At 69.1% G+C, this 111043-nt stretch carries 107 protein-coding genes and 2 rRNA genes; 69 read left to right on the forward strand and 40 right to left on the reverse strand.

Annotated features, from left to right (window positions below):
* Together A3CU_RS0123435 and rrf are read left to right on the forward strand one after the other, a co-directional pair.
* Positions 1-236: ribosomal RNA gene (locus tag A3CU_RS0123435) — 23S ribosomal RNA — on the forward strand; the annotation flags it as partial.
* A gap of 75 nt (positions 237-311) precedes the next feature.
* A 5S ribosomal RNA gene (gene rrf, locus A3CU_RS0123440) occupies positions 312-429 on the forward strand.
* A gap of 470 nt (positions 430-899) precedes the next feature.
* On the opposite strand, the gene A3CU_RS54015 is transcribed toward rrf, so the two are convergent.
* Positions 900-1472 carry a hypothetical protein gene (locus A3CU_RS54015; RefSeq protein WP_156960516.1) on the reverse strand — a complete coding sequence of 191 codons (573 nt, stop codon included), beginning with the start codon at positions 1470-1472 and terminating at the stop codon, positions 900-902.
* A 408-nt stretch (positions 1473-1880) separates the two neighbouring features.
* On the opposite strand from A3CU_RS54015, the gene A3CU_RS54020 reads away from it, so the two are divergent.
* The 8 genes from A3CU_RS54020 (at position 1881) to A3CU_RS0123485 (ending at position 9571) form a co-directional block, all read left to right on the forward strand.
* Complete coding sequence (locus tag A3CU_RS54020; protein WP_084143634.1) at positions 1881-2585, forward strand: tetratricopeptide repeat protein; 705 nt, start codon at positions 1881-1883, stop codon at positions 2583-2585.
* Positions 2578-3609 carry an HAD-IIA family hydrolase gene (locus A3CU_RS0123455; protein ID WP_052372035.1) on the forward strand — a complete coding sequence of 344 codons (1032 nt, stop codon included), beginning with the start codon at positions 2578-2580 and terminating at the stop codon, positions 3607-3609. The genes A3CU_RS54020 and A3CU_RS0123455 overlap by 8 nt, the downstream gene beginning before the upstream one ends.
* A gap of 27 nt (positions 3610-3636) precedes the next feature.
* Positions 3637-3804 (forward strand): hypothetical protein, encoded by a 168-nt coding sequence (locus A3CU_RS53585; RefSeq protein WP_169739679.1) that lies wholly within the window; start codon positions 3637-3639, stop codon positions 3802-3804.
* A 1-nt stretch (position 3805) separates the two neighbouring features.
* Positions 3806-4606 carry a TlyA family RNA methyltransferase gene (locus A3CU_RS0123465; protein WP_027944368.1) on the forward strand — a complete coding sequence of 267 codons (801 nt, stop codon included), beginning with the start codon at positions 3806-3808 and terminating at the stop codon, positions 4604-4606.
* Entirely contained in the window at positions 4606-5514 is a 909-nt protein-coding gene (locus A3CU_RS0123470; protein WP_043842263.1) for an NAD kinase, read from the forward strand. Before A3CU_RS0123465 ends, A3CU_RS0123470 begins: the two co-directional genes overlap by 1 nt.
* Before the next feature lie 61 nt (positions 5515-5575).
* The gene (gene recN / locus A3CU_RS0123475) at positions 5576-7360 is read left to right on the forward strand and encodes a DNA repair protein RecN (protein WP_027944370.1); all 1785 of its coding nucleotides are present in this window, start codon (positions 5576-5578) and stop codon (positions 7358-7360) included.
* A 97-nt stretch (positions 7361-7457) separates the two neighbouring features.
* Positions 7458-8633 (forward strand): putative cytokinetic ring protein SteA, encoded by a 1176-nt coding sequence (steA, locus tag A3CU_RS0123480; protein ID WP_027944371.1) that lies wholly within the window; start codon positions 7458-7460, stop codon positions 8631-8633.
* Positions 8630-9571, forward strand: coding sequence for a copper transporter (locus A3CU_RS0123485; RefSeq protein WP_027944372.1), 942 nt, complete (start codon positions 8630-8632; stop codon positions 9569-9571). The genes steA and A3CU_RS0123485 overlap by 4 nt, the downstream gene beginning before the upstream one ends.
* Positions 9572-9635: 64 nt before the next feature.
* Here A3CU_RS0123485 and A3CU_RS0123490 read toward each other — a convergent pair whose 3' ends face one another.
* Together A3CU_RS0123490 and aroA are read right to left on the reverse strand one after the other, a co-directional pair.
* Positions 9636-10499, reverse strand: coding sequence for a TIGR03621 family F420-dependent LLM class oxidoreductase (locus tag A3CU_RS0123490; protein ID WP_027944373.1), 864 nt, complete (start codon positions 10497-10499; stop codon positions 9636-9638).
* Between the two features lie 42 nt (positions 10500-10541).
* Complete coding sequence (gene aroA / locus A3CU_RS0123495) at positions 10542-11813, reverse strand: 3-phosphoshikimate 1-carboxyvinyltransferase (RefSeq protein ID WP_027944374.1); 1272 nt, start codon at positions 11811-11813, stop codon at positions 10542-10544.
* 122 nt (positions 11814-11935) lie between these two features.
* On the opposite strand from aroA, the gene A3CU_RS0123500 reads away from it, so the two are divergent.
* The 17 genes from A3CU_RS0123500 to A3CU_RS0123580 all read left to right on the forward strand — a co-directional run bounded on the left by A3CU_RS0123500 (position 11936) and on the right by A3CU_RS0123580 (position 30347).
* Positions 11936-13633, forward strand: coding sequence for a CTP synthase (locus A3CU_RS0123500; RefSeq protein ID WP_027944375.1), 1698 nt, complete (start codon positions 11936-11938; stop codon positions 13631-13633).
* Positions 13634-13650: 17 nt separating this feature from the next.
* A complete protein-coding gene (locus A3CU_RS0123505; protein WP_027944376.1) occupies positions 13651-14298 on the forward strand; it encodes an NUDIX domain-containing protein in 648 nt (215 codons plus the stop codon).
* 135 nt (positions 14299-14433) lie between these two features.
* A complete protein-coding gene (gene xerD / locus A3CU_RS0123510) occupies positions 14434-15354 on the forward strand; it encodes a site-specific tyrosine recombinase XerD (protein WP_084143642.1) in 921 nt (306 codons plus the stop codon).
* A 95-nt stretch (positions 15355-15449) separates the two neighbouring features.
* Entirely contained in the window at positions 15450-16433 is a 984-nt protein-coding gene (locus tag A3CU_RS0123515) for a ParA family protein (protein WP_027944378.1), read from the forward strand.
* Complete coding sequence (locus A3CU_RS0123520; RefSeq protein ID WP_027944379.1) at positions 16430-16804, forward strand: hypothetical protein; 375 nt, start codon at positions 16430-16432, stop codon at positions 16802-16804. The genes A3CU_RS0123515 and A3CU_RS0123520 overlap by 4 nt, the downstream gene beginning before the upstream one ends.
* Positions 16801-17637 (forward strand): segregation and condensation protein A, encoded by an 837-nt coding sequence (locus tag A3CU_RS0123525; protein ID WP_027944380.1) that lies wholly within the window; start codon positions 16801-16803, stop codon positions 17635-17637. The genes A3CU_RS0123520 and A3CU_RS0123525 overlap by 4 nt, the downstream gene beginning before the upstream one ends.
* Complete coding sequence (scpB, locus tag A3CU_RS0123530; protein ID WP_027944381.1) at positions 17634-18281, forward strand: SMC-Scp complex subunit ScpB; 648 nt, start codon at positions 17634-17636, stop codon at positions 18279-18281. Before A3CU_RS0123525 ends, scpB begins: the two co-directional genes overlap by 4 nt.
* A 112-nt stretch (positions 18282-18393) precedes the next feature.
* Complete coding sequence (locus A3CU_RS0123535) at positions 18394-19104, forward strand: pseudouridine synthase (RefSeq protein ID WP_027944382.1); 711 nt, start codon at positions 18394-18396, stop codon at positions 19102-19104.
* Positions 19105-19352: 248 nt separating this feature from the next.
* Complete coding sequence (gene recQ / locus A3CU_RS0123540; RefSeq protein ID WP_027944383.1) at positions 19353-21200, forward strand: DNA helicase RecQ; 1848 nt, start codon at positions 19353-19355, stop codon at positions 21198-21200.
* Positions 21201-21327: 127 nt separating this feature from the next.
* The gene (gene cmk / locus A3CU_RS0123545; RefSeq protein WP_027944384.1) at positions 21328-22053 is read left to right on the forward strand and encodes a (d)CMP kinase; all 726 of its coding nucleotides are present in this window, start codon (positions 21328-21330) and stop codon (positions 22051-22053) included.
* 48 nt (positions 22054-22101) lie between these two features.
* The gene (locus A3CU_RS0123550; RefSeq protein WP_027944385.1) at positions 22102-22782 is read left to right on the forward strand and encodes a lysophospholipid acyltransferase family protein; all 681 of its coding nucleotides are present in this window, start codon (positions 22102-22104) and stop codon (positions 22780-22782) included.
* Complete coding sequence (der, locus tag A3CU_RS0123555) at positions 22779-24197, forward strand: ribosome biogenesis GTPase Der (RefSeq protein WP_027944386.1); 1419 nt, start codon at positions 22779-22781, stop codon at positions 24195-24197. The genes A3CU_RS0123550 and der overlap by 4 nt, the downstream gene beginning before the upstream one ends.
* Before the next feature lie 80 nt (positions 24198-24277).
* On the forward strand, positions 24278-25834 hold the full coding sequence (locus A3CU_RS0123560; RefSeq protein WP_027944387.1) for a hypothetical protein: 1557 nt from the start codon (positions 24278-24280) through the stop codon (positions 25832-25834).
* A 106-nt stretch (positions 25835-25940) separates the two neighbouring features.
* Positions 25941-27269 carry a 2-hydroxycarboxylate transporter family protein gene (locus A3CU_RS0123565; protein WP_027944388.1) on the forward strand — a complete coding sequence of 443 codons (1329 nt, stop codon included), beginning with the start codon at positions 25941-25943 and terminating at the stop codon, positions 27267-27269.
* 112 nt (positions 27270-27381) lie between these two features.
* On the forward strand, positions 27382-28557 hold the full coding sequence (locus tag A3CU_RS0123570) for a CaiB/BaiF CoA transferase family protein (RefSeq protein ID WP_027944389.1): 1176 nt from the start codon (positions 27382-27384) through the stop codon (positions 28555-28557).
* Positions 28557-29348: an HpcH/HpaI aldolase/citrate lyase family protein gene (locus A3CU_RS0123575; protein ID WP_027944390.1), complete on the forward strand. Its 792-nt coding sequence runs from the start codon at positions 28557-28559 to the stop codon at positions 29346-29348. The genes A3CU_RS0123570 and A3CU_RS0123575 overlap by 1 nt, the downstream gene beginning before the upstream one ends.
* A 72-nt stretch (positions 29349-29420) precedes the next feature.
* Positions 29421-30347: a LysR substrate-binding domain-containing protein gene (locus A3CU_RS0123580; protein ID WP_027944391.1), complete on the forward strand. Its 927-nt coding sequence runs from the start codon at positions 29421-29423 to the stop codon at positions 30345-30347.
* Positions 30348-30357: 10 nt separating this feature from the next.
* On the opposite strand, the gene A3CU_RS0123585 is transcribed toward A3CU_RS0123580, so the two are convergent.
* Entirely contained in the window at positions 30358-30738 is a 381-nt protein-coding gene (locus A3CU_RS0123585; protein WP_027944392.1) for a PPOX class F420-dependent oxidoreductase, read from the reverse strand.
* A 219-nt stretch (positions 30739-30957) separates the two neighbouring features.
* On the opposite strand from A3CU_RS0123585, the gene A3CU_RS0123590 reads away from it, so the two are divergent.
* Positions 30958-33675, forward strand: a complete 2718-nt coding sequence (locus A3CU_RS0123590) for a LuxR C-terminal-related transcriptional regulator (RefSeq protein ID WP_027944393.1) — start codon at positions 30958-30960, stop codon at positions 33673-33675.
* A 91-nt stretch (positions 33676-33766) separates the two neighbouring features.
* Here A3CU_RS0123590 and A3CU_RS0123595 read toward each other — a convergent pair whose 3' ends face one another.
* The 5 genes from A3CU_RS0123595 to A3CU_RS0123615 form a co-directional block, all read right to left on the reverse strand.
* Positions 33767-34135: a nuclear transport factor 2 family protein gene (locus A3CU_RS0123595; protein ID WP_027944394.1), complete on the reverse strand. Its 369-nt coding sequence runs from the start codon at positions 34133-34135 to the stop codon at positions 33767-33769.
* A gap of 508 nt (positions 34136-34643) precedes the next feature.
* Positions 34644-34853, reverse strand: a complete 210-nt coding sequence (locus tag A3CU_RS0123600) for a formate dehydrogenase subunit delta (protein WP_027944395.1) — start codon at positions 34851-34853, stop codon at positions 34644-34646.
* Positions 34854-37664, reverse strand: coding sequence for a formate dehydrogenase subunit alpha (gene fdhF, locus A3CU_RS0123605; protein ID WP_027944396.1), 2811 nt, complete (start codon positions 37662-37664; stop codon positions 34854-34856).
* Entirely contained in the window at positions 37661-39208 is a 1548-nt protein-coding gene (locus tag A3CU_RS46250; protein ID WP_043842268.1) for a formate dehydrogenase beta subunit, read from the reverse strand. The genes fdhF and A3CU_RS46250 overlap by 4 nt, the downstream gene beginning before the upstream one ends.
* Positions 39205-39681 carry a formate dehydrogenase subunit gamma gene (locus tag A3CU_RS0123615; protein ID WP_027944397.1) on the reverse strand — a complete coding sequence of 159 codons (477 nt, stop codon included), beginning with the start codon at positions 39679-39681 and terminating at the stop codon, positions 39205-39207. The genes A3CU_RS46250 and A3CU_RS0123615 overlap by 4 nt, the downstream gene beginning before the upstream one ends.
* A gap of 204 nt (positions 39682-39885) precedes the next feature.
* Between A3CU_RS0123615 and A3CU_RS0123620 the strand changes: the two genes are divergently transcribed.
* The gene (locus A3CU_RS0123620; protein ID WP_027944398.1) at positions 39886-40347 is read left to right on the forward strand and encodes a GNAT family N-acetyltransferase; all 462 of its coding nucleotides are present in this window, start codon (positions 39886-39888) and stop codon (positions 40345-40347) included.
* Positions 40348-40491: 144 nt separating this feature from the next.
* Here the strand turns inward: A3CU_RS0123620 and A3CU_RS46255 are convergent, their stop codons facing one another.
* Complete coding sequence (locus A3CU_RS46255; protein WP_211246493.1) at positions 40492-40977, reverse strand: hypothetical protein; 486 nt, start codon at positions 40975-40977, stop codon at positions 40492-40494.
* 77 nt (positions 40978-41054) lie between these two features.
* Entirely contained in the window at positions 41055-41282 is a 228-nt protein-coding gene (locus tag A3CU_RS46260) for a nuclear transport factor 2 family protein (RefSeq protein WP_052372039.1), read from the reverse strand.
* An 86-nt stretch (positions 41283-41368) separates the two neighbouring features.
* Here A3CU_RS46260 and A3CU_RS0123635 point away from each other — a divergent pair, with 86 nt between their 5' ends.
* The 3 genes from A3CU_RS0123635 to A3CU_RS0123645 all read left to right on the forward strand — a co-directional run bounded on the left by A3CU_RS0123635 (position 41369) and on the right by A3CU_RS0123645 (position 44653).
* Positions 41369-41953 (forward strand): TetR/AcrR family transcriptional regulator, encoded by a 585-nt coding sequence (locus tag A3CU_RS0123635; RefSeq protein ID WP_027944399.1) that lies wholly within the window; start codon positions 41369-41371, stop codon positions 41951-41953.
* Between the two features lie 91 nt (positions 41954-42044).
* Positions 42045-42797 carry a thioesterase II family protein gene (locus A3CU_RS0123640; protein ID WP_027944400.1) on the forward strand — a complete coding sequence of 251 codons (753 nt, stop codon included), beginning with the start codon at positions 42045-42047 and terminating at the stop codon, positions 42795-42797.
* Positions 42798-43042: 245 nt separating this feature from the next.
* Entirely contained in the window at positions 43043-44653 is a 1611-nt protein-coding gene (locus A3CU_RS0123645) for an acyl--CoA ligase family protein (RefSeq protein ID WP_027944401.1), read from the forward strand.
* Positions 44654-44667: 14 nt separating this feature from the next.
* Here A3CU_RS0123645 and A3CU_RS0123650 read toward each other — a convergent pair whose 3' ends face one another.
* Complete coding sequence (locus A3CU_RS0123650; RefSeq protein WP_027944402.1) at positions 44668-45237, reverse strand: TetR/AcrR family transcriptional regulator; 570 nt, start codon at positions 45235-45237, stop codon at positions 44668-44670.
* 165 nt (positions 45238-45402) lie between these two features.
* On the opposite strand from A3CU_RS0123650, the gene A3CU_RS0123655 reads away from it, so the two are divergent.
* Genes A3CU_RS0123655 through A3CU_RS0123665 form a run of 3 tightly spaced genes read left to right on the forward strand, consistent with a single transcriptional unit; the run spans position 45403 to position 48969 of the window.
* Positions 45403-45855 carry a (2Fe-2S)-binding protein gene (locus A3CU_RS0123655; protein WP_027944403.1) on the forward strand — a complete coding sequence of 151 codons (453 nt, stop codon included), beginning with the start codon at positions 45403-45405 and terminating at the stop codon, positions 45853-45855.
* Positions 45842-46813 (forward strand): FAD binding domain-containing protein, encoded by a 972-nt coding sequence (locus A3CU_RS0123660; protein ID WP_027944404.1) that lies wholly within the window; start codon positions 45842-45844, stop codon positions 46811-46813. The genes A3CU_RS0123655 and A3CU_RS0123660 overlap by 14 nt, the downstream gene beginning before the upstream one ends.
* Positions 46810-48969 (forward strand): xanthine dehydrogenase family protein molybdopterin-binding subunit, encoded by a 2160-nt coding sequence (locus tag A3CU_RS0123665; RefSeq protein ID WP_027944405.1) that lies wholly within the window; start codon positions 46810-46812, stop codon positions 48967-48969. Before A3CU_RS0123660 ends, A3CU_RS0123665 begins: the two co-directional genes overlap by 4 nt.
* Positions 48970-49095: 126 nt before the next feature.
* On the opposite strand, the gene A3CU_RS0123670 is transcribed toward A3CU_RS0123665, so the two are convergent.
* A complete protein-coding gene (locus A3CU_RS0123670) occupies positions 49096-49776 on the reverse strand; it encodes a VC0807 family protein (RefSeq protein ID WP_043842271.1) in 681 nt (226 codons plus the stop codon).
* A 44-nt stretch (positions 49777-49820) separates the two neighbouring features.
* Here A3CU_RS0123670 and A3CU_RS49985 point away from each other — a divergent pair, with 44 nt between their 5' ends.
* Positions 49821-50657 carry a PaaX family transcriptional regulator C-terminal domain-containing protein gene (locus A3CU_RS49985; RefSeq protein ID WP_156960517.1) on the forward strand — a complete coding sequence of 279 codons (837 nt, stop codon included), beginning with the start codon at positions 49821-49823 and terminating at the stop codon, positions 50655-50657.
* 74 nt (positions 50658-50731) lie between these two features.
* On the opposite strand, the gene A3CU_RS0123680 is transcribed toward A3CU_RS49985, so the two are convergent.
* Complete coding sequence (locus A3CU_RS0123680; RefSeq protein ID WP_027944408.1) at positions 50732-51262, reverse strand: TetR/AcrR family transcriptional regulator; 531 nt, start codon at positions 51260-51262, stop codon at positions 50732-50734.
* Between the two features lie 88 nt (positions 51263-51350).
* Between A3CU_RS0123680 and A3CU_RS46270 the strand changes: the two genes are divergently transcribed.
* Together A3CU_RS46270 and A3CU_RS46275 are read left to right on the forward strand one after the other, a co-directional pair.
* Positions 51351-52889 carry an MFS transporter gene (locus A3CU_RS46270; protein WP_052372040.1) on the forward strand — a complete coding sequence of 513 codons (1539 nt, stop codon included), beginning with the start codon at positions 51351-51353 and terminating at the stop codon, positions 52887-52889.
* 9 nt (positions 52890-52898) lie between these two features.
* The gene (locus A3CU_RS46275; RefSeq protein WP_052372042.1) at positions 52899-53807 is read left to right on the forward strand and encodes a LysR family transcriptional regulator; all 909 of its coding nucleotides are present in this window, start codon (positions 52899-52901) and stop codon (positions 53805-53807) included.
* A 3-nt stretch (positions 53808-53810) separates the two neighbouring features.
* Here the strand turns inward: A3CU_RS46275 and A3CU_RS0123695 are convergent, their stop codons facing one another.
* Both A3CU_RS0123695 and A3CU_RS0123700 read right to left on the reverse strand, forming a co-directional pair.
* Positions 53811-55034, reverse strand: coding sequence for a GAF domain-containing sensor histidine kinase (locus A3CU_RS0123695; RefSeq protein WP_084143638.1), 1224 nt, complete (start codon positions 55032-55034; stop codon positions 53811-53813).
* Positions 55031-55693: a response regulator transcription factor gene (locus A3CU_RS0123700; RefSeq protein ID WP_027944410.1), complete on the reverse strand. Its 663-nt coding sequence runs from the start codon at positions 55691-55693 to the stop codon at positions 55031-55033. Before A3CU_RS0123700 ends, A3CU_RS0123695 begins: the two co-directional genes overlap by 4 nt.
* Positions 55694-55969: 276 nt before the next feature.
* Here A3CU_RS0123700 and A3CU_RS0123705 point away from each other — a divergent pair, with 276 nt between their 5' ends.
* A complete protein-coding gene (locus A3CU_RS0123705) occupies positions 55970-56914 on the forward strand; it encodes a phosphoribulokinase (protein ID WP_027944411.1) in 945 nt (314 codons plus the stop codon).
* Positions 56915-56929: 15 nt separating this feature from the next.
* Here the strand turns inward: A3CU_RS0123705 and cbbX are convergent, their stop codons facing one another.
* Genes cbbX through A3CU_RS0123720 form a run of 3 tightly spaced genes read right to left on the reverse strand, consistent with a single transcriptional unit; the run spans position 56930 to position 59832 of the window.
* Positions 56930-57940, reverse strand: a complete 1011-nt coding sequence (gene cbbX / locus A3CU_RS46280; RefSeq protein ID WP_245617288.1) for a CbbX protein — start codon at positions 57938-57940, stop codon at positions 56930-56932.
* The gene (locus tag A3CU_RS0123715; protein ID WP_027944412.1) at positions 57937-58368 is read right to left on the reverse strand and encodes a ribulose bisphosphate carboxylase small subunit; all 432 of its coding nucleotides are present in this window, start codon (positions 58366-58368) and stop codon (positions 57937-57939) included. Before A3CU_RS0123715 ends, cbbX begins: the two co-directional genes overlap by 4 nt.
* Positions 58369-58383: 15 nt before the next feature.
* A complete protein-coding gene (locus tag A3CU_RS0123720; protein WP_027944413.1) occupies positions 58384-59832 on the reverse strand; it encodes a form I ribulose bisphosphate carboxylase large subunit in 1449 nt (482 codons plus the stop codon).
* Between the two features lie 368 nt (positions 59833-60200).
* Here A3CU_RS0123720 and A3CU_RS0123725 point away from each other — a divergent pair, with 368 nt between their 5' ends.
* Entirely contained in the window at positions 60201-61172 is a 972-nt protein-coding gene (locus tag A3CU_RS0123725; RefSeq protein WP_043842273.1) for a TIGR03557 family F420-dependent LLM class oxidoreductase, read from the forward strand.
* Here A3CU_RS0123725 and A3CU_RS0123730 read toward each other — a convergent pair.
* The 9 genes from A3CU_RS0123730 to A3CU_RS46285 all read right to left on the reverse strand — a co-directional run bounded on the left by A3CU_RS0123730 (position 61169) and on the right by A3CU_RS46285 (position 67629).
* Positions 61169-62998, reverse strand: coding sequence for a complex I subunit 5 family protein (locus A3CU_RS0123730; protein WP_245617290.1), 1830 nt, complete (start codon positions 62996-62998; stop codon positions 61169-61171). The genes A3CU_RS0123725 and A3CU_RS0123730 overlap by 4 nt on opposite strands.
* Before the next feature lie 2 nt (positions 62999-63000).
* On the reverse strand, positions 63001-63348 hold the full coding sequence (locus tag A3CU_RS0123735) for a sodium:proton antiporter (protein WP_027944416.1): 348 nt from the start codon (positions 63346-63348) through the stop codon (positions 63001-63003).
* Positions 63348-64094: an MnhB domain-containing protein gene (locus A3CU_RS0123740; RefSeq protein WP_027944417.1), complete on the reverse strand. Its 747-nt coding sequence runs from the start codon at positions 64092-64094 to the stop codon at positions 63348-63350. Before A3CU_RS0123740 ends, A3CU_RS0123735 begins: the two co-directional genes overlap by 1 nt.
* The gene (locus A3CU_RS0123745) at positions 64091-64330 is read right to left on the reverse strand and encodes a Na(+)/H(+) antiporter subunit B (RefSeq protein ID WP_027944418.1); all 240 of its coding nucleotides are present in this window, start codon (positions 64328-64330) and stop codon (positions 64091-64093) included. The genes A3CU_RS0123740 and A3CU_RS0123745 overlap by 4 nt, the downstream gene beginning before the upstream one ends.
* Positions 64327-64632 (reverse strand): monovalent cation/H(+) antiporter subunit G, encoded by a 306-nt coding sequence (locus A3CU_RS0123750; RefSeq protein WP_027944419.1) that lies wholly within the window; start codon positions 64630-64632, stop codon positions 64327-64329. The genes A3CU_RS0123745 and A3CU_RS0123750 overlap by 4 nt, the downstream gene beginning before the upstream one ends.
* Positions 64625-64894: a monovalent cation/H+ antiporter complex subunit F gene (locus tag A3CU_RS0123755; RefSeq protein WP_027944420.1), complete on the reverse strand. Its 270-nt coding sequence runs from the start codon at positions 64892-64894 to the stop codon at positions 64625-64627. Before A3CU_RS0123755 ends, A3CU_RS0123750 begins: the two co-directional genes overlap by 8 nt.
* On the reverse strand, positions 64891-65349 hold the full coding sequence (locus A3CU_RS0123760; RefSeq protein ID WP_027944421.1) for a Na+/H+ antiporter subunit E: 459 nt from the start codon (positions 65347-65349) through the stop codon (positions 64891-64893). Before A3CU_RS0123760 ends, A3CU_RS0123755 begins: the two co-directional genes overlap by 4 nt.
* A 69-nt stretch (positions 65350-65418) precedes the next feature.
* Entirely contained in the window at positions 65419-66843 is a 1425-nt protein-coding gene (glnA, locus tag A3CU_RS0123765) for a type I glutamate--ammonia ligase (RefSeq protein WP_027944422.1), read from the reverse strand.
* 168 nt (positions 66844-67011) lie between these two features.
* Positions 67012-67629, reverse strand: coding sequence for an SRPBCC family protein (locus A3CU_RS46285; protein ID WP_063628878.1), 618 nt, complete (start codon positions 67627-67629; stop codon positions 67012-67014).
* Positions 67630-67864: 235 nt separating this feature from the next.
* Here A3CU_RS46285 and A3CU_RS0123775 point away from each other — a divergent pair, with 235 nt between their 5' ends.
* Positions 67865-69415 (forward strand): N,N-dimethylformamidase beta subunit family domain-containing protein, encoded by a 1551-nt coding sequence (locus tag A3CU_RS0123775; RefSeq protein ID WP_027944423.1) that lies wholly within the window; start codon positions 67865-67867, stop codon positions 69413-69415.
* 56 nt (positions 69416-69471) lie between these two features.
* Here A3CU_RS0123775 and A3CU_RS0123780 read toward each other — a convergent pair whose 3' ends face one another.
* Positions 69472-69855 carry a four-helix bundle copper-binding protein gene (locus A3CU_RS0123780; protein WP_027944424.1) on the reverse strand — a complete coding sequence of 128 codons (384 nt, stop codon included), beginning with the start codon at positions 69853-69855 and terminating at the stop codon, positions 69472-69474.
* A 301-nt stretch (positions 69856-70156) separates the two neighbouring features.
* Between A3CU_RS0123780 and A3CU_RS46290 the strand changes: the two genes are divergently transcribed.
* The 3 genes from A3CU_RS46290 (at position 70157) to A3CU_RS0123795 (ending at position 73670) form a co-directional block, all read left to right on the forward strand.
* Positions 70157-70714 carry a gluconokinase gene (locus A3CU_RS46290; RefSeq protein ID WP_043842276.1) on the forward strand — a complete coding sequence of 186 codons (558 nt, stop codon included), beginning with the start codon at positions 70157-70159 and terminating at the stop codon, positions 70712-70714.
* Positions 70711-72105, forward strand: coding sequence for a GntT/GntP/DsdX family permease (locus tag A3CU_RS0123790; RefSeq protein WP_027944425.1), 1395 nt, complete (start codon positions 70711-70713; stop codon positions 72103-72105). The genes A3CU_RS46290 and A3CU_RS0123790 overlap by 4 nt, the downstream gene beginning before the upstream one ends.
* A 209-nt stretch (positions 72106-72314) precedes the next feature.
* Complete coding sequence (locus tag A3CU_RS0123795) at positions 72315-73670, forward strand: Rieske 2Fe-2S domain-containing protein (protein ID WP_027944426.1); 1356 nt, start codon at positions 72315-72317, stop codon at positions 73668-73670.
* 302 nt (positions 73671-73972) lie between these two features.
* Here the strand turns inward: A3CU_RS0123795 and A3CU_RS0123800 are convergent, their stop codons facing one another.
* Complete coding sequence (locus tag A3CU_RS0123800; protein ID WP_027944427.1) at positions 73973-74632, reverse strand: TetR/AcrR family transcriptional regulator C-terminal domain-containing protein; 660 nt, start codon at positions 74630-74632, stop codon at positions 73973-73975.
* Positions 74633-74737: 105 nt separating this feature from the next.
* Between A3CU_RS0123800 and A3CU_RS0123805 the strand changes: the two genes are divergently transcribed.
* Together A3CU_RS0123805 and A3CU_RS0123815 are read left to right on the forward strand one after the other, a co-directional pair.
* Positions 74738-75196: a hypothetical protein gene (locus A3CU_RS0123805; protein WP_211246494.1), complete on the forward strand. Its 459-nt coding sequence runs from the start codon at positions 74738-74740 to the stop codon at positions 75194-75196.
* Between the two features lie 404 nt (positions 75197-75600).
* Positions 75601-75948, forward strand: a complete 348-nt coding sequence (locus A3CU_RS0123815) for a DoxX family protein (protein ID WP_027944429.1) — start codon at positions 75601-75603, stop codon at positions 75946-75948.
* Positions 75949-76052: 104 nt separating this feature from the next.
* Here A3CU_RS0123815 and A3CU_RS0123820 read toward each other — a convergent pair whose 3' ends face one another.
* Together A3CU_RS0123820 and A3CU_RS0123825 are read right to left on the reverse strand one after the other, a co-directional pair.
* Positions 76053-76682 (reverse strand): LysM peptidoglycan-binding domain-containing protein, encoded by a 630-nt coding sequence (locus A3CU_RS0123820; protein WP_027944430.1) that lies wholly within the window; start codon positions 76680-76682, stop codon positions 76053-76055.
* A 514-nt stretch (positions 76683-77196) separates the two neighbouring features.
* Positions 77197-77625, reverse strand: a complete 429-nt coding sequence (locus A3CU_RS0123825; protein WP_027944431.1) for a MarR family winged helix-turn-helix transcriptional regulator — start codon at positions 77623-77625, stop codon at positions 77197-77199.
* A gap of 88 nt (positions 77626-77713) precedes the next feature.
* On the opposite strand from A3CU_RS0123825, the gene A3CU_RS0123830 reads away from it, so the two are divergent.
* Together A3CU_RS0123830 and A3CU_RS0123835 are read left to right on the forward strand one after the other, a co-directional pair.
* Positions 77714-78097: a nuclear transport factor 2 family protein gene (locus A3CU_RS0123830; protein WP_052372043.1), complete on the forward strand. Its 384-nt coding sequence runs from the start codon at positions 77714-77716 to the stop codon at positions 78095-78097.
* 2 nt (positions 78098-78099) lie between these two features.
* Complete coding sequence (locus A3CU_RS0123835) at positions 78100-78948, forward strand: LLM class F420-dependent oxidoreductase (RefSeq protein ID WP_027944433.1); 849 nt, start codon at positions 78100-78102, stop codon at positions 78946-78948.
* A gap of 51 nt (positions 78949-78999) precedes the next feature.
* Here the strand turns inward: A3CU_RS0123835 and A3CU_RS46295 are convergent, their stop codons facing one another.
* Both A3CU_RS46295 and A3CU_RS0123845 read right to left on the reverse strand, forming a co-directional pair.
* The gene (locus tag A3CU_RS46295; protein ID WP_043842281.1) at positions 79000-82794 is read right to left on the reverse strand and encodes a GH92 family glycosyl hydrolase; all 3795 of its coding nucleotides are present in this window, start codon (positions 82792-82794) and stop codon (positions 79000-79002) included.
* Between the two features lie 80 nt (positions 82795-82874).
* The gene (locus A3CU_RS0123845; RefSeq protein WP_027944434.1) at positions 82875-83732 is read right to left on the reverse strand and encodes an NAD(+)/NADH kinase; all 858 of its coding nucleotides are present in this window, start codon (positions 83730-83732) and stop codon (positions 82875-82877) included.
* A 149-nt stretch (positions 83733-83881) separates the two neighbouring features.
* Here A3CU_RS0123845 and A3CU_RS0123850 point away from each other — a divergent pair, with 149 nt between their 5' ends.
* From A3CU_RS0123850 to A3CU_RS55735, 16 genes are all read left to right on the forward strand, one after another.
* A complete protein-coding gene (locus tag A3CU_RS0123850; RefSeq protein WP_027944435.1) occupies positions 83882-84502 on the forward strand; it encodes a D-sedoheptulose-7-phosphate isomerase in 621 nt (206 codons plus the stop codon).
* Positions 84499-84717 carry a HypC/HybG/HupF family hydrogenase formation chaperone gene (locus A3CU_RS0123855; protein ID WP_027944436.1) on the forward strand — a complete coding sequence of 73 codons (219 nt, stop codon included), beginning with the start codon at positions 84499-84501 and terminating at the stop codon, positions 84715-84717. The genes A3CU_RS0123850 and A3CU_RS0123855 overlap by 4 nt, the downstream gene beginning before the upstream one ends.
* Complete coding sequence (locus tag A3CU_RS0123860; protein ID WP_043842283.1) at positions 84714-85415, forward strand: D-sedoheptulose-7-phosphate isomerase; 702 nt, start codon at positions 84714-84716, stop codon at positions 85413-85415. Before A3CU_RS0123855 ends, A3CU_RS0123860 begins: the two co-directional genes overlap by 4 nt.
* A gap of 17 nt (positions 85416-85432) precedes the next feature.
* The gene (locus A3CU_RS0123865; protein WP_027944438.1) at positions 85433-85705 is read left to right on the forward strand and encodes a HypC/HybG/HupF family hydrogenase formation chaperone; all 273 of its coding nucleotides are present in this window, start codon (positions 85433-85435) and stop codon (positions 85703-85705) included.
* A 14-nt stretch (positions 85706-85719) separates the two neighbouring features.
* Positions 85720-86847 carry a hydrogenase formation protein HypD gene (gene hypD, locus A3CU_RS0123870; protein WP_027944439.1) on the forward strand — a complete coding sequence of 376 codons (1128 nt, stop codon included), beginning with the start codon at positions 85720-85722 and terminating at the stop codon, positions 86845-86847.
* Positions 86848-87013: 166 nt separating this feature from the next.
* The gene (gene hypE, locus A3CU_RS0123875; RefSeq protein WP_052372045.1) at positions 87014-88111 is read left to right on the forward strand and encodes a hydrogenase expression/formation protein HypE; all 1098 of its coding nucleotides are present in this window, start codon (positions 87014-87016) and stop codon (positions 88109-88111) included.
* Positions 88111-88440, forward strand: coding sequence for a hydrogenase maturation nickel metallochaperone HypA/HybF (locus A3CU_RS0123880; RefSeq protein WP_027944441.1), 330 nt, complete (start codon positions 88111-88113; stop codon positions 88438-88440). Before hypE ends, A3CU_RS0123880 begins: the two co-directional genes overlap by 1 nt.
* A gap of 1 nt (position 88441) precedes the next feature.
* On the forward strand, positions 88442-89149 hold the full coding sequence (gene hypB, locus A3CU_RS0123885) for a hydrogenase nickel incorporation protein HypB (RefSeq protein ID WP_027944442.1): 708 nt from the start codon (positions 88442-88444) through the stop codon (positions 89147-89149).
* Positions 89146-90498, forward strand: coding sequence for a hypothetical protein (locus A3CU_RS46300; RefSeq protein ID WP_043842286.1), 1353 nt, complete (start codon positions 89146-89148; stop codon positions 90496-90498). The genes hypB and A3CU_RS46300 overlap by 4 nt, the downstream gene beginning before the upstream one ends.
* Positions 90495-91025 (forward strand): hydrogenase maturation protease, encoded by a 531-nt coding sequence (locus A3CU_RS46305; RefSeq protein WP_052372047.1) that lies wholly within the window; start codon positions 90495-90497, stop codon positions 91023-91025. Before A3CU_RS46300 ends, A3CU_RS46305 begins: the two co-directional genes overlap by 4 nt.
* On the forward strand, positions 91022-92089 hold the full coding sequence (locus tag A3CU_RS0123900) for an NADH-quinone oxidoreductase subunit B family protein (RefSeq protein WP_027944443.1): 1068 nt from the start codon (positions 91022-91024) through the stop codon (positions 92087-92089). Before A3CU_RS46305 ends, A3CU_RS0123900 begins: the two co-directional genes overlap by 4 nt.
* Positions 92090-92117: 28 nt before the next feature.
* Positions 92118-93914: a nickel-dependent hydrogenase large subunit gene (locus tag A3CU_RS0123905; protein WP_027944444.1), complete on the forward strand. Its 1797-nt coding sequence runs from the start codon at positions 92118-92120 to the stop codon at positions 93912-93914.
* The gene (locus A3CU_RS0123910; RefSeq protein WP_027944445.1) at positions 93907-94449 is read left to right on the forward strand and encodes a NifU family protein; all 543 of its coding nucleotides are present in this window, start codon (positions 93907-93909) and stop codon (positions 94447-94449) included. Before A3CU_RS0123905 ends, A3CU_RS0123910 begins: the two co-directional genes overlap by 8 nt.
* Positions 94446-95027, forward strand: coding sequence for a DUF5947 family protein (locus A3CU_RS0123915; protein WP_043842288.1), 582 nt, complete (start codon positions 94446-94448; stop codon positions 95025-95027). The genes A3CU_RS0123910 and A3CU_RS0123915 overlap by 4 nt, the downstream gene beginning before the upstream one ends.
* A 27-nt stretch (positions 95028-95054) precedes the next feature.
* Positions 95055-95264, forward strand: coding sequence for a hypothetical protein (locus A3CU_RS0123920; RefSeq protein WP_027944447.1), 210 nt, complete (start codon positions 95055-95057; stop codon positions 95262-95264).
* A 32-nt stretch (positions 95265-95296) separates the two neighbouring features.
* Positions 95297-95404: a DUF6893 family small protein gene (locus A3CU_RS55735; protein ID WP_425388277.1), complete on the forward strand. Its 108-nt coding sequence runs from the start codon at positions 95297-95299 to the stop codon at positions 95402-95404.
* A gap of 55 nt (positions 95405-95459) precedes the next feature.
* Here the strand turns inward: A3CU_RS55735 and A3CU_RS0123930 are convergent, their stop codons facing one another.
* A complete protein-coding gene (locus A3CU_RS0123930; RefSeq protein WP_027944448.1) occupies positions 95460-97334 on the reverse strand; it encodes a transketolase in 1875 nt (624 codons plus the stop codon).
* A gap of 198 nt (positions 97335-97532) precedes the next feature.
* Between A3CU_RS0123930 and A3CU_RS46310 the strand changes: the two genes are divergently transcribed.
* Positions 97533-99545, forward strand: a complete 2013-nt coding sequence (locus A3CU_RS46310; protein WP_084143640.1) for an MFS transporter — start codon at positions 97533-97535, stop codon at positions 99543-99545.
* A gap of 59 nt (positions 99546-99604) precedes the next feature.
* Here A3CU_RS46310 and A3CU_RS0123940 read toward each other — a convergent pair whose 3' ends face one another.
* Together A3CU_RS0123940 and A3CU_RS0123945 are read right to left on the reverse strand one after the other, a co-directional pair.
* Entirely contained in the window at positions 99605-100255 is a 651-nt protein-coding gene (locus tag A3CU_RS0123940) for a TetR/AcrR family transcriptional regulator (RefSeq protein ID WP_027944449.1), read from the reverse strand.
* A 114-nt stretch (positions 100256-100369) separates the two neighbouring features.
* Positions 100370-101590, reverse strand: a complete 1221-nt coding sequence (locus tag A3CU_RS0123945; protein ID WP_027944450.1) for a cytochrome P450 — start codon at positions 101588-101590, stop codon at positions 100370-100372.
* Positions 101591-101826: 236 nt separating this feature from the next.
* On the opposite strand from A3CU_RS0123945, the gene A3CU_RS0123950 reads away from it, so the two are divergent.
* Complete coding sequence (locus A3CU_RS0123950) at positions 101827-104154, forward strand: APC family permease (protein WP_027944451.1); 2328 nt, start codon at positions 101827-101829, stop codon at positions 104152-104154.
* 19 nt (positions 104155-104173) lie between these two features.
* Here A3CU_RS0123950 and A3CU_RS46315 read toward each other — a convergent pair whose 3' ends face one another.
* Complete coding sequence (locus tag A3CU_RS46315; RefSeq protein WP_043842290.1) at positions 104174-104827, reverse strand: TetR/AcrR family transcriptional regulator; 654 nt, start codon at positions 104825-104827, stop codon at positions 104174-104176.
* Between the two features lie 118 nt (positions 104828-104945).
* Here A3CU_RS46315 and A3CU_RS0123960 point away from each other — a divergent pair, with 118 nt between their 5' ends.
* Entirely contained in the window at positions 104946-106475 is a 1530-nt protein-coding gene (locus A3CU_RS0123960; RefSeq protein WP_027944452.1) for an MFS transporter, read from the forward strand.
* A gap of 6 nt (positions 106476-106481) precedes the next feature.
* Here A3CU_RS0123960 and A3CU_RS46320 read toward each other — a convergent pair whose 3' ends face one another.
* Both A3CU_RS46320 and A3CU_RS0123970 read right to left on the reverse strand, forming a co-directional pair.
* Positions 106482-107408, reverse strand: a complete 927-nt coding sequence (locus tag A3CU_RS46320; protein WP_245617292.1) for a COG4705 family protein — start codon at positions 107406-107408, stop codon at positions 106482-106484.
* Between the two features lie 214 nt (positions 107409-107622).
* The gene (locus A3CU_RS0123970) at positions 107623-108138 is read right to left on the reverse strand and encodes a SixA phosphatase family protein (RefSeq protein ID WP_027944453.1); all 516 of its coding nucleotides are present in this window, start codon (positions 108136-108138) and stop codon (positions 107623-107625) included.
* Positions 108139-108348: 210 nt separating this feature from the next.
* Between A3CU_RS0123970 and A3CU_RS0123975 the strand changes: the two genes are divergently transcribed.
* The gene (locus A3CU_RS0123975) at positions 108349-109905 is read left to right on the forward strand and encodes a glycoside hydrolase family 13 protein (RefSeq protein WP_052372049.1); all 1557 of its coding nucleotides are present in this window, start codon (positions 108349-108351) and stop codon (positions 109903-109905) included.
* A gap of 54 nt (positions 109906-109959) precedes the next feature.
* Positions 109960-110499 (forward strand): ester cyclase, encoded by a 540-nt coding sequence (locus A3CU_RS0123980; RefSeq protein WP_027944455.1) that lies wholly within the window; start codon positions 109960-109962, stop codon positions 110497-110499.
* The last annotated feature ends 544 nt before the right edge of the window (positions 110500-111043 follow it).

A 111043-nucleotide genomic window follows, 5' to 3' on the forward strand; every position in this document is an offset into this window, starting at 1 on the left:
CGGGACGGACGAACCTCTGGTATGCCAGTTGTCCCGCCAGGGGCACGGCTGGTTAGCTACGTTCGGAAAGGATAACCGCTGAAGGCATCTAAGCGGGAAGCCTGTTCCAAGATGAGGTCTCCCACCCCAATGTGGGGTAAGGCCCCCGGAAGACGACCGGGTTGATAGGCCAGAAATGGAAGCACAGCAATGTGTTCACGAGTTGACTGGTACTAACAGGCCGAGGACTTACCCACAAACATGCTCACGCATCCACTCTACAACTCTGAAACACCACACACGATCAACCACTGTGTGTTGTTTCACAGAGTTTCGGTGGTGACAGCGGTGAGGGAAACGCCCGGACCCATCCCGAACCCGGAAGCTAAGCCCACCAGCGCCGATGGTACTGCACCCGAAAGAGTGTGGGAGAGTAGGACACCGCCGAACACCCTTTCTGAAGGGTCCGCTAGACTGGCCAACCGGCTAATCTAGCGGACCCTTCAATCATGTCCGGATACTTTTCGATCTTTTCGTCTCTCACACGCTAGGAGGACCAGGTGGCGGAGTACGGTCGGCGCGACTCAGCGGACGACGCCGCGTCCGGTCGCCCGCGCCGCCGTGATTCAGGCTCCGGCCAGGGTCGCTCGGGCGCTCAACGGGGCGACAAACGCGGCTACTCCAGCGGGAAGCCGCGCCAGTTCGACAACAACCGTGGCAACACCGGAAGGCCGCGGCGCGACGACCGCGGCAGCGGCCGTTCCGGCGGCTACGACCGGCAGGGCCGGCAGGGCGGCGACTCGCCGCGCCGCGGCTTCTCGCCGCGGGACGAGCGCGGATTCGAGGGACGTCGCGGTGACCGCCCGTCCTGGGAGAACCGGGACCGGCAGCCCTGGGGCAAGGGCCGGGACCGCGGTGCTTCACAAGGTGACCGCCGCGAGGGCGGCTTCCGCCCGGACCGGCGCGGCAGCGGTGGCCAGCGCGATGACTGGCGCCCAGCACCACGCAATGATCGTCGCGGCGGCTACCGCGACGACCGTGGCAATCGTGATTACCGCGACGACCGTGGTCACCGCGACGATCGTGGTCACCGTGATGACCGTAGTCACCGTGATGACCGTGGCTATCGCGGTGATCGGGGTGGTCATCGGGACAGTCGTGGTCATCGGGACGAACCGCGCGACCACCGCGGCTACCGCGACGATCGTCGATACCGGGACGACCGGGCGCACCGGGGTGGCCGAGAGGACCGCGGTTACCGCGGCGACCGGGAAAATCGGGACAGCCGGGGTTACTCCGGCGACCGCGGCCGTGGCCCGGACCGGAACGATCGGCGGGACCGGCCCCGCGAAGACCGCGGTTACTCCGGTGGCCGCGGCGAGCGTCGGCATGACGCTCCCGCCGCCCGCCGCCGCGAGGACTTCCGGGGCGGCCGCGAAGGCGATTTCCGCGACCGTCGCGGCGACAGCCGCGGCCCCCGGGACACGCGGCATGCCAACGGTTACCACGGCGACCGGCGTGACCGGCCGCACCGGGACGATCGATCACGGGGACGCGAGGGGCGCGAGTACTCGTCGCGCGACGAAGGCCGTTCCGCCACACGGGACGAGCGGCGCCACGCCGAGGGCGCCCGCGAGGGGCGTCGGCACGAGGACAGCTATCGGCCACAGGAACACTTCGCGGAGCCATCAGGCGAGCTGGTCGAAGCCGAGAGCCTGGAGGAGCCCGTCGAGGTCGAGCCCGGCAGGCCCGCCGACGGTGACCGTCTGGAAGAGCCCGCAGTAACGCGCGACGCGGATTCCGGCGGGGAAACCAACGTCGTCACGCCCGGGGAACGCCGTGAGTCACGGCGGGAAGACCGCGAGCCTGCGGCGAAACGGGACAGCCGCAAGAAGAACAACTTGCCGCTCGACGACGAGTCGCTCGCCAAGCAGTTGCTGGAGGCTCCGGAGTTGCCGGAGGACGTCGACTTCGCCGATCTCGACGAGGAAGCTCGCCGGGAACTGCGCACGCTGCCCCGCGCACTGGCCGAAACCGTCGGCAAGCATCTGGTCGCCGCTGGTGAACTGGTCGACGCCGATCCCGAAGCCGCGCTGAAGCATGCCCGGTACGCCAAGGCGAAGGCCGCTCGTGTGCCGATCGTGCGGGAAGCGCTGGGGCTGGTCTCCTACCATGCCGGCAACTGGGCGGAAGCACTTTCCGAGCTTCGTGCGGTTCGGCGCATGACCCGGACAGACAGCCATATCGCGGTGATCGCCGACGCGGAGCGCGCGCTCGGACGCCCCGAACGCGCTCTTGATCTGGCCAAGGAGGCGAAGGCCCAGCGGCTGCCGCGCGACGTCGAGATCGAACTCCGCATCGTCGCCGCGGGCGCCCGCCGCGACCTCGGCCAACTCGACGCCGCCGTCGTCTCACTCCAGGGACCGGACCTGAACCCGGCCAGCCGGGAGCCGTGGAGCGCCCGGCTGTTCTACGCCTACGCCGACAACCTCGCGGCGGCGGGCCGCCGGGACGAGGCGGTCAAGTGGTTCCTGCATGCCGCCGAAGCCGATGAGAACGATGAAACCGACGCCGCCGAACGTGCCGCGGAGTTGTCGAATGCCTGATCCTGTCGGCGAAACACCGGCCGTGGACCACACACCGCTGCACGCTTGCTACGACACCGTTCTTTTCGACCTCGACGGCACGGTGTACCGCGGCTCGGAGCCGGTTCCCGGCGCGGTGGAAACCGTGCGTGCCCTGCGTGGCCGGGAAGTCGCCGTTCGGTTCGTCACCAACAACGCCTCCAAGGGCCCGGAAGACGTCGTCGCGCACCTGCGGGCGTTCGGGATCGACGCCGAGCCCGCCGAGGTGAGCACGAGCGCGCAGGCGGCGGCGACGGTTCTCGCGAACCACCTGTCGTCCGGCTCGGCCGTGCTGATCGTCGGCGCTCCGGCGCTGGAGGCCGAGGTCGAAGCGGCCGGGCTGCGCCCCGTCCGCAAGGCCGACGACGATGTGGCCGCCGTTGTCCAGGGGCACTGGACCGAGACCGGCTGGGGCGATCTGGCCGAGGCGTGCCTGGCGATCCGAGCCGGTGCGCTGTGGGTGGCCGCCAACGTGGACGCCACCTTGCCGACCGAGCGGGGAGAGTTGCCCGGCAACGGTTCCATGGTGGCGGCGTTGCGCGCCGCCACCGGTGCCGAGCCGGAGGTCGCGGGCAAGCCGGAGGCCCCGCTGTTCACCACGGCGGCGGCCTCGGCGGGCGGGCGCCGGGCCCTGGTGGTCGGCGATCGGCTGGAAACCGACATAGCCGGGGCGATCGCCGCCGGGCTCGACTCCCTGGCGGTGCTCACCGGTGTCGCGACACCGGCGACGCTGCTGGCCGCGCCCGCCACCGCGCGTCCTCGCTACCTCGCGGCGGACATGTCCGGGCTTGCCACCCCGGCAGAGCAGTCGCTGATCGGCCCGAAGCCGGGTTGGCGGGTATTGGCCGGGGACGACGCCCTGATGGTTTCCGCCAACGGCTCCGCGGACCGCCTCCAGTTGCTGCGCGCCCTGTGCCACACGGCCTGGGAAACCGGTGTCACCGCGGTGCGCGCGGCGGACGAGCAGGCCCGGAGCGCGCTGGTGGACCTGGGGTTGGCGCGGTAGCCCGGCGCGATCGGTTAGCGTTGTACGGTGCAGGAAGAAGTTAATCCGCAACCACCGGATCCGCAGGCGGGAATCACCGCGGCGATGGCCGGGCTCGACGGCCTCGACGGCGTGCCGCTCGCTGAACATGTCGAGCGGTTCGACACGGTGCACACCGAGCTGACCGCTGCCCTATCCACGATCGACAAGGTCTGACATGCCCAGGAGGGCGCGCCTCGACGCCGAGCTCGTGCGTCGTGGCCTCGCGCGGTCGCGTGAGCATGCGAGCACGCTGATCGGCGAGGGAAAGGTGACCGTCCAGGGCATGATCGCGAGCAAGCCGGCGACCGGGGTTTCCGCCGACAGCGCGATCGTCGTGCGTGGCGGCGACGACCCGGGCTGGGCATCGCGCGGTGCTCACAAGCTGCTGGGCGCGCTGGCGGAGTTCGCGGAGCTGCCCGTGGCGGGCCGGCGATGCCTGGACGCGGGCGCTTCGACCGGCGGTTTCACCGATGTCCTGCTGCGGCGGGGGGCCCGCACCGTGGTGGCCGTCGACGTCGGGCGCGGATTGCTCGACTGGCGGCTGCGGACCGACGACCGGGTGGACGTGCTGGACAAGACGAACGTTCGAAACCTCACCCCCGAGCAGATCGGCGGTGGCGTGGATCTGGTCGTCGCCGACCTGTCGTTCATCTCGTTGCGCCTGGTCCTGCCCGCGCTGGCGGCGTGTGCGCTGCCCGGCGCCGATCTGGTGCCCATGGTCAAACCGCAGTTCGAGGTCGGCAAGGACCGCCTCGGCAGCGGCGGTGTGGTCCGGGATCCCGAGCTGCGGGCGGAGGCCGTGCTGGCGGTGCTGGCGGCCGCCGAGGAACTCGGGCTGTACGCGCACGGGGTGGTCGCCAGCCCGCTGCCCGGGCCGGCCGGCAACGTCGAATACTTCGTCTGGTTGCGCCGTGATCCGTCCGCCCTGGACCGGGTGGCGCTGGTCCGGGACGCGGTCGGGAAAGGACCACAGTGATGTCAGACCGCGAGGTGCTGCTCGTCGTGCACCCCGACCGGGACGCCATTCGCGAGGCGGCACACAAGGTCGCCACCCGGTTCGCCGACGCGGGCATCGGCCTGCGCGTCGTCGACGAAGAGGTGTGTGAGCTCGTCGAGACCGGTGCCGGGGAGACCTTGTGCCGGCTGGTCGACCCGCACGACCATCCCGCGAAGGGCGCGGAGCTGGTGCTCGTGCTCGGTGGCGATGGCACCCTGCTGCGCGCGGCGGAACTGGCCCGCCCGGCCGGGGTTCCGGTGCTGGGGGTCAACCTGGGCCGGGTCGGCTTCCTCACCGAAGCCGATTCGGACGCGCTGGAGGAGACCGTGCACCGGGTGGTCGAGCGGGACTACCAGGTCGAGGAACGGATGACGGTGGACGTCACCGTGACCCTCGACGGCGTGCTGGTGGCCACCGAGTGGGCGCTCAACGAGGCGAGCGTGGAGAAGAGCTCGCGGGAGCGGATCCTGGACGTGCTGCTCGAGGTCGACGGCCGTCCGGTGTCGGCGTTCGGGTGTGACGGTGTGCTTTGCGCGACTCCGACCGGCTCCACCGCGTACGCCTTTTCCGCGGGCGGCCCGATCATCTGGCCGGACGTGGAGGCGTTGCTGGTGGTGCCCAGCAACGCGCACGCGATGTTCGCCCGGCCGCTGGTGGTCTCCCGTGGCTCGGTGATCACCGTGACGATCGACCCCAACGGCTCGTCCGCGGTCCTCAGCTGCGATGGTCTGCGCCACATCGCGCTGCCGAAGGGCGCCCGCGTCCAGGTGGTGTCCGGCCGGGTCCCGGTGCGGCTGGCCCGCCTGTGGCCGGGGCCGTTCACCGACCGCCTGGTGCACAAGTTCGCGTTGCCGGTGAAGAGCTGGCGTCACCGGCACGAGGATTGAGCACGGTTCAATCTTCGTTGCCTCTCCCCGAGTGTCGGCGGGTGCCGCTACGGTGGTGACCGTGCTGGCCGAGATGCGCATCCAAGGGCTGGGCGTGATCGAGGACGCCCTGCTCGAACTGCACCCGGGCTTCACAGTGGTCACCGGCGAGACCGGTGCGGGCAAGTCGATGGTGGTCGGTGGTCTGCACCTGCTCTCCGGCGGCCGCTCGGAGGCGTCCAAGGTCCGCAACGGGACCGGGCGGGCCACCGTCGAGGGCAGGTTCGAAGGCGTGTTGGCCGAGCACGTCGCGCGGATCGTCGCGGACGCCGGTGGCGAGACCGACGAGGACGGCAGCCTGATCGCGATGCGGTCGGTGGGCGCGGACGGGCGCTCGCGGGCGCACCTGGGCGGCCGTTCGGTGCCGGTGAGCGTGCTGTCCGACCTGGCCGACCGGCTGCTGGCCGTGCACGGCCAGAATGACCAGCTGCGGCTGCTGCGCCCGGCGGAGCAACGTGAGGTACTCGACCGGTTCGCCATGGACGCGGTCGCGGGGCCGCTACGCGACTATCGCGCGGTCCGGGAGGAATGGCAGGCGGTGGTCGCCGAGCTGGCGGAACGGTCGAGCCGCTCGCGCGAGCTCGCCCAGCAGGCGGACCTGTTGCGGCACGGTCTCGGCGAGATCGCGGCGGTCGACCCCCATCCGGGCGAGGACACCGAACTGTCCGCGGAGATCAAGCGCCTGGCCGCGGTGGACGAGTTGCGTGCCGCGGCGGGGGCGGCGCAGGCCGCGGTGTCCGGCGCGGCGGACGCCGACCCCGACATGCCCGGCGCGCTCGGCCTGGTGGGGGAGGCGCGCCGGCGGCTGTCGGCCGCCGAGGATCCCGTGTTGCAAACGATGGAGCCCCGGCTGGCGGAGGCGGCGGTGTTGCTGTCCGACGTCGGCGCGGAACTGGGTGCCTACCTGGACGCCCTCGACGCGGACCCGGAGCGGCTGGAGCGGGCGCTGGCGCGCCAGGCCGAGCTCAAGAAGCTGACCCGTAAGTACGCGGCGGACGTGGACGGTGTACTCGCCTGGGCCGAGGACGCCCGGCAACGCTTGTCCACAATGGATACTTCGGAGGAGGCGCTGGCCGAGCTCGCGACCCGCCGGGACGAGCTGGCCGGGCGGCTGGCCGAGCATGCCGCCACGCTCTCCTCGGCCCGCGCGAAGGCGGCGGCCGAACTCGCCGCCGCGATCAGCGGGGAGCTGTCCGGCCTGGCCATGGGGCAGGCCGAGATCGACGTGACGGTGCGGCGGAGGCCGGCGGACGCCACGGACCCGCACGGTCTTCTCGTGGACGGTGAACGGGTACACGCCGGCGCCGAGGGCATCGACGACGTCGAACTGCTCCTGCGCGCGCATCCGGCCGCCCCGCCGCTGCCGGTGCACAAGGCCGCCTCGGGCGGCGAGCTGTCCCGGGTCATGCTCGCCATCGAAGTGGTGCTCGCCCACGCGGACACGGTGCAGACGCTGGTGTTCGACGAAGTGGACGCCGGGGTCGGCGGCCGGGCGGCGGTGGAGGTGGGCCGTCGGCTGGCGCGGCTCGCGCGCAGCCACCAGGTGCTGGTGGTCACGCACCTGCCGCAGGTCGCCGCCTACGCCGACCGGCATCTGGTGGTCGACAAGGGCACCGCGAAGGGAGTGACCCGAAGCGACGTGCGGACCCTGGACGCCGTCGAGCGGGTGCAGGAGCTGGCCCGGATGCTCGCCGGCATGGACGAGACCGAGACCGGTCGCGCGCACGCGGAGGAACTGCTCGCCGCCGCCGAGGCAGACAAGAAGAAGGCCGGGACCGAAGGCAGGAAACGTCGCCGATCCGGGTGAATGGGATAACCCGGATGGTCTACCTGGCCTCAAATACTGTGGGGTGGGCCCGCGTGTTGGCCGTGCTGGCCTGTTCCGATTTGTCACCATCGGCAGCATGAAGTTGCTCGCGCGGAATACCTCTCAACTGCCCGGGATCACCGGCGTGGCCCGGGTGGACAAGCAGATCCAGCACCTGCTGCGCCGGATCGCTCCCGGTGACATCGCGGTGCTCGACCAGATCGACCTCGACCGCGCGACCGCCGACGCGCTGGTCGGTGCCAGGGTGGCGGCCGTGGTCAACGCGTCGCCGTCGATTTCGGGCCGGTTCCCCAACCTGGGCCCGGAAATCCTGGTGACCGCGGGCATCCCGCTCGTCGACAACGTCGGTGGCGAGGTGTTCCGGCGGATCAAGGACGGTGCCCGCATCCGGGTGCACAAGGGTGTGGTCTTCCAGGGCGAGCGGCCGATCGCCGAGGGCACCGAGCAGAACTCCGACCGCGTCGCCGACCAGATGATCGAGGCCAAGGCCGGGATGTCGACCCAGCTGGAGGCCTTCTGCGCCAACACGATCGAGTTCCTGCGCCGCGAGCGGACCCTCATCCTCGACGGTGTCGGGGTGCCCAACGTCCGGGTGGAGCTGCGTGACCGCCACATGCTCGTGGTCGCCCCGGGCCCGGGGCACGCGGCCGACCTCAAGGCGCTCAAGAAGTACATCTCCGAGCATCGCCCGGTGCTCGTCGGCGTGGAGGCCGGCGCGGAAACCCTGCGCGCGCGGGGATACCGGCCGGACATCATCGTCGGCGATCCGAACGGCATCGACGCCGACACGCTCAAATCGAGCGGGGAAGTGGTCGTGCCCGCCCAGCCCGACGGCCACGCCCCCGGCATCGCCCGGATCCAGGACCTCGGGATCGGCGCGGTGACCTTCCCGGCCTCGTGCAACGCCGAGGATCTCGCGCTGCTCATCGCGGACGCCCACCAGGCGCGTCTGGTGGTCACCGTCGGCGCCCAGGCCACCCTGCGGGAATTCCTCGACCACGGCAGATCCGGCTCCAACCCGTCGACGTTCCTCACCCGGCTCAAGCTCGGCACGAAACTCGTGGACGGCAGGGCGGTCGCCGCCCTGCACCGCAACCACATCTCGCTGGGCCTGGTGCTGCTGCTGGTGCTGGCCGCCGCGGTGGTGGCCAGCGCGGCCCTGCTGCTGTCCGGGGCCGGCGACGCCTTCTTCACCTGGGTGAGCTCCGCCTGGCATTCCGTTGTCGCCTGGCTCAAGGGGATCTTCGGGTGATCTCGCTGCGGTACCACGTCGTCTCCCTGACGGCGGTCTTCCTGGCCCTGGCACTGGGGGTGGTGCTCGGTTCGACCGCGTTGAGCGGAACCCTATTGTCCGGGTTGTCCGACGAGAAGGGAAAGCTGGCCGTCCAGGTGTCGGACCTGCAGGCTCAGCGCAACGCCCTGACCGCCCGGCTGGCCAACGCCGACGCCTTCGCCGGTTCGGTCGGGCCGAAGATCGTCGCGGGGCTGCTCGACCAGCGATCGGTGCTGGTGATCACCACCGACGACGCCGGGCCCGCCGACCGGGACGCGCTCGAGCAGCTGATCCGGCAGGCCGGCGCGACGGTCAGCGGTGAGCTTCACCTGACCGGCGCGTTCACCGATCCGGCCGGCTCCGACCAGTTGCGGCAGTTGGCCATCCGCCTGCAGCCGGCTGGTGCGACCTTTCCCACCGTCGGCGATCCGGGCACGCTGGCCGGTGCGCTCATCGGCTCGGTGCTGGTGCTGGACAAGGGCACCGCACAGCCGCAGTCCTCGGCCGACGAGTTGGCCGCCACGATCTCCGGCCTCACCGCCGGGGGCTTCGTCCGGGCGAGTTCGAACCTCGGCCCCGGTCAGCTCGCCGTGGTGCTCACCGGCGGTCAACCGGGCGGCGACCACCAGGGCGACCGGGCCGCGACGCTGGCCCGCTTCGCCGCCCAAATCGAGCGGTCCGGCGCGGGCGCGGTGCTCGCCGGAGACCCGGCGTCGGCATCCGGAAACGGGGCGATCGGCTTCGCGCGGGCCGACACCTCGGCCCCCTCGACGCTGTCCACTGTGGATGACGTGGACACCGCGGCGGGCCGGATCGCGGTGATCCTGGCGCTCGCCGAACAGCTCGATGGCAAGGCGGGCAGGTACGGCGTCGTGGGGAACGCGCAGGCTCCGGCTCCTGGCATGTCCGGTCGCTAAGTCCTCACCGTGGAAAGCGGCTGATGGTCGGTGTGCTGGGCCGGTCGAGGAGCTCGCAGGCCCGCTAGCGACCGGCGAGCTGCTCGACGATCGGGGCCGCGGCCTCCAGGGCGAAGGCGTTGATGGTGATGTAGGACGTCTCGAACTGGTCGCGCCGCCGCCTCAGCACATCGATCGCTGTCGCGGTGTCGCCGTTGAGCACCGAGAGAAGCCGGTTCTCGACGGCCAGGGTGGGGTCGAGGCCGAAGTTCCGGATCCACGGCGGCAGTTCCCCGTCTCCGATGGCGAAGACGTTCAAGCTGAGTTCCAGGTCGTCGAAACGGTCGCCGGCCGTCTCGCGAATGAACCCGACCTTTTCCCGCAGATTCGGTTCCAGACCGGCGCCGATCGCCACGATGTCGGCCTGCCGGGCAGCGATGGACAGCAGCCGGTTCCCGCTTCCGGCGACCATGATCGGCGGCGCGGGCCGCTGGACCGGCCGGTAGGCGCGCAGTTCCTCGTTCCCGCCGGCCGCGTCGTCGAACATGCCGCGCACCGTTTCGATGGTCTCGGCGACCCGTCGCACCCGCTCGCCCGGCGTGCCGAACGGCACGCCGAGTATGTGGGCGTCACCCTCGGCGTCGGGACGTCCCGCACCCAGCCCGAGTTCGAACCGGCCGTGCGAGAACTGGTCGAGCGTGGCCGTGTCCCAGGCGATCGACTGCGGAGAGCGCAGCGGCGCGGCGAGCACGAAGTTGCCGACGCGCAGCGTTTCGGTATTCGCCGCGGCCAGCGTCAGCGCGGGGAACGACGAGGGCAGCCGGCGCGCGTCCGGCATCAGGAGGGTGGAAAAGCCCATGCCTTCCGCGCGCCGGGCCAGCTCCGTCCATTCCTTCGCCGACGCCGTCGGCGCGGCGACCAGCCCGAACCGGAAACGGCGTTCAGCCACCTCGTCCTCCACCAGTCCTGGGGTCAACTTCCGCCGCGAACGCTAGCGGGGCGCGACCATCCCGGTCCAGGCGTCCACGAAACCGGGGAACGTCTTGCCGACCGTGGCGGCGTTTTCCACCTCGATGCCGGGCACGCGCAGGGCCAGCACCGCTGCGGCCATCACCAGGCGGTGGTCGTCGTAGGTGTGGAACACCCCGCCGTGCAGGGGCACCGGGGTGATGCGCAGGCCGTCCTCGGTTTCGCTGACCTGCCCGCCCAGCGCGGAAAGCTCGGTGGCCAGCGCGGCGAGCCGGTCGGTCTCGTGGCCCCGCAGGTGCGCCACCCCGGAGATGACCGAGGGACCGTCGGCGAAGCAGAGCAGGGCGGCGATCACCGGGGTCAGCTCGCCGACCTCGTGCAGGTCCAGTTCGGCTCCGGGCAGGCTGCCGGTGCCGGTCACGGTCAGCCCGGTGGAATCCAGCTCCACCCGCTGGCCCAGGTCGGTAAGCAGGGTGCGCAGCCAGTCGCCCGGCTGGGTCGACGCGCCGGGCCAGCGCCGAACGCGGACCGTCCCGCCGGCCAGCACCGGGGCGAGGACGAACGGCGCGGCCGTCGACAGGTCCGGTTCGACCCGGTATTCCGGGCACGACAGAGCGGTGGGCGCGACGTGGAACTCGTGGCCGTCGCGCTCCGGGCTCGCACCGAACCGGCGCAGCAGGTCCAGGGTCATCGCGATGTGCGGTTCGCTCGGCGGCGCCTGGCCGACCAGCCGCACGGTCACACCGGAGTCGAAGGCCGGGCCGGCGAGCAGCAGGGCGGACAGGAACTGGCTGGACGCGCTGGAGTCCAGCTCGACCTTGCCGCCCGCAATACCGCCGTGCCCGCGCACGGTGAACGGCGGGGCGCCACGGCCGCCGTCGTCGATGTCCGCGCCCAACTCCCGCAACGCCACCAGCAGCGGCGAGATCGGGCGCTGCCGGATCGCCTCGTCACCGTCGAAGTGCACCAGGGCCGAGCCCAGCCCGGCCAGCGCTGGGGTGAACCGCGCGACCGTCCCGGCGTTGCCCAGCACCACCGAGGCAGGTTCGGCCGAACTGCGGGCCAGCGGTTGCACCACGACGCCGTCTTCGGTCGTTTCGTGGGTGGCGCCCAGCGCCGACAGGGCGCCGAGCATCAGCCCGGCGTCCCTGGAGTCCAGGGGCGCACGCACCAGGGTCGGACCGCTCGACAGCGCCGCGAGCACGTAGGCCCGGTTGGTGATCGATTTGGACCCCGGGATCTCCACCGTCGCGTCGAGAGGTCCGGACGCGCCGGGTGCAGTCCACATCAACATCGCCTTCTTCCTTGTTCGGTGCCTGTTGCCACGCGTTCGGTTCTTTCTGCCACAGGTGTGACACGACTAGCCAAGCATGGCTTGCGGGCCGCCGCGTACCAGGTGCGATAGGGTGGAAGCCCGTGGGACTTCAGCCGCGCACCGCAAAGTACGTCTTCGTCACCGGGGGCGTCGCCTCCTCTCTGGGTAAGGGACTCACGGCTTCCAGCCTCGGTCAGCTTCTTACCGCGCGTGGCCTCCGCGTCACGATGCAGAAACTGGATCCTTATCTCAACGTGGATCCGGGCACCATGAACCCGTTCCAGCACGGTGAGGTGTTCGTCACCGAGGACGGCGCCGAGACCGACCTGGACATCGGGCATTACGAACGCTTCCTCGACCGCGACCTGTCCGGATCGGCGAACGTGACCACCGGTCAGGTCTACTCGGAGGTGATCGCCAAGGAGCGACGTGGCGAGTATCTCGGCGATACCGTCCAGGTCATCCCGCACATCACCGACGAGATCAAGCGGCGCATCATGGCCGTGGCCTCCTCCGACGGGACCGGGCGGCGACCCGACGTGGTGATCACCGAGGTCGGCGGCACGGTCGGCGACATCGAGTCGCTGCCGTTCCTGGAGGCGTGCCGGCAGGTTCGGCACGAGATCGGCCGCGACAACTGCTTCTTCCTGCACGTGTCGCTCGTGCCCTACCTCGCGCCCTCCGGCGAGTTGAAGACCAAGCCCACCCAGCATTCGGTCGCGGCGCTGCGCAACATCGGTATCCAGCCCGACGCGCTGGTCTGCCGGGCCGACCGCGATCTGCCCGACGAGCTCAAGCGCAAGATCGGGCTCATGTGCGACGTGGACACCGAGGCCGTGGTGGCCTGCCCGGACGCGCCGTCCATTTACGACATTCCCCGGGTGCTGCATTCCGAAGCGCTCGACGCGTATGTGGTGCGGCGCCTGGACCTGCCGTTCCGGGATGTCGACTGGACGGTGTGGGGTGACCTGCTCGACCGCGTGCACAACCCTGCCGAGACCGTGCGGATCGCGCTCGTCGGCAAGTACATCGACCTGCCCGACGCCTACCTGTCGGTGACCGAGGCGCTGCGCGCGGGCGGGTTCGCCCACCGCGCGAAGGTGGAGATCGTCTGGATCGCCTCCGACCGCGCCACCACGCCCGCCGGGGCGGCCGCGGCACTGTCCGGAGTGGATGGTGTGCTGGTGCCGGGCGGCTTCGGTGTGCGGGGGATCGAGGGCAAGATCGGTGCCATCACCTACGCGCGCACGCGCGGGATCCCGGTGCTGGGCCTGTGTCTGGGCCTGCAGTGCATGGTGATCGAGGCGGCGCAGAACCTGGCCGGGCTCACCGGCGCGAACTCGGCCGAGTTCGACGAGACCACGCCGCATCCGGTGATCTCCACGATGGCCGACCAGATGGACGTCATCGCGGGGGAGCGCGACATGGGTGGCACCATGCGGCTGGGCGCGTACCCGGCGAAGCTGCTGTCCGGATCACAGGTGGCCAAGGCGTACGGCACCACCGAGGTGTCCGAGCGGCACCGGCACCGCTACGAGGTCAACAACGCCTACCGCGCCCGGCTCGCCGAGGCCGGGCTGGTGTTCTCCGGCACCTCGCCGGACGACCGCCTGGTGGAGTTCGTCGAGCTGCCGGAGGACAAGCACCCGTTCTTCGTGGGCACGCAGGCACATCCGGAGCTGAAGAGCCGGCCCACCCGGCCGCATCCGCTGTTCGACGCGTTCATCAACGCGGCGGTGCGGTACCGCACGGCGGACCGGCTTCCGGTGGAGCTGCCCGAGCCGACGGGGGTCCGGTGAGCGCGACGGAGGGGCCGGTGAGTCGCGCGCAAAGTCGCGAAGAAACACGGCACGACTTCCGGGTCGTGTCCACAAAGGACCTTCACGTCGGACGGGTGGTGGCACTGCGCGTCGACGACGTGGTGATGCCGGACGGCTCGGTCGCCAAGCGTGAGGTGGTCGAGCACCTCGGCGCGGTGGCGATCGCGGCGGTGGACGACGACGGCGCGATCACGCTGATCCACCAGTACCGGCACCCGCTGGGCGGCCGCCTGTGGGAGCTGCCCGCCGGCCTGCTCGACGTGGACGGCGAGGTGCCCCTCGACTCGGCACGCCGCGAGCTGATGGAGGAGGCCGGGCTCACCGCCCGGCGGTGGGACGTGCTGGTCGACACCGCGGCCTCGCCCGGGTTCACCGACGAGGTGGTACGGGTCTTCCTCGCCCGGGATCTGGCCGAGGTGCCCCGCGAACTCCCGGCCGACGACGAAGAGGCCGACCTGGTGGTGCACAAGGTTCCGTTGGCGCAGGCGGTGCGGATGGCCCTGTCGGGCGAGCTGGTGAACTCATCCACCGTCGCCGGCGTGCTCGCCGCGCACACCGTGCTGACCGGAACCGGGCAGGCTCGTCCCGCCGACGCGCCGTGGCCGGACCGCCCTGATACCTTTGCCCGCCGCAAAAGGCGGTGAAGGGGGTCTGGGGGTGAGCCCCAGGCAGGGTCCGGGGCGGCACCCCGGGACGGCAGGGCCGGCACATGATCGAGTCTCGGCCGGGCGCGGGCCGGCCAGGGATACAGTGGCCCCGTGCCGAACGCGGGTGTGCCGATGACGCAGGTGGTCATGGCCTACCTCGACCACCTCTCGGTGGAGCGGGGCACGGCGCGTAACACGTTGGAGAGCTACGCCCGTGACCTCCGCCGCTATGCCGAGCACCTGGCGCGCGCGGAGGTCACCGACTTCCGCCGGGTCACCGAGGCCGAGGTGGCGGCGTTCGGCGCGGCCCTGCGCGAGGGCGACGACGAGCATCCCCCGCTGGCCGTGTCGTCGGCGGCGCGGGCACTCGTGGCCGTGCGCGGGCTGCACCGGTTCGCGCACCTGGAAGGCATCACCGACGAGGACCCGGCCCGCGAGGTGCGCCCGCCCACCACGGGCCGGCGGCTGCCCAAGGCGCTGCCCGTGGACGACGTGCTGCGCTTGCTGAACATGCCGGCGGCAGCCGGTAAGGGGGGCGAACGCGCCCTGCGAGACCGGGCCCTGCTGGAGTTGCTGTACTCGACCGGCGCGCGGATCTCCGAGGCCGTCGGGCTCGACCTCGACGACGTGGACTCGGGCGAGCGCACCGTGCTGCTGGACGGCAAGGGCGGCAAGCAGCGGCTGGTCCCGATCGGCAAACCCGCGCTGGCGGCGCTGGATGCGTACCTGGTACGCGCCCGCCCGGCGCTGGTCGGCCGCGGCCGCGGCAGCGCGGCGCTGTTCCTGAACGCGCGCGGCAGCAGGCTGTCCCGGCAGAGCGCGTGGCAGGTGCTCAAGACGAACGCCGAGCGGGCGGGAATCTCGGCGAGCGTGTCACCGCACACGCTCCGTCACTCCTTTGCCACCCATCTTCTGGAGGGGGGCGCCGATGTGCGGGTCGTCCAGGAGCTGCTGGGACATGCTTCGGTGACCACGACCCAGGTGTACACGCTGGTGACCGTGAACACGCTGCGTGAGATATATGCGCATGCGCATCCTCGTGCGCTGGGTTGAGCGGGCAGGCGTCGGCGAGCCGCTTTGGCGACAAACGGCTCTCGGCATAGGCTTCGGCGCGTATATCGAATAACGGCTGAGGAGCGTTCGCGCCTATGTCGACACCGGAGCCCACGGCCAGATCGGTCGCGGCCAGGTCGGCCGCCGCGAACCTCCACCAGCTGACCATCGCGACAGAGGGAGAGCCCGACGCCGTGGAGACCGCCGTGGAGGCCGCCGAGGCAGGCGGCGGGAAGGTGAACGGCAAGCGCCTGGTCGGCCCGACCGGGCGGCCGCTGCGGGAGATTCCCGAGCCGCCGCCGGTCGACCGGCGCGGTCCGGCGACGGTGCTGGCGATCTGCAACCAGAAGGGCGGGGTGGGCAAGACCACCTCGACCATCAACCTTGGCGCCGCGCTGGCCGAGTACGGCCGCCGTGTGCTGCTGGTCGACTTCGATCCGCAGGGCGCGCTCTCGGTGGGGCTGGGCATCCAGCCGCACGAGCTGGAGCAGACCATCTACAACGCGATCATGGAACGCGCCGTTACCGCCTCCGACGTCCTGCTGAAGACCAAAATGGACGGCGTGGACCTGCTGCCGAGCAACATCGACCTGTCCGCGGCCGAGGTGCAGCTGGTGGCCGAGGTGGGTCGCGAGCACACGTTGATGCGGGTGCTGCACCCGGTGATGAGCGGGTACGACTATGTTCTGGTCGATTGCCAGCCATCGCTCGGGTTGCTCACGGTGAACGCGCTCACCGCCGCGGACGGCGTGCTCATCCCGCTGGAGTGTGAATTCTTCAGCTTGCGTGGCGTGGCCCTGTTGATCGACACGATCGAGAAGGTACGCGAGCGCTTGAACCCCAAACTGGACATCACCGGCATACTGGCCACCATGTTCGATCCCAGGACGCTGCACTCACGGGAGGTCATGGCGCGGGTGGTGGAGGCATTCGGCGACACCGTGTTCGACACGGTGATCAACCGGACCGTGCGCTTCCCGGAGACCACCGTCGCCGGCGAGCCGATCACCCGCTGGGCACCGAAGTCGGCCGGCGCCCTCGCCTACCGCGCGCTGGCCCGCGAGGTGATCGCCCGGTGAGCAGGCGAGCATCGCTGCCCCCGACCGCCGAACTGTTCCGCCTCACCAGCACCCCGGAGCCGGCTGCCCACACCGGGCAGAAGGAGCAACTACAGCGCAGCTCGTCGGTCCGTGGCAGCACAGGGCGCCAGAAGCACGATACGAAGATCACCGTGTACCTCTCCGGTGACGAGCTCGTCGCAATGGAGCAGGCGCGGCTGGCGTTGCGCGCCACCTACGGCATGGTCGTCGATCGCGGCCGGCTGGTGCGCGAGGCGGTGGCCGTGCTGCTGGCCGACTTCGAGCAGCACGGGCCGGACTCGGTGCTGATGCAGCGGCTGCGCGCGGACGGTCTTGCGCTCGAGGCCACCGAGGAAGCCTCCGGACAGTGACCGAGCCCGCGACCGAAGAGGGCTCGTCCACGAAGTTCAAGGTCCGGCTGGCCAACTTCGAGGGACCGTTCGACCTGCTGCTGCAGCTGATCTCGCAGCACCAGCTCGACGTCACCGAGGTCGCGCTGCACCAGGTCACCGACGACTTCATCGCCCACACGCGGGCGCTGGGCGCAGACTGGGACCTCGACGAGACCACCGAGTTCCTGGTCATCGCCGCGACCCTGCTCGACCTGAAGGCGGCCCGGCTGCTGCCCGCGGCCGAGGTGGAGGACGAGGACGACCTCGCTCTGCTGGAAGCCAGGGACCTGCTGTTCGCGCGGGTGCTGCAGTACCGCGCCTACAAGCAGGTCGCCGAGCTGTTCGCGGAGCTGGAGGCAGGCGCGCTGCGGCGGTACCCGCGGTCGGTGGCGTTGGAGGAGCGGTACATCGGCCTGCTGCCCGAGGTGATGCTCGGGGTCGACACGGCGAAGTTCGCCGAGATCGCGCTGGCGGTGTTCCGGCCGAAGCCGCCGCCGACCGTGTCGCTGGATCACCTGCACATGGGCCGCGTCTCGGTCCGAGAGCACGCGGCCCTGCTGCGCGTGCGGCTCGCCGAGACCGGCACCGCGACGTTCGCCGAGCTCGTCAGCGACTGCGGTCACACCATCGAGGTGGTGGCGAGGTTCCTGGCGCTGCTGGAGCTCTACCGCGAGGCGAGCGTGCAGTTCGACCAGGACGAGGCACTGGGCGTGCTGACCGTGCGGTGGACGGGCGGGTCCGTCGACCAGGCCAGGGAGGCCGCTGCGGCGGCAGGGGATCCCGCCGCCGACGAGGAAGAGGAGTACGGGTGAGTCCCGAAGAACCGGTCGATCTGGACCCGGCGCCGGAACCCGAAACAGACCCTGAGGACGCCGAGGCCGGCGAGCTGGTCGCGGTGGGGGGTTCGCCGGATCTGACCGGCGATTCCGCGCTGGAAGCCGCGTTGGAGGCGCTGCTGCTGGTGGTGGACTCGCCGGTGAACGAGGAGTCCCTGGCCGGGGCCGTGGACGTGCCCGTGGCCCGGGTGACCGAGACGTTGCGCGCCATGTCCGCCCGGCTGGCCGAGCGTGCCAGCGGGATCGACCTGCGGCGGGTCGGCGAGGGCTGGCGGTTCTACACGCGGGACGTCTACGCCCCGTTCGTGGAGAAGCTGCTCCTGGACGGTCAGCGGTCCAAGCTCACCAGGGCGGCGCTGGAGACCCTCGCGGTGATCGCCTACCGCCAGCCGGTCACTCGGTCCCGGGTCGCGGCCGTGCGGGGCGTGAACGTGGACGGCGTGATCCGGACCCTGCTGGCGCGCGGGCTCATCGAGGAGGCCGGGACCGACAGCGAGACCGGTGGCACCCTGTATATGACGACTGAGTTGTTCCTGGAGCGGCTCGGGCTGTCGTCGCTGAACGACCTCCCCCCGATCGCCCCCCTGCTACCGGAAGTGGACGCCATCGATGACATCTGAATCTGAGAACCGGACCCGGAACCGCCAGGTCCGTGGTCGAGGTGAGTCGTCGAACCCGCCGTCCGGGTGGGCGGGTTCTGAAACAAGCACTGACACCGCCGAAGGCGTCCGCCTGCAGAAGGTGCTTTCGAAGGCGGGCGTGGCTTCCCGGCGCGCGGCCGAGGAGCTGATCGCGCAGGGCCGGGTGAGCGTGGACGGGCGGACCGTGCGCGAGTTCGGCGTCCGCGTCGACCCGGACCGCGCGGTGATCCACGTGGACGGCACGCGCGTGATCCTGCGCGAGGACCTGGTGTACCTGGCGCTGAACAAGCCGCGCGGCGTGCACAGCACGATGACCGACGACCAGGGGCGGCCATGCGTCGGCGACTACGTGCGGGACCGGGCCCAGCGCCTGTTCCACGTCGGCCGGCTGGACGCCGAAACCGAGGGCCTGCTGCTGCTGACCAATGACGGCGACCTGGCGCACCGGCTCATGCACCCGTCCTACCACGTTACGAAGACGTACCTGGCCGAAGTGGACGGCACGGTGCCGCGCGGGCTGGGCCGGCAGTTGCGGACCGGGATCGAACTCGACGACGGCCCGGTGAAGGTCGACGAGTTCCGGGTCAAGGACGTCTACAGCGGGCAGACCCTCGTCGAGGTGGTGCTGCACGAGGGGCGCAAGCACATCGTCCGGCGGCTGCTTGCCGAGGCCGGGTTCCCGGTGCGGAAGCTGGTGCGCACCGCGATCGGCGACGTGCAGCTCGGCAAGGGCAAGCCCGGTTCGCTGCGCAGGCTGACCCGGCAGGAGGTAGGAGGCCTCTACCGCCTGGTGAAACTCTAGAGACTGTTATGACACTCAGTTTGCGTGGCGGTGCGGGTAGCGGAACCTGAGGTGGTTTCTCGCTCCGGGATCGCCTCCTCATGAATGTCCAATTCACCACGTCGGCGCTGTCCTCGCGAGAAACCACCTCAGAACCCGCGGCGGTGCAGGCTGACGGCCCACCGCAAGCGGCTCCGCCGCTTTGAAACACCACCTGGCCACGGCGGGGCTTGTGTGGAACTGTCGGTGATTTCCCCTACTATCGCCCGGTGAGTTCCCTCGAGACGACCTCCGAGGCGGTGGCGGTGCTGCGCCGCGTGTTCGGCTACGACGCCTTCCGTGGCGAACAGGAGGCGATCGTCGAGCACATCATCGGCGGCGGGGACGCGCTCGTGCTGATGCCCACCGGCGGCGGAAAGTCGTTGTGCTACCAGGTTCCCGCGCTGGTGCGACCCGGCACCGGCGTGGTGGTCTCGCCGCTCATCGCGCTGATGCAGGACCAGGTGGACGCGCTGCTGGCGCAGGGCGTGCGGGCCGGGTTCCTGAACTCGACCCAGGATTTCGGCCAGCGGCGGGCGGTCGAGACCGCGTTCCTGGCCGGGGAGCTGGACCTGCTCTACCTCGCGCCGGAGCGGTTGCGGGTGGAGTCCACAGTGAACCTGCTCGACCGCGGCAAGGTCTCACTGTTCGCGATCGACGAGGCACACTGCGTTTCCCAGTGGGGCCACGACTTCCGGCCGGACTACCTGGGGCTGTCCGACCTGCACGAGCGCTGGCCCACCGTGCCGCGGATCGCGCTCACCGCGACCGCGACCAGCCGGACCCGCACGGAGATCGCGCAGCGGCTCAACCTCGGCGAGGCCCGGCATTTCGTGGCGAGCTTCGACCGGCCCAACATCCAGTACCGGATCGTGCCCAAGAACAGTCCCACCCGCCAGCTGCTCGACCTGCTGCGCACCGAACACGCCGGCGACTCCGGGATCGTCTACTGCCTGACCCGGTCTTCGGTGGACAAGACCGCGGAATTCCTGGTGCAGAACGGGATCGCGGCGGTGCCCTACCACGCCGGGCTCGACGCGGCGACCCGTGCGGCGAACCAGGCGCGGTTCCTGCGTGAAGAGGGGCTGGTGGTGGTCGCGACGATCGCCTTCGGCATGGGCATCGACAAGCCGGATGTGCGGTTCGTGGCGCACCTCGACCTGCCCAAGTCCGTCGAGGGCTACTACCAGGAGACCGGCCGCGCGGGCCGGGACGGCCTGCCGTCCACCGCGTGGCTGGCCTACGGGCTGCAAGACGTTGTGCAGCAACGGAAACTGATCGACGGTTCCGACGGCGACGCGGCCCACCGACGGCAGGCCGGCCGCCAGTTGGACGCGATGCTGGCCCTGTGCGAGACGGTGGAATGCCGCCGGGTGCAGCTGCTGAACTACTTCGGTGAACAGGCCGCACCGTGTGGCAACTGTGACACCTGCCTGGCGCCGCCGGAGTCCTGGGACGGCACGATCGCCGCGCAGAAACTTCTGTCCACTGTGTATCGCCTGCAGCACGAGCGGCGGCAGAAGTTCGGTGCCGGCCAGGTCATCGACATCCTGCTCGGCCGGACGACGGCCAAGGTCACGCAGTTCGGCCACGATTCGCTGACGGTGTTCGGGATCGGCACCGAACTGTCCGAGAGCGAGTGGCGCGGCGTGGTGCGGCAGTTACTGGCCCAGGGCTTGCTGACGGTCGAGGGCGACTACGGCACCCTCGTGCTCACCGACGCGAGCGCGGAGGTGCTGGGCCGCCGCCGCGAAGTCCGCCTGCGGCGGGAGCCGAAACGCGAGCCGCGTGCGGCCAAGGCCACCAAGGCCGGTGCCAACGGCACCGCGAAGGCCGCTGTGGACATGCCCGCCGAGGCCGCTCCGGTCTTCGAGCAGCTCCGTGCGTGGCGCGCGGCGACCGCCAAGGAACAGGGCGTCCCCGCGTATGTGATCTTCCACGACGCCACGTTGCGCCAGATCGCCACCGAGCGTCCGTCGACGCTCGCGGAGCTCAGCGGGATCAGCGGCGTCGGCGAGAACAAGCTCGCCAAGTACGGAGAGCCGATCCTCGCCGTCCTGGCCGACCTGCCGAGCTGAACCTGTTCAAGGAGTTCGAAGACTGGGTCGGGGCGACGTGCGCGCGGTCCCGGTGCGATCCCGTCGTCGCGGGCCAGGCAGAATTGAACACTGCAGGTACCCGGGGTCGCAGGCAAGGAGAATATCGGTGGCGGGAGCCCTACGTGGCGTAGTCGCGCTGGACGGTCCGTCGGGAACCGGGAAGACCACGGTGGCCCGCAAGCTTGCCGACCGGCTCAGCGCCGGATATCTCGACACCGGTGCGATGTACCGCGTGGTCACACTGGCGGTGTTGCGCGCGGGTGTGGACCCGGCGGACTCGGTCCGCGTGGCCGCCGTCGCAGCCGACATGGAGTTCACCATCGGCACCCGGCCCGACCGTCCGTCGGTGACGCTCGCCGGTGAAGACGTCACCGCGGCCATCCGCGGACGCGACATCAATCAAGATGTCTCCGCGGTGTCGGCGGTGCCCGCGGTGCGCGAACTGCTGGTGACGCGGCAACGGAAGGTCATCGACGAGTTGCTGGCGGAAATCGGCGGCATCGTGGTCGAGGGGCGCGACATCGGCACCGTCGTCGCGCCGGACGCGCCGTTGAAGATCTACCTGACCGCGTCCCCGGAGATCCGCGCCGCGCGGCGCAGGGCGCAGGATTCCGCCGCCGGGCGTGACACCACGCACGCCGACGTGCTCGCCTCGGTGGACCGCCGCGACCGGCTGGACTCCTCCCGCGTCACCTCGCCGCTGCGGCCGGCCGAGGATGCCGTGCACGTGGACACCTCGGAACTGAACATCGACCAGGTCATCGTCGCGCTGGCGGAACTGGCCAGCCAGCGCGGGATGCTCAACGACCACACCGCCGAGGTCACGAGGTGAGCAGTGCGGTGCCGAGTTGCGGCGAGCAGGGTGACTCGCGGAGGAACATTGAGTAGTCCGGGCTTGCCCGAAGGCGCGTCCGGCCGGCTGCACGACGTCGGGCGGCTCGTCGGGCGCTACTTGTTCCGCCCCGCCTTCCGCGTTCGCATCCACGGCCTGGGCCGGGTGCCGCGGACCGGGCCGGTCCTGCTGATCGCCAACCACAGCTCGTTGCTGGAGCCGCCGGTCATCTTCGGAATGTTGCCGCGCCGCTCGGTGTTCCTGGTAAAGGAGGAGCTTTTCACCGGCGTCGTCGGGCGGTTCCTCCGGCGGATCGGCCAGGTGCCGGTTCGCCGGGGGGAGCCCGACCGGGCGCCGTTGCTGACCACCGCGAAGGTGCTGCGTGAGGGCGGGCTGGTCGGGGTGTTCCCGGAAGGCAGTCGCGGTGCGGGGGATGTGACCAACGCCGAGCGTGGCGCGGCCTGGCTGGTGCGGAGCTGTGGTGCCAACGGAGTCGTGGTGCTGCCGGTGGCCACGCGGGGCACCCGGCGCCCGGCCGGCGGGCGGCGCCGGTTCCGGCCCCGGGTGGACGTGCTGGTCGGCGAGCCGTTCACGGTAGAGGTCGGCAAGGGAAAGGCCGGGCTGGAGCAGGCCACCGAGCGCCTGCGCGGTGAGCTCGCGGCGCTCGTATGCGCCCTCGACGAGATGCGCGCGGCTCAGCCGCGGACGAAACAGAAAGCGAAGCTATGACCGAGGTTGACGGGACGTGGTCCGACGAGGCGGAGTTCGCCGCGCTGGACGCCGGTGGCGACGGCGTGGGGGCGGACGAGGCTGACGAGCAACTCGGCCAGCCGGTGCTGGCCGTGGTCGGGCGTCCCAACGTGGGCAAGTCGACGCTGGTCAACCGGATCCTGGGCCGCCGGGAGGCGGTGGTGCAGGACGTGCCCGGCGTGACCCGGGACCGGGTGGCCTACGACGCGATGTGGAACGGGCGCCGGTTCACCCTGGTCGACACCGGCGGCTGGGAGCCGGGCGCCACCGGCCTACAGGGCGCGGTCGCCACGCAGGCCGAACTGGCGATGTCCACTTCGGACGCGGTGTTGCTCGTGGTGGACGCGTCGGTGGGCGCGACCGCGACGGACGAGGCGGTCTCCAGGGTGCTGCGCCGGTCGAAGCGGCCGGTGTTGCTCGCGGCGAACAAGGTGGACGACGAGCGGTTGCTCGGCGATGTCGCGTCGTTGTGGTCGCTGGGGCTGGGCGAACCGTTCCCGGTGAGCGCGTTGCACGGGCGGAACTCGGGGGACCTGCTCGACGCGATCGTCAAGGCGTTGCCGGAGGCGCCACGGGACGGTGCCCGCGTGGCCGGGCCGCGACGGGTGGCGCTGGTCGGCAAGCCGAACGTGGGCAAGTCGAGCCTGCTCAACAAGCTCACCGGCGAGGAGCGCTCGGTGGTCGACGCGGTGGCGGGCACCACGGTCGACCCGGTCGACTCGCTGGTCGAACTGGACGGGCAGACGTGGCGGTTCGTCGACACCGCCGGGCTGCGCAAGCGGGTGCGCACCGCCAGCGGCACGGAGTACTACGCGTCGCTGCGCACCAAGGCCGCGATCGACGCCGCCGAGGTGGCGATCGTGCTGCTGGACGCCAGCGAACCACTGTCCGAACAGGACCTGCGGGTGCTCACGATGGTGGTGGAGTCCGGGCGGGCCTGCGTGCTGGCGCTCAACAAGTGGGACTTGGTCGACGAGGAACGCCGGTATCAGCTGGAAAAGGAGCTCGACCGCGGGCTGGTGCGGGTGCCCTGGGCGGAGCGGGTGAACATCTCGGCGCTCACCGGTCGTGCGGTGCGCAAGCTCGCCCCCACGCTGCGTACCGCGCTGACGTCGTGGGACCAGCGGGTGCCGACCGGGCAGCTCAACGGCTGGCTCTCCGAGCTGGTCGCGGCGACCCCGCCGCCGGTGCGTGGCGGGAAGCAGCCGAAGGTGCTGTTCGCGACCCAGGCCTCGATCCGGCCGCCGACGCTGGTGCTGTTCACCACCGGGTTCCTGGAGGCGGGCTACCGGCGCTTCATCGAGCGGAAGTTCCGCGAGCGCTTCGGCTTCGCCGGCAGCCCGGTACGGATAAACGTCCGCGTCCGGGAGAAGAAGCCCAAGAAGAGCCGTTGACGCCGTTGACCGCTGGCGGACCATGATCCACTCTGGCGGCGGTAGTCACCGCGGCGACCGTTCCGGCAGGCTCGAGGGCAATGGGAGCTGGGCGGCGCAAACACCTCAACCAGGCGCTCATGCGGATTCCGCGGCGCGCGGAGAGCGCTGACCGGGCGACGCTGACTTCCACCTTCGTGGCGGCCGGGTCCTTCTCCGCGATGCTGCACTCGACCGACCACCAGATCATCTACGGCCGGCGGGGCGCGGGTAAGACGCATGCCCTACTGCATCTGTCCGACCTGGTGGAGCGGACCGGTGATGTCGCGGTGTATCTGGACCTGCGGACCATCGGCACGGCAGGGGGAATGTACGCGGACAGCAGCCTCAGTCCCACAGTGCGTGGCACCCATCTGCTGGTGGACACCCTCGAAGCGATCCACGAGGCGCTGCTGACCGCGGTCATCGAGGGGGAGCTGGGGGAGAGCGACGGGCTTGTCCAGGCGCTCGACGACCTCGCCGAATCGGCCACGGCGGTGCGGGTGGTCGGTGAGGTCGAACGCGAGACGAAAATCGGCGGCACGGTCGAATCCTCTTACGGGGTCGAGCTTTCCCTTTCGCCGGGCGCGAAGGCGAGCGTTGGCGGACGGCGAGCGGCGAACATGGAAAGCCGGTTGCGGCGCGCCGGCACGGAAGAGCACCACGTGGTGTTCGGCCCACTCGGACGTGCGCTGCGAGCCATCGCCGATGCGCTGGCTCCCTCGCGGCTGTGGCTGCTGCTCGACGAGTGGAGCAGTGTGCCGCTCGACCTCCAGCCGCTGCTGGCGGACTTGTTGCGGCGCAGCGTGTTGCCGACGGCCGGGATCACGGTCAAGATCGCCGCGATCGAACGCCGGTCGCGGTTTCGCGCGCCCTCGCCCTCCGGGGATCAGTTCGGCATCGAGGTGGGCGCGGACGCGGCATCGGCACTGAGCCTCGACGATTTCCTGATCTTCGACAACTCGCGGCCCCGCGCGCAGGAGTTCTTCGGGCAACTGCTGTTCAACCATGCGGTCGTGCGGCTTGCCGCGATGATCCCCGAACCGCCGCCCGACGTGGCCGCGTTCCTCGAAGAATGCTTCCGGGGCAACGCTTTCGCGGAGTTGGTGCGCGCGGCCGAGGGCGTGCCGCGGGACGGGATCAACATCGCGGCGCTGGCCGCGCAGCACGCACACGACGAGCCGATCGGGTTGCGTGAGGTCAGGATGGCGGCGCGCGACTGGTACCTGCGGGACAAACAGGCGGCGCTGGCGGCCGACGGACCGGCGCGGAGGATGCTGAAATCGTTGATCGACGAGGTGGTCGGCCGGCGGCGCTCGCGGACCTTCCTGCTCGACCAGCTGAGCTGGGCGCGCCACGAGACGATCGGGGAGCTCCACGACGCTCGGCTGCTCCATGTCCTCCGTCGCGGGCTGGTGGACCACGAGCAGCCGGGCACGCTGTACGACGGGTTCGCCATCGACTACGGCTGTTATGTGTCGTTGTTGCTCGGCGGCAACCGGTCATCGTCTCGGCCGCGTGACCGGGCCGGGTGGCTCAACTCGCCCAAGGGCGTGCCCGCGGACGGCTTCAACCTCGCTAAAACCGCGCTCGACCTGAGCGCTCTGGCCGAGCCATAAGCCTGACTTATACCCACCTCGGGAATCGGCCTCTACTCCGGTCCGGAAGCGGACGGTTTGATCCCTGCTGTCCCTACAAGCTGCTGTCCCTACAAGGAGGTACGAGATGGCATCACGCCCGGACGCGCCGTTGGCGGAAGACGTAGCCCCCGCGGAGCGATCCCGCTCCATCTGGTCCATCCGGATCGGTGTCATCCCGCTGCCGTTCTACGCGCTGCTGGTCGTCGTGCTCGCGGTCCTCGCCTGGCAGGACGACCTCAAGGCCGACATCCCGACGATGGCCGCGCTGCTCGGTGTCTGCAGCTACACCTGCTACGAGGTCGGCCGGCGCATTCCGGTCTTCCGCTCGATCGGCGGCCCGGTCGTCCTGGTGACCATCCTGCCCGCGTACCTGGTCGCCGCGCACTGGATCCCCGCCGACCTGACCAAGCAGATCACGACGTTCTACAAGTCCACGAACTTCTTGTACCTGTTCATCGCCGGGATCATCGTCGGCTCCATCCTGAGCATGAACCGGACGGTGTTGATCAGGGGTTTCCTCAAGATCTTCGTGCCGCTGATCGCGGGCTCGATAGCCTCGCTGGTCGTCGGCTCGCTGGTCGGCTGGGCGATCACCGGGGACCTGCACCGGACCGTGTTCTACATCGTCGTGCCGGTGATGGGCGGCGGTCTCGGCGAGGGCGCCGTCCCGCTGACCCTCGGCTACTCGCAGTCCGGCGCGGGTCAGGCGGAAACGCTGCTCGCCCAGGTGCTTCCGGTGGTGCTGCTGGCCAACGTCTGCGCGATCGTGTTCTCCAGCGTGCTGTCCATGATCGGGCAGCGCTTCCCGCACACCACCGGGAACGGCAAGATCCAGCCGGGCGGGGACGACGATCTCGACCTCACCGAACGCGGGAACGTCAAGTTCGACATCCGCCAGCTGGCGGCCGCCGGGTTCATGGCCGTCGCGCTGTACCTGCTGGGCGAGGCCACGCACGCGTTGTTCGGCTGGCCGGCGCCCATCGTGATGCTGGTGGCCGCGATCGCGCTGAAGCTGACCCGCTGGCTGCCGCGCAACCTGGAACACCACTCGGGCCTGGTCTACGGCTTCATGTCGACCGCCGTGGCCTACCCGCTGATGTTCGCCATCGGCGTGTCGTCCACGCCGTGGGACGCACTGCTCAAGGCGTTCAACATCCCCACCGTGATCACCATCATCGCCACCGTGGTGACCATGATGGCCACCGCGTTCCTGGTCGGCCGCTGGATCGGCATGTACCCCGTCGACACCGCGATCGTCATCGGCACTCACACCGGGCTGGGCGGCACCGGCGACGTCGCGATCCTCAGCGCCACCCGGCGCATGGCCCTGATGCCGTTTGCCCAGATCGCCACCCGCATCGGTGGCGCGATCACGGTGACCATCGCCCTCATCGTCTACGCCAACCTGCATTAGAGATCGGTTCGGCGTGGTTTGCGTGGCGGTGCGGGTAGCGCAACCCGCGAGCTGCGTGTCTCACCGCAAGCGGCTCCGCCGCTTTGAACACCACCTTGGAGGTGGAAAGAAAGTGCAACCGCTCCGGGGCGTGACCGTGGTGGCCCTCGAACAGGCCATCGCCGCGCCGTATGCCAGCCGCCAGCTCGCGGACCTCGGTGCCCGGGTGATCAAGGTCGAGCGCCCCGGCTCCGGCGATTTCGCGCGCCAGTACGACACCCGAGTCAACGGGTTGAGTTCGCATTTCGTGTGGGTCAACCGCAGCAAGGAATCGCTGACGCTCGACATCAAAGATCCGCGCGGTATGGCCGTGCTGCGCCAACTGCTGCGCACCGCGGACGTGTTCATCCAGAACCTCGCGCCGGGCGCGGCGGCTCGCATGGGGCTCGGTGCCGAGGAACTGCAGGCCGACAACCCCAGGCTGGTCGTGTGCGACATCTCCGGCTACGGCCGCGGCGGCCCGTACGAGTCGATGAAGGCCTACGACCTGATGGTGCAGAGCGAGGCCGGTCTGCTGTCGGTCACCGGCTCCGGCGACGACATGGCGAAGGTCGGCATCTCCGTCTCCGATATCGCCGCCGGGATGTATGCCTACAGCTCGATCCTCGCGGCATTGCTGGAACGCGCGAACACCGGTAAGGGCGCGTACATCGATGTCTCGATGCTGGAGTCCACCGTCGAATGGATGGGTTTCCCGCTCTACTACGCCTATGACGGCGCCGAGGCGCCGCCGCGGGCGGGTGCGGCCCACGCGACGATCTTCCCGTACGGCCCGTTCACCGCGGGCGACGGCAAGGTCATCATGATGAGCATCCAGAACGAGCGGGAATGGCGGGCGTTCTGCGATCGTTTCCTCGGCCGGCCGGAACTCGCCGAGCACCCCGACTACGCGGGGAACGCCAACCGCAACGCCAACCGCGAGGAGCTGGGACGGATCATCGCGGCCCGCTTCGCGGCCCTGACCGGCGACGAAGCGACCGCACTGCTGACCGCCGTGCCGGTGGCCTGCGCCCGCGTCAACACCCTCGCCGACGTGTGGGCACACCCGCAGTTGGCGGCGCGTGGCCGGTGGCACGAGGTGCACACGCCACGCGGCCCGGTGCCCACGCTGGCGCCGCCCGGGCCGGTCAACCCCGAGCCGCGGATGGACCCGATCCCGGACACGGGCGAGCACACCCGGAAGATCCTGGCCGAACTGGGGCACGACGAATCCGCTGTGGACGAACTGATCCGGGACGGGGTGGTGTGATGAAGTCCGGCCTCACCTGGCTGTTCGTGCCCGGGTCCCGGCCCGAGCGATTCGCCAAGGCCGTCGCGGCGGGCGCGGACGTGGTCGTCGTCGACCTGGAGGACGCCGTTCCGCCGGAGGGCAAGGCCGCCGCCCGGGAGAACCTGCGCGCGGCGTGGCCGATCGGTCCGGACGTGGTGGTGCGCATCAACGCGCACAACAGCCCGGAATTCGACGCCGACCTGGTGCTTTGCCGGGATCTCGGCCCGGCCGCGGTGATGCTGCCGAAGACCGAGAGTGCCCAGGACGTGCAGGCCGTCGCCGACGGCACCGGCTGTCCGGTGCTCGGCCTCGTCGAAACGGCGCGGGGCTTCGTCAACCTCGGCGAGATCTGCACCGCGCCCGGGCTGGCCAGGCTGGTGTTCGGCAGCATCGACCTGGCGCTGGACCTCGGCACCACGGCCGACGCGGCATTGGACGCCTCGCGCAGCGACCTCGTCCGCTGGTCCGCGGCGTGCGGGCTGCCCGCGCCGCTCGACGGCGTCACGCCGTCGATCGACGATGTGGCGGCCATCGACCGGGATGCGCGCCGGGCGAAGGCGTGGGGCTTCGGTGGGAAACTGTGCATCCACCCAGCGCAACTAGCGGTCGTTCGCGACGCGATGCGGCCGAGCGCCGAGGAGGTCGCGTGGGCAAGGCGTGTGATCGAAGCGGACGAGCAAGCGCAGGGCGCTGCGGTATCGCTGGACGGAGCGATGATCGACCGGCCCGTGGTCGAGCGCGCCCGGCGGTTGCTGCAGGCGGCGGAGTAGGACCGCGCCGAGCGCAGAATGGTATGAATCCCGGTTGAGGGTGGTAAACGAGGTACTTGGAGCGGGATCGACTTGGACATCGCCCACCTGCGCGATTTCATCGCGGTCGTCGACTCGGGCAGCCTCACCCGCGCCGCCGCCGGGCTCTACGTCTCGCAGCCGGCCCTGAGCCAGCGGATCGCCCAGCTGGAAGCCGAACTCGGCGTCCGGCTGCTCGAGCGCGGGCCGCGTGGCGTGACGCCCACCGCGGCGGGCCGCGCGCTCTACCGGGACGCTCAGCAGCTCGTGCGGCAGTTCGACCGGATCGCCGGCGATGTGCTCAACGGCGACCACATCCACGGCCCCGTCGCGGTCGGGCTGCCCACGACGGTGTCGGTGCGCCTGGCTCCGGCGCTGTACTCCTGGACGAAGGCCAACCACCCCGGCATCCACCTGCAGCTCTTCGAGTCGATGAGCGGCTACATCCAGGAACTGCTCACCCTCGGCCGCCTCGACCTGGCCGTGCTGTACCGCGACGACGATGCCGTCCGCCCGGCCGAAACGCTGCTGTACTCGGAGGACCTGTTCCTCATCGGGCAACCGAAGCCGCCTGCCGCCGAAGCGGACGAGATCGGATTGGTGGACCTGCAGAACACGCCGCTGGTGGTGCCGGGCGGGCGCAGCAACCTGCGGGCGCTGATCGACCGGGCCTTCGCCGCCCAGGGCCTGGTGCCCTCGATCGTCGCGGACGTGGACTCGCTGGGCGCGATGATCCGCATCGCGGCCGGCGGCGAGGCGTGCACGATCCTCCCGTTGTCGAGCGTCGCGGACCAGGCGAACCACCGTGATCTCGGGGTGCGGCGAATCCGCAACCCGGTCATCTCGCGGAGCGTCGCGGTCTGCACCGCCGTCGAGTACTACCCGGCCCGGGATGCGGTGGCGGCGGTGCGGGAGGGTATCTCGGTCGTGACGCGGCAGATGGCCGCGGCCGGCGAATGGCCGGGAATCCGGCCGGCCTAGCGCTAGCGATTCACACCGTACGGCTCACCCGTGGTCCGTCCAGGCCCCATGAAACGATCTTGACAGGAGTGATCCTGATGATCTCCCGGGAAAAGTAGGGCAGGGGTGGCTCGTGGTCGGTCAATGCCACCGCGGTGCCCCGAATCTCGATGCCTCGGGGCACCCACGGATCGACCGTCGCTACATCGTCCACTACGAACGCGACCGTACTGCCTCGCTGGACGTTCCGGAATTTTTTCGATGAGCCCAGCGCGTGCCCGCCGATGGTGATCGTGCCGTCGTCGACGAAGAAGTTGGTTGGATTGTTCTGCACCTGCCCGTCCGGCGAGATGGTGGCCAGCCGCCCGATGGGCTGGGCGGCCAGGTAGTCCAGTTCTGCTTCAGTGAACACCGGACGATTCTGATGCTTGACGTGGACGTCAACGCAAGTCCGGCCGGGCGTGCGGCCCTAGTATTCGCCAGCCCGCCGCTTTCATGCGGTTTGTGGTGACCTGGGTGGAATGCCTGTCCGGCAAAGGGAAGCGCCGTCGATGACGAGCGACGGGGCCGGATACCGTGCACGAGCCGGCGGAAACCGTCGGCGTGGTCCGGGACGGGAGGGGGAGAAGCGATGCTGTGTGGCCGCGGCGAGGAGCAGGCGGTCATCGACCGGCTGCTGGCCGGTGCCCGGTCGGGCAGCAGCGGCACCCTGGTCGTCCGCGGCGAGCCCGGTATCGGCAAGACCGCGCTGCTCGAGTACGCGGTCGCCTCGGCGAGCGGGATGCGGGTGCTCCGCAGCGCCGGTGTGGAGTCCGAGGCCGAACTCCCCTTCGCCGGGCTGCACCTGCTGCTGGGCGGCGCGCTGGACTGTCTGCCCCGCCTGCCCGGCCCGCAACGGCGGGCGCTGGAGGGGGCGTTCGGGCTGGCGTCCGCCCAACCAGGCGACGGGCTGTTCGTAGGGCTCGCCGTGCTGTCGCTGCTTTCCGAACTGGCCGAGGACGGGCCCCTGCTCTGTGTCGTCGACGACGCCCAGTGGCTGGACCGGGCATCCGCCGGAGCGCTGCTGCTCGCCGCCAGACGGTTGCACGCTGAGGGCGTCGCCCTGCTGCTCGCCGCCCGGGACGGCGAGGACACCGCCATCGCCCCGGGGCTGCCGGAACTGACCCTCACCGGGTTGAGCGCCGTCGACGCCGCGGCACTGCTCGACGCACAAGGCGGTGAGCTGGCCGCCGGCGTCCGGCACCGGGTGCTCACCGAGTCCGGCGGGAATCCGTTGGCGCTGCTGGAACTTCCGGCAGCGTTGGCCGGCCAGGGCCACGGCGGAGCGGTTCGGACCGGCAGCCTTCCGCTGACCACGCGGCTGCGCATCGCGTTCCACGGTCAGGCCAGCAGGCTGCCGCCGGCCACGCAGACCATGTTGCTGCTCGCCGCGGCGGGTGGTGATGGCCTCGGTACCATCCTGCGCGCCGCGGCATCCTTTGGTGCCGGGCTCGCCGACCTGGCGGCAGCGGAACGGGCCGGTCTGGTCCGGGTCACCGACCAGGCCGTGACGTTCCGCCATTCGCTGGTGCGGGCGGCGGTGTACCAGGGAGCGCCGCTTGCCCGGCGGCTTGCGGCACACGAGGCGCTGGCCGAGGTCCTCGACACGCCGGCGGAAGCCGACCGCCGTAGCTGGCATCTCGCCTCGGCCGTGACCGGGCCGGACGAACAGGTTGCCACCGAACTGGAAGGCGCCGCGGTCCGCGCAGGGCAGCGCAGCGGATACGCCGCCGCGGCCGCGGCGTATGCGCGCGCCGCCCAGCTCAGCGTCGATCCGATCGCCTGCGCCCGACGACTCACCCTGGCCGCGGAGGCCGCCGGCGAGGTCGGGGATCTGGACTATGCCCGGGAACTGGCCGAGCGCGCGGCCGGCCGCGGCGACGACACCGCACTGCTGGCCAGGCTGGCACACGTACGCGCGGCGGCCGACTTCGGGCAGGGCGCGCTGCACGCCGCCTTCGCGCAGCTGTGTACCGGCGTCGATCTCGTCTCGAACGACGAGCCACATCGGACGCTGTGGATGCTGACCGACATGGTCTTCCTGTCGTGGCACGCCGACGACCGGGACCTGGCCGCCACCACCGGTGCCCGGCTGGACTCCCTGCCGCTGCCGGCCACCGATCCGCTGGCGCCCCACCATGACCTCCTGCGCTGGCTGGTCGTGCTGGCGTCGGACCGGCCGGCCGACGGCCTCCCCCGGCTTCCCGACGTGATGGCACGCGCCGCCCGTACGGCGTCGGCCAACCTGCGGGGTCTGCTGCTGACCGTGGCCGCCGCCCTGGTCGTCGGGGACGATGCGCGCGCCGCCGAGTTGGCGGCCGCGGTGAGCCGGACCGCGCGGCACCAGGGCAGGATCGGTCTCCTCGCACCCGCGCTGGTCTACCTGGCCTGGACCCGGTTCACGCTGGGCAACCACCGCGACGCGCTGACCATGGCGGCCGAGGCGGCGCGGATGGCCCAGGACACCGAACAGCACGAGTGGCACAGCCAGGCGAACTCGGTGCTGGCCTGCCTCGCCGCGGTGACCGGTGACCAGCAGCGCTGCCGGGAAACGGCGAAGGTGGCGATCCGCGACGCGACCACCCCGAACTCCATCGGCGCGCTGGCCGGCCGGTGGGCACTCGGACTGCTCGAACTCGGGCTGGGCCGGGCCGGGACGGCACTGGCCCACCTGGAGACCTTCACCCAGGGCACGCTGCGTTGCCAACTGCCGATCATCCGCAGCACACCCGATCTCATCGAGTCCGCCGTCCGCCTCGGCGAACCGGCACGCGCCGCCGAACCCTTCGACCGGCTGGCGGCGTTCGCCGCGCACTCCGGGCAACCTTGGCTCAACGCACTCGTCCTGCGCTGCACGGCGTTGCTCGCGACCGACGAGGACGCCGAGCAGCACTACCTCGGGGCGCTGGCGCTGCGCGACGACAACCACCCGATGGACGCCGCCCGTACCCAGCTGCTGTACGGGGAATGGTTGCGCCGGGCCCGCCGCCGCTCGGACGCCCGCCGGCACCTCCGCGAAGCCCTGCACACCTTCGACCGGCTGGGCGCGGAACCCTGGGCCGACCGCGCCCGAGCCGAGCTCAACGCCATTGGCGGTGCCGCCGCGACCGGCCGGGCATCCGGCGCGCTGGCCGGCCTCACTCCGCAGGAGTTGCAGATCGTGCGGCTGGCCGCCTCCGGCATGTCCAATCGCGACATCGCGGCGCAACTGTTTCTCAGCCCCCGCACGGTCGGCTACCACCTGTACAAGGCATACCCGAAGCTCGGGGTGACCTCGCGGGCGGAGCTGCCTGCCGTGGCCGGGGACTGACCCGGCCCGATGGTCCCCACCGACGGCGGGAGACCACCGGGCCGCAGCAGGCCGGCGCGCCGCTCAGCTCAGAAGCGTTTTCGCTCGTGGCTCAGGCTTGGCCAGGAACCTTGTCCAGGAACCCGTGCACCTGCCGGATCCTGCCGTCCTCGGTGAGCGCGACCACGTCGAAACCGACCACGATCGGCTCGGCGCCGGCCGGCCCGAGGTTCCAGGTGAACCGGGCCACGTCGTGGTGGCCGTCCACCGATCCGCCGAGGGTGAACACCATGCCGGCGAACTGCGCCTGCACCGCCGCCAGGGTGGCGTCGATGGCATCCCGCCCCTCCGCATCGACGAGCGGGTCGACGTAGCGTCCGTCCACTGTGTATAGCTCGTCGACCAGCGCGCGGCGGGCAGCCGGGTCCGTCTCGTTCCAGGCGGCGAGGTAGCGCTGGGCAATACCGGTGTAGTCCGTCATCACGTTCGTCCTGTCCAAAGTGTCGATCTCTGACAGCCAGGACGCTACGGACCGCTCGACGGCGGCGAATCAGTCAACGGTTCAGTAGTTCGGGCGCCGGTTCACCGTCGGATCAGTACCGCCCGCAGACCCCCAAAAACCGGACGAGGCCCGCTTTTGGTGGAGCCGGAGCGACAGGTGGCGGGTGCGAGTCCGGTGGCCAGTTCGCGGACGTTGGCGATGTCGGACGAGCCGATGCCCCAAGACCCGTGCCGCAGCCGATTTCGAGACAGATTCCGCTGCCGTCGCCGAGAAGATCGCGCAGCGCACGGCCAATGCCGAGCGGGTCGTGACCCGGTGTCCCGAGCTCCAACCGCTGGGCGCTGAGGAACTGCTCCTCATACCAATCCGCGATCTCGTCGTATGCCGCCGTCGCCACCACACCATTGGACCCTCGCGGTGGCCGCGGACGCCACAGATTCCGCCAGTGGCGAAACCACCGCGCGGTTGATTCCGGACGATTCTGGGGTCAAAGGAGTTTGGTGGCTTCGAGTGCCAGCGGATCGAACGAGCCGGGATCGCTTTCCGCTTGGTGGAGGAGATCGGCGCGCATCCGCGGGTCCCAGAACTGGCGGATGTGCGCCGCGATCGCCGTCGCCGCGGCCTTGGCGTCCTGGTGGTGGAACTGGACCGCGATCTCGTTGGCCAACCGGACCTGGGGAGAGGTGGTGGTGTCCATTCAGTCCACCAGCGCCGGTTCGCTCAGCTGGTCGCGTTCGGGTCGCCCGGCCGAGGTTCTGAGTCCGACTTGGACCGCGGTGACCTTGTATTCGGGGCAGTTGGTGGCCCAGTCGGAGTTCTCCGTGGTCACTACGTTCGCGCCGGTCACTGGATGGTGGAAGGTGGTATAGACGACCCCGACCGGCATCCGGTCGGAGATCACCGCGTGGAGCGTGGTCTCGCCGACCCGGCTGGTCAGGGTCACCTCGTCGCCGGTGGTGATGCCGCGTTCTTCGGCGTCGTGCGGGTGGATCTCCAGCACGTCCTCCGGATGCCACGCGACGTTGCCGGTACGGCGGGTCTGCGCGCCGACGTTGTACTGGCTCAGGATCCGGCCGGTGGTCAGGATCAGCGGGAACCTTCGGGTGCTGCGTTCGCTGGTCGGCACGAACGGGGTCGGCACGAACCTGCCCTTACCGCGCACGAAGGTGTCGACGTGCATGGTCGGCGTGCCCTCGGGCGCGGCGTCGTTGCACGGCCACTGCACGCTGCCCAGCTTGTCGAGCTTGGCGAAGGAGACCCCGGCGAAGGTCGGGGTGAGGGCGGCGATCTCGTCCATGATCTCGCGCGGGTGCGCATAGGTCATGGGGTAGCCCATCGCGGTCGCGATCTCGCAGGCGACCTCCCACTCGTGCTTGCCGCTGCGCGGCGCCATCACCGGCCGGACGCGGTTGATGCGGCGCTCCGCGTTGGTGAACGTCCCGTCCTTTTCCAAGAAGGACGTGCCGGGCAGGAACACGTGCGCGTACTTGGCGGTCTCGTTGAGGAACAGGTCCTGAACCACGACCAGTTCCATGGCCGACAGCGCCGCGGTCACGTGCTGGGTGTTGGGGTCCGATTGCGCGATGTCCTCGCCCTGCACGAACAAGCCACGGAAGGTGCCGGCGACGGCGGCATCGAACATGTTGGGAATGCGCAGTCCCGGCTCCGGTTCGAGGCTGCGGCCCCACAGGTCCTCGAACACGCCGCGCACCGCGTCGTCGGAGATGTGCCGGTAGCCGGACAGTTCGTGCGGGAACGAGCCCATGTCGCACGAGCCCTGCACGTTGTTCTGGCCGCGCAACGGGTTCACCCCGACGCCCTCGCGGCCGATGTTGCCGGTGGCCATGGCGAGGTTGGCCAGGCCCATCACCATGGTGGAGCCCTGGCTGTGCTCGGTCACCCCCAGCCCGTAGTAGATCGCCCCGTTTCCACCCGTGGCGTACAGCCGTGCGGCGGCGCGCAGCTCTTCGGCGGGGACACCGGTGATCGGCTCGGTCACTTCCGGGCTGTTCTCCGGGCTCGCGATGAACTCCGCCCAGGCGTCGAACTCCTCGCAGCGGTCGTCCACAAAGGACCGGTCGACCAGGCCCTCGGTGACCACGACGTGCGCCATCGCGTTGATCACGGCGACGTTGGCCCCCGGCTTGAGCTGGAGGTGATGGCTGGCCTCGATGTGCGGCGAGCGGATGAGGTCGATCCGCCGCGGGTCGACCACGATGAGCTTCGCGCCCTCGCGCAGCCGGCGTTTCATGCGGGAGGCGAACACGGGATGGGCGTCGGTGGGGTTCGCGCCGATCACCACGATCACGTCGGCCTTGGCGACCGACCGGAAGTCCTGCGTGCCCGCCGACGTGCCGAAGGTCTGCTTCAGGCCGTAGCCGGTGGGGGAGTGGCAGACCCGCGCACAGGTGTCGACGTTGTTGTTGCCGAACGCGGCGCGCACCATCTTCTGCACCACGTAGACCTCTTCGTTGGTGCAGCGCGAAGACGTGATGCCGCCGACCGCGCCGACCCCGTACCGTGCCTGGAGTTCGCGCATCTTGTCGGCCACATAGCCGATGGCGGTATCCCAGTCGACCTCGCGCCATTCGTCGTCGATGGTGTCGCGGACCATGGGGTTGAGTTTGCGGTCGGGGTGGGTGGCGTAGCCGAAGGCGAACCGGCCCTTGACGCACGAGTGGCCCTCGTTGGCGTCGCCGTTCTTGTACGGCACCATGCGCACCAGTTCGTCACCGCGCAACTCGGCCTTGAACGAGCAGCCGACCCCGCAGTAGGCGCACGTGGTGATCACGCTCCGGCTCGGCATCCCGAGGTTCACCACGGACTTCTCCTCCAGCGTGGCCGTCGGGCAGGCCTGCACGCAGGCGCCGCAGGACACGCATTCGGAGTCGAAGAACAGCTCACCGGCGCTGGCGGAGACCTTCGAGTCGAACCCGCGGCCCTCGATGGTCAGCGCGAGGGTGCCCTGGATCTCGTCGCAGGCCCGCACACACCGTGAGCACACGATGCACTTCGACGGGTCGAAGTCGAAATACGGGTTGCTGGTGTCGGTCTCCGCGTCGAGGTGGTTGGCGCCTTCGTAGCCGTAGCGCACCTGGCGCAGCCCGACCCGTCCGGACATGTCCTGCAGTTCGCAGTCCCCGTTGGCCGAGCAGGTCAGGCAGTCCAGGGGATGGTCGGAGATGTAGAGCTCCATCACGCCTTGCCGGAGCTTTTCCACCCGCGGGGTCTGCGTGTGCACCTTCATGCCCTCGGCCACCGGGGTGGTGCACGACGCGGGGGTGCCGGGGCGGCCGTCGATCTCCACCAGACACAGCCGGCACGAACCGAACGCCTCCAGCGTGTCGGTCGCGCACAGCTTCGGCACTTCCACACCCGCCAACGCCGCTGCGCGCATCACCGAGGTACCTTCCGGCACGGTCACCGGCTGGCCGTCGACCTCCAGGTTGACGGTGTCGGGTCCCGCCTTGGCCGGGGTGCCCAGGTCCGGCTCCTTCAACAAGCTCATGAGCCCTCCTTCGCGGTGAAGTCCTCCGGGAAGTGCAGCAGCGCGCTGCGCACCGGATTCGGGGTCAGCCCGCCCATCGCGCACAGTGACCCGTCGGTCATCAGCTCACACAGATCGTTCAGCAGTGCAAGATTGCCCTCGGCGTCCTGACCGGCGACGATCCGGTCGATCACCTCGACGCCACGTACCGATCCCACCCGGCACGGAGTGCATTTGCCGCACGATTCTTCGGCGCAGAATTCCATCGCGAACCGTGCCATCGCGGCCATATCGACGGTGTCGTCGAAGACCACGATGCCGCCGTGCCCCAGCATCGCGCCGGCCTCGGTGAAGGCTTCGTAGTCCATCGGCAACTCGAACTGCGACACCGGAAGGTACGCGCCCAGCGGCCCGCCGACCTGTGTGGCACGCACCGGCCGGCCGGAGCGGGTGCCCCCGCCGTAGTCGTTGACCAGCTCGCCCAGCGTGATCCCGAACGCGGTCTCGAACACGCCGCCACGGGCGATGTTCCCCGCCAGCTGAAACACCTGTGTGCCCCGGGAACGCCCCACACCCAGACCCTGGTAGGCGGCGGCGCCGTCGGCCAGGATCGCCGGCACGCTGGCCAGCGTGAGCACGTTGTTGATGATCGTCGGCTTGCCGAACAGGCCGGTGATCGCCGGGATCGGCGGTTTGGGCCGCACCATGCCCCGCTTGCCCTCCAGGCTTTCCAGCATGGAGGTCTCTTCGCCGCAGATGTAGGCGCCCGCGCCGACGCGCACGAACAGGTCGAAGGAGAGCCCCGAACCCAGAATGTTCTCGCCCAACCAGCCCGCTTCGCGGGCCAGGTCGATGGCCCGGCGCAGGGTCGCGATCGCGTCCGGATACTCGGACCGGAGGTAGATGTAGCCCTCGCGCGCCCCGACCGCGTATGCCGCGATCGTCATGCCTTCGATGAGACAGAACGGGTCGCCCTCGATGAGCATGCGGTCGGCGAAGGTGCCGCTGTCGCCCTCGTCGGCGTTGCAGCACACGAATTTCAGCTCGCCGGGGGTCTGCGCGACCGTCTTCCATTTGATCCCGGCCGGGAACCCCGCGCCGCCCCGGCCGCGCAGTCCGGACTCGGTGACCTCGGCTACGACCTCGTCGGGGTCACGGTCCAACGCCGCGCGCAAGCCGGTGAGCCCGCCATGCCGCACATAGTCCTCAGTGGACAGTGGATCGGTGACGCCGACTCGGGCGAAACACACCCGCTGCTGGTCACGCAGCCACGGCAGCTCCTCGACCACGCCTTGGCACAACTCGTGGTCGGCGCCGTCGAGCATGCCCGCGGCGACCAGCTCACCTATCCTGTCCGCGGTTACCGGCCCGTAGCCGATCCGGCCGCGATCGGTCTCGACCTCGACGAAGGGTTCGAGCCACAGCATGCCGCGAGAACCGTTACGGACCACGGTGACCGGCCGGTCCGCCTCGCGCGCCAACGCGGCCGCTACCTCGTCGGCACCCACCGACAACGCGGCAGAGTCGCGAGGAACGTAGACCCGCACCTGCGAAGAATCCGTCATGACCCCGCCGTTTCCGTCGCCAGCAGATCATCCAGCCGGGCCCGGTCCAACCGGCCGTGGAGTCGGCCGTTGAGCTGCCCGGCCGGGCCGAGCGCGCAGTTGCCGAGGCAGAACACCTCGTCCAGCGACACCGACCCATCCGGTGTGGTCTGCCCGGCCTTGATGCCCAACACCTGCTGGGCGTGGGCGAGTAGGTCTTCAGCGCCGACCGACTGACACGCCTCGGCGCGGCACAACCGCAGCCGTGTCCGCCCGGCGGGTTCGGTCCGGAAATCGGCGTAGAAGCTGATCACCCCGTGCACCTCGGCGCGGGACAGGTTCAGCTCCGCGGCCAGCAACCCCACCACTTCGCGGTCTATGTAACCGAACTCGCCCTGAATATCGTGCAGAATGGGTAACAGCGCGCCGCGCTCATCCCGATGTGCCGCGACGACGGCCCGCACGCGCTCGGCAAGCGCTGGACTACCCGGCATGCCGCCTCCACTCCGAGGTTCGGTCTCCTGGACGGTCGGTCCCATACTGTATGCAAACGTACCTCGGATCTTACCCCTGCGAAAGAGGCGTTTCCCGGCGTTGTCCAGCCCACCGCCTGCCGCCCCCAGGCAACCTGGTTTTCGCAGTTCAACGGGGCTGCCGGTGGTCTCCGCGGGAACACTCGTCTGCGATAGTCATGCGCTGTGAAGAGTGATGACGTCGTGCTTCGGCGTGCCGGTGACTCCGATGCGATCGACATGGCCGCCGTGTGGTTGCGGTCCTTCGCTGCCGCGCTGCCGACAGTGCGTCGCGCACACGACGATGACGAGGTACGGAACTGGTTCTCCCAGGTGGTCGTGCCACAGCAGGAAGCATGGGTTGCGGTCGCCGGGGCCTCCGTGGCCGGGCTGCTGGTGCTGGCGGACACGGAGTTGGAGCAGCTCTACCTCGACCCGTCCTGGCGTGGCCGGGGACTCGGCGACCGGTTCATGGCCTTGGCCAAACACCGGCGTCCCCAAGGCTTGGAACTGTGGACATTTCAGGTCAACGAACCGGCGCAGCGGTTCTACCGGCGGCATGGTTTTGTCGCGGTCGAGCGCACTGACGGACTGCGTAACGAGGAACGTGAGCCGGACATCCGCTATGTCTGGCGACCTCAGCGGTAAATCGGTCACGCGGTCACCGGCAGCGGGCGTGCGCTCCTCATCGGGTCACGCAGTACACCGACATCTCCTCAGCAGGCAAGCTGACTGGGCCGCTGGTTCTCGCAGGACGAGTTGGACAGGAGTAATGACGGCGTCGAGCCGTCATTACGGTCTGGTTTCTTCGAGTTTCTGGATGATCGGTGCCACGAGTTCGTTCAGTTCTCGCACCAGGACCGTGACCGCGCGGCGTGCCGTCTCTTCCACGGCATGACGCGGATCGTCCGGCGCGGGCGGTAGGCCGTCGAACGGTATCGGTGCCTCGATGAGCAATGACGCTCGCAGGTATGGCGTCGTGGCGATGTCTCTCGGCGTGGGGTGCACGAACTGGCCGAACAGGTTGGGCCAGTTCTGCCAGTTCCGATCGCGGCACCAGTCCCTCGGCCAGGCGAGGGCAGCCGGCCACGGCGACACCAAGGTCAGCTGCGCGGTCAGGGTGCCGTCCCACTCGTTTCGGATACAGGCCGCGTCCAGGATTCGGCGATGCCACCGCACATAGCCGGGGCACAGCGATGGAGGAACGCTCAGGCGCCATGCGGTGCAGGCGAAAGCGATCGGCGCGATGTCGCCGAATGAACCGGCGAACTCCTCCACGTTGTGGCGAGTGTGCGCGTCATAGCGAGACGCTCTGCCGCTATCGATCCACAGCGCCTGCGACGCCCACAATGCGGTCACTGTCTGGGCGACATCGCTTCGGCCATGGCCAGAACGTTCTGATATTCACGCCAGTGAACAATCCGGCCGTCGCGGGCGGTGAGTACTCCGATGAATCGCGCGGCGCCCCGGGGTCCGTTCTCCACGCGTGCCACGAGTTCGTACTCGACCACGATCACGTCGGGGTCGGTGGTGTGATGGATCAGCACCGGGCCGGTTGCCGGTGCACTGGTCGATCCGGGCATGTAAACCCCTTAACATGAGTGATGACTCAGTTACGATAATGAGTCACCACTCAGGTTGTCAACGAGAACAGGGAATCGGTGGCAGGATGTCAGCGCACAAACCCGTACCAGCCAGCGGAAAACCGGTCCGGGCGGACGCTCAGCGCAACCGGGCCCGGATCCTGGCGGCGGCCGAGGCGGTCTTCGCCGAAGGGGGACCGTCGGCGTCCACCGAAGAGGTCGCCCGGCGGGCCGGGGTGGCGATCGGCACCGTCTTCCGGCATTTCCCGACCAAGAAGGACCTGCTGGCCGCGATCGTCAAGGAACTCATGGAGCGGCTGACCGCCGAGGTGAACTCCCTGGTCGAAGTCGGCGACCCGGCGACGGCCTTCTTCGAGTTCTTCACCCGGGTCGTCGAGCAGGCGGCGGCGAAGAAGTCCGTCGTCGACCTGCTCGCCCAGGCCGGTGTCGATCTCGACGTCGCCAAGCCGGTCAATGCGCTGCGGCAGGCCATCGGCGCACTGCTGGCCGGCGCGCAACGGGCCGGGGCCGTCCGGGACGACGTCCAGCTCGCCGAGGTGATGGCGTTGCTCACCGCCACCAGCCAAGCGGCCCTCCGGTCGGGGTGGAGCCGGAAACTCCAGCACCGCGCCCTCGCGGTCATCTACGCGGGGCTACGTTCCGCGAAGTGAGCGACCCGGCCGGGATCTCGTCGGAGCCTCCGCGCCCGGGGGCGCCGTGGCAACATTCCGGTGTGACTTTCCGGCCGAGCGGAGGTAGACGATGGCAGCTCCGGCGAGTGCGCACGGGGACCTGTGGTTCCGGCGGTTCGAACCCGCCCCGGACGCCCAGGTCCGCCTGGTATGCCTGCCGCACGCGGGTGGCTCGGCGAGCTTCTACCTGCCCATGGCGCGGGCGCTGGGCCCGGCAGTCGAGGTCCTGTCGGCGCAGTACCCGGGTCGGCAGGACCGCCACCACGAGCCCTGCATCCGCGATCTCGGCGTGCTTGCCGACGAGCTGTTCGCCGCGCTGGGACCGTGGGCAGACCGGCCGCTCGCGATCTTCGGTCACAGCATGGGGGCGGCACTGGGGTTCGAGCTGGCGCGCCGCATCGAGACCGCCGGCGCTGCCGAGCTGGTGCGGCTGTTCGCCTCCGGCCGGCCCGCGCCGTCTGTGCAGCGGAACGAGAACGTGCACCAGCGCGACGACGACGGCCTGCTCGCCGAGCTGAAAGCGTTGAGCGGCACCGATTCCCGCGTCCTCGACGACGAGGAGCTCATGGAGATGGCGTTGCCCGCGATCCGCGCCGACTACGAGGCAGTAGAGACCTACCGTTACGCGGATGGCCCGAAGCTGCGCTGCCAGGTGACCGTGCTCGCCGGTGACGACGACCCCGTGGCGCCCCTCGACGAGGTCCGCCAGTGGCGTGCCTACACCGAGGCCGAGCTGGACTTCCACATCTTCCCCGGCGGCCACTTCTTCCTGGCCGACCATCAGGACGCGGTGATCGGCCTCATCCGGGATCGCCTGGCCTGATCGCTGATGCCCGGATGGCGGCGCGAGCTGCCGATCACTCCTGCACGGCTCCTCGACGCGTAACTCGCTGGGGTTGAGCGGGGGGTCATTGATCGTCCTCTAGCGGACGGACGCCGTCCGTGGCGATCGCCTTGCCGAGGGTTACGGCTGCGGCAGGTGTTTCCGGACAAGAGCGCTGGCCCGCGTCCGGATCCGGCACGTGGAACGGCTTGTTCGGCGGGCCGCGCCCCACAACGATGAGGGGCATGGCCGTCACAGCTGACACCTGGTTCACGCCGCTCACCCCGCTGGCCTTCCTGGAACGGTCCGCCGAGGTCTTCCCCGACAAGGAGGCGATCGTCTACGGTGAGCGCCGCCTGACATACCGTGAGTTCGCGGCGGAGGCGACCCGGGTCGCGCACGCGCTGCGCGCCTGCGGGGTCGGTCCGGGCGATCGGGTGGCGTACCTGTTGCCCAACATTCCCGAGATGCTGATCGCCCACTTCGCCGTGCCGCTCGCGGGCGCGGTGCTGGTGGCGATCAACACGCGGCTCACGGCGGCCGAGATCCGGTACATCCTCGAGCATTCGGGCGCCAAGGTGCTGGTGGTGGATGCCGCGTTGCACGGCTCCGTGCCGCCGGGCGTGGATCTCGCCGAGATCGTGACGGTGCTCGATCCGGCGTCGGGGGCCTCGCCGGATCCGGGCGTCGGCGGGATCTCCTACGGGGAACTGCTGGCGCGCGGCGACGATCGCCCACTGCCGTGGACGGTCGACGACGAGCGCGGCACGATCTCGATCAACTACACCTCGGGCACCACCGGGCGGCCCAAAGGGGTCATGTACCACCACCGGGGCGCGTATCTGAATTCGCTCGCCGAGATCGTGCATTCCCGGCACACCCCGGAGTCGCGCTACCTGTGGACGTTGCCGATGTTCCATTGCAACGGCTGGTGCACGCCGTGGGCGGTGACCGCCATCGGCGGGACGCACGTGTGCCTGCGAGCGATCGACGCGGCGGAGATCTGGCGGCTGATCGATGCCGAGCGGGTCACGCATTTCAACGGCGCGCCGACGGTGCTGGTGGCGATCACCAACCACGAGGGGGCGCATCCGCTCACCCGGGAGATCGTGGTGACCACCGCGGGTGCGCCACCGTCGCCGACAGTGATCCGGCGGATCTCGGAGTTGGGCGCCCGGCTCACGCACGTGTACGGCCTGACCGAGACCTACGGTCCCTACACGGTGTGCGAGCCGCAGGAGGGCTGGCTCACGCTGGATGTCGCCGCGCGCAGCAAGGAGATGTCGAGGCAGGGTGTCGGCATGATCGTCACCGACGGGGTACGGGTCGTCGACGAGCAGATGCGGGATGTGCCACGAGACGGTGTCACGATGGGCGAAGTCGTGATGCGTGGCAACAACGTGATGTCCGGGTATTTCAACGATCCGGCGGCGACTGAAAACGCTTTCCGCGGCGGGTGGTTCCACTCCGGGGATCTGGGTGTCTGGCACCCCGACGGATACATCCAACTGCGCGACCGGGCCAAGGACATCATCATCTCCGGCGGAGAGAACATCTCGACGATCGAAGTGGAGAGCGCCATCGATTCGCATCCCGCGGTGCTGGAGGTCGCCGTGGTCGGCATTCCGGACGAGAAGTGGGGCGAGCGTCCGAAGGCGTATGTGGTTCTCCGCAAGGATTCCTCGGCCGGGGTTGAGGAGTTGCTGGAGCACGTGCGGGGACAGATAGCGAAGTACAAGGTGCCGGATGTGATCGAATTCGTGCCGGAGTTGCCGAAGACCTCGACGGGCAAGATCCAGAAGTTCCAACTCCGCGAGCGTGACTGGCGCGGCCACGAGAGCCGCATCCACGGCTGACCGCCTCGCGCCGGTCAGTCCGTGTGCATACCTCGCCAGAGGAGGTCGACAAGGCTCACCGTCTGACTCCGCCAGTCGCCGTCGGGGTCGACGTAGAGCAGGCCGCCCAGTCCGCGCAGGACCGTCTCCGGGTCGAGGTCGGCACGGACGGTTCCGGCCTCGACGTTGGCCTTCAGCAGCGTGGAGACCGCGTCGACCACGGTCTGGTAGGCGTTCGCGGGCAGTTCCCCGCCGGACACCGTCGCGACGCGAAGGGCGTTGGCCAGGCCACGCTTGGTCATCATGTAGTGCGCGAGGTGATCGGCCGTCCAGATGCGGAAAGCCTGTTCCGGGCTGTGCTTTTCGAGCAGGCGTGGCACGACCTCGACCAGGTGCCGCACCTCGCGCCGGTAGACCGCCAGGATGAGCGCTTCGGGGGTGGGGAAGTGCCGGTACACCGTGCCGACGCCCACTTCGGCCTGCTTCGCGATGGCGTTGAACGAGACCTCGCCCGAGCCGGCCAGCGAGTTCGCGGCGGCGGCGAGGATGCGCTCGTGGTTGCGCCGGGTGTCCGCGCGCCGGGGGCTGACCGATCCCGTCGTCATCGTCCCTCCCGTCTCGTCCGCCTTGAAATCTACCGCTGCACCTGGAGTGGCTCCGGGGTGAGGGCATCCGTTGCGAAGCGGATTGTTATCCGCTAGCCTCGGCGACGACGCCGAGCGGATGAGTATCCGGTACAGCTCGGTGACGATCTGCGGGAAAGAGATCCGGTGGACATCTCACTCGAAATCAATGGTAAGACCGAACACCTGAGTGTCGATCCCGGTGTGACGCTGCTGGACGCGTTACGGGAGCGCCTCGACATCACCGGCCCGAAGAAGGGCTGTGACCGCGGCCAATGCGGCGCCTGCACGGTGCACGTCGGCGGCCGGACCGTGCTTTCGTGCCTCACCCTGGTCGCCACCGTGAAACAGCCGGTCACCACGGTGGAAGGACTGTCCACACCGGACCGGTTGCATCCGGTCCAGCAGGCGTTCGTCGACTCAGACGCCCTGCAGTGCGGGTTCTGCACGCCGGGGCAGATCATGTCGGCCGTCGCCGCGGTGCGGCAGGGCGTCGAGGACGTCCGGGAGTTCATGTCCGGCAACATCTGCCGCTGCGCGGCATATCCGAACATCGTCGCGGCAGTCGAACAAGCGAGGCAGGCCGATGCGTCCCTTTGAACTCACGGCACCAGCGACCGTCGAGGCCGCGCTCGCCTCGCCGGGCACGTTCCTGGCCGGCGGGACGACCCTCGTCGACCTGATGAAGCTCAATGTCCTTACCCCACAACATGTCCAGGACATCAACGGGTTGCCGTTGCGTGGCATCGACACCAGGGACGGGTTGCGGATCGGCGCGCTGGAACGGATGAGCGACATCGCCGAGCACCCGGGGGTGTATCCGGTGATCTCTCGTGCCTTGTTGTCGAGCGCTTCCCAGCAACTCCGGAACATGGCCAGCATCGGCGGAAACCTCCTGCAGCGCACCCGCTGCACGTACTTCCGCGATGTCGCCATGCCCTGCAACAAACGCCGGCCCGGCAGCGGATGCCCCGCGATCACGGGCGCCAACCGGATGCACGCCGTGCTGGGCACGAGCGAGAAATGTGTGGCGACGCACGCCAGCGACGTGGCCGTCGCCCTGGTCGCACTCGGCGCGGAGATCCGGCTGGCCAGCGCCGGCCGAACCCGCACCGTCAAGCTGGCCGACTTCTACCGCACGCCGGGTGAGACTCCCGAGGTGGAGAACGACCTGCGCCCCGGCGAACTGATCACCGAGGTGCTGGTCCCGCGACTGGACTGGGCGTCGCGTTCCACCTACGTCAAGGTGCGGGACCGGCAATCGTATGAGTTCGCGCTGTGTTCCGTCGCGGTCGCACTGGACATCCAGGACTCGCGCATCGTCGACGCCCGGGTGGCGGCCGGGGGAGTGGCGACCGTCCCGTGGCGGTTGGTCGCGGTCGAGGCCGCACTGCGAGGTGCGCCCGTGGCCCTGGAGTCCTTTGAGGACGCCGCGTCCGTGGCGGCCGATGGCGCCCGGCCGTTGTCCGCGAACGGGTTCAAGGTTTCCCTGCTGAAGCGGACCATTGTCCGCGCATTGCTCGAACTCACCGGACTGACCGAGGAGAGCCATCGATGAGCAGCCGGGTGGACGCCCCGCTGAAGGTTACCGGCCGGGCCAAGTACGGGGCGGACAACAACTTCCCGGGCATGGCCTACGGATACGTCGTGCTCAGCACGATCGCCCACGGCGAGATCGAAGCCATGGACGTGACGGCCGCGAAGAGCGCTCCCGGAGTGATCGGTGTGTACTCGCCGTTCGACCCTCTGGAGTTACGCCCGGCGAACCTCCCGATGTTCGGCGAAGCGTGGGTTCCCTTGCAGGACAAGGAAGTCACCTACTACGGCCAGCCGATCGGCTTCGTGGTGGCGGAGACCTACGAACAGGCCCGGGACGCGGCGATGCTCGTCGAGGTCTCCTACCACGCTCGGCCGGCGCTGACCTCGCTGGCGGATGGCCTTGCCTCGGCCGAGGATCCGCCCCCAGGGGGCCGGGAAGACTCGGCGTCCTTCACCGTCCTGGCGCCCGGAGTCGAGTCCATTGAGGACGCACTGGCCGCAAGCCCGGTGGTCGTCGAGGCGACCTACGCCACCGCGACCCAGCACCACGCCGCCATGGAGCCACATTCCGCGGTCGCGGTGTGGGACTCCGGCGAACTGACCATCTACAGTGGAAACCAGGCGTCCGACCTCCTGGCACTGGACCTGGGCAGCGCACTGGACGAGGAGTCGGTCCGCGCGGTGAATCCGTTCGTGGGCGGGGCTTTCGGCGGCAAGGCCCGCGCGTCCGCGCCGGCGCTCCTGGCCGCCGCCGCGGCCAGGGTCCTCGGCCGTCCGGTCAAGGCCGTGCTCGGCCGGGAACAGGTCTTCACCGCGACCGCGGGCCGCGCCGCGACGGTCCAGAACATCTCCCTCGGCGCGGACGCCACCGGCACCCTGATCGCGCTCCGCCACGACTCGTGGTGCAGCACGGCGGCGGACCGGTCGTTCGTCGAACCGACCTCGCACGGCTCGCGAGAGTGGTACGCCGCCCAGAACCTGGCGATCAGCCAGAAGATCGTGCCGCTGAACATCCCACCGACCACGTTCATGCGGGCGCCGGGTGAGGCACCCGGCTCCTTCGCGCTGGAGAGCGCGATCGACGAGCTCGCGGTCGCACTGAACATGGATCCGATCGAGTTGCGTCTGCGCAACAACTCGACCGCACCGCTCGGCAAGGATCTGCAGTGGTCGAGCAAGCATCTCGACGAGTGCCTCCGCATCGGCGCGGCCCGGTTCGGCTGGGCGAACCGCTCGCCACACGGCCACACCGACGGTGACTGGCTCGTGGGGCTGGGCATGGCCACCGCGATGTTCCCCGCCCTGCGGTTCCCGGCCACGGTCGAGATCTGTCTGCAGGCGGACGACACGGCGGTGGTCGCGACCAGCGGAGCGGACCCGGGAACCGGCCTGTTGACCGTGCTTTCCTTGGTGGGAGCCGAATCACTGGACATCTCGCCCGAGCGGATCACACCGCGGCTGGGCGACTCGGCGTTCCCCGCCGGTGGCATGTCCGGCGGCTCGACCGCCACGGCGAGCGCGGGTACGGCCATCATGATCGCCGCGGCCAAGGTGATCGATGAACTGCTGGCGCTGGCCTCGTCGGCAGGCGCACCGTTCGACGGAATGGAGGTCACGTACGCGGAGGGTCGCGTGCTGGCCGGCGGCCGGGCGATGACGTTCGGCGAACTGCTGCGGGCGCTGCACCGCTCGTCGATCTCCGCGACCGGTTCGTCCGCCCCCGGTGAGGAGTTGACCAAGCACTCGTTCAGTTCGTTCGGCGCCCAGTTCTGCGAGGTCCGCGTGCACCGGTGGACACGCGAAGCCCGCGTGTCCCGCATGCTCGGCGTGTTCGACTCCGGCCGGATCATCAACGAAAAGGCGGCTCGCAGCCAGATCGTCGGCGGCATGATCTGGGGCGTGTCGGCCGCGCTCCACGAGGGCCTGGAGATCGAGGCGAACGGCCGCCTGGCCAACGGTGACTTCGCGGGCTACCTGCTCCCGGTGAACGCCGACATTCCCGATGTGGACGTCCACTTCGTCGAGTACCCGGACACACTGCACAACGCCGTCGGCGCGAAAGGACTCGGCGAGATCGGTGTCGTCGGCATGGCGGCAGCCGTCGCCAACGCCGTTTACAACGCCACTGGCATCCGGGTCCGCCACCTCCCCATCGCCATCGAGGATCTCCTGTAGGAGGTCTGAACACGGCCGGTTCCGTCACCTGCACGGAACCGGCCTTTTTTCACGGGTGCGGAAGGGACGTGCGGAATTCGTGGCTGGAGCTGACGGCATCGGCCCCGGCGACCACCTGGCAGCGGTTTATTGGACGGCCTGTTGGCGTCGCCGTTCGCCGGATCGTTTGCCGTACACCGCGGTGCCCATCACCAACCCCGCCATCACCACATACGGCACCACGTTGGTGATCACCACCATGGTGTCCACCGACAGCAGGTAGGTGAGTGCGATGCACACCGCCGCGGTGAGGAACACCGCCACGCCCCACACCACGGTCAGCATCCGCTGCGAACGCCGGAACCCCGGGTACTGCCAAAGCCCGTTCCACCAGTCGATCCGTGCCGGGTCGCCGTTCGTGGCGAACCGGCGACCGAAGTAGAACATCAGGGGCCGGGGCGCAAGCAGCGACGCGAGCAGCACCAGCCCGAACAGCCCGAAGCCCGCGGACTCCTTCACCAGCACCAGCCGTGGGCTGTTGAACGCGAGCATGCTGATCACCCCGACCGCGATGAACACCAGCACCATCAGGCCGAACTCGTCCACCCGCCGGTCCTTGAGCAGCCGGAAGACGATCTCCACCGCCGGCCACACGCCGCTGAGCAGTAGTGCCGGCACTTGACCGACGCCGCGATCGGCCAGCACGTCGTAGGTGACAATGGGTAACGCGATGTTGAAGACAACGGTGACGATCCACCCGACTGCAATGGCAGCGCCACTACTCGCGCGAGCCCGCGGTGGAACCTGCTCTGGAGCCTGCTGCGGCATGCTCACGTCGACGCCTCCCAGGAGTTGCAGAAAGAATAACGCTCGTGAACAGTAGCGCAACTTATCCCGAGCTTGAAACAGGGGAACGCGGCCGCTCCATCGGGCTGGTGCCGTTCCTGTTCGGCCTGGCCGGCACGCAGTCTGTGCCCGCGAAGGTGATCAACCACCTGCTGGTCGATCTCGGTATGTCGGCGGCGGCCGCGAAGGCCCAACTGGCCCGGATGCGCCAGCGCGGCCAACTGACCGCGACCCGGCACGGCCGCACCGTCGACTACCAGCTGGCCGGCCCGTTCGGCGAGTCCTTCCACCGGATCCGCTCCGGCATGGGCGCTTCGCCACCGGAGTGGCGGGGCTCGTTCCATGCGCTGCTGTACCAGGTGCCCGAGTCGGCACGGGCGTTCCGCGACCATTTCCGCCGCAACGCGTTGCTGGTCGGCTACGGTCTGCTCCAGCAGGGTGTGTTGATCGCGCCGGCCGACCGCACCGAGTCCCTGGCGGCCATTCTGGCCCGCCGTCCGTCGGCCGCCACGATCTACCCGGCCACCCTGCACCTGGCGCTGCCCGATGCGCGCAGCGCCGCCGCCGCGGCGTGGGCGCTGCCCGAGATCGAGCAGCGCTACTTGCGGCACTGCCACGACCTGCGGGAGGCGCTCGCCCGCTCGGCTCGACCGGAGCCGGGCGCGGCGGCCCTGCGCCGGTTTGCCGAACTGGTCAACGGACCGATGATCGACACCCTGCTGGCGCCGAGCCTGCCCACCGAGCTGCTGCCGAAGGACTGGCCGGGTCGTCAACTGTTCGAGCTGATCGGAGAGGTCAACGATCGCTACGGACCCGCAACGAGCCGCTATGTGCGTGATCTGATCGAGCAAGCCCGCAGCTAGTCGGCCGCAGGCTGGTCGCCATCGAGGACCGCCCGAGCTGGGCGGGTCGCGCGACCTGGCCGGCGTCCGCAGGGTCAGGTCGCGCCGAGGCGGCGCAGGACCTCGGGTAGGCGCTCCAGCAACGGTTGCGGGGCCGGTCCGCCCATCGTCGCTCGCAAATAGAGCCCGTCACCGAGCACGCTGACGATCTCGGCGGTCAGCGGGTCGTCGATGTGCTCGGCCAGCAGGGCCGTCCAGCGCCGGCCGACTTCGACCATGGTCTCGGCTACCTTCGACTCGCTGCTGAGCAGGCGCAGCACGGCAACCGAGCAGCGGTGCCCCGGGTTGTCCATGCTCGCGTCGGTGACCGACGACCGGAGGTAGTACTGCAGCACGCCCTCGGGCGCCGTGCGGGCGTGCTCGATGTCGGCTGCGGTCAGCCGTAGCAGGCGGTCGAGAAGGCCGTTGAGCAGGGCGTCCTTGGAGCCGAAGTGGTACAGCAGGCCGCCTTTGGACACCTTGGCTCTCGCCGCGACGGCGTCCAGCGTGACGGCGGCCGAACCGCTCTCGATGAGGATCTCCTGAAAGGCGTCGAGGATCTGCTCCCGCGCTGATGGTCGTCCCATACCCTTTGACTATACCGTCCGGACGGTATAGTTTTGCAAGGACGGTTACTATACCGTCCGGACTGTTCAGTTAGAAAGGGAAGAGGGAATGACGACAACGGGTCGCCGGCACTGGATCGCTTTGGCGGTGCTGGTGCTGCCCGTGCTGCTGATGAGCGTCGACATGACCGTGCTCGGGTTCGCCCTGCCGTACCTGAGCGAGGACATCGGGCCGAGCGGCGCCGAGCAACTGTGGATCGTCGATATCTATTCGTTCGTGCTCGGCGGGCTGCTGGTGCTCATGGGCACGCTGGGCGACCGGATCGGGCGGCGCAAGCTCCTGCTCTCCGGCGCCGTGGTGTTCGGCGGCGCCTCGGTGCTGGCGGCGTTCGCCACGAGCCCGGCGCTGCTCATCGCCGCGCGGGCGCTGCTCGGGGTCGGCGGGGCGACGCTGATGCCGTCCACGCTGTCGTTGATCCGCAGCATCTTCACCGACTCCGCGCAGCGCCGGGTCGCGATCGCCGTGTGGGGCGCCGGGTTCTCCGGCGGCATGGCCGCCGGCCCGGTCGTGGGCGGCTGGCTGTTGGAGCACTACTGGTGGGGCTCGGTGTTCCTGATCAACGTGCCGGTGATGCTGGTGCTGCTCGTCGCCGGACCGTTGCTCCTGCCGGAGGCGCGGGACCCGGCGCCTGGCCGTTTCGACCCGATCTCGGCGTTGTTGTCGCTGGCGGCGATCCTGCCGGTGGTCTTCGGGATCAAGCGATTCGCCGCGCACGGGGCCGATCCGTTCGCGGTCCTTGCCGTGCTCGCGGGGCTCGTGTTCGCCGTCGTGTTCGTGCGCAGGCAGCGCGGGCTACCCGACCCGATGCTCGATCTCACGCTGTTCCGGCATCGCGCGTTCAGCGTTTCGGTGCTGACGAACATGCTCGGGGTGTTCGCGCTTGCCGGGCTCCTTTTCCTGGTTCCGCAGTACCTTCAGCTCGTGCTGGGGCTGCGCCCGATGACAGCGGCGCTGTGGCTGCTGCCCACCACCGCGGCGGGTGTCGCCGGCTCGCTTGCGGCGGCGCGGCTGGCGCGACGGGTTCAGTTGCCCTGGCTCATCGGCGGCGGGTTGCTCGCCGGAGCCGCGGGATTCCTGGTGCTCGTGCAGATCGGTGTGGACGGTGGCCTGGCGATGCTCGTGCTCGGCCTGGTGCTGGTCGGTTTCGGCGTGCCGCTGTCGGAGACGCTCACCAACGACCTCATCATCACGGTGGCTCCTCCCGAACGTGCGGGTGCGGCCTCGGCGATCTCCGAAACCGGCTACGAGCTGGGCGGCGCGCTCGGTACGGCGATCATGGGCAGCATCGCGGCCGCCGTCTACCGGGCGGGTGTGCCCGTCGACGCCGGGGATGCCGCACGCGAGACCTTGGGCAGCGCCGTCGCCACCTCCGCCCACCTGCCGGCCGAGCAGGCCGCGCCGCTGCTGGCCGCGGTCAGGGAGGCGTTCGTGCACGGGCTGCAGGTCAGTGCGGTCGGGGGCGCGGCCCTGCTCGCCTTCGCGTCGGTGCAGGCGATGGTGCTCCTGCGCCAGGGCCGCACCGAGTCCGGACGCGACGAGTCCGGCACCGCCGGGGAAGGGCTGGCCACGCAGGCAGGTGCTCGGTAAGACGAGGGGATGACAACCACAGCGAGACTGCGCGCCTTCGTCACCGTGGCCGACACCGGTTCGGTGCGTGCCGCGGCGGCCCGGCTGGTGCTGACCGAATCCGCGGTGTCGGCGGCCATCGGTGCGCTCAGCGACGAGGTGGGCGTACCGATGGTCGAGCGGGACGGGCGGGGCGTGCGGCTGACCCCATCGGGGGTGACCTTCGCCGGGTACGCCCGCGCCATCCTCGGCCTGCACGACGAGGCGTTCTCCGCGGCCAGGGGGGACATCGACCCGGCACGCGGTCAGATCCGGCTCGCCGCGGTGACCACCGCCGCCGACCACCTGCTGCCAGCCGCGCTGGCCGGTTTCCGCGGCGAGTATCCGGAGGTCGAACTCCGGCTGGACGTGGGGACGAGCGAACACGTGTGGGCGCTGCTGGACAGCCACGCGACCGATCTGGTCATCGCCGGGAGACCGCCACGCGGCACGTCCGACGTCGTGATTCGCGCCGTACGGGCCAACGAACTCGTCCCGGTCGCCGCGCCGTCCGTCGCCGCGACGTTCGAGGCGGGCGCGACCACGTGGTTGATGCGCGAGGCCGGTTCCGGCACCCGGTCGACGTGCGAAGCGCTGCTCACCGGCCTGGAGGTCGATCCGCCGCGCCTGACCCTCGGCTCCAACGGCGCGGTCGTCGCCGGCGCGGTCGCCGCCCTGGGCGTCACCCTGGTGTCCCGCGACGCGGTGGCGCGCGAACTCGCCGCCGGCGAGCTGGTGACCGTGCCGCTGGCGGGTACGCCGCTGCGCCGGCCGTGGCATGCGGTCACCCACCGCAGAACTCCGGCGAGCGTCGACCTGCTGGTGGCGCACTTGCTCGCCGGCCGTGACTGGCGGCGGCAACGCGGTTCCCTGGCGCGTTCCACCGCCAGGGGGAGATGAGCGCTACCGGATCGGAACCCGGGCGGTGATCGTGGTCCCCAGGCCGGGACGGGAGGTGACCTCCAGACGGCCGCCGATGATTTCCGCCCGCTCGGCCATGCTGATCATGCCGTAGCCGCCGGACGCGGGGTCGTCGCCGAAGGACATCCCGTCCCGGTCGAAGCCGCGGCCGTCGTCGCTGACCCGGAGCCGGACCTCACCTTCTTCGCGCCGCAGCCTTAGGTGTGCGGCCCGGGTCCGGGCATGCTTGACGACGTTCTGCAGCGCCTCCTGTGCGATGCGGTACAGGGCGATCTCGGCGTGTTCCGGAAGCGGGCAATCCTCGACGTCGACCACCACGTCCAGTGCATCGAGCGAGCGCGCCAGGCTGGTGAGGCTGTCCGCGAGCCCCAGATCGTCCAGTACCGGCGGCCGCAGGCCGTTGATCGCCGCTCGGGCGTCGTCGAAGGTGCCCTCGGCGAGCTCCCGCGCCCGGGCGAGCTGCGCGCCGGCGAACTCCGACGAGTCGGTCAGCGCGCCGGCCGCCGCGTCGAGGTGGAAGCGGAGGCTGACCAGCCGCTGGGTGATGCCGTCATGGATATCCGCGGCGAGCCGGCGCCGCTCGGTTTCTTGCGCGGCGATGACCTGCTCGGTGAACCGCTCGTGCGCGCGCTCGCGCGCGGTCAGCCGGCGGTGCAGGCGAGCCTGGTGAACCGCGCCCGCGAGCAGGCTGCCGATCGAGGTGAGGAGCCGGATGTCCCGGTCGGTGAAGTCGCGCCGGTTCCGGGTGTGCACGTTGAGCACACCCACCAGGCCACTGGGTTTGCTCGACATCGGCACCGACACCATCGACGTGTAGTCCTCGCCGCGTAACTGCGGGAAGTACCGGTAGCGTGGGTCCCGCTCCTTGTGCTCGACGAGGACGACGGGCTCGCCGCGGCTCGCCGCCCACCCGGCCACTCCCTCCCCGAGCGGCAGCCGTACCTGCCCGACCTGCTTGTCGAACGGGGGCGTCGCGCCGGCCAAGGTGAGAGACCGGCCGGAGTCGTCGAGAACGTGGACGAAGCAGACGTCGGTGTTGGTGGCGGCGGCGATCAGCGGCGCCACCCTGGCCGCCAGCAGCGTCAGCTCCGGCCCGGCGGAGATGGCTTCGATGATGCCGACCAGCAGCGCGTTCTCGCGTTCCAGGTCGGCCAGGCCAAGTCCTTGCCGCACCGCTGGGCCGCGACCCGACCCGGGGCTGCTCATCGGAAGATTCCCTCGCGCAGCGCGGTGGCGACCGCGCCGGCGCGGTCGTTGACCTCGAGCTTGCGGAAGATCGCCCGCACGTGGCTTTTGATGGTCTCCTCGCCGAGCACGAGCCGGGCGGCGATCGCGCGATTGGACAGGCCGGCCACCAGGTAGCCGAGGACCTCGCTCTCGCGCTGGGTCAGGCTCAGGTGCGCGCCCGGCCAGAACTCACCGGCCTGCAGGCGGGCCGCGGACGCGACGGCACGCCCGGCCATCGTCGGGTCGACCACCTTTCCGCCGTCCGCGACGAGTTCGAGCTGGCGCACCAGTTCCTCGCCGCTGACCGACTTGAGCAGGTATCCTGCCGCGCCCGCCCGCATGGCCTGGAAAAGGTACTGCTCGTCGTCGTAGGCGCTGAGCAGGACCACCTTGCGGCCCGGGTCGGCTTCGATCAGCCGACGGCACAAATCCAGCCCGCTCATGGAGCCGCGCAGCCGCACGTCCGCGACCACGACGTCCGGGTCGAGGGTGGTGACCAGGGCCTGGGCCTCGGTCGCGTCGAGCGCCTGACCGACGATTCGCACCCGGCCGCGAAACCGTCCCAGCACGGCCTTGAGTCCTTCGAGGACCATCGCGTGATCGTCAACCACCACGACCCGCAATGGCTGGCTGTTCATGTCTGGAGTTTACGCGCCGGACACGCCTTTCCGGCGCGCCGCGAAATCCCCCGCCCGCACCCCCGTGCGGGGGATCGCAGCGCCACCGCCCAGATTTACCTTCGGTGCACGCTGTGTTGTTCGGAACGTGTTCGGGTAGCCAGGCCGTGACTTTGGTCGTCGGCCGCCGGTTGACCACGATGGCGGCCTGCCTCCCCGCCCACGTGCAGCGTTGTGCTGGGTCAGCAAGCGTGCTCGTCTCACGTTTTGAATAGCCCGCTAGGGGATGGAGATCGCATGTCGCACAAGCAGATTCGGATGGAGCGTCTCGATAGCGACCGCGCCCGGCGGCCGGTCATGGTCGCCGTAGCCGGGGACAGCGCGGCCGGCAAGACCACGATGACCGAGGGACTGGCCGAAGCGCTGGGCTCCGAGCGGGTCACCACGCTGTGCGTCGACGACTACCACCGTTACGACCGGTCCGAACGCAAGAACCTGCCGTTCACCGCGCTCCACCCCGACTGCAACTACGTCGAAATCATGGAGCAGCACCTGCAACTGCTCGCGACCGGCCGGCCCATTCTCAAGCCGGTTTACGATCACCACACGGGTCAGCTGACGCGGCCCGAACTGGTCGAGCCGCACGAGTTCGTGATCGTCGAGGGCCTGCTTCCGTTGCACACCAAGCTGAGCCGCGCGTGCTTCGACATCTCCATCTATCTCGACCCGCCCGAGGAGATCCGCCGCGAGTGGAAAGTCAAGCGGGACACCGCGAATCGCGGCTACTCCACCGAAGCGGTGCTCGACGAGTTGGTGCGGCGCGAGCTCGAGTCGGCGGCGTTCATCCGCCCCCAGCGCACCCACGCCGACATCGTCGTCCGGTTCGCTCCGATCGCCGGCCGGCACGATCCCCCCGGCACCCCGCTGTCGGCGGAGCTGATGCTGCGCCCCACGGTCCGGCACCCGGACCTGACCTGCGTGCTGGCCGACTCCGAACCGCGGGCGATCCACCTCAAGCTCACCCGTGATTCCGACGGGCGCCCGGTCGACACCCTGCACATCCACGGGTACGCGCCCCAAGAGGAAACCGTCGTCGTGAAGAAGGCCATCTGGGAATGTCTCGGGGTCGACGCCGGGGAAGCGCCGGTGACGCTGGGCAGCCTCGGCGGCGACGCCCGGAGCGAACCCCTTGCCATCACACAGCTTCTGCTGCTGTACCACCTGCTCGATCCGACCCGCTGACCGTGGTCGTCCGGGTCAGGGCGTCGCCGGTTCGCCGGTCCGGTGCTCCGAAAACACCCGGCTGGCCAGGAAGTCCTCGGGCTCGAAGGTCATGAGGTCCTGCTTCCCGCACGCGCGGGCGGTGGCGGCGACCAGCCGGCCGGCCTGCCGGAGCCGGGCGCGTTCCAGCGCGTTGCGGACGCTGCGGGCATTGGCGAACAGCGGCCGCCGCATCCTGATCTCCAGGTATTCGCGGAAGGTCGCCTCGGATTCCGCGGAGAAACGGTAGTTCTCCCGCTCCAGCATGCGGTGCGCGATCGCCATCAACTCGTCCGGCGCGTAGTCCGGGAAATCGAGATGGTGCGCGATGCGTGAACTCATGCCGGGGTTCGAGTGGAAGAAATCGGCCATCCGGTCGGGGTATCCGGCGAGCACCACGACGAGGTCGTCGCGCTGGTTCTCCATGACCTGCAACAGAATTTCGATGGCTTCCTGGCCGTAGTCCCGTTCGTTCTCCGCGCGGTAGAGGTAGTACGCCTCGTCGATGAACAGCACACCGCCCATCGCTCGCTTCAGGACCTCCTTGGTCTTGGGCGCCGTGTGCCCGATGTACTGGCCGACCAGGTCGTCGCGCGTCGTCGCCACGAGGTGGCCACGGTCGAGGTAGCCGAGCCGGTGCAGCAGTTCCGCCATGCGCAGGGCCACGGTCGTCTTGCCCGTGCCGGGACTGCCGGTGAAGCACATGTGCAGGTTGGGCCGGGTCGCGGTGAGGCCGAACCGCCGGCGCACCCGGTCGATGAGCAGCAGTGAGGCGATCTCCCGGATGCGCGCCTTCACCGGAGCCAGCCCGACGAGTTCCGCGTCCAGGGTATCGAGCACCTCGTCGATGTTGGACTCCCTGCGCGCGGCGGCGAGGTCGACCGTCGCGTCGGGCGGGAGCGGCGTCTCGGCCGGCTTGTCCGGTTCGTTCGGCTTCTCCGGTGGCGGCTCGTCCGGTGGTTCACCCGGCCGCCGGGGCATCGCGAAGCCGCGTTGGGTGCCGTTCATCGTGGCTCGACCGGGTACCGCTCGCCGGCGGGAGCGTCAAGGGCGTACGGGTGCAGGGCATAGCGCAGCCGCCGGTCCACGTCTTCGTGGCGGTCGAGCCGGAATCCGGGTTCCTCCGGCGGCCGGTTGACGATGAATGACAGTGCCGTCGTCTGCCGGCCGTACGACGCGTCGTAGGCGTTCACGCGCACATACCGGTTGGGATAGGCCCTGCGACACTCGTTCACCTCGTACAGCACGCCAGCCGCGTCATGCAGGTCGAACATCGGCAGGCCCCACATGTCCCAGTAGTGGTTGCGGGGGTGCGGATCGTCGGTGTGCTCGACGGCCAGCGACCAGCCGTTGTCCAGCGCGTACTGGATCTGCCGTGCGATCTCGTCGTTGGTCAGGTCCGGCAGGTAGGAAAAGGTGCCTTGAGTGATGCGCATGCTCGGCTCCTGGAGTTACAGCGGCGTGGGTGTCTCGACAACGTCGGGCACGTCGGTCGAGGTGTAGTTGAACGTGATGTCGCCCCAGGTGGACAGGGCGATGTCGAGTTCCCGGCTGTGCTTCGCCGCGGCCTTGAGGATGTCCTCGCCTTCGGCCAGATAGTCACGGCCTTCGTTGCGCGCCTTGATCATCGCCTCCAGCGCGACGCGGTTGGCCGTGGCCCCGGCCGCGATGCCCATCGGATGGCCGATGGTGCCGCCGCCGAACTGCAGGACCACGTCCTCGCCGAGGAAGTGCAGGAGCTGATGCATCTGGCCGGCGTGGATCCCGCCGGAGGCGACCGGCATGACGCCGGGAAGCGATGCCCAGTCCTGGTCGAAGTACAGGCCCTTGACCGGATCGGCGGGAACCTCGTTGAGGCGCAACGTGTCGTAGAACCCGCGCACCGAGTTCGGGTCGCCCTCCAGCTTTCCGACGACCGTGCCGGCGTGCACGTGGTCCACCCCGGCCAGGCGCATCCACTTGGCGATCACCCGGAAGCTCACCCCGTGCGCCTTCTGCCGGGTGTAGGTGCTGTGGCCGGCGCGGTGCAGATGCAACAGAACCCCGTTACGGCGCGCCCAGCGGGCCATCGACTGGATCGCGGTGTAGCCGACCGTCAGGTCGATCATCACGATCACGCTGCCGAGCTCCCTGGCGAACTCGGCACGCTCATACATGTCCTCCATCGTGGCGGCGGTGACGTTGAGGTAGTGGCCCTTGATCTCGCCGGTGTCCGCCTGTGCCCGGTTCACCGCCTCCAGGCAGAACAGGAAACGGTCGCGCCAGCGCATGAACGGCTGCGAGTTGATGTTCTCGTCGTCCTTGGTGAAGTCCAGCCCGCCACGCAATGCCTCGAACACCACGCGGCCGTAGTTACGGGCGGACAGGCCGAGTTTGGGCTTGACCGTCGCGCCGAGCAGGGGGCGGCCGTATTTGTTGAGGTATTCGCGCTCCATCACCACACCGTGCGCCGGGCCCTGGAACGTCTTGGTGTAGTGCGGCGGGATCCGCATGTCCTCCAGCCGCAACGCCTTGAGTGCCTTGAAGCCGAACACGTTGCCGATGATCGAGGAGGTCAGGTTCGCGATCGACCCTTCCTCGAACAGGTCCAGTTCGTAGGCGATGTAGGCGATGTACTCACCGGGCCGTCCGGGCACCGCCTCGACCGCGTAGCACTTGGCCTGGTAGCGGTCGTACGTGGTGAGCCGGTCCGTCCAAACGACCGTCCACGTCGCCGTCGACGATTCGCCGGCCACCGCGGCACCGGCCTCCTCCGGCGGCACCCCGTCCTGTGGGGTGATGCGGAACGCCGCCAGCACGTCGGCCGGCTTCGGCTCGTAGTCCGGCTGCCAGTACCCCATCTCCGCGTACGGGATGACCCCGGCACCCCAACGTTCGGTGGGCTTTCCCTCCGATGTCATCTTCGCTCCTGTCGATGGCGGTGACCCTGAACGTCACCATCGTCGCCACGCAGGAATGAAAGGACCAGCGACTATTCGCACGCATACCTGAGCGATTACTTGATAGTTCCAAGCTGCGCGAGTCCCACACTCCCGTCGCGCGTGTCCCACCTTCCCGTCGCGCGAGTTCCACCTTCCCGTCGCTCGAGTTCCGCCTTCCGGTAGACGGGAACGTGGGACTCAGACGACGGGAACGTGGGACTCGCGCCGCCCGAAGCCTGGCCGCTGGAAGTCGTGATTTCTTACGACATCTTGGCGTGGTGATCTACCTGATGGTGCTGCTGGCCGTTGCCCTGCATACTCGGGACACCCAGGGGTAGTTCTACCTGATGCGTACGGGTTACATACTGGCCTGCGAGGAATTCGGGCCGGCGGAGTTGGTGTCGCAGGCGCGGCTGGCCGAACAGGCCGGCTTCGAGGGACTGTGGATTTCCGACCACTTTCATCCGTGGAACGACCAGCAGGGGCAGAGTCCGTTCGTGTGGTCGGTGATCGGAGCGTTGTCGGAGGCCGTCCGGTTGCCGGTGACAACGGCGGTGACGTGTCCGACGGTGCGCGTACACCCCGCGGTGATCGCACAAGCCGCGGCGACCGCGGCGGTGCAGCACGAGGGGCGGTTCGTGCTTGGCGTCGGCAGCGGCGAGGCGCTGAACGAGCACATCCTGGGAGATCGGTGGCCGCCGGCCGATGTCCGGCTGGAGATGCTGGAAGAAGCGGTCGAGGTGATCAGGGCACTGCATCGCGGCCGTGAGGTCACCTACCGCGGGCGCCACTACACGGTGGAGAACGCACGAATCTACACCTTGCCAGCGCGATCGGTGCCGATCTATGTGTCCGGTTTCGGGATGAAGTCGGCTCGGCTCGCTGGGCGTATCGGCGATGGCTTTATCTGCATGATGCCGAATGCCGAGCTGGTGCGGGCGTTCCGCGATGCCGGGGGCGGGAACCGGCCGGCGCAGGCGGGTATCAAGGTGTGCCACGCGGACAGCGCCGAGGAGGGCCTGCGGATCGCGCACCGGACCTGGCCGCATATCCAGCTTCCCGGTGAGCTCTCACAACTGTTGCCATCACCTCGCCACTTCGAGCAGGCATCCCAGTTGGTGACCCGGGAGAGCATGGCCCAGCAGGTGCCTTGTGGCCCGGACCCGGAGCCGTACGTCGAGGCGGTGCGCTCCTATGTCGATGCTGGTTTCGACGAGATCTACGTCCAGCAGATCGGGCCAGGGCAGGAGGCGTTCTTCCGTTTCTGGGAGCGCGAGGTGCGTCCGGCCATCGCGGAAGTGGCGGGTGAGAAGGCTTAACCGAGGATGAGCAGGCCGGCCAGTACCGCGGAGCCGAACGCCAGCCAGGCCGTGTAGTCGCCGATGTGCCCGGAATGAAGGCGGTGCAGGGCCGCGACGACAGGACCCATCGCCGTGGACGGGCGGCGGACCAACCATGGCAGTCGTGACGCGTACAGCGCGAGAAAGGCCACTACGCACGCTGCCCCGGCAGACACGAAGCCCAGGATCAGTCCGGTCGGCTCCCAGGTGGTTTCCGGCACGCCGCCGGCTGGAGGTGCCGCTGCCGCTCCCAATGCCTGAGCCGTGTAGCCGCCGGGATCGGCGAACAACGCGGCGGCCGGACCGCTCGCCCGGGCCAGGCCCGGCACGCTGCCCAGCGCCAGGCCACCGGCCAGGAGCAGGGCGATCGCGGCAAGGATCGGCAACGGGGTGTACTTGGTCGGCGGCCGCTCGTCCGGTTGCTCATCGCGTCCGGTGACGACCTCACCGGCGGTTTGCCGCTCCGGCGGTGGCGGCCCAATGCGGAAGTAGACGCGCAGCGCCACGCGCAGCACCGTGCCTCCCGTGACCGCCGACACCGCGATCACCAGGGCCGTGAGCCAGGCCTGGCCGCCGGCGTTCTCGACCAGGGACTTGCCCAGCCCGGTGCCGAAGGGCGGCAGTCCCGCCAGGGCGAGCCCGCCGAGGACGAACAGGGCGCCGTTGAGCCGGCGGTCGCATGCCTGGCCGTACAGGCTCACCTCGTCCAGGCTGCGATAGCGGTTCAGCAAGGCCCCGGCGAGCAGGAACAGGGCGCCCTTGATCGCGGCGTGCCCCGCGAGGTAGACGCCCGATCCGGCCAGCCCCAGCGCATTCAGGGCCGCCAGGCCGAGCAGGAACAACCCGATGTGCGCGATGGTCGAGTAGGCGAGCATTCGCTTGATATGCCGCTGAGTTACGCACATCGAAGCACCGACCACGGCGGTCGCGACCGCGATGACGAGCAGCGTGCGGTGGATTGCGGTCTCGGGTACCACGCTCCGGAAGGCCGTCCAGTACAGCCGGGCGACCGCGTACACACCCAGCGGCGCCATCGTGCCGGAAAACAGCACGCAGACCGGGGACGGAGCCACCGCGTGCGCGTCGGCGAGCCAGAAATGGAACGGCACCGCGGCCGCCTTGACCAGCCATCCGGTGACGATCAGCACGAACGCGGCGCGAACGAGGATGTCCGCGGGTTGCCCGGCCAGCGCGACCGACAACTGTGGCAGACCCAGTTGGCCCGTTCTCGCGTACAACAGTCCAGTGCCCACCAGGGCCAGGTAACCGCCGAGTGAGTTGATCACGGCGAAGGTGAGTCCACCCTGCACGGACTCGGGCTCCTCGATCTTCAGGGCCGCCAGCGCGTAGGCGGCGGCCCCCATGAGTTCGAAGAACACGAACATGTCGAACAGGTCGCCGGTCAGCACGAACCCCGTCATGCCGGACAAAAACAGCAGCATCAGGGCGTGGTAGTGCGCCTGGACATCGTCGAAGTAGCGCCAGCCGAACAGCAGCGCGCACACGGTGAGTGCCGCGATCAGCAACGCGAGCGCCGCGGCGGCCCGGTCGGAGACCAGCACGATACCGACCGTCAGGCCCGGACGTGGCTGCCAGCCACCCGACCAGGTCACGACCCGGTCGCCGGCCGTGACGTGAACCAGCACGCCGGCGACGAACACACCGATCAGCGCGACGGCGGTGGCGATGCTGTCGATCGCGACCCGCGGCAGCCATCGGCCGATGGCGAGCAGCACGCAGGCGCCGCCTACCGGCAGGACGATCAGCACCGCCGGCAGCGACTGGGGTGTCAGGATCGCCGACACGCTCAGCCCCGGAGGTGATGCAGTTCGTCGGGTACCACCGTGCCGTGCTGTTTCGCGACCTGAATGACCAGCGCGAGCAGCAAGGCCGTGACCGTCGCCGACACCACGATGTCGGTGAGCGTCATGGCTTGCACGACCGGATCGACCACCGGCGACCCCGGTGGTTCGCTGGAGCCGAAAATCGGGGCCAGCGCGCCCTTCTGATAGCCGATGGCCAGTAACAGGACATAGGTGCCGGACTGTGCGACCGACACGCAGACCACTGCGTGGACCAGGTTCTTGCTGCGGACCACGCCGAAAACACCGGCGAAGACCAGCCACATCGCGACGAAATAGGGGTAGTAGGACATCACGATCGACCGGTCCCGTCGCGGCGCATGGCGAGGTCCTGTTCGAGGAACTGCGCCAGCAACACGACCATCCCGGAGGCGACCGCGATGCCTACGCCCACGCTGAAGATCGGCACGGTCCCGCTGGAAACCAGTTGGCCGAGTTGGCCGGTCGGCAGGACGTTGGCCAGCAATCCCGCGCCCAGGGCCAATCCCGTGATCCCGAGCGCGACCACGGCGCCCATCCCCACCGCCTCGCCGATCTCGTACCACCGCAGCGGGCGCAGGCGCCGCAGGGCCGGATAGCTGCCGGCCACGTAGAGCAGGTGCAATCCGGTGGCCAGCACGACGCCGCCCTGAAAACCGCCGCCCGGCGTGATCTGCCCGTGCAACACCACGTCCGCCCCCAGTACCAGCGTGATCGGCAACAGCAGGTAGCCCGCCAGCGCGGTTGCCCGCAGCGTCCGGCCCCCACCCGGTGGGCGCAGCCGGTGTTCACGTTCACCGGGCCGCAACAACACGGCCGCACCGATGACCGACGCCAGCAGGATGGCCTCCTCCCCGAGGGTGTCCAGCCCCCGCAGGTCGAAGTTGACCGAGGACACGACGTTCGCCGTGTTGCGGGCGAGCGCGGCCGCGACCGCCGCATCCCGGTAGCCGTGCTGGGTGCCGCCGAAGGCGGGCATTCGCAGCAGAGCCAGTGCCAGCATCACACCCAGGCCAACGGCACCGAGCGCGAAGACCAGCCTGCGGGTGCTTCCCTTCATCGGCGCCTGCCCGAGGTGATGCGCACAGTCAGCAGCACCATGAGCGGCACGATGGCGCTGCCCACCGCGAACTGCGACAACGCCACATCCGGCGCTTGCAGCACCATGAACAACACGGTCAGCAGCAGCCCGTAAACCGACAGCGTGACGGCCTGCCGCTTCGGATCGCCCGTCAACGCCACGATGCTTCCGCCCACGCCAACGAGCGTCAGCATGATCAGCGCCAGCGCGGTCATTCCGGGGATTCCTCCACGGTGTCGCCGCTTCGTTGCGCGTTGACCCGCCCGATGGCCGCGCCCAGGACCGGGCCGGTGAGCACGAGCAGGAGCACGATCACCAACACGGTCGCGGTGGTCAGGCTCAACCCGCCGGCCGTGGCGGCACCGGCTCCGATCAGCGGTGCGGCGGCGGAGTTGAGCACGGTCAGGAAATGCAGCCGCCGGTAGACCGAGCCGGAGAGCACAACGGCCAGTGCCGCCAGGACCGCGACCAGCGTGCCGGCACCGACGAGTACCTCGGCCGCCACCCCGCTACCCATGCCGGTTCCGCGGGCCTGGCGCCAGCAAGCGCGTGTACACCAAGGTCCCGGCGAACGACAGCACGACCACCACCAGCGGCAGCACCAGATAGCTGGACTGGCCGACCCCCATGCTCAGCAGGACGAGCAGCAACACGGACAACGAACTCGACAGTTGCAGGCCGACCAACCGGTGCGGGGCCGGTCCCCGGGACGACGCGATCACCGCCGGAACCAGGCCACCCAGCATGAGGGCGCCGGCCGCCCACAGCCAGAAGTTCACCGCACCACCGTCCGCTCCCACCCCTGCCTGCCGGGCGGCATCCGGTGAACCAGCAGCGCGTCGTGCTCGCTACTCGCGTCGAGCACGACTGTGCCCGGTGTCGCCGACAACATCACCGTGGCGACGGCTTCGTGCGCGGCCCGCTGGGCCTTCGTGTCGTCCCCGCACAACCGGACGGTTTCGAGCACGCTGTTATCGCGCTTGAGGACCGCCGCGAACACTCGCGCCGCGTCCTTCGCTACGGCCCATGGAAGCACGAGGAGCCCACGCGCCCACCTCAACCGAAGACGCCAGTCGTTCCGGCTTGCCTGGCCGGCCACGCGGGCCACGAGCGCACCCGGCACGGCGATCGCCCCGGCGGCGACCACCTCCTGCCAGGACATCTCCGTGACCGTGGCGAGCCAGAACAGCACGAGTACCGCCCACCAGGTCCCCAGCTCGAGACTTCGCCGCATCTCGTGCTTCCTCCCTCCTCGCACGAGAGCGGAAGTACCCCTGCCCGAGGCTCCTGAAACGGTTTCGCCTCACACGTCGTAGCTGAGCACGAACTCGTAGGGATGAGGGCGCAGGCGAAGCGGGTCGATTTCGTGTTCGCGCTTGAACTCGATCCAGGTTTCCACCACGTCCGGGGTGAACACGCCCCCGGCGAGCAGGAACTCGTGGTCGGCTTCGAGCCGGTCGATCACGGCGTCCAGGGACGCGGGGACCTGCGCCACCTCGCGGGCCTCCTCGGGCGGCAGCTCGTAAAGGTCCTTGTCGATCGGTGCCGGTGGTTCCAGCTTGTTCTTGACCCCGTCGAGCCCGGCCATCAGCATCGCCGAGAACGCCAGGTACGGGTTGCCGGCCGAATCGGGGCACCGGAACTCGATGCGCTTGGCCTTCGGGGAGGCTCCGGTTACCGGGATGCGCACGCACGCCGAGCGGTTGCGTTGCGAGTAAACGAGGTTGATCGGTGCTTCGAAGCCGGGCACCATCCGGTGGTAGGAGTTGACGGTGGGGTTGGTGAGGGCGAGCAGGCTGGGCGCGTGGTGGAGGATGCCGCCGATGTAGTGCCGGGCGAGGTCGGACAGCCCGGCGTAGCCGGTTTCGTCGTAGAACAGCGGGCCGTTTTCGTCCCACAGCGACTGGTGACAGTGCATGCCCGATCCGTTGTCGTTGTACAACGGCTTGGGCATGAACGTCACCGTTTTCCCGGCCTGCCAGGCGGTGTTCTTGACGATGTACTTGAACAGCTGCAAATCGTCGGCCGCGTGCAACAAGGTGTTGAACCGGTAGTTGATTTCGGCCTGGCCACCGCTGCCCACCTCGTGGTGCGCCTTTTCCACCTCGATGTCCACCGCGGCGAGATTGACCACCATGGCGTCGCGCAAGTCGGAAAAATGGTCCCGGGGCGGGACCGGGAAATATCCGGCCTTGTACGGGGTCTTGTAGCCGAGGTTGCCGTCGGGCTCCTCCCGGCCGGTGTTCCACCAGCCCTCGATGGAGTCGACCTGATGGAAGGCGCCGTTTTCCGTGTTGGCGAACCGGACCGAGTCGAAGATGTAGAACTCCGCTTCCGGGCCGAAGAAGGCGCGGTTGGCGATCGTGGACTCCGCGATGTACTGCTCGGCCTTGCGGGCGATGTTGCGCGGGTCGCGGCTGTAGGGCTCCCGCGTGAACGGGTCGTGCACGAAGAAGTTCATCATCAACGTCTTTTCGGCCCGGAAAGGATCGAGGCGGGCCGTGTACGGGTCGGGCAGCAACAGCATGTCCGACTCGTGAATCGACTGGAAGCCGCGCACCGACGAGCCGTCGAAAGCCACCCCTTCCTCGAACGCGTCGGCGTCGAAGGCGCTTGCCGGCACGGTGAAATGCTGCATGATCCCCGGCAGATCGCAGAATCGGACATCCACGAACTGCACCTTCTCGTCCGCGATGAACCGCAGGACTTCCTCGGAACTGGTGAACATCGAAGCCTGCTCCTTCCCCGGCCGCGATTCCAGGAGAAAGAAATCACGGTAGCAGCGTTCCTGCTGCTGTGGCGAGATCGCGGGGCTTCGGTGAGGCCGGGCAGGCAGTCGCTGTTCCAGGCGATCGCGCAGGGTGACCGCGTCGCGCGGGTGGCGTTGGGTCCCGGCTCAGCGGCGCGCCGGACCTGGCCGATCAGCGGGCGATCGTGGTGGCCGCGTCGGCTCAGCGTCACCCGACTGACCCGCGGTCGGTGCCGATCGCTGCCGTGGGGGAGTGGGTGGCGGCAGGCGATCCGGTTCGTCCGCCGAGTCCGGGTTCATCGCCGGCAGCGGCACCGTCACCTGTGGCAGGGTGGTTGTTTCCAGATGACGTTTGAGGCTGGCCCAGATCGTCTTTTCCTGCCGCCTGGCCACCGCGACGAGGACGGGCGCGATCAGCTTCCGCAACCCCTTGACCCGGATCCGCCACGACCACCTCATCCTGGTGCCGCCGGGAACCGGTTCGAAGATCAGCGTTCCGGTCACGTCGGCTCTGGCCGTGGTGGTCCGGCTGGACAGCCGCCGGGGCCGGTCGAAGTCGGTGAATTCGATGGTCATTTCGAGCGGGTGCCCCATGGACTCGGCAAACGCGACGAAACGGGTGCCTTTCCCGATGGGGCCTCCGGTGACCTGTTGCGCACTCGTCATCGCGGGGTTGTAGAGCAGTTCGTTGCGTTGGTCGGCGACGAAGTCGAACACCGCGTCCATGGTGCGGCCGATCACGATCTCACCGTCGATGCGACCCATTTCCCGTCCTTCCTGCCGGCCGGCATACCGCCTGTGTCAGCGCGAACACGGACTTTTGAATGACCGTCCGCCCTCAAGGAAACCGGTGGCCACATCACCGCGCCGTCTTCGGGCCGGGCGGATCGCATTGTGGAAAGGGAACTTCCGGCGGAACCACCCGGCCCGGGCGAGCAGCGCCCTCCGTATTCGCAAAACGCGGGTGGCCGGTATTCGGTCGCGGCAACATACTACGGCTATGAAGCGGCGGGGGGCGATGCTCGGCCTGGCTGTGGTCCTGGCCGTGACGGCGGGTTGGCTGAGCGGCCCGGCCGCGCCGCCGCTGGCGCCCGCGACCCCGGTAACGCCCCGGGCGGCCGCTCCGGCGGCGGGCACGCCGGGCTGGGAGATCACGCAAGCCGGGCCCGAGCATGCCATCGAGGGCTTCGCCGACCGGGTATCGGTGCTGCCCGGCGACGACGTACGGCTGTTCGTGAACACCACGGCAACCTCTTACACGGTTACGGCATACCGGATGGGCGCCTACCGTGACGCCGATGCCCAACGGGTGTGGGTGTCGGCGCCCCAGCCCGGGCACCAGCAGCCGCCCCCGACGGTGCAGGAACCGACCAACACCGTCGTCGCGCCGTGGCAGCCGTCGCTGACGGTGTCCACTCGGGACTGGCGGCCCGGGGACTACCTCTTCCGCCTCGACGGCGACAACGGGGCCCAGCAGTTCGTCCCGCTGACCGTGCGCACCCCGTCCAACGCCGGAAAGATCGTCATCATCAATGCCGTCACGACCTGGCAGGCATACAACCGTTGGGGCGGCTACAGCCTCTACACCTCGCCCTCCGGCGGGAAGGCGCAGCGGGCCCGTGCGGTTTCCTTCGACCGGCCCTACCAGGCCGCGGACATGCAGGGCGCGGGCGACTTCCTTTACTTCGAACTGCCCCTGGTCCGGTTCGCGGAGAACTCGGGCCTGTCCCTGGGCTACGCCACCGACGTCGACCTGCACGCCGATCCGCACCTGGCCGACGGCGCCGCGGCGATGGTGACGCTCGGGCACGACGAGTACTGGTCGGCCGCGATGCGTCGCAACGCGACCGCTGCGCGCGATCGCGGCGTGAACCTCGCGTTCTTCGGCGGCAACGAGGTCTATCGCCACATCCGGTTCGAGCCGACGCCCCTTGGCCCCGACCGGCTTGAAGTGGACTACAAGTCCTTCGCCGAAGACCCCTACCACATCACGAACCCGTTGGAGGCCACGCCGGAATGGCGGTCCCCGCCGTTTCCGCGCCCGGAAAGCGTGCTGGTCGGCGGTTTTTACCAGTGCAACCCGGTGCACGCCGACTTCCGGGTGGCCGACGACGCCAACTGGCTGCTCGCCGCCATCGTCCACAATGGGCAGTCGCTGCCCGGGATGGTCGGCAACGAGTATCAGAGCGTCGACCTTTCGGTGGCCACCCCCCGGCCGATCGAGGTCCTCTTCCACTCACCGCTGACCTGCCAGGGACGGCCCGATTTCGCGGACACCACCTATTACACCGTGCCCAGTGGCGCGGCCGTGTTCGCGGCCGGGACCCAGAACTGGATCTGCGCGCTGGGCCCGCGATGCGCCGCCGACCACGACGACTCGACAACGCGGGCGGCCATCTCCGCCATCACACTCCGGTTGCTGCGTGCGTTCGCCGCCGGCCCCACCGGACGAAACCACCCCGCCGTCGACAACCTCGCGACGCTCGGAGTCCGGGGCGCGACCCCGAACCCGGCACCCGTCGTGCCGCCGGACAACTCGAGTACCCCATAGCGTCACCGCCTGTTCTCCGCACCGCATCGGGTAGAGAACAGGCGGCGTTGCAGTGGTTACGCGGAGCGCGTCATGGCGTCCTCGGTCACGGCGCGGCAGGCGTCGGCGCACCGCTTCATCATGTCGACGGCCTCGGTCAACCGCGGGTCCTTCGCCTTCTGGAACATCTCGGAGCCCATCCGGCACATGTCGGCGCACAACTCGCACATTCGAGCGCACATGCGCATCATGTCGCGATCGCTCTTCATGCTGGAAGAACGCATCAGCATGTCCGCGCACATGCGGCACATATCGGCGCACGAAATCATCATGTTGCCGATACGCACCATCTGGTCCCCGCCCGTTTCCATACAGTGTGTGATCATGCGCTCGGACATGTCATGACACTGGTTACACATGTCGATGCACTGCTGGACGGGGCTGGTCATCTGACGGGCCACGGTAATCTCCTCACAATCGCGGTGACGGGTGCAGGCTCGTCTGTACGGGCCTTTCATTCAGTGAACTCCGAGCCGATCCGCTGCCGCAATATCAACCGCCAGCGTGCGCGAGAAGTCCGCGTTGAAATAGCTCGTTCAGGCGTAACACTAATTAGTGTTTTTTGTTCAGGTATTTGTGACGGAACCGTGCAACGGAAAATTTGAAACCGCCGAACCCGCTCGGCCGAACCGGTGACCCGGCTTCCTCAACCGCAGGCACGGCTGGGATAGTGACGACAAGCTGACGCTGGAGGTAGTGCGGGTGACCGGGTTTCCTTCGCCGGCGGCCGAGCCGGTCGTGCTCGTGGTGATGGGGGTGTCGGGTAGCGGCAAGTCCACCGTCGCGGGTCTGCTCGCCGGGCGGCTGGGCTGGGACTTCGAGGAAGGCGACGACCTGCACCCGCCGGAAAACGTGGCGAAGATGGCCGCCGGGCAGCCGCTCACCGATGAGGACCGGAAACCGTGGCTGGCCAAGGTCGCCGAGTGGATCGCCGAACGCACCGGCGCCGGGCGGCCCGGCCTGATCACCTGCTCGGCACTCAAACGAACTTACCGCGACGTGTTGCGCGGCGAGCACGTGATCTTCGTCTACCTCGCGGGCACGCGCGCGGAGATCGCGCGCCGGCTGGCCGTGCGGCACGGGCATTTCATGCCGGCTTCCTTGCTGGAGTCCCAGTTCGCGACGCTGGAGGAGCCCGGCGCGGGCGAGCGAGCCATCACCGTCGACATCTCCGCGAGCGCGAGCACGGACGTGGCGCGGATCATCACGATGCTGGGCCTGCGTGCGGCAGGCGCGAACAGGGGGGCAGCCACACCATGACCACGTCGGTTTTCGCCGCCGCGACCTGGAACTCGCAGGACACCCGGCTCATCGCGGTCACGGTCATCGGGATCGCGATCATCGTGGCACTGATCGTGTGGCTGAAGATGAACCCGTTTCTGGCCCTGATGGTGGGGTCGGCGTTCGTGGGCTTCGCCGCGGGCGTGCCTACCGGCAAGATCATCGCCAACTTCGAGTCCGGCGTCGGCAGCACCCTGCAGGAGGTCGGGTTGCTGATCGCGCTCGGCGCGATGCTGGGCAAGCTACTGGCCGACTCCGGCGGCGCCGACCAGGTCATCGACAAGTTGCTGGCAAGGGCCCGGGGGGCGGCGATCCCGTGGGCGATCACCCTGGTCGCCCTGATCGTCGGGCTGCCGATGTTCTTCGAAATCGGTCTGGTGCTGCTGCTCCCGGTGATCGTTCTGGTCACGCAGCGGGCGAAGCTGCCCTTGATGCGCGTGGCCATCCCCGCGCTCGCGGCGCTGTCGGTGTTGCACGGCCTGGTCCCGCCACACCCGGGGCCGCTGCTGGCGATCAGCGCGGTGCACGCGGAATTGGACACCACGCTGGCACTCGGGCTGGTCGTGGCCATTCCCACCGTCATCATCTGCGGCCCGCTGCTGTCCATCACGCTCGCGCGCTTGGTGCCGGTGCCCGCGCCCGTGCGGGCGGGTGGAGTGGACACCACCACGCCCACCACCCGAAGCGTTGACGTCAAACGCCCGCCGTCGTTCGGGGTCACGCTGTTCACCGTGCTGCTCCCGGTTGTGCTCATGCTGGCCAAGGGTCTGGTCGACATCCTGATCAGCGACAGCAAGGATCCGGTGCGCACGGTCTTCGACTTCGTCGGCGAACCGCTGGCCGCGCTGACCCTCGCCGCGCTGGTGGCCATGGTCACTTTTGGCTACGCGGTCGGATTCGAAGGCGGAGCGATCGCCGCGCGGATCGCCGCGAGCGTCGGCCCCGTCGCCATGGTCATCCTCATCGTCGGTGCCGGCGGCGGGTTCAAGCAAACCCTCATCGGTGCCGGCGTCGGGGACTCGGTGGCCAAATTCGCCAACAGCAGCCACATCTCGGTGCTGGTGCTGGGTTTCCTCGTCGCGGTCGCGTTGCGCCTGGCCACCGGTTCAGCCACCGTCGCCACGGTCACCGCGTCCGGCATCGTGGCGCCGCTGGCCACGGGGCTGTCGCCGACCCACGCCGCGCTGCTCGCCTTGGCCATCGGCGCCGGGTCTTTGTTCCTGTCCCATGTCAACGACGCCGGCTTCTGGCTTGTCAAGGAATCGTTCGGCCTCACCGTCGGGCAGACCTTCAAAACCTGGTCGGTCATGGAAACCGCGGTCTCCCTGGTCGCCTTCGTGATCACCTTGCTGTTGTCGGCGGTCCTCTGACCGCAGGTCGGCGCCTCCGTACAGCAGAAGAGTGCCAATTATTTTGTTGACAATCGTGCTAACATTATTGTCGTTGAATTGGCCGACTTGACCTGGCCGGCTCGAAGCGGTCCGAAGTGGACACTTTGGACCATGGTCTTGTCGTCGCCTCGAAACCGTGGCCACGGTTGATCATTCCCGCGGGCTCGCCGCCCGGAAGGAGGTCAAGGGTGCTCTCCGAGGAAAACAACCAGATCCTGACCCGGGTGGGGCCGGGGACCTTGATGGGTGATCTGTTGCGCCGGTACTGGACGCCGGCGTTGTTGTCGATGGAACTGCCGGGGCCGGACTGCGTTCCGGTTCGGGTGCGGCTGCTGGGTGAGAACCTGGTGGCGTTTCGTGACACCGAGGGCAAGGTCGGCCTGGTGGCGGAGAACTGTCCTCATCGTGGGGCATCGTTGTACTTCGGCCGTAACGAGGAGTGCGGGCTGCGGTGCCCGTATCACGGGTGGAAGTTCGATACCGAGGGCACGTGCGTGGACATGCCGAGCGAGCCGGCGGACAGCACGTTCAAGTACAAGATGAAACTCACCTCCTACCCGGTGCACGAGTCGGGCGGCATCGTCTGGGCGTACCTGGGTCCGCGCGAGACCATGACTCCCTTCCGCGACTTCGGCACCGACTCCCTGCCCGAGGAGAAGGTGTACGCGCGCAAGCAGCTCGCCAGGTGTAACTGGGTGCAGACCATGGAAGGGAACCTGGACAGCGCCCACATCTCCTGGCTGCACCAGTTCAACGGGGTGGCCGACCTCCCCGACGACGGGACGGACAAGCCGGGCTATCCCTCCAACGCGATGGCGTGGAAGTTCTGGGCGCACGACCGTGCCCCGCGGCTGGAGGTGCACGACACCTGGTACGGCTATCGTTACGCGGCGATCCGGACGACACCCAACGGCAACACGAATGTCCGGATCACCGAGTACTGCGTGCCCTACTCCACCGTGGTGGCCAGCAACCCGTTCACCACCCGGCAGTTGATGGTCGTCCCGATCGACGACGAGAACTGCTGGCGCTACAACTTCACCACCCAGGTGGATCTCAACCCCAACGGTTACGGCGGCGAGAACCTCTTCGCGGTGTCTCCGTTCGAGACGCCGTTCAGGAACCCCGGCAGCGGTATCACGCCGCGCGAGTACACGGCCGAGAACGACTACCTCATCGATCGCGAGGACCAGCGCACCTCGACCTTCAGCGGTATCCGTGATTTCGTCTCGCAGGATTTCATGGTCACCGAGTCGATGGGCCCGATCTACGACCGCACCAAGGAACACCTGGCCACCACGGACAAGGCCGTCATCCGGATGCGTAACATCCTGCTGAAGGCGGCCAAGGGGCTGCCGGACGGGGGACAGCCACCCGCGCTGGCCGGCCCGGACCACGACTTCCGCAAGATCCGGTCCGCGGAGAAGAACCTGGAGCCCGGCGAGGACTGGCGCATTCTCGGCACCGACGACGACCCGGTCGTGCAGGAAGCCATGCTCGCCGCCGCGAACCGCCCACCCACAACCCCGAACACACCCGCCTGAACCCCGAACACACCCGCCCGAACCAGGAACTCGCCTGCCTGGACCGGGGACACACTGGCCTGAACCGGCAACTCGCGCGGCTGAACCAGGAACTCGCGCGCCTGAATCGGGAACTCGCGTGCCTGGATCGGGAACTCGCGCGCCTGAATCGGGGACTCGCGCGCTTGAGCCGGGGACACGCCAGGCCTCGGCGTGTCCCCGGTTCGGGGAGGTGAGTTCTGGGTTGGGGGAGGTGAGTTCTGGGTTGGGGTGGGTGAGTTCTGGGGTTAGGTACGGCTGGGGCGGGCGGGCGGGTGCGTGAGCTACTGGCTCGCGGTCGAGTTTGTCCGGGCGGCTTCGAATCCGGTCAGCATGGCGTCGAGCGCGAAATCGAAGCGCGAGTCCGGTCCGGGCCGCCGCTCGGTACGGGCGGCGGCCTCGGCCAGCAGGGGGAATTCCTCGGCGTCCACATCGGACAGCTGCCGTACCTGGCCGAGCGTTTCCCCGCTTTCGGGGTGCGTCACCACGTGCCCGACCACGAAGCCGGCCAGGGAGTACAGCACGTCCAGCCCGACGTCCAGCGGGAATCCCGCCGCGCGCAACGCCTCGAGCAGGTCCTCCATGATCCGCAGATTCCGCGCGGTCACCGCGGGCCGCGAGACTATCAGCGAGGTCACATTCGGATGCGCGAGCAGCGTCGCCAACAGGGAATGCGCGTAGCCGCGCAACCCGGCCTGCCACGATTCGCTTTCTATCCGTGACGGGATCGCTTCGGTAAGGAGCTGTTCGACCAGGCCGTCCAGCAGAGCGTCCTTGTTGGACACGTGGTGGTAGAGGGTCATCGCCTCCACTCCGAGTTCGGTGCCGAGCCGGCGCATCGACAACGCCTTCAAGCCCTCGCGGTCGGCCAGCGCCATAGCTGCTTCGAGCACAGCCTGGCGGGTAAGTCCCGCGCGCTGGCCACGGGTTCGGTTGCTCGGCATGGCGGCTCCCTCGACGCGGTTGCGATTCTTACGCCGTAAGTCTACCGTGGCGGGCAGGGGAACTTACAACGTAAGAATGTTCCACAGTGACCTCGAAGGGGAATCATGACCACCGCCAAGATGCCCGTGGACAGGCGGGCCACCGTATTCATGTACGTCGGGCTCGCGCTCACGGCAATCGCCACGCTCGCGCCGGTGCTCGACATGGTGACCGTGGACACCGTGACCGACCACGTGCGCAACGCCTACCCCAACTGGCCCGACGACCTGGTCGCCGCCGACCGCAACGCGATCGTCGGCTACCTGGCCGTCGTCGGAGTCCTCGGCATCGCCGGCTGGCTGTTGGCGATCGCAGGAGTCCGGAGGCACGCGCGGTGGGCGCGCGCGGTCAGCACGATCATGTTCGTCCTGGGAGCCATCATCGCCCTGACCGACCTGACACTCGGGGGAGCCGAATACAGCGTCATCGTCCCGACCCTGCACGGCACACTCGGCATGCTCCCCACGGTGGCGGGCCTCGCGGCGATCGTCCTGCTCTGGCGCGCGAAGCGGCCGACACCATGACCGCAAGCCCGGCCATCAGGACCGGCTCAGGCGCGTCCGAGGCAGCAAGACCGCAGGTATCCACTCGGAACGCGACTGGTGGTACGCCTGGCTGAGGACATGTATGCCGCCTGGATCGCCTTCGCGAGCGGGAAAACCCAGGCTGGCCGAGCTATGACCTGGATCGCAGACCGGTCATGCGCTTCGACACGACCTCCCAGGTCGTGAACGACCCGAAGCCGGCAGAACGAACCATCTGGGACGGGGTCTTCGCCACCGGCTGGGGGCTTCACAACGCGAGGTGAACCCTGGCTGTCCGAGCACGGTCTGAACAAAAACTGTGAGCCGCGCCATATCAGTCACATTCGCACGTTGTGCGGTGTCAGGGCAGTGACGAAGAAATCCCTTGTGAAGGAGCGGTTCTCATGTCCACTGCGTACGTGGTCGTCACTCTCGTCGGTGCCGCCATGGTGGGCTTCTCTGCCGTTGCGCTCGCTTTCAACGTGGAGTTCGTGGCCGGGGCGTTGAGGGGTTACGGCGTGCCCCGTTCCTGGTGGCCCTGGCTGGCCACGGCGAAGGGTGCCGGCGCGGTGGGCCTGGTGGCCGGCCTGTTCGTGCCGGTCCTCGGGGTCGCGGCCGGGATCGGGGTGGTGCTGTATTTCCTCGGGGCCGTGATCACCGTGATCCGGGCCCGCTCGTACGCGCACATCCCGTTTCCGCTGATGTACCTGGCGCCCGTAGCCGTTTCCCTCGCCTTGGGGTTCGCGGCTTGAAGGATGAAAGGCACGCTGCCGGAAATTATGGAATGCCGGAAGCGCCCCACCGCTCGGGGGAAGGCGGCGGGACGCTTCCGGCGTGATTCAGTGGCCGCGATGGGTCACTTGAGGTTGAGCTGCTGGCCGACCAGGATCAGGTTGGCGTCATCGATCGAGTTCAGCTGCTGGAGTTCGGCCCAGCCGCCCGGCACGTTGAACTTGTCCGCGATGGCCGACAGGGTGTCGCCCTCGACGACGGTGTAGGTGCTGCCCGAGTTGACCGCCTGGGTCGCCGGAGCAGGCGAGGAGGCGGGCTCGGAGTCGGACTCCGTTGCGGCCATCGTCGAACCGCCGAAGTGGGCGTAGGCGGCCGGTCCGGGGCCGGTCTTGCACTCCCACGGCGAGGCGCCCTGGCTCGCGAAGATCCGGTCCGCGACGATCTGCTGCTGCGCCGGGGTGGCCCGGTCCGCGGTCGGCGCGAACTGCCCGCCGCCGTTGGCCAGCCAGGTCCCGGTCACGATCTGGAACAGGCCGGCAGGCCGCCCGGCCGCCAGGCCCGCCGCGGTGTTGTTGACCACCGTCGGGTTGCCGCTGCTCTCGCACTGGACGAGTCCGGCCTGTCCGGGGAAGGCGTCGGCCGTGCCGGCGCCGACAATGCCGAAACCTGCGACGGCAGCGCCCGCGAGGGCGGCGCTGGCGCCGGTGCGCTTGAGGAGGGTCTTCGCTTTGCTGGGCTTGGTGTGACGTCCCACTTACGCGGGGTTCCTTTCGCTAGCACCACGTCCGCCTCGGGCAGCCCGCGGCAGCCGGCGCAGCGAGCACCGTCCGCCGAGAATCGGGGGAAGCCACCAGAGGTGTTCCGCGGTGACTTTGCGGCCGCTGATCCTCGGGGTAGATCGCAGGTCACCGCAAAAGCGCGAGAAGATTACGAAGTCGCAACGGGGGAATGTAACCACTTAGTGGGCAGGCGCACATTTTCGATGATTTTGTGACTGATCGTGTGCGTATCGTTCGTACGGCTGGGAAGGCTTTCGAAAATAGATCACGTCGTGCTGTGCGCAAGAAACTCGACGTTCGGCGTTCGTCCTAGTTCCGGCGTCATGATCGGTCGACAATCACGCACAAGCCACCAGGACGCAGTTTTCGATCACAGCATCAAGATCAGGTCACGATCGGGATTCGATACCGACAGAGATCATTAGTACCGAAGGTGAACGACTGATTTCGGTGAGTCTATCGCGTGCCTTGCCGCGGAATTGGCTGCCTTCAGTCGTTGATGTTGGTCCGCAGTTGACTGAAAATCCGTTCGAGGGTGTCGAGTTCTTCGTCGCCGAATCCGGCCCGCAGCCGTTCGTCATGCGCGCGGGCCGCCTCGGCGAGTTGCTGGAACATTGCCTCGCCTTTCGCGGTGAGCCGGACCTGGTGGACGCGCCGGTTCTCCGGGTCCCGGCCGCGGGTGATCAGTCCGTCCTTCTCCATCGCGTTGAGGTGGTGGGTCAGCGTCGCGCCCTGGATTCCCATCGAGTCGGCGATCTCGCGTTGGCTGGCCTGTGGCCGGCTCTTCAGCGCGAGCAGGGTCAGCCAGACCGGTCTGGAGCCGCCGGCGTCCGCGAGTGCGGCGTCGAACGCGCGGCTGACCGCCTTGGCGGTGTTGGCCAACAGGAGACCGATCGGGGCGCGGGTTGGCGTCTGCACCACCACATCGTACATGATCTAAGCATTTGACATCTAATGATTAGATACCTAATCTTGGCGTCGTCAGTCAGCTTGCCAGGAGGCGATCATGAACACCACCCGGGATCAGGTGCTCCAGCTCGGACACCGCTGGGCCGAGGCCGAGCAGCGTGGGGACACCGCCACGCTCGACGCGCTCACCACCGACGACTTCACCCTGGTCGGGCCGCTCGGGTTCGTCCTGAACAAGCCCGCATGGCTAGCGCGTTACCGCGGTGGCGGCCTGGTCACCTTCTCGCTCGTGTGGGACGAGACCACGGTCCGTGACTACGGCGACACCGCGGTCGTCGTCGGGCGGCACACCCAGCGGGCCGAGTACCAGGGCAGGCCGGCCGACGGCAGCTTCCGGGCGACCCACATCGCGGTGCACCGGGGCGGCAAGTGGCTCCTGGCCGGACTGCACCTCAGCCCGATCGCGCAGCAGGGGGTGTGACCATGCGAGTGAGCATCACCGTCAACGACTATTCCTGGCCCGACCTGACCGTCCAGCTCGGCCGGATCGCCGCGGCGGCCGACCGCTTCGGCGTGGACACCCTCTGGGTGCCGGATCATCTGCTGCAGGCAGACCCGCAGTTGACGCTGGACGGCGAGATGCCGGAGGCATACACGACGCTGGGCTTCCTGGCCGCGCGCACGGAACGGGTCCGGCTCGGCACCATGGTCACCGGCGCGACGTTCCGCCCGCCCGCCGTGACCGTCAAGGCGGTCACCACGCTCGATGTGCTCTCCGGTGGCCGCGCCTGGTTCGGGATCGGCGCCGGGCACCACGAGGGCGAGGCGCGCGCGATGGGCCTGCCCTTCCCGCCGACCGGGGAACGGTTCGAGCGCATGGAAGAGACGGTGCGGATCGCGCTGCACATGTGGTCGGGTGAGGGCGGCGGGTTCGAGGGAAAGCACTACCACCTGGAGAATCCCGTCAGCAGTCCCCAACCGGTGCGGCGGCCGCCGATCCTGATCGGCGGGGCCGGCGAGCGCAGGACGCTACGGCTCGTGGCACAGTACGCCGACGCGTGCAACGTCTTCGACATCCCAGACGGCGGCCGGACGGTCAAGCACAAGCTGGCGGTGCTGGCCCGGCACTGCGCGGAGATCGGCCGCCCCTACGAGGAGATCGACAAGACGATCAGCACCAGGCTCAACCCGGCGGAGTCGGCCACCGAGTTCGCCGCACGGTGCGCGCGCTTCACCGAGCTGGGCATCGATCATGCCGTGGTGCTCAGCCCACACCCCTGGACCGAAGCCGATGTGGCGCTGGTCGCGGAGGCGGCCGCACTGAGCGGTTGACCTCTGTGAGCGGATCGGTGTGGCGGGAGGCCGCCACACCGATCGCTCAGCTCAGCCGGGCCGGCCGAGAAGTTCCACTTCGGACAGTGTGGCCGGTCCGCCGGTCAGCTCCAGCCGGTAATAGGTGTAGCTGCCCGGATGCGCTACCTGGAACGGCCGGGTCTGGTCCCGCCACCGGAAGGTCTGGCCGGTGCGGGTGTCCAATGTGGTCCAGTGCTGCCCGTCGGTCGAGCCGGACAGCACCCAGCCGTTGGGATCCGTGCCCTGGGTGCCGGAGGTCAGCGTGTAGTAGGAGACCGCGTTGCCGGGCGCGGCGAGCTGGTACTGCACGGTGGTGACCTGCGCCTCGGTCTTCGACGTGTTGTCGAACAGCACGGGGTCGGAAGCCGTGCCCTTGCCGGGACCGGTCACATCGGCCAGCGGTGTCGGCGGCTGGTCGCCCTTCGTGATCGAGACGGGGGCGTCCTGCGGCCCGGTGCCCCACTTCGACGGGTTCGGGCCCAGGTCGAAGTCGAGCGTGCCGCCCTTGGCGAGCAGGTCGTGCGGCAGGGAAGTGGAGGTCCACGGTTTGCCATTGACCCGCAACCCTTGCACGTACACGTTTTTCGCGTTGTTCTTCGGTGCGTTGATCACCAGGTCGCGGCCTCCGGCCAAATGGACCGTCGCCTTGGTGAACAGCGGCGAGCCCACGGCGTAGTCCGGGCTGCCCATCTGCAGCGGGTAGAAGCCGAGCGCGCTGAAGATGTACCACGCCGACATCTCGCCGTTGTCCTCGTCGCCGGGGTAGCCCTGCCCGAGCTCACTGCCGACATACAGGCGGGAAAGCGCTTCCCGCACCTTCGCCTGCGTCTGCGCCGGTTGCCCTGCGTAGTCGTACATGTAGAGGATGTGGTGCGCGGGCTGGTTGGAATGTCCATATTGGCCCATCCGCACATCCCGCGCCTCGCGCATCTCGTGGATCGTGCCGCCGTAGGCGCCCGGGAAGGTCGCGGTCTCCTGGGTCGCGAAGAACTGGTCGAGCTTGTCCGCCAGCCCCTGCTTGCCGCCGTAGAGATCGGCGAGGCCCTGGCCGTCCTGCGGCACCGTGAAGGCCATGCCCCAGCCGTCCGTTTCGGTGTAGTCGCCGCCCCAGTTGCGCGGGTCGTACTGCCCGGCCGGCAGGCGGAAGCTGCCGTCGGGGTTGCGGCCCTGGAAGAAGCCGACGCCCGGGTCGAACATGTTCACGTAGTTCTGCGCGCGGTTGAGGAAGTAGGTGTAGTTGTCCAGATACTCCTGCTTTCGCGGATCGTTCGGTGCCGCTTCGTCGGCGAGCTTCTTCGACAGGTTGGCGATGCCGTAGTCGTTGAGGTAGCCCTCGAGCCCCCACGACATGCCCTCGCCCGTGGTGGTCGGCGTGTAGCCGAGGAAGATCGAGCTGTCCAGCCCCTTGCGCCCGACCGCGGAGTTCGGCGGCGCGACCGTGGCGTCCTTGATCGCCGAGTCGTAGGCGGACTGGATGTCGAAGTTCCGCACGCCCTTGAGGTAGGCGTCGGCGAACGCGACATCCGAGCTGGTGCCGGTCATCAGATCGGCGTAGCCGGGGGAGGACCAGCGGGCGATCCAGCCGCCGTCGCGGTACTGCTGCACGAACCCGTCGATCATCTTGCCCGCCATGTCCGGCGACAGCAGCGAGTAGGCGGGCCAGGTGGTGCGATAGGTGTCCCAAAAACCGTTGTTCACGTACAGCTGCCCATCCACCACCTGCTGCGTGAACGGGCTCGCGTAGGCGTACTTCGGGCGGTCCGCGGTTCCGACGTTCTCAAAACCGGAGTTCGGGTAAAGGAACAAGCGGTACAGGTTGGAATAGAGCGTGGTCAGCTGGTCCTGGCTCGCGCCCTGCACCTCGATCACGCCCAGCTGACGGTCCCAGGCCGACTGGGCTGCGGCGCGCACCGAATCGAAGCTCGTGTTCGGCGCGATCTCCAGGTCCAAATTCTTCTTCGCCTGGTCGACGCTGATCAGTGACGTGGCGATGCGCATGGTCACCGTGTGGTCGCGGAAACTCAGGTAGCCGCGCACGTTGTCGCGGCCGTCGCCGGGCAGCATCGACCCGGCCGTGGCCGGCTGGTCGAACGTCGCGTACACATAGAGCCGTCCCGCGCCCGCGGACAGGCCGCTCTTGACGTCGGAGTAGCCGGTGACCGAGTTCGTGGCCGGGTCCAGCGTCAGCCCGCCGGCGTTGCTGACGTTGTCGAAGATCAGATTCGCGTCGGTGCCGGGGAAGGTGAACCGGAACATCGCCGCATGGTCGGTCGGCGCGATCTCCCCGCTCACGCCGTTTTCGAATTTCACGCCGTAGTAATACGGGCGGGCGGTCTCGTTCTCGTGCCGGAACGGCAGCGCTCGCGCGGTGCGGTTGCCGTCGGGCACGCCCGCGGCGGCCGAGGGCATGACCTGGAAGGTCTGCCGGTCGCCCATCCACGGGCTGGGTTCGTGGCTGAGCCCGAACGCCTGGAGCGCCGGCAGGTTCTGCGCGTTGTTGCTTTCCTGGTACCGGTAGAGCCAGCTGGTGGACCCGGCGTCGGTCTCCGGGGTCCAGAAGTTGAACCCGTGCGGTACGGCGGTGGCCGGGAAGTTGTTGCCCCGCGAGAAGTTCCCGTTTGCGTTGGTGCCGCGGGTGGTGAGCACGTTGTCGGACAGGCGCGCGGCCGGTTGCGGTTTCACCGGCGCGACGGCGATGTCGTCGACCCAGCCGTTGAAGCTCGCCGGGCCCGCGGCGTTGTCGTAGCCGATGAGGATGCGCGCGATCGTCTTGCCCCGGGCCACCCGGCCGATCGCCGAGCGGATCAGGTTCCACTGGTTGGTGTACAACGCTTTTCCGGCGCCTTGGCCCTGTGGCGAGAGGGTGAAGCCGTACTGGTCGGTGGCGCCGAGGTCACTGAGGTAGGTGCCGTCGGTGAAGGCGAGGTCTATCGCGACGTTCGTGCTCGGGTAGCTCAGGTCGCTCTGCGTGAACTCGGGGAAGATCTTGTACGACAGCTCGGTGTCCGGCACCACCGGGATGTGCACATCGAAGACCTTGTCGTACGAGTACCCGTGGCCCTGGCCGGTCTGCGTGCCCGAGTAGTGGAGCGCCCGCAGGCCGGTGTATCCCGCATGCGGCTTGCTGCTGTAGCCGCTGAGCGGGCCGCCGTCGGGAAAGCTGCGCACGTTCGGCAGCGGCGGCGGGGCCGGATCGTCGTTGGCCAGCAACAGTTCGGACATTTGCAGCAGCGGCCCGCCGTTGTTGGCGGTGATCTCCAGACGGTAGAACCGGGCGGTCACCGGCGTGCCGAGCCGGAAGGACCTGGTCTGGAAGCGGTCGGTGAACGACTGCCCGGCCTGCTGGTCGACCGGCGTCCAGGTGTTGCCGTCGTCCGAGCTTTCCAGAGTCCAGTCTTTCGGGTCGCGTTCGGCGAAGTCGTTGGCCGAGGTGACCGCGTAATGCGTGATCGTGGTGGGCTCCGAGAGCTGGAACCGCACCCAGCCCGTCGGAGCGAACGCGAGCCACTTCGTGTCCGGGTTGCCGTCGAGGAGGTTCACCGCGATTTCGCCCGCGCCGGTGTTCTCGTCGCTGGCGGTCACGTCGGTGACCTTGCCGCGGACATCGCCGGGGATCGCGGACCCGTTGGCGCCGTTGACCCCGGAGGTCTTCGGGCGCCCGTGGTCGGTCTCCACGGTGTCGACCCAGGTGGGCTGCGGATCGCCGGGCTCGAACGAGGACGAAAAGGCGATGGTGGCCGGTGCGGCCGTGGCGGGCGTTCCGAGCACCACCCCGCCGAGCGCCAACACGGTCATCAGTACCGACATGCCAGTGGTCCGGACCATGAATACAACCTCAACCACGTGGCCACCGGTCAGTCAAGAACCCTGGCGAATCCTGGCCGAAAGCGGACAACGGCGACGGGTCAGGGTTGCGGCGGGATCTCCGCGGAGTCGACCAGCCGCAACTTGCGCCGGGCGCGTTCGTAGAAGGTGGTCATGCCCAGCCGGACCACGCGGGCGGCACCCGGCCGGGCACACAGGTCGATGCGCTCGCCCGGCGTGACGTACCCGCCGACCTGCCCGTCCACCTCGACGGCCAGCCGGCCGCTGCCCGGCAGGATGTGCAGCGTGACCCGCTCGTCCACCGAGAGGACCACGCCGCGGTTGTACGCGGAGTGCGGGGCGGCGGGGGTCACCAGCAGCGCCTCGACCGTGGGGCTGGTGATCGGCCCGCCGGCGGAGAAGCTGTAGGCGGTGGACCCGGTCGGAGTCGCGACGATGACCGCGTCCGCGGCGTAGCTGACGAACGGCTGGTCGTCGACGCGGACCGACACGATGGCGCTGCGGTCCCCCGGCACGCGCACCACGGCCACGTCGTTGAACGCCGTGATGGTCCGTCCCTCCAGCACCGCGGTGATGGCCAACCGGGGTTCGATGGTGAACTCGCGGGCGTCGATGGCGGACAGCGCGGCGGGCAGATCCGGCACGTCGACCTCGGCCAGGAACCCGAGCTTGCCCAGGTTCACGCCGAGGACCGGGGCCTGCCCCGAGGCAAGACGCATCGCGCGCAACATCGTGCCGTCACCGCCGAGACTGACCACCAGGTCGGACCGGCGCCCGAGCTCCTCCGGGGCGACCGGGACCGCGGCACAACGCAGCCTGGCGATCTCACCGTCGATGCCGAGGATCTCGATGTCGCGGCAGGCCGCCCAGTCGAGCACCGCCGTGACCGCGGCCTCGGAATCACGCTGTGGATGCAGGACAAGACCGGCGCAACGCATTCTCACAGTGTCCGCTTGCCCGGCCGCCCCGGCGACCGCTGGGGATCCCGGTGTGACGTTCGGTTGCTACCCATGTTCATGGCAGTGATCCCCGCTGATCCCCGCTGATCCGACTATCCGCACCCGCTTCGGCTGACACGAGAGTTGACATGACGATTTCGCCGACCGGCACCGACTCGGTGGGTGCGTTGTTCGAGCGCCGCACCGGCCCCGTCGAGGAGCTCGCCGCACATGCGCGGGACATCGCGGTGACCTGTCACGCCATGGCAGGGAGGTTTCACCGCGGCGGCAAGCTCGTGGTGTTCGGCAACGGCGGATCGAGCACCGATGCCCAGCACATCGCGGTGGAGTTCGTGCATCCGGTGATCATGGGAAAGCGGGCGCTGCCCGCGATCTCCCTGACCGCGGACGTCGCGACGCTCACCGGCGTGGCCAGTCACCATGGCGTCGCGGAGATCTTCGCGCACCAGTTGAAGTGCCTCGGCGAACCCGCGGACATCGCGCTCGGCGTGTCCACCGACGGTCACTGCGCGAACGTGTTGCGTGGCCTGGAGACCGCCCACGAGATCGGCATGCTCGCGGTCGCGCTGACCGGAGGGGACGGCGGCCTGATCGCGGCGAGCGACGCGGTGGACCACGTGCTCATCGCGCGGTCGCCCGATCCACGCGTCGTCAAGGAAGTGCACGTCACCGCCTACCACATCCTGTGGGAGCTGGTCCACGTGCTGTTCGAGCAACCCGGCCTGTTCGAGCCGGGGATGGTCCGGTGAACACCGGGCCGGGCGCGTGCTCCGGCGGAACCTGCGTGACCTGTTCGGACCGTGCGGTGGCGGTCACCGTGGTGCGCTTGCTCGATGACGCGCTCGCCGAGGTCGACCCCGGAGACGGCCGGGTGGAGGAGATCAGCGTCGCGCTCGTCACGGCACAGGCCGGCGACACGGTGCTCGTCCACGCAGGCGAAGCGATCGGAGTGATAACCAGATGATCGACGTGGTTGATCAGCCCGGCCCGGACGGCGGCGCGGAGTCGCTCTATCCGTTCCTGCACGCCGGCCGGGCGGATCTCGACAGCGTGCTGGCCGAGGCACAGGCGTCCACTGTGGACAAGATCGCGGAGGTGGTGGCGCTGCGCCGCACGGTCTGCCGCCGCGACGCGCGGCGGTTGGGGGACTGCGCGCGGCAGCTGGCCGAGCGGTTCGCCGCGGGCGGGCGGCTGTTCGCGTTCGGCAACGGCGGGAGTTCGACCGACGCCCAGGACCTCGCGGGCCTGTTCCTGAACCCCGGCGGCATGGACGCGCCGCCGCTGCCGGCCTTCGGGCTGACCAACGACATCGCGGTCATCACCGCCCTGTCCAACGACGTCTCGTTCGACGTCGTGTTCTCCCGGCAGATCGGTGCGTTCGGCCGCCCGCGCGACATCGCGGTCGGGCTGTCCACCAGCGGCAACTCGGCGAACCTGCTGCGCGCGTTCGACGAGGCGAGCACGCGCGGCCTGCTGACCATCGGAATCGCCGGCTACGACGGCGGAAAGATGGCCGAGTCGAAGAGCATCGACTACCTGTTCGTGGTGCCCTCCCCGTCGGTGCACCGCGTCCAGGAAGCGCAGACAACCCTGTACCACGCCTTGTGGGAACTCACCGTCGACGCCCTCGCCGCCGGTGCGGACGCCGCGGCGAGCCGGTGAGCGGAACGGAGCGCAGCATGTGCCTGGCCATTCCGGGAGAGGTCGTCGAGATCGACGCCCTCCGGCCCGACCTCGCCACGGTCGCGGTGAGCGGGGTCCGGCGGGTGATCAATACCGGGCTGCTCGGTGACGCGCCGCCGGCGGTGGGCGACTGGGTGTTGATCCACGTCGGTTTCGCACTGTCCAAGATAGACGAAGCCGAGGCGAAGGCGGTGCTGGACTTCCTGGACGGAATCGGGCAGTCCTATCAGGACGAGCTGGCCGCGCTGAAAGCCTCGCGGATCGAATAGGGCGGGAAGGAACAATGCGCTTCGTCGACGAGTACCGGGACGCGGACAAGGCCCACGCGCTGTCCGCGAAGATCGCCGGACTGTGCGAGCCCGGGCGGGAGTACCGGTTCATGGAGGTGTGCGGCGGGCACACCCACACGATCTACAAGCACGGCCTGGAGGACTACCTGCCCGAACGGATCTCACTGGTGCACGGGCCGGGCTGTCCGGTGTGCGTGATCCCGATGGGCCGGGTGGACGACGCCATCCACATCGCGCGGCAGCCGGACGTGCTGATGACCTCGTTCGGCGACATGATGCGTGTGCCCGGCTCTGGCGGGAACTTCTTCGATTCCAACGCCGAAGGCACCAACATCCGCATGGTCTATTCGCCACTGGACGCGCTCAAGCTCGCGCGAGGGAACCCGGACCTGCGGGTCGTGTTCATGGGCATCGGGTTCGAGACCACCGCGCCGTCGACCGCGATGACGCTCCTGCGCGCGGCGGCCGAAGGCCTGCGGAACTTCTCCGTATTCTGCAACCACGTCACGATCATCCCGGCGATGAAGGCGATCCTGGACTCGCCGGACCTCCGGCTGGACGGCTTCCTTGGGCCAGGGCACGTGTCCACTGTGATCGGTTGCCGGCCGTACGAGTTCGTCGCGCGGGATTACGGGAAGCCGGTCGTGGTGTCGGGTTTCGAACCGCTCGACATCCTGCAGTCGATCTACCTGCTGATGCTTCAGCTCGCCGAGGGCCGTGCGGAGGTGGAGAACCAGTATTCGCGAGTGGTGCCGCCGGAGGGCAACCCGGTGGCGCTGCGCGCGATCGGCACGGTCATGGAGCCGCGGCCGTACTTCGAGTGGCGCGGGCTCGGGTTCATCTCGCATTCCGCGCTGCGGATCAAGGACTCCTACGCGGCCTTCGACGCCGAGCGGATCTTCGACCTGCCCGGGGTCCGGGTCGCCGACCCGAAGGCGTGCCAGTGCGGTGAGGTGCTCAAGGGCGTGCTGAAACCGTGGGAGTGCAAGGTGTTCGGCACCGCGTGCACACCTGAGACCCCGATCGGGACCTGCATGGTGTCGCCGGAAGGCGCCTGCGCCGCTTACTACAACTTCGGCCGGTTCACCCGGCAGCGGGTAAAGGAGGCGAGTGGAGCATGAAGCCAACTCGCGGCTGGCAGGGTGACCACAGAGCGCGCCGCCGCCAGGCCCCGCTATCGGGGCGGCAGGGCGCCAGTGTGGACGACGTGATCCGAGTTCGTCAGGAGCGCCCTGTCGACACGATCGCGGTCGCGCGCAAACTCGCGGAGAAGGAGGTGAGTCACACATGACCGGCACCGAATTGTCCACACAGGATGGTCGTGAGCAGCTCGTGCTCGACCGGATCGACCGGGTGCGCCGTGCCCCGGCCCGGGTCCGGGGAGAGCGGGTCACCCTGGCGCACGGCTCCGGCGGCAAGGCGACCCACACGCTGATCGAAGCCATCTTCCTGGAGGCCTTCCGCAATCCACTGCTCGAACCACTCGACGACGCGGCCCAGCTGCGTTTGGATGGTGCTCGCCTCGCGCTGACCACCGACTCGTTCGTGGTGTCGCCGCTGTTCTTCCCCGGTGGGAACATCGGCGACCTCGCGGTCAACGGCACGGTCAACGATCTCGCCGTATCCGGTGCCACGCCGAAATATCTGACCGCCTCCTTCATCCTGGAGGAGGGCTTCGAAGTCGCCGACCTGAGCCGTGTGGTCGAGTCGATGCGCAACGCCGCTCGTGTGGCGGGCGTGGACGTGGTCACCGGCGACACCAAGGTGGTGCAGCGTGGCAAGGCCGACGGCTGCTATATCAACACCGCCGGGATCGGCGTGGTGAGCCACCCTGGCGAGTTGGGCGCCGCCACCGTCCGCGACGGCGATGCGGTGCTGGTGTCGGGCCCGATCGGCGAACACGGCGTCACGATCATGTTGGCGCGTGGTGAGCTGGAGATCGACGCCGAGCTCACCTCCGATACCGCGCCCGTGCACGGCTTGGTCGCCGGCCTGCTGGCCGCCGCGCCCGGCGTGCGGATGCTGCGGGACGCGACCCGCGGCGGCGTCGCCACGGTGCTCAACGAGGTGGCCACGGCCGCGAACGCGGCGGTCGTCGTCGACGAGGACGCGGTTCCCGTGCGCACCGGGGTCCGCGGTGCTTGCGAACTCCTTGGTATCGACCCGCTTTACGTTGCCTGCGAAGGCCGGATCGTGGCCGTGGTCGACGGTGCCCAGGCGGACGCCGCGCTCGCGGCGATGCGCGGGCACCGCCTCGGCGAAGGGGCCGCGGTGATTGGCCGCGTACGGGCCGAGCCGCCGGGCATGGTCCTGCTCAACACGGCCTTCGGCGGAACCCGCGTCGTCGACCTGCTCGTCGGCGACCCGCTCCCGAGGATCTGCTGATGCACGAGCTGTCAATCACACAATGCGTCGTCGACGCCATTGCCGAGCGGTTCGCCGACAGCCGGGTGCTGGCCGTGCGGCTGGAGATCGGGAAGCTGTCCGGCGTGGTGCCGGACGCGGTCCGGTTCTGCTTCGACCTGGTCGCCGAGGGGACTTCGGTGGCCGGCGCGCGACTGGACATCGACGAGCCGGCGGGCTGCGCGACCTGCCGGACCTGCGGCGGGTTGTTCGAGATCGACCAGCCGATCCTGATGTGCCCGTGCGGCAGCGCCGACGTCGAGGTGACCTCGGGCGGCGAGCTGCGGATCTTCTCGGTGGAGGTGGCCTGAAATGTGCGGTAGTTGCGGTTGCGAGGAGACCGGCCGGACGGTGACGGTCCAGGAGCGGGTGCTGGACCGCAACGACCACCTGGCCGAGCACAACCGGGCGTGGCTGGCCGACCGCGCGATCCTCGCGGTGAACCTGATGAGCTCGCCCGGTTCGGGCAAGACCACGTTGCTGGAGCGCGCGATCGAGGACCTGCGCGATCGGCTCACGCTCGCGGTGATCGAGGGGGATCAGGCGACCCCGCTGGACGCCGATCGCATTCGCGCCACCGGTTGCCCGGCGGTCCAGATCAACACCGGGGCGGGCTGTCATCTCGACGCCGCGATGCTGGCCGGTGCGCTGCGGGACCTCGGCCCCGCGCCGGGCTCGGTGGTGTTCGTGGAAAACGTCGGCAACCTGGTCTGCCCCGCGATGTTCGACCTCGGCGAGGACCACCGCGCGGTGGTCATGTCCGTCACCGAAGGCGCCGACAAGCCGCTGAAGTACCCGCACATGTTCCGCACGGCCGACGTGGTGCTGCTGAACAAGGTCGACCTGTTACCGCACGTCGACTTCGATCCCGACCGCTTCCGCGATCTCTTGCGGCAGGTCAACACCGCGGCCGCGGTGCTCCCGGTGTCCGCGACGCGGGGCGACGGGCTCGGCGAGTGGTACAGCTGGCTGGCCGGCCGGCGACGGGTACTGGCGGCGGCGGTGGAGGCAATGCTGTGACAGCACAGGCACTCACCGAGTTGGAGCACGCCCGCGCGGTGGCGGACGCGATTCTGTACGAGGGCTACCTGCTTTACCCGTACCGCCGTTCGTCCGGAAAGAACCGGGTGCGCTGGCAGTTCGGCGTGCTTGTGCCGCGCCCGTGGCTGTCGCCCGCCGCGGCGGCGGACGACAGCGTTGCCGGTTCGGCGGACGCGTGGCGCCAGCAAACCGAGTGCCTGCTGGAGGCGAGCGCCAGCGCGACAGTCCACATGAGACTTCGGTTCCTGCAGGTGCGTCACCGGTCTGTCGAGTCCGCTGTGGACGGTGGGTTCCGGCCGGTGAGCGAGCTTACCGTCGACGGCCGCCGGCACCTGACTTTCGACGATGCGGTACCCCGGGACTACGACGTCGTCGCCACCGCCGGCGAACTGCTTCGCGACCCGCACGTCGCCGAGGTCACCGTGCCGGGCGGCGAGGAGGTCGAGCGGTTGGGAGAGGCGGGCCGGATCGTGCGGACCTGGTGGCCGCTGCGGCTGAGGGTGCGGGTGTCGGCCCGGCCCGCGCGGGCTCCGTTTCCCTTGCTACGGCTGCGATGCGAAGTCGAGAACACCGCCGAGGGGCCGGAGCGCGGCGCGCCGCGGCCCGAGGCGCTGCGGTTCTCCCTGGCCGCGACGCACTCCCTGATCCTGGTGCGTGGAGGTTCGTTCCTGTCGCTGCTCGACCCGCCGGAGTGGGCCGCCGCGGCGGCACGGGAATGCCACAACGTGCACACCTTCCCCGTCCTGGTCGGCCCCCGAAGCCAACGTGACGTGGTGCTTTCGACGCCGATCCTGATGGAGGACCACCCGCGGGTGAGCCCGGAAAGCCCGGGCGACCTGTTCGACGCCACGGAGATCGACGAGATCCTGTCGCTGCGCACGCTCACCCTCACCGACGAGGAGAAGCGCGAGGCGCGGGCCACCGATCCGCGCGCGGCGGCGATCATCGACCGGATCGAGGGCATCCCGCCGGAGGTCATGGACCGCCTGCATGGCACGGTCCGGTCACTGCGTCCGGCGGACGAGCCTCCAACCGGCTCCGTGGTCGTCGACGGAGTTCGCCTCTCGCAGGGCAGCCGGGTGCGGCTGCGCCCGCGTACGCACGGCACGGACGCCCACGACATGTTCCTCGACGGCCGGATCGGTGTCGTCGAGAAGGTACTGACCGATGTGGACGGTGCCCGGCAGGTGGCGGTGACGCTGGCCGACGATCCGGGCGCGGACCTGCACCGGTGGTACGGCCGGTTCCACTATTTCTCGCCCGAGGAACTGCGGCCCGAGCCGGACCCGGCGCCAGACCCGGATCCAGACCGGGAGCCGGCGCCATGAGCCGGCCCGGGGCAGGAGTGCTCATCGCCGGGATCGGCAACGTGCTGCTCGGCGACGACGGCTTCGGCGTCGAGGTGGCGCGCAGGCTGGCGGACCTGCCGTTGCCGCCCGGAGTGGTCGTCGGCGAGTACGGCATCCGCGGCATGCACCTGGCCTACGAACTGCTCGACGGGCAGTTCGGCGGGCTGATCCTCGTGGACGCGGTCCCACTCGACGATCCGCCCGGCACCGTCGCGGTGCTCGACGTCGCCCCGGACGATGCGCGGATCCCCGGCACGGTCGATGCGCACGGGATGGACCCGGTCACCGTGCTCGGCCTGCTGCGCAGGCTCGGCGGCACGGTCGGGCGGGTACGCGTGGTGGGCTGCCGCCCCGCCGTTCTCGAGGAGCGCCTGGGGCTGTCGGACGTGGTGCGCGCGGCCGTCGAACCGGCTGCGCGGCTGACTCTCGATCTTGCCGCCGACCTGGCCGGTAAGGCGAACGAGTACCGACCCGAACACACGGTGGGACGGAGGAACCGGAGATGACCACAGCGAAATCGCCGCAGGCAGGGCAATCCCAGCCCCATGGTTTCGACGAGATCCACATCCTGTGGATCTCGGAAGGGATGAGTTGTGACGGCGACACGGTCGCGGTGACCGCGGCCGCGCAGCCGGCGATCGAGGACGTGGTGACCGGGCTGGTGCCCGGTTTGCCGACCGTCCACCTGCACAACAAGGTGTTGTCGCCGACCGTGGGCGGCGAGGAGTTCCTGGCCCCGTTCCGGGCGGCCGCGCGGGGTGAGCTCACCCCGTTCATCCTGGTGATCGAGGGATCCATCCCGAACGAGAAGATCAACGGCGACGGGTACTGGACCTCGTTCGGCAACCACCCGAACACCGGCGAGCCGCTGACTCTGAACTGGTGGATCGACAACCTCGCGCCGAAGGCGTGGGCGGTGGTGGCGGCCGGCACCTGCGCCACCTACGGCGGGATCCACGCGATGGCCGGCAACCCGACCGGTTGCATGGGGCTGGCCGACTATCTCGGCTCGGACTTCCGCTCCACCGGGGGCCTGCCCATCGTCAACGTGCCCGGTTGCCCGGTGCAGCCGGACAATTTCATGGAGACCCTCACCTGGGTGCTCTACCACGCGGCGGGCTCCGCGCCACCGCCGCCGTTGGACGAAATGTTGCGTCCACAGTGGCTTTTCGGGAAGACCGTCCACGAGGGATGCGACCGGGCGGGCTACTACGAGCAGGGTGATTTCGCCAAGGACTACAACTCGCCCAAGTGCCAGGTCAAGATCGGCTGCTGGGGGCCCGTGGTGAACTGCAATGTGCCCAAGCGCGGCTGGATGGGCGGGATCGGAGGCTGTCCCAACGTCGGCGGCATTTGCATCGCCTGCACCATGCCGGGCTTTCCCGACAAGTTCATGCCCTTCATGGACATGCCGCCCGGCGGCAGCCTGTCGTCGGCGATCGTCAAGCCGTACGGGGCCTTCATCCGTCGCATGCGCGGCATCACCAACAGCACGGCCAACACCGAACCCCGGTGGCGCCACAACCGTGAAGAGCTGACCAGCGGCTACAACCCGCGCTGGCGCCCGTGATCCGGACCGACGAGCGAGGAGACCAGCTATGACGGCGACCAAGCCGGAGCGCACCGCGGCCAAGAAGCAACCACAGATCATGGAAATGTCCTGGGACCCGATCACCCGCATCATCGGGAACCTCGGGATCTACACGAAGATCGATTTCGCGAACCGGCTGGTGACCGAGTGCCACAGCACCTCGTCGCTGTTTCGCGGCTACTCGGTCTTCATGAAGGGCAAGGATCCCCGCGACGCGGGATTCATCACCAGCCGCATCTGCGGGATCTGCGGCGACAACCACACCACGTGCTCGGTGTACGCGCAGAACATGGCCTACGGCATCAAAACCCCGCCGCTCGGCGAAACGATCCTGAATCTCGGCGAGGCCGCCGAGTACATGTTCGACCACACCATCTTCCAGGACAACCTCGTCTTCGTGGACTTCTGCGAGGCGATGGTCAAGGAGACCAACCCGAGCCTGCTGGCCAGGGCCGAGAACGCCGAGGCACCCGGCGCCGCCGTGCACGGCTATCGCACGATCGCCGAAATCATGCGGGCGTACAACCCGTTCGAGGGCGAGGTCTACCGGGAGGCGCTCAAGGTCAGCCGGACGACCCGGGAAATGTTCTGCCTGATGGAAGGACGGCACGTCCATCCGTCCACTGTGTACCCCGGCGGGGTCGGCACGATGCCGCAGCCGACGCTGTTCACCGACTACCTCTCGCGGCTGCTGGACATTCTGGACTTCGTGAAGAAGGCCGTCGCCCTGAACAACGACGTGTTCGACTTCTTCTACGAGGCGCTGCCGGGCTATGAGGAGGTGGGTCGCCGCCGCGTGCTGCTGGGCTGCTGGGGCTGCTTCCAGAACCCCGAAGTCGTGGACTACCGCTACGAGAACATGACCAACTGGGGCCGGGCGATGTACGTGACCCCCGGCATCGTGGTCGACGGGCAACTGCTCACCACGGACCTGGTCGACATCAACCTCGGCATCAGGATTCTGCTCGGCAGCTCGTACTACAAGGACTGGGTCAACGAGGAACCGTTCGTGACCCAGGACCCGCTCGGCAACCCGGTCGACATGCGCCATCCGTGGAACCAGACGACCCTGCCCGAACCCGGGAAACGCGACTTCGGGGACAGGTACAGCTGGGTGATGAGCCCGCGGTGGTTCGACCGGAACAGCGGTCAGCACCTGGCGCTGGACACCGGCGGCGGGCCGTTCGCCCGGCTCTACACCACCGCACTGGCCGGTCTGGTGGACACCCCGTACGTGAAGTCCACCGGGCGCAGCGTGCAGATTTCGTTGCCCAAGAGCCGCACCCTGCCCGAGATGACTCTGGAATGGACGATCCCGCAGTGGTCCAACGCGCTGGAGCGCAACCGGGCCCGGGTCTACTTCGTCGCCTACGCGGCGGCGATGGCGGTGCAGTTCATCGAAGAGGGCCTGGCACGCGTGCGTGCCGGGGACACCCGGGTGTTCACCGAGTTCAAGGTGCCCGACGAGGCGATCGGCTGCGGGTTCCACGAGGCCGTGCGCGGTGTGCTGTCCCACCACCTGGTGATCCGGGACGGGAAGATCGCCAACTACCACCCGTACCCGCCGACACCCTGGAACGGCAGCCCGCGCGACAGCTACGGCACGCCGGGGCCGTACGAGGACGCGGTGCAGGACATGCCGATCTTCGAGGAGAACGGCCCGGAGAACTTCAAGGGCGTGGACATCATGCGCGCGGTGCGCAGCTTCGATCCCTGCCTGCCCTGCGGGGTGCACATGTATGTCGGGCAGGGCCGCACGATCGAGAAGCTGCACTCACCGATGTGGGGAGCCGGCCATGCCTGAGCGGCCCCGGCTGGCCGACGACGCGGTGGCCGCGCGGCTCACCCGGCTCGACGAGTTGCTCGGGCAGGTGGAGGCGACGCCCGGTCCGGCCGGGGAGGTCGCGCTCGCGGCGGTGTCGGAACTGACCCGGGTCTACGGCGAGGCGCTGGCCAGGGCCAGCGGCTACGCGGCCGAAACCCCGGCGGTGCTCGATGCCTTCGTCCGGGACGAGTTGCTCGGTCATCTCCTTGTGCTGCACGACATCCATCCCGAGCCCGCCCGCCGCCGCGTCGCCCGCGCGGTCGACGGCCTGCGTCCGGTCCTGGCCGAACGCGGGGGCACGGTCGAGCTGACCGGCATCGACGACGAGGTGGCGACGGTGACCCTGTCCGTCGGCGGCTGCGGGTCTACTGTGGACAGTGTGCGGAACGCGGTGCGAGAGGCCGTACTCGCCGCGGCTCCCGAGTTGTCGGAAGTCGCGATCGTCGCGCCGGCCGGGTCGCGTGCCACGTTCGTCCCACTCGAAGCCGTATTGCCGGGGCGGACGGCAACGTGAGCAGCGCGTTGCGCCGTGTCATCCAGCGCCCGGCCGATGGCCTTGCGGACGTGGCCGAGCGCTGCGAAATGTGCGGCCTGGCCGTGCCCGTGGAGCATCGGCACGTCCTTGACGTGCGGCATGGCGAGCCGCGGTGCGTCTGCCAGGCGTGTTCGCTGCTGTTCGAGCGCGACGCCGCTGCCGAAGGGCGTTACCGGCTCATCCCCGGCAGACGTCTGAGGGTGCCCGAGTTCGTCGCGGCGGACCTCGGGGTCCCGGTGGGCCTGGCGTTCTTCGTCCGGCAGCCGGGCGGGGGAGTGGTGGCGCACTATCCGAGCCCCGCCGGCGCCACCCGGTGGGAGGTCGAAGCCGCCGCGTGGGAGGCGGTCGAAGGCACCTGCCCGCCCGTGCGGGAAATGCTGCCAGGCGTGCAGGCGCTGCTGGTGAACACCGCACGTGGCCGTCGTGAGCACTGGCTGGTGCCCATCGACGACTGTTACCGACTGGTCGCGCTGATTCGCCGCGAATGGCGGGGCCTGTCCGGCGGAAGCGAGGTGTGGCCGGCGATCGACGGTTTCTTCGCCGACCTCGACGAGTAAGACCCGTTCCCAACGAGAGGAGTCGAGATGGCTGAGATCCGGGTGGGCAAGCCCGACGTCAAACCCGACACCCCGTCGCACACCAAGGGTGTCCACGAGGGCAACACGCCGGGCTCCTACAAAAAGCAGATCGGGCACCACAAGGACGGCACGGCCGACGCCCGCCGCTCCACCGGGGTGAGCCCGAAGAAACACAACTCGATCATGTCGATCATGCCCAACCTTCCGCCCGGATGAGGCGGCAGCGGGTGAGTACGAGAGGAGTCATCATGAAGGGACGCACACTGCTGTTGATGCTCGTCGCGGCGGGCCTGTCCGTGGTGCTGTGGCGGGAATACCCGGCGATGATCCGGTATCTGAAGATCAAACGCATGTAAGTGGCCGGCCGGTGAGCCCGGTGCCGGGCTCACCGGCCGTAGCCGAGGCAGGCCCTCACCCGAGGAGGTCGCGGGCCGCCTCGGCGATGTGGTCGGCGTCGATACCCGCCCAGGCGAGGAGTTCGGCGCTGGTGCCGGAGCCCGGCATGCCGGTCACCGCGAGGCGGGTCAGGGAAAGAGGGGCCTGCCCGGCGGCGACGAGGGCGTCGGCGACGGCGGAACCGAGGCCGCCTTCGGGGTGGTGGTCCTCGGCGACCACGATGCGGCCACCGGTGGCGGTCACGGCCGCGGTGAGCGTGGCGGTGTCGATGGGCTTGATCGAGTAGCAGTCGATCACCCGGGCACGGATTCCTTGCTGGGCAAGGAGATCGGCCGCCCGAAGACATTCGTGGACGGTCACCCCGGCACCGGCGAGGGTGACATCGTCGCCGTCGCGGAGCACCTTGGCGCCGCCGACCGGGAAGGTTTCCCCGTCAGGGTACAGAACCGGGTAGGCGCCACGAGTGGTGCGCAGATAGCTGACGCCGGCAGTGGTGGCCATGGCGTCCACGAGCGCGACGGCGCTGGTCGCGTCGCTGGGGTAGAGCACGGTGGAGCCGTGCACGGCGCGCAGCATCGCGAGGTCTTCCAGTCCCATCTGTGACGGGCCGTCGGCACCGATCTCGACTCCGGCGTGGGAGCCGACGAGCCGCAGGTCGACCCTCGAGATCGAGCCCATCCGGATGAAGTCGTAGGCCCGCGTGAGGAATGCGGCGAAGGTCGAGGCGAACGCGCGATAGCCGCGCACGTTCAGGCCGGTCGCGGCGGCGATGAGCTGTTGCTCGGCGATGAACATCTCGAAGTACCGCTCGGGGTAGGCGTGCGCGAACTCGCCTGCGTAGGTGGAGTTGTTGACCTCCCCGTCCAGTGCGACGACTCGTGGGTCACGGGCGCCGAGCGCCACCAGCGCGTCGCCGTACGCCTTGCGCGTGGCCACCTTCTCGCCGACCCCGTAGTGGGGCAGTGCCCCGTCGCCGGTCACGGTTTCCGCGGTGGTCGTGGCCGATTCCGGGTCCGGCCGGGGTCCGCGAAGCACGAGGTCCCGGACGCCGCCCAGTCCGGCGATCGCCCGGTCCGCGAGGTCCTCGGGCAAGGGCTTCCCGTGCCAGCCGTTGCGATCCTCGATCTCGGAAAACCCGCGCCCCTTGATGGTTTTCGCCAGGATCACCGTCGGCCGGTCGCCGGTGTCCTCCGCCGCGGTGGTGAGGGCGTTGTCGATCGCGGTCAGGTCGTGGCCGTCGATGGCGATCACCCGCGCGCCGAAGGACTCGGCACGCCGGGCGTAGGCGTCGAGGTTCCAGCCGAATTCGGTTTCGCCGCGCTGGCCGAGGCGGTTGACGTCGACGAGCGCGACCAGGTTGGCGAGCTGGTAGTAGGACGCCTTGTCCAGGGCCTCCCACATGGAGCCCTCGGAGAGTTCGCTGTCTCCGCAGAGCACCCACACCCGGTACGGTCGCCGGTCCAGGTACTTGCCGGCCAGTGCGACGCCCACCCCGTCCGGCAACCCCTGGCCGAGCGAGCCGGTCGCGACGTCGACCCACGGCAGCACCGGTGTGGGGTGGCCCTCCAGCCGTTGCGCGAAGCGGCGGTAACCGGTCAGCAACTCCTCCTCCGAGACGACGCCGACCGCCCGGAACACCGAATACAGCAAGGGCGAAGCGTGGCCCTTCGAAAAGATCAGGTGGTCGTTCGCGGGCGAGGAAGGGTCGTCCCAGTCGTAGCGCAGGTGCCGCGCGACGAGCACCGCCATCAGGTCGGCCGCGGACATGCTCGAAGTGGGATGCCCGGACCCGGCGCTCGTCGAGGAGCGGATCGAGTCGACCCGCAACTGGGCGGCGAGCTCAGCGACCGTCTCCAGTTCCGTCGTGGCCGCAGGCGTAGTGGTTGTCACGAGATCCCTCCCTAAGCCGTCGTAACACCCATCGTCGCGCAGGATCTCCGGCGCCGCCCGTCACGATGGACTTTGCCACCTGGCTCGACCGAGAGGGCGCCGCCGCTTTCACCGCGGCGCGGGTCTGCTAAGGTTGGTAAAGCACTTGATTTAACTCCGCGGGAACGCTGGGGAACACCGAACCGGGAGACTCTCCTTATGACCGCTGCCCATGCCAGGTCCGCCGAATCGCCGCAGGCGGCCAAGGTCCGGCCGAACGCCGTCGTGGCGGTGCTGGCCTTCTCCGGAATCGTGGTCTCGTTCATGCAGACCCTGGTGATCCCGGTGATTCCCGAGCTTCCCGCACTGCTGAAGGCGTCCGCGTCCGACACGAGCTGGGCGATCACCGCCACGCTGCTCGCGGCCGCCGTGGCGACGCCGACCATGGGCCGGCTGGGCGACATGTACGGCAAGCGGCGCATGCTGCTGTTGAGCGTCGTGGTGATGGTCGGCGGATCCGTCGTCTGTGGCCTGTCCAACGGCCTGGAACTCATGGTCGTCGGGCGGGCGCTGCAGGGCCTGTCGGCCGGCGTCATTCCGCTCGGCATCAGCATCATGCGCGACGAGCTGCCGGCCGAGCGGCTTGCCTCGGCGACCGCGCTGATGAGCGCCTCACTCGGTGTGGGTGGCGCGCTCGGCCTGCCCGCGGCCGCGTTGCTCGCCGAGTGGGCGGACTGGCACGTGCTGTTCTGGACGTCGGCGGGCCTCGGCGCGGTCGCCGCCGTGCTCGTGGTCGCGCTCGTCGGAGAGTCGCGGGTCCGCACCGGCGGCCGGTTCGACCTGCTGGGCGCCCTCGGGATGTCGGTCGCGCTGCTGTGCCTGCTGCTGGCGATCTCGAAGGGCGCCGACTGGGGCTGGGGCAGCCGCCTGACGCTGGGGCTGCTGGCCGCGGCGGTGGTGATCCTGCTGGCCTGGGGCTGGTGGGAGCTGCGCACCCGGGAACCGCTGGTGGACCTGCGCACGACGGCGCGTCGCCAGGTGCTGCTCACCAACCTCGCGTCCGTGGTCTTCGGGTTTGCGATGTTCGCGATGTCGCTGGTGCTTCCGCAACTGCTGCAGCTGCCGAAGGCGACCGGCTACGGGCTGGGACAGTCGATGATCGTGGCGGGCCTGGCGCTGGCGCCCGGCGGGCTGCTGATGATGGCCACCGCGCCGGTGTCGGCGCGGATCTCCCGCACCATGGGTCCCAAGGTGACCCTGATGATCGGCGCGATCGTGGTCGCGGCGGGTTACGGCCTGGGCACCATGTTGATGTCGGCCGTGTGGCAGGTCATGATCGTCGCCGGGGTCATCAGTGCCGGCGTCGGGCTGGCCTACGGCGCCATGCCCGCCCTGGTGATGGGCGCGGTGCCGGTGTCCGAGACCGCCGCGGCCAACAGTCTCAACACCCTGATGCGGTCGATCGGCACGTCGACCTCCAGCGCGGTCGCGGGCGTCATCCTGGCCAACATGACCACCAGGCTGGGCCCGGTCGACGTTCCCGCGAAGGACGGGTTCCACGTGGTCCTGGCCGTCAGCGCGGGAGCCGCGCTCGGCGCCTTCGTGATCGCGGTCTTCCTCCCCGCGCGCCGGCGGGCGGCGCAGCAGAGCTCGCCGCGGCACGCCGCGCCGGAGCCTGCGGTCGAAACCGCGGCCAGGCCGGGAATCGGTGAGATCACCGGGACGCTGCGCACCCGCCATGGCGGTGCAGTGCCGGGTGGGGTGGTCACGGTGACCAGCCCCGGCGGGCAGCAGATCAGCCGGGTCCGGTCCGGCGACACCGGGCGCTACACGGTGGCCGGCCTGAAGCCCGGCATCTACACGATCATCGTGACCGCGAGCGGGTTCGGACCGGAGGCGGCATCGGTCTCGCTCAACGGGGCGGGCGCAGTCCGTGACTTCGAGTTGGCCGGCCAGTCGATCGGGCGGCTGTACGGCACCGTCACCGCCCCCAACGGTGAGGGGCTGGCCAACGCGACCATCTCCGTGACCGACGACGACGGCAGCCTCATTGGCAGCGTCGTCACCGACGTCCACGGAAACTACGAGCTCCGCGACCTCGCGCCCGGCGAATACACCGTGGTCACCACCCTCTACACGCCTGCCGTGCAGCAGGTTTCCCTCGCCGCCGGCGACCAGGCCGTCGTCGATCTCGACCTCATCGCCGCGGACCCGGAGCAGGCCGCCGTGTGACCGGCGGCCGGCGGCGAGACTCACCTTGACCGGGGGCCTGGCAGCTCGAGAACCGGCTCTCAGGCAGACGTGACCGGGGCCGTCCACAGGCCGACGAGCGCGTCGATCAGGCCGTTCGCCGCGTCCTGCCAGGTGGCACGCGGCGTCGGCCCGCCCTCGGCGAGCGCGCGTTCGCGTTCGGCGCCCATGTGCACCATCAGCTGGCGGGCCATGTCGTCCCGCTCGGCCCGCACCTCGGCCGGCAGTTCGGGCAGGCAGCGCTTCAGCCCGGCCAGGATTCGTTGGAGCGTCGGCGAGTTCCGGGCCTCCTCGACCATGATGTCGCGCAGCACCGGGTCCGTCATGACCTGCGCGCTGAACCGGGCGAACCAGGTCGGGTTGCCCCGTGCCTCCAGATGCTCGAACGGCGGCCGCACCAGGCAGGCCAACCAGTCCCGCACGTTGCGCGAGCCGCTGTCGACTTCGGCCAGCATGCGAAGGCGCAGCTCCTCGGTCTGTTCACCGTGCTTGCGTGCGATCGCACGGACCAGATCCACCTTCGTGCCGAAGTGGTAGTTGACCGCCGCGTTGTTGCCTTGCCCGGCCGCTTCGCTGATCTGCCGGTTGGACACCGCGTAGACGCCGTGCTCGGCGAACAGTCGCTCCGCCGTGAGCAGGATCAGCTCGCGGGTCGCGGTCGCGCGCTCCGCGCGCACGGCTCCGCCTGCCATGGTCACCACCTCGTCGCGCTCGCGGACCTGTGTTGTCCGGGGGTGCAACCCCAGACCCCCGGCCCAGGCCCGCCGATGAAGGTCAGCTTACTTCGCCAGGCCGGGCGGTCCGGGTCACCACCGCACCGGGACCTCGGCCAGGCCGCCGACGACGAGTCCTTCGACCCGCTGCAACTCTCCGGCGGGGACGGCCAGTTCCAGGCCCGGGAGCCGGCGCAGCAGGACCTCGAGCGCGACCTGGAGTTCGGTGCGCGCCAGTGCCTGTCCCAGGCACGAATGCGGTCCGGAGCCGAAGGCGAGGTGCGGGTTCGGCGTGCGGCCCAGGTCCATGTCGTCTGCGCCGTCGAAGACGGACTCGTCGCGGTTGGCCGCGGCCAGGCTGCACATCACGGTGGTGCCCGCCGGCAGCACGGCCCCGCCGACCTCGGTCTCCTCGTGCACGTAACGGACCATGCCCAGCCCGGCGTTGGCGTCGAACCGCAGCGCCTCCTCCACTGTGGACCTGACCAGCGATGGGTCCGCCAGCAGCCGCTCCCAGCGCCGCCGGTCGGACAGGAGCATCGCGACCATCTTGCCGATCATGTTCGCGGTGGTCTCGTGCCCGGCGATCAGCAGGGCCAGGCCGGTGGCCGCGAGCAGCATGTCCGGCAGCGGCCTGCCGTCGGCGTCGGTGTTCGTGATGAGCTCGCTGAGGAGATCCTCGCCCGGTTCGGCGCGCTTGGCGGCGATGTGGGCGTTCATGTACCGGAAGAACTCGGCTTGCGCCGCCTCGACCTCTTCACCCGTGTAACGAGTGAGGTTGAGCAGTGCGTCCGACCAGTGGGAGAACCGGTCGCGGTCGCTGTCGGGCACGCCGAGCATGTCGCAGATGACCCACACCGGCAGCGGAAATCCGAAGCCCGCCTTGAGATCGGCGGGCGCCCCGCCGAGCACCATGTCGTCGATCAGGCGCTCGGCCATCGCCTCGATCCGCGGGCGCAGCGCGGTCATCCGCCGGACGGTGAACCACTTGATGATCATCCGCCGCCACTGTTTGTGTGCTTCGCCGTGCTGCGGCAGGGTAAGTGCCACATCGCTGTTGAACAGGCCGCCCGACTCGGTGTCGGAGATCCGGGCCGCGTCCGCTGCGTCGAGGCTGCGCCCGAAGCGGGGATCGGACAGCAGTTGCTTCACGTCCTCGTAGCGGGTGAGCAGCGAGACCTCGTCGCCGCTGGGCAGCGTCGCCTTCGCCACCGGGCACTTCTGCCGTAGTTCCGCCCACTGGGCGGGTGGCTCCAGGGCTGTCGGGCCGGGGAACGGATAGGTCAGCAACTGCTCGCTTTCGCTGGTGCTCACGGCACATCCTCCGCCAGGTCGACCGATGGTACGGGACCAGTGAACCGACACCGTGCAATTAAGTCAAGTGATTGAATTAGCGAATCCGGAGTTGCACCCGACCGGTGGTCCGTCCGAAGTGGACGACGTGACACCGGCGGGGCACGCTTCGGTAGGTGTGCCGCGCGTAGTGGAACACGGCTACGGGTACAGCAGGACATGGACGAGCGTCGTCGGGAACGTCCGGAGGAGATCGCATGGTGCAGGGGCGTGGGGCGCTGCCGGAGACGGTGGGGTACGCGCTCAAGCGGTTGCTGCTCGGGCGGCCGTTGATCACCGCGCAGCTGCGCACCGAGCGGCTGGCCAACCCGGTCGCGCTCGGCGTGCTGTCCCCGGACGCCATCTCGTCCTCGGCGTATGGCACCGAGGAGATCCTGCTCGAACTGCTGCCGTTCGCGGGGCTGGCGGCGTTCACGCTGGTGCTGCCGATCACCGGGGTCATCCTGCTCATCCTGGTCCTGGTCACGGCGTCCTACCGCCAGGTCGTGGTGGCCTACACGCAGGCCGGCGGCTCCTATGTGGTGGCGCGGGAGAACTTCGGGCCGAAGGTGGCGCAGGTGGCCGCGGCCGCGTTGCTGATCGACTACGTCGTGACCGTCGCGGTTCAGGCGGCGGCCGGCACGGTCGCGGTGGTGTCCGCGGTGCCGGTGCTCGGACCGTACCGGCAGGAGATCACCATCGGCGTGGTCCTGCTGATGTGCTACCTCAACCTGCGCGGCCTGCGCGAGGCCGGTCGCCCGTTCGCGGTGCCGACGTACTTCTTCGTTCTCATGGTCGGTTCGATGATCGTGGCCGGCGTGATCCGCCAACTCGTCACCGGGCTGCCCCGGTTCGATCCCACCGCGCTGCCCGGCGCGGTCGACGTCCACACCGGCAACGGGCTCGTGATGGGCGCGAGCGTGCTCGTGGTGCTGCGGGCGTTCGCCAACGGCGGATCCTCGCTGACCGGGGTGGAGGCGATCTCCAATACGGTCAGCGCGTTCCGAAGCCCCCGGGGCCGCAACGCGCGCAAGGTGCTCACGGTGATGGCCTGCATTCTCGGCTTCCTCGTCGCCGGCGTGTCGTACCTGGCTTTCGCGACGCATGCGACGCCCTACACCAGCGGCTATCCGTCTGTGCTCGCGCAGGAAGCGCGCGTCGTGTTCGGCGCCGGGACGGCGGGCACGGTGTTGTTCGCCCTGCTGCAGGCAGCCTCCGCGCTCATCCTGTACACCGGCGCCAACACCAGCTTCAACGGCTTTCCGTTCCTGGCCAGCTTCGTCGCCGAAGACCGGTTCCTGCCCCGCCAGCTCACCAAACGCGGCCACCGGCTGGTGTTCTCCAACGGAATCATCGTGCTCACCGTGCTGTCGGTGGGGCTCCTGCTGTTCACCGGGGGATCGGTGAACAGCCTGGTGCCCTTCTACGCGATCGGCGTGTTCACCGGATTCGCCATGGCGGGCTACGGCATGACCCGGCACCACCTCCGGCACCGCGAGCCGGGCTGGCGGCACCGGCTGTTGATCAACCTGTCGGCCGGGGTGGCGGCCACGGTGGTCGTGCTGATCTTCGCGGTGGCCAAGTTCACCGAAGGTGCGTGGCTGATCGTGGTCGTGTTCCCGATCCTGGTGGCGGTGCTGATCCGGCTCAACCGCGAGTACCGGGCGGAGGCCGCGATTCTGGACGAGGTGCGGGAGGAGGAGCTACGCGCCACCAACTACGCGCGTCACCAGCTCTACGTCATGGTCAACAGCGTTGACCTGGCCGTGCTGGAAGCCTTGCGCTACGGCCGTAGCCTGCGCGGCACCGATCTGAAGGCGGTGCACATCATGGTGGACGCGGCACACGCCGAGCGGCTCCAGCGCCGCTGGGAGGAGCTGCGGATCGGCGTCCCGCTGCAGGTCATCGACTGCCCCGATCGCCGGGTCGCCCGCGCCGTCGCCAATCTCGTCGTCGATACCACGGCCCAGGAGGGCACGCACGTCACGGTGCTGTTGCCCCGCCGTATCTACCCCCCGCTGCTGGGCCGGCTGCTGCACGACCGCACCGCCGACCAGATCGCCCGGGCGATCAGTCGCATCCCGCACGCCGCGGCGACCATCGTCCCCTTCGACGTGCAGGCCCAGCTTCGGCAGAAGTTCCCGGAGCTGCCCGAGGAGCGCCTGTCCGGCGCCATCGAACGGATCGCCGAGCGGGTCGCCTTCGAGGAACAGGCCGACGTCGCGGAATACGAGCAGCCCGTACCCGACGGGCGGGCGGTCCCGGTCGCCTCGCTGCATCCCGGCCGCTTCGCCACCGTCGAGGGTCGCTTGCGGGAGGTCACCGAACAGGCCCGTGACGGGCTGCCGATCCTGTCCGGCACGCTCGCCGACAACTCGGGTGCCGTGGCGGTGGAGCTGCCGCGCGCGCCCGGCCATCCGCCGGAGCCCGGAACGTTGTTGCGGGTCCACGGCCTGGTCGTCGAGCCGGCCGACGCCGACATGCTCGCCATCGTCGACGCGCGATACACCGTGGTCGACGAAGACACCGGCCAGGAGCCCCGCTGAGCCGCGTCCCGATGGGTGGTCAGATGGTCGGCGAACCGTGCACGGTGAGGAAGTCGTCGACCAGGCGGGTGCAGAACTCCCGGTCGTTGGGCCGCTTGACGATCATGGTGTTGAACAGGAGCGGCCCGATCAACTGGGCCGCGGCGAGGTCGATGTCGCCGGCGGTCACACGCGGGACGCCGCCGAGGCAGTCGCGCAGCACGGCGTCGAACGGCTTGCGGTAGCGGTCGATGATGCGCTGCCGCAGGACGGCGAACTGGGTGCGCTCGACGGGGTCCGCGGGCAACTCGGCCGACAGTCCGCTGGTGGCCAGCCAGATCGCGGCCGCCGTGGTGGGCGCGTGCTCGATCTGCTGGGCCTGGTCGAGGACCAGGCCCAGCAGCCGGTCGCGTGGCGTGCCGCCCTCCGGCGGCGCCGGTATCGGCGGGAGCAGCTGCTGGAACGCCGCGGCCAGCAACTCACCGCTGTTCGGGAAGTGACGGTACAGGGTCGAGCGGGCCACTCCGCTGCGTGAGGTGACCGCCTCGATGGTCACTCCGCGAATGCCGCTTTCGGACAGCAGCGCGGCAGCGGCGTCCAGAAGAGCCGTTCGTGATCGGTCCAGTCGCGGGTCGCGCCGCTCGGCGGGCGCCCCCGTGCCGTCGTCCCGTGACGGCCGTGTGTGCGTGGTCATCACTCGTTAGTGTGCTCCGCCCAGGTTTCTGGCCGCGCAATCCCTCGCCGCAGGTTTCAGAACTGACGGTACTGCTACGATACCGATGGTTTCGTTACTTACTCGAAGCGGGGGTGCCATGCGGGCACTGCCAGGGAGTGGAGCCGTCGAGGGCTCCACATCGGACCTGCCGCGAGGGCGCCAGATCTGGGCGGTGGCGGTGATGTGCGCCGCTGTCGGCCTGGTCATCGGCATGGTGACGATCGTGAACACGGCACTGCCAGTGATCGCTCGCTCCACCGGTGCGACCCAGGCGGAGCAGACCTGGATCGTCGACGCCTACACACTGGCGCTGGCCGCGCTGGTGCTCCCGGCGGGCGCTCTGGGCGACCGCCGTGGCCGGCGGGGTGTCCTGATCGCCGGCCTGGTGCTGTTCGCGCTCAGTTGCGGCATCCCGCTGGCGACCGCGTCGGCGACGGCGCTGATCGTGTCCCGGGCGATCACCGGGGTCGGCGCGGCGCTGATCATGCCGGCGACGTTGTCCATCATCAACGCGAGTTTCTCGCCGGGCCGGCGCGGGCTGGCGATCGGCGTGTGGGCGGCGGTGGCGGGGCTCGGCGGGCTGGGCGGTCTGGTCGTCGCGGGCGTGCTGCTGCAGTACTGGTCGTGGCAGATCGTTTTCGTCGCCCCGGCGGCAATGGCCGTGCTGTTGGTGATCGCCGCCTGCACGGTGCCCACGTCGCGTGAGAGCCGGCCGCACCGCTTCGACCTGCCGGGCGCCGCGCTGAGCACCGTGTCCATCGGGGTGCTGGTGTTCGGGATCCTGCGCGCGGCCGACGTCGGGTGGGCCAGTCCGGAAGTCATCGGGGCGCTGGCCGCGGGCGGTCTGCTGGCCGCGGCCTTCGCCCTGCTGGAGCTGCGGCGGACTGACCCGCTGCTGGACGTGCGCCTGTTCACCAACCGGGAGTTCGCCACCGGATCGCTCTCGGTGACGCTGCAGTTCGCCGCGGCCTTCGGCGGGCTGTTCGCCCTGACGCAGTATCTCCAGCTCATCCAGGGCTATTCGCCATTGAAGTCCGGGCTGGTGCTGTGGCCGATCGTGGCTCTATTGCCGGTCACGCTGGTGGCGGCCCAACTCGCCCAGCGATTCGGCCTGCGCGCGATCACCTGCGGCGGACTCGTGATCGTCGCGGCGGGTGTGGTCGCGGTGGGCCGCCTCGACGCCCACAGCCGCTATCCGGAGCTGGCTGTTGCCGTGTGTGTCCTGGGGGTCGGCCTCGGCTTCACCGCGCCACCGGCCACCGCCGCGATCCTCGACAACGTGCCGCCGGACAAGTACGGGGTCGCCTCCGCGGTCAACGACGCGACCCGCGAGGTCGGTAGCGCACTGGGCATCGCGCTGGCCGGCACCATACTGTCGGCCGGCTATACCGGTCGCATCGCCGCCGCGACGGTGGCCCTGCCGCCCGAGGAGGCCCGGACAGTGTCCGGTTCCATCGCCGGTGCCCTGACCGTCGCCGCGCGGTCGGGCCCCGCGGGGCGGCAACTCGCCGACGCCGGCCGCGACGCCTTCAGCCACGGCATGTGGCTCAGCCTGCTCACCCTCGCCGGACTCGTGGTCGCCGGCGCCCTGATCGTCGCCTGTATTCCGGCCAAACGCACGCGCTGACCAGCGTCACTCTCGTTCGGCGCCGGTCGTCGTCGCGGCGTGCGAGGGTTTCCGGGGGACGACCGCTCCGTTGGGTCTCTGTGGTTCGCCGGTGAGCCGGTTCTTGGGGTAGGGCAAGGGATTCAGGGGCCGGCGGTGGACGACGACGCTCTGGTAGAGGACGAGGACGACGAGCAGGCCGAGTAGCGCCGTGGAACCCCAGAGGGTGCCCCAGCCGAGTCCGCCCTCGTCGGCCGGTTTGGTCAACGAGTCGCCGCCGGCGGCGCCGAGCGGGCGGGTCAGGATGAAGGCCAGCCAGAACAACAGCATGGTGTCGATGGTGGTCAGGTAGTGCGCGAGCACGATCAGCACCATGATGCCGGCGATGACGAGGAAGGCGTTGCCGAAACCAAGGCCGGTGTCGTCCGAGAGCCAGTCACCGCTGGCCGTGCCCAGGGTGTTGGATACCAGGATCGCCATCCAGTACAGGATCTCGCCCTTGCGGCTGGCGATGTTCTCCACGTCGTAGGACTGTCCGGTGCGCCACCACACGACGAAGATGACCGCCAGCAGGCCGGTGAGGATGATCGCGCCCCAGCCGTACCCGACGCCGTTGGGCTCGCTGCCGTCGCCGGGCCCGCGGTCCAGCAGGTCCGAGATCTCGGTGCCGACCATGCTGGTGCCCAGGACCACCGCCCAGAAGAGCGCGGGACGGAATCGGCCGGCGTTGACCTGGAGCGTGAGAACGACCAGGAAATAGCCGAGAAAGATCAACTCGGTGGTCAGGTAGCCGGCGCCGAGCGTGATCCCGAACAGATCGCCGGCGGTCTCGCCCAGCGTCACGGCCACGATCTTGATCGCCCAGAACAACGCTGTCACATGCGGAAGTTTCCGCATCACGTAACGGTCCTGGTAATCCGGAATGTGCACATCGGACGGTCGGGGCGCGGTCAAGCCCATACCTTCTCCCATCGGAACCGACGTCACCGGTCGGTTGCAGCTTCGATGGCGCTATCGGCAGCGGCTCGTACGCTCATGACAGCCTGTGCGTGTGATCTCGAGTGGGTGACGCGTGGCACGTGCCGGTGCACGGACGCGAGCCCCTTCGCCACGCCGCGGACTGAACCGTACAGACTGCACCCTCGCGGGCCGTCCGAAATGGAATGTCTTACGGGTGCACCCCGCCCTGCCTGGGGGTGAAGAAACCGACCAGCGTCCCACAACCTTCGTCCAGGTCGGCCCACCCGCTCGGGATCCGCAGCGTCGCGAGGGCGCCGGTCGGGAACTTGGTGCGCACCTGCTCGAGGAGTTCGCCACCGGAGTTGCCGGCGAGGTGAAGGGTTACGTCGCGCATGCTCGGCTCGTGTCCGATGATCAGCAGCCGGGTCACCCAGTCCGCGGTTTCGCGAATCACGGCCAGTACGTCCTCGCGGTCGGCGGCGTAGAGCCGGTCGTCGTAGGTGACCGGTGGTGAGGTGCGGAGCGCGCCCTCGACGAGTTGCCAGGTCTGGTACGCGCGGCAGGCGGTGGAGCAGGTGACGTGGTCGGGAATGATGCCGGTGTCCCGCAGCCATCGCCCGGCCCGTGGCGCGTGCCGGCGGCCGCGGTCCGAGAGCGGGCGTTCGCGATCGGGGACGTCGGGCCATGCCGACTTCGCGTGCCGCAGGATCATCAACAGTGGCATGGGTTCCGCCTGAGATTTTCAGTCGCGGATGGGCCGGAGTCTTTCCACCGGGCTGCTTCCCAGAATAGAACGTTTGAAGGGGGTCTGGGGGATTGCGCCCCCCAGACGACAGGGACCAGGTTGCGCTGGGAATGTCGTGCACCCGATGCTCGGTGAACATCCGCGTCATCCGGTGGCCGGGCTGACGTCCGGCGGTGTGAAGGGAAGTTGATGAGCAGTCCAGCCGCGAGCGAAAACAACACCACCGAGGCGGGTCAATGGTGGCGGACGGCGGTGATCTATCAGGTCTACGTGCGCAGCTTCGCCGATGCCAATGGTGACGGGTTAGGCGATCTGGCGGGCATTCGGAGCCGCCTCGGCCATCTCGCCGGGCTCGGCGTGGACGCGGTGTGGATCACCCCGTTCTACCCGTCGCCCATGGCCGACGGAGGCTACGATGTCGCCGACTACCGCGACGTGGACCCGCTCTTCGGTGATCTCGACGAGTTCAAGGCGTTGCTCGCGGACGCGCACACGCTGGGTCTGCGCGTGATCGTGGACCTGGTGCCCAACCACACCTCGTCGCGGCATCCGTGGTTCCAGGACGCTCTCGCCGGCAAGCCCGGTGCCCGCGAGCGGTACCTGTTCCGTGACGGCGCCGGGGACCGGCCGCCGAACGACTGGGAGTCCGTGTTCGGCGGGCCCGCGTGGACCCGCGTCGCCGACGGCCAGTGGTACCTCCATCTGTTCGACCCACAGCAGCCCGACCTCAACTGGGACAACCCCGAGGTGCGCGCCGAGTTCGCCGACATCCTGCGGTTCTGGCTCGACCTGGGCGTGGACGGCATCCGCATCGACGTCGCGCACGGCCTGGTCAAGGCCGATGGCCTGCCCGACGTCGGCCGCCCCACGCAGTCCCGTTTGGTCGGGCGGGCCGAACTGCCCTACTTCGACCAGGACGGTGTGCACGAGATCTACCGCGAATGGCGCAAGATCCTCGACTCGTACCCCGGGGAACGGATCGGCGTCGCCGAGGCGTGGGCGCCCAACGCCGAGCGGCTCGCGCTGTATCTGCGTGCCGACGAACTGCATCAGGCGTTCAACTTCCACTACGTGCACGTGGGCTGGGATGCCGCGCAGTTCCGGCGGGTGATCGACGAGTCGCTGACCACGGTGGCAAAGGTCGGCGCGCCGTCCACGTGGGTGCTGTCGAACCACGACATCGTGCGCCACGTGACCCGCTTCGGCGGCGTGCGCCGTGCGCGGGCCGCGGCGTTACTCACCTTCGCGCTGCCCGGGTCCAGCTACGTCTACCAGGGCGAGGAACTCGGCCTGCCGGAGGTGACGGATCTGCCAGAAGAGGTCCTGGCGGATCCGAAGTGGGAGCGCTCCGGACACACCGACCGCGGCCGGGACGGTTGCCGCGTTCCGCTGCCGTGGTCGGGCGGCCGGCCGCCGTTCGGGTTCTCCGCGACGAGTTCCTGGCTGCCGCAGCCGGAATCGTGGGCCGAGTTGACGGTCGAGGCGCAGGACGCCGACGATTCGTCCATGCTTTCCTTGTACCGCAAGGCGTTGCGTCTTCGCCGAGCGATCCGCGGCGAATTCGGCTGGGTCGACGCGCCAGACGGCGTGCTGAGCTTCCGGCGTGGCAGCAATTTCCGCTGCACGGCGAACTTCACCGGTTCCTCGATCACAGTGGACGGACCGGGGGAATTGCTGGTGAGCAGCGTCCCGATGGACGGAAAGGTCCTGCCGCCCGACTCGGCGGCATGGTGGCGCATCGGCTAGCCGCGAGGATCTGCTGGGGTAGGTTGTCCCAACCACTGAGCTTGAGGAGTCGCCATGACCGCGTTGACCCCGGAGTTGCGCGCGATCCGCGAGAAGATCGTTCTCGACCACTTCGAGGGCGAGGTGCGGCAGGAGTGGGACGAGGTGCTGTCGACGTTCCCGCACCCGCACTACGAACTGATCCCGATGGGGGTTGTGCACGACGGTGAGGCCGAGGTGCGCGGGTACTACCACGACACGCGGGTCGCCTTTCCCGACCAGCGACACCAAATGATCGAACTGCGGCACAGCGACGACGCCGTGATCTGCGAGTTCTACCTGCTGGGCACCCACCTCGGTCCGTTCGGTGCGATTCCCGCGACCGGTAGCAAGTTCAAGGTGCGCATGACCGCGTTCTTCATCTTCGAAGGTGAAACACTTATCTGTGAGCGAGTCTACTTCGACGTCCTCACGATGCTGAAGCAACTGCTGGGCGGATTGGACTTCGCCAAACCCAGGAGCTACCTGGTGCTGGCGAAGGCGTTGAAGGGCGCTTTCTCGGCACTGGGCAGCAAAGGCAAGCCGAAGGAACCCGCCCACACCATCTCCGACTGATCCTGCCTTTCCACACCATGTGAGCATCCCAAACCCTGCCGTGGAGCGTCCGCCCGCCGCTGCCATCTAGATCGGGCCAGCACAGAGCGGCCGGACACAGGGTCAGCGCCCGGGCAGGCGTGTCGTGTGTCCGGGCGCTGACGCTCTGTGTGGTTAGGCGGCTTGCTGGTATCCGGGTGGGGGTGCGTGGGCGAGGTTGCGCATGGGTTTTCGCTCTTTGCTGATCCAGGGTGGCGGGATGAACTCGGGCAGATGCCCGTTCATCTTCACCTCGTAAGAGTCGGCATGGGGCGCGGTTCCCGGGTTTCGTCGGGTCGTTTCCCCATGCCGCTCTTCCGAACCGGACGTGCGACTTTCACCGCATCCGGCTCTCCACGGGTCGGTCAGGTTGTGGCGTGTCGGGGTGTCTGGGTCCAGGGGGTGGGTATTATGGTTCCGCGCCATCGGTAGCGTTGGATTGCCATGGTGGCGGGTTGGTAGAGATCCACTCCGTCGGTGCTGGGCTGCCATCCTTGATATGGGTGGTAGCGCCGCACGACCCATT

The sequence above is a fragment of the Amycolatopsis taiwanensis DSM 45107 genome, from assembly GCF_000519205.1.
Classification (GTDB): Bacteria; Actinomycetota; Actinomycetes; order Mycobacteriales; family Pseudonocardiaceae; genus Amycolatopsis_E; species Amycolatopsis_E taiwanensis.

Coding starts and splice junctions, on each gene's coding strand:
- glnA (WP_027944422.1), bottom strand. CDS start 66,843: ATGTTCACCAGTTCCGAGGAAGTCCTGCGGTTCATCGCGGACGAGAAG.
- A3CU_RS0123735 (WP_027944416.1), bottom strand. CDS start 63,348: ATGTCCTACTACCCCTATTTCGTCGCGATGTGGCTGGTCTTCGCCGGT.
- A3CU_RS0123760 (WP_027944421.1), bottom strand. CDS start 65,349: ATGCGGCGAAGTCTCGAGCTGGGGACCTGGTGGGCGGTACTCGTGCTG.
- A3CU_RS0123905 (WP_027944444.1), top strand. CDS start 92,118: ATGACGGCGACCAAGCCGGAGCGCACCGCGGCCAAGAAGCAACCACAG.
- A3CU_RS0123615 (WP_027944397.1), bottom strand. CDS start 39,681: ATGCCGGGTAGTCCAGCGCTTGCCGAGCGCGTGCGGGCCGTCGTCGCG.
- A3CU_RS0123790 (WP_027944425.1), top strand. CDS start 70,711: ATGACCACGTCGGTTTTCGCCGCCGCGACCTGGAACTCGCAGGACACC.
- A3CU_RS46250 (WP_043842268.1), bottom strand. CDS start 39,208: ATGACGGATTCTTCGCAGGTGCGGGTCTACGTTCCTCGCGACTCTGCC.
- A3CU_RS0123650 (WP_027944402.1), bottom strand. CDS start 45,237: ATGACGACGGGATCGGTCAGCCCCCGGCGCGCGGACACCCGGCGCAAC.
- A3CU_RS0123515 (WP_027944378.1), top strand. CDS start 15,450: ATGTCGACACCGGAGCCCACGGCCAGATCGGTCGCGGCCAGGTCGGCC.
- A3CU_RS0123680 (WP_027944408.1), bottom strand. CDS start 51,262: ATGGGACGACCATCAGCGCGGGAGCAGATCCTCGACGCCTTTCAGGAG.
- hypB (WP_027944442.1), top strand. CDS start 88,442: ATGTGCGGTAGTTGCGGTTGCGAGGAGACCGGCCGGACGGTGACGGTC.
- A3CU_RS0123725 (WP_043842273.1), top strand. CDS start 60,201: ATGCGTACGGGTTACATACTGGCCTGCGAGGAATTCGGGCCGGCGGAG.
- A3CU_RS0123920 (WP_027944447.1), top strand. CDS start 95,055: ATGGCTGAGATCCGGGTGGGCAAGCCCGACGTCAAACCCGACACCCCG.
- A3CU_RS46295 (WP_043842281.1), bottom strand. CDS start 82,794: ATGGTCCGGACCACTGGCATGTCGGTACTGATGACCGTGTTGGCGCTC.
- xerD (WP_084143642.1), top strand. CDS start 14,434: ATGACGCAGGTGGTCATGGCCTACCTCGACCACCTCTCGGTGGAGCGG.
- A3CU_RS0123720 (WP_027944413.1), bottom strand. CDS start 59,832: ATGACATCGGAGGGAAAGCCCACCGAACGTTGGGGTGCCGGGGTCATC.
- A3CU_RS0123835 (WP_027944433.1), top strand. CDS start 78,100: ATGCGAGTGAGCATCACCGTCAACGACTATTCCTGGCCCGACCTGACC.
- A3CU_RS0123815 (WP_027944429.1), top strand. CDS start 75,601: ATGTCCACTGCGTACGTGGTCGTCACTCTCGTCGGTGCCGCCATGGTG.
- A3CU_RS0123940 (WP_027944449.1), bottom strand. CDS start 100,255: ATGGCAGGCGGAGCCGTGCGCGCGGAGCGCGCGACCGCGACCCGCGAG.
- A3CU_RS0123800 (WP_027944427.1), bottom strand. CDS start 74,632: ATGCCGAGCAACCGAACCCGTGGCCAGCGCGCGGGACTTACCCGCCAG.
- hypE (WP_052372045.1), top strand. CDS start 87,014: ATGACCGGCACCGAATTGTCCACACAGGATGGTCGTGAGCAGCTCGTG.
- A3CU_RS0123910 (WP_027944445.1), top strand. CDS start 93,907: ATGCCTGAGCGGCCCCGGCTGGCCGACGACGCGGTGGCCGCGCGGCTC.
- A3CU_RS46260 (WP_052372039.1), bottom strand. CDS start 41,282: ATGCCCGGATCGACCAGTGCACCGGCAACCGGCCCGGTGCTGATCCAT.
- A3CU_RS0123865 (WP_027944438.1), top strand. CDS start 85,433: ATGTGCCTGGCCATTCCGGGAGAGGTCGTCGAGATCGACGCCCTCCGG.
- A3CU_RS0123670 (WP_043842271.1), bottom strand. CDS start 49,776: ATGCCGCAGCAGGCTCCAGAGCAGGTTCCACCGCGGGCTCGCGCGAGT.
- A3CU_RS0123830 (WP_052372043.1), top strand. CDS start 77,714: ATGAACACCACCCGGGATCAGGTGCTCCAGCTCGGACACCGCTGGGCC.
- A3CU_RS46285 (WP_063628878.1), bottom strand. CDS start 67,629: ATGGGTCGCATCGACGGTGAGATCGTGATCGGCCGCACCATGGACGCG.
- A3CU_RS0123660 (WP_027944404.1), top strand. CDS start 45,842: ATGCGTCCCTTTGAACTCACGGCACCAGCGACCGTCGAGGCCGCGCTC.
- A3CU_RS46305 (WP_052372047.1), top strand. CDS start 90,495: ATGAGCCGGCCCGGGGCAGGAGTGCTCATCGCCGGGATCGGCAACGTG.
- der (WP_027944386.1), top strand. CDS start 22,779: ATGACCGAGGTTGACGGGACGTGGTCCGACGAGGCGGAGTTCGCCGCG.
- A3CU_RS0123960 (WP_027944452.1), top strand. CDS start 104,946: ATGCGGGCACTGCCAGGGAGTGGAGCCGTCGAGGGCTCCACATCGGAC.
- A3CU_RS54015 (WP_156960516.1), bottom strand. CDS start 1,472: ATGCCGCGTGTCCCGGGGGCCGCGGCTGTCGCCGCGACGGTCGCGGAA.
- A3CU_RS46310 (WP_084143640.1), top strand. CDS start 97,533: ATGACCGCTGCCCATGCCAGGTCCGCCGAATCGCCGCAGGCGGCCAAG.
- A3CU_RS0123805 (WP_211246494.1), top strand. CDS start 74,738: ATGACCACCGCCAAGATGCCCGTGGACAGGCGGGCCACCGTATTCATG.
- A3CU_RS55735 (WP_425388277.1), top strand. CDS start 95,297: ATGAAGGGACGCACACTGCTGTTGATGCTCGTCGCGGCGGGCCTGTCC.
- A3CU_RS0123740 (WP_027944417.1), bottom strand. CDS start 64,094: ATGAAGGGAAGCACCCGCAGGCTGGTCTTCGCGCTCGGTGCCGTTGGC.
- A3CU_RS0123975 (WP_052372049.1), top strand. CDS start 108,349: ATGAGCAGTCCAGCCGCGAGCGAAAACAACACCACCGAGGCGGGTCAA.
- cbbX (WP_245617288.1), bottom strand. CDS start 57,940: ATGAACGGCACCCAACGCGGCTTCGCGATGCCCCGGCGGCCGGGTGAA.
- hypD (WP_027944439.1), top strand. CDS start 85,720: ATGCGCTTCGTCGACGAGTACCGGGACGCGGACAAGGCCCACGCGCTG.
- A3CU_RS0123575 (WP_027944390.1), top strand. CDS start 28,557: ATGAAGTCCGGCCTCACCTGGCTGTTCGTGCCCGGGTCCCGGCCCGAG.
- A3CU_RS0123715 (WP_027944412.1), bottom strand. CDS start 58,368: ATGCGCATCACTCAAGGCACCTTTTCCTACCTGCCGGACCTGACCAAC.
- A3CU_RS0123600 (WP_027944395.1), bottom strand. CDS start 34,853: ATGGACACCACCACCTCTCCCCAGGTCCGGTTGGCCAACGAGATCGCG.
- A3CU_RS0123465 (WP_027944368.1), top strand. CDS start 3,806: ATGCCCAGGAGGGCGCGCCTCGACGCCGAGCTCGTGCGTCGTGGCCTC.
- A3CU_RS0123980 (WP_027944455.1), top strand. CDS start 109,960: ATGACCGCGTTGACCCCGGAGTTGCGCGCGATCCGCGAGAAGATCGTT.
- A3CU_RS0123595 (WP_027944394.1), bottom strand. CDS start 34,135: ATGACGGACTACACCGGTATTGCCCAGCGCTACCTCGCCGCCTGGAAC.
- A3CU_RS0123880 (WP_027944441.1), top strand. CDS start 88,111: ATGCACGAGCTGTCAATCACACAATGCGTCGTCGACGCCATTGCCGAG.
- A3CU_RS0123565 (WP_027944388.1), top strand. CDS start 25,941: ATGGCATCACGCCCGGACGCGCCGTTGGCGGAAGACGTAGCCCCCGCG.
- A3CU_RS46315 (WP_043842290.1), bottom strand. CDS start 104,827: ATGACCACGCACACACGGCCGTCACGGGACGACGGCACGGGGGCGCCC.
- A3CU_RS0123705 (WP_027944411.1), top strand. CDS start 55,970: ATGTCGCACAAGCAGATTCGGATGGAGCGTCTCGATAGCGACCGCGCC.
- A3CU_RS0123640 (WP_027944400.1), top strand. CDS start 42,045: ATGGCAGCTCCGGCGAGTGCGCACGGGGACCTGTGGTTCCGGCGGTTC.
- A3CU_RS0123775 (WP_027944423.1), top strand. CDS start 67,865: ATGAAGCGGCGGGGGGCGATGCTCGGCCTGGCTGTGGTCCTGGCCGTG.
- A3CU_RS0123470 (WP_043842263.1), top strand. CDS start 4,606: ATGTCAGACCGCGAGGTGCTGCTCGTCGTGCACCCCGACCGGGACGCC.
- fdhF (WP_027944396.1), bottom strand. CDS start 37,664: ATGAGCTTGTTGAAGGAGCCGGACCTGGGCACCCCGGCCAAGGCGGGA.
- A3CU_RS0123970 (WP_027944453.1), bottom strand. CDS start 108,138: ATGCCACTGTTGATGATCCTGCGGCACGCGAAGTCGGCATGGCCCGAC.
- A3CU_RS0123850 (WP_027944435.1), top strand. CDS start 83,882: ATGACGATTTCGCCGACCGGCACCGACTCGGTGGGTGCGTTGTTCGAG.
- A3CU_RS0123845 (WP_027944434.1), bottom strand. CDS start 83,732: ATGCGTTGCGCCGGTCTTGTCCTGCATCCACAGCGTGATTCCGAGGCC.
- A3CU_RS0123750 (WP_027944419.1), bottom strand. CDS start 64,632: ATGGGTAGCGGGGTGGCGGCCGAGGTACTCGTCGGTGCCGGCACGCTG.
- A3CU_RS0123745 (WP_027944418.1), bottom strand. CDS start 64,330: ATGACCGCGCTGGCGCTGATCATGCTGACGCTCGTTGGCGTGGGCGGA.
- A3CU_RS46270 (WP_052372040.1), top strand. CDS start 51,351: ATGACGACAACGGGTCGCCGGCACTGGATCGCTTTGGCGGTGCTGGTG.
- A3CU_RS0123645 (WP_027944401.1), top strand. CDS start 43,043: ATGGCCGTCACAGCTGACACCTGGTTCACGCCGCTCACCCCGCTGGCC.
- A3CU_RS46275 (WP_052372042.1), top strand. CDS start 52,899: ATGACAACCACAGCGAGACTGCGCGCCTTCGTCACCGTGGCCGACACC.
- aroA (WP_027944374.1), bottom strand. CDS start 11,813: ATGTTGATGTGGACTGCACCCGGCGCGTCCGGACCTCTCGACGCGACG.
- A3CU_RS0123635 (WP_027944399.1), top strand. CDS start 41,369: ATGTCAGCGCACAAACCCGTACCAGCCAGCGGAAAACCGGTCCGGGCG.
- A3CU_RS0123665 (WP_027944405.1), top strand. CDS start 46,810: ATGAGCAGCCGGGTGGACGCCCCGCTGAAGGTTACCGGCCGGGCCAAG.
- A3CU_RS0123700 (WP_027944410.1), bottom strand. CDS start 55,693: ATGAACAGCCAGCCATTGCGGGTCGTGGTGGTTGACGATCACGCGATG.
- steA (WP_027944371.1), top strand. CDS start 7,458: ATGAAGTTGCTCGCGCGGAATACCTCTCAACTGCCCGGGATCACCGGC.
- A3CU_RS0123590 (WP_027944393.1), top strand. CDS start 30,958: ATGCTGTGTGGCCGCGGCGAGGAGCAGGCGGTCATCGACCGGCTGCTG.
- A3CU_RS0123950 (WP_027944451.1), top strand. CDS start 101,827: ATGGTGCAGGGGCGTGGGGCGCTGCCGGAGACGGTGGGGTACGCGCTC.
- A3CU_RS0123695 (WP_084143638.1), bottom strand. CDS start 55,034: ATGAGCAGCCCCGGGTCGGGTCGCGGCCCAGCGGTGCGGCAAGGACTT.
- A3CU_RS0123900 (WP_027944443.1), top strand. CDS start 91,022: ATGACCACAGCGAAATCGCCGCAGGCAGGGCAATCCCAGCCCCATGGT.
- A3CU_RS0123560 (WP_027944387.1), top strand. CDS start 24,278: ATGGGAGCTGGGCGGCGCAAACACCTCAACCAGGCGCTCATGCGGATT.
- A3CU_RS0123455 (WP_052372035.1), top strand. CDS start 2,578: ATGCCTGATCCTGTCGGCGAAACACCGGCCGTGGACCACACACCGCTG.
- A3CU_RS0123860 (WP_043842283.1), top strand. CDS start 84,714: ATGATCGACGTGGTTGATCAGCCCGGCCCGGACGGCGGCGCGGAGTCG.